Origin of the sequence: Paraburkholderia caribensis, assembly GCF_002902945.1 — a bacterium.
GTDB lineage: Bacteria > Pseudomonadota > Gammaproteobacteria > Burkholderiales > Burkholderiaceae > Paraburkholderia > Paraburkholderia caribensis.
In genome coordinates this window covers 1,725,852-1,841,194 of record NZ_CP026103.1, presented here as the reverse complement: position 1 = coordinate 1,841,194, position 115,343 = coordinate 1,725,852, and the positions used below count along the sequence as shown (strand labels likewise).

The following is a 115,343-nucleotide window of genomic DNA, read 5'->3' as shown; positions in this document are numbered from 1 at the left end:
ATCACGCAGTTGCGCCTTGGCGTGAATGACCAGGCGCCGGCACTCGGCTTTCGACTTGCCAAGCACCGCTGCGATCTCCCGATAGTCCGCGCCGAAGATCTCGTGCAGCAGATATGCCGCGCGTGCTTCGGGAGAAAGGCGTTCGAGCAGCATCAGGAATGCGAGTGATGCTTCGTCGGCGCGTTCGCTCATTCCGTCGGGTGTCGCAGGCGGGTCGCTCATGTCTATCGTAGGTGTAGCCGCCGCCTCGCAGAATACGGGCGCTTTCCATGTCGCCGTTCGCCTCTGCCTTCAGGCACGATCAGGCACGATCGGGCACGAAGCGCGATTGCGGATAAAAAGGGGCAAGCACGGCAGTGCTTGCCCTTTCTGGTCGGCTTTCGATTCGGTTTAGCTCTGGATGAACGCAAGAAGATCCGCGTTGAATTTCTCCTTATGCGTGTCCGTCAAACCATGTGGCGCACCGGGATAGACAATCAGCTTCGAATTCCGGATCAGCTTCGCGGACGCGCGCCCTGCCGCGTCGATGGGGACGATCTGATCGTCGTCACCATGCACGATCAGCGTGGGAACGTCGATCTTCTTCAGGTCGTCGGTAAAGTCCGTCTCCGAAAATGCCTTGATCGAATCGTAGGTGTTCTTGTGGCCGCCTTGCATGCCCTGCATCCACCACGAATCGATCAGCCCCTGCGACGGCTTGGCGCCCGGACGATTGAAGCCGTAGAACGGACCCGCCGGCACGTCCTTGTAGAACTGCGAGCGGTTCGCCAGTTGGGCCGCGCGCAGGCCATCGAACACGTCGATGGGCAATCCGCCCGGATTGGCGGGCGTTTTCAGCATCAACGGCGGCACGGCGGAAACGAGCACCACTTTGGAAACACGCTTCGTGCCATGCCGGCCGAGATAGCGCGCCACTTCTCCGCCGCCCGTGGAAAAGCCCACCAGAATGGCATCCCTCAGACCCAGCGTGTCGAATACGGTGGCGAGATCGTCTGCATACGTGTCCATGTCGTTACCGTTCCAGGGCTGACTCGAACGACCATGCCCGCGACGATCGTGAGCGACGGCGCGATAGCCGTGCGACGCCACGAGCATCATCTGCGACTCCCAGCTATCGGAGCTGAGTGGCCAGCCGTGACAGAACACCACGGGGCGGCCGGCTCCCCAGTCCTTGTAATACAGCTGCGTGCCGTCTTTCGTCGCGATATAGCTTGCCGCGTGTTGACCGCGAGATCTCGGCGCGTCACGCGACGCACCCGGCTGCGCTGCCTGTAGCGCGCCAGGAATCAGCGCTGCCGCGAGGCCGCCAGCGGCTGCGGCGCTGCCGAGCAAAATGTTTCGACGCATAGGATTCTGCTTTTGATTACTGCTTTCCGACATAGTGATTGCCCCTGTGTTAATGCCTTGCGATAAATCCGTGACTCGTTCGGTCTTCAACTCACCGTCGGCGCCTTTAGCGTGTTCGCGAGAATCATGTCGAACGCGTTTTTCGGCAGCGCGCCGGCGCGCTGTAGCGGCCGGAATACCGGGTCGCCGCGACGAACGGGCACTCCCGTCAGACCGCAAATGCCTGAAGTGCGCGCAAAACCTGCTCGCCATGTCTGATCTTCGAATCGGCCCAGCGTCGAATCGCTCCACGTCACCAGAATCGTGCACGTGGTCTGCCACTCGATGCGGCGGATCGACGAAGCATTGGCCATCGCGGTGGTCATCGGACTGCAGCGTTCGTGCGGCCCGCGTCCTGCGGATGCGGGATGTCGCTGCGCGGGGAACCGGCCGCGACCGTGCAAGCCGCTGACAATCTGGAACCATGGATCGATTCTGTTCATTTCCAACCTCTCTACGATGTGGCGAACTGCGTCACGACTCGCTCGTCTCGCCAGCCGCGACGAGCGCGACGACGTTCACGATGCCTTGCCTTGCCATCTTCGTGTACGGGCAAAACTATTCGGTTTTGCGAACCAGTTCTTCGGCGACGGCGCGTTCGAAGCCCGGCAAATGGACGCGCGTATGCGCGCTCAGCACGAACAGGCCATCCGTCGGGTCCCGGCTGAAGTCGACGGTGACGTCGACTGACGCGTCGTGAATGCGAACCGCGGTGCGGGCCGCCAACAGGCTGAGCGCGCCATGAAAACAGGCCGCATACCCCGCGGCGAACAACTGCTCCGGATTGGTTCCACCACCCGGCCCGCCGAGCGCTTTGGGCATGCGTAGTTCGACGGCGAGTTGCCCGTCATTCGGGCGCACGACACCCGACGCGCGTCCATGGCCCGTGCCTCCGCCCATGACGGTGGCCGTGGTCGAATAGAGGATGCGAGGCTCTTGTCCGGAATGCTTGTCGAGCAGCGTCAATGGCGGTGGGCCTGGCGTTGTCATTCGGTTCGGTGTGTAGTGTCGGCTTGATTCGTCGCGCGCTCTGTCTGCGCAGAATGAATCGTAGGAGGAAGCAACGGTGCGCAGAAGACACGCGGAGGGGAGCACGGTGTTGCATCCGGAACATCAATCGAGACGCCCTCGAATTCGGGGCCGTGATGAGTCGAATCCGCTGACTCAGGCGTTCGCCGGTACAGTGCCGCTTTGTGTGTGAAGAAATTGATTTTCCATATGATTCGGATGCCGAATCATATGGAGCGAATCGGAAATATCGAGCAATGCGTTGACGCGGAAGAACTACGCGGTTAACCCGCCTGCAATTCGAACGAGCGGATCAGGTCCGCAACCAGACGGTCGGCCTCGGCGCGATCGCGCACGTTGGTGAATCCCATCAACAGGCCGCGCCGTCCCGGCGCGCCGTTGCGCCATGTCGTGAGTGCATGCACGGCGAAGCCCGCTCTGCGGGCACGGCTGGCCAGCACCACATCGTCGAGATCGTCGCGTACGTCGACGAGGAGATGCATGCCGCCGTCCTGCAAATGAACGACGAAACCTTCGGCCGCGTACGGCGCGAGCGCTTCGGCCAGCAGTGCGCGCCGTCGCGCGTAGAGCGTTCGCATTCGCTTGATATGCCGGGAGAAGTGGCCTTCGCCGATGAACCCGGCGACCGCTGCCTGCAGCAGTTCGGGGCAGCCGCCATGCACGGTGCGCCTGCACGCCAGTTCGAACTGCGGAACGAGGCTTTGCGCAACGACCACATACGCAAGCCGCAGCCCCGGAAACAGCACCTTGCTCAGCGTGCCGCAATAGATCACCCGGCCGCCCGAGTCCATGCTTTTCAGCGCCGGCAATGGATGACCGCGATACCGGTACTCGCCGTCGTAGTCGTCTTCGACGATCCACGCGTCACGCTCGCCCGCCCAATCGAGAAGCTCGACGCGACGCTGTAACGGCAACGCCACGCCCGTCGGACTCTGATGCGACGGCGTGACGACGGCAAGCCGCGCATTGGGGAAGTGCGCACGTCCAAAGGCGACGTCGATGCCGTGTTGGTCCACGGGTACGTCGCAGACGGCCAGGGCGAGGCGCTTCAGCGTCTGCGCAGTGGGCGGATAGCCTGGATGCTCGACCCAGGTGCTTTCGCGCGCAAGGCCGAGCGCGTCGACGGTCAACGCTAGGCCAGCGGTATAGGCGGGCACGATGAACACCTGGCCCGCGTCCGCGTCGATGCCGCGAGAGCGGTGCAGATAGGCCGCCAGCGCCTCGCGCAACGGCATGTAGCCCGCGGGCGCGGGCTTCGTGAGCGATCCCGCCCTGCGAACCTGCCGCGCCATCAGTCGCGACCAGAGCTTTCTCGGGAATTCGTCGAGCGCGGGCAGCCCCATCTGAAACGGTGGGGGACTGCCGCCGTCCACGTCGATGATGTTATCGGGCGCGCCCTCTGCCCGCAGCGCAACTGCGGCGCCAGCGGCTTGCTTCGCGCGGGCGGGTTGCGCCGGGGCCGTGTGTTCCGACACGAAGGTCCCTGCCGGACCGCGGGCAACGAGGTAGCCCTCTCCGAGCAGGCGGTCGTAGGCGACCTGCACGGTGCCGCGCGCCACGCCCAGTTCGGTCGCCAGCGCCCGCAAGGACGACACCTTCTGGCCGGGGCTGAGCTGTCCCTGCTCGATCATCGCGCGAAATCGCGCATAGATCTGCTCGTGGATGGGAGGTGCGCCCGGTTTCGCCCGGGCCGCTGGCTGTGTCATGGCCTGGTCTAAAGCAGAAAAAATGGCCCTGTTGGCTGGGTCATGGAACGACGACACTGAAGCCTACACCAACCCCTCCCGATCGGCATCATGACTGACACACCAACCCTCCGACACGCCGAAACAGATGCCGATGTGATGGCCTGTTTCGACGTCATGCATCAACTGCGTCCCCAATTGAATTCGCGCGAGGAGTTCCTCGCCCGTGTCGCGCTGCAACGCGCGCAAGGCTATCGCCTGCTGGGCGTTTGGGAAGACGGCAAGGCTGTCGCGCTGGCCGGCTACCGGCGCATCGACAACCTGATTCACGGCCGCTTCATCTACGTCGACGATCTGATCACGGACGAGGCCGGACGTGGCCGCGGCCATGGCGAACGCCTGCTGGCCGAACTGGGCACGCTGGGTCGCGCGGACGACTGCCAGCGTCTGGTGCTCGATACGGCGCTCGCCAACGCGCTCGCGCAACGCTTCTATTTCCGCTGCGGCCTGCTTGCCCGCGGCCTTCACTTCACCATGGAGCTGGCATGAACAGCCTCAACGTGTTGCTGCTCGATTGCAGCCCCCGGCGCGACAACTCGACGAGCCGGCACTTCACCCGTCATTTGCTGCCTGCCATGGCCGAACGTCTGGGGCGGGACATCCGGATCACGCGGCGCGAGCTTGGCGCGCAGCCGCTGCCGCCCATCACGGAGGCGTACGCGGAGTCGCTGGTGCTGCCCGGTGAGGTTGCGAAAGAGCGGTTCGGCGCGGCGCTCGCTGTATCCGACGAACTGATTCGTGAACTGGATCAGGCAGACATGCTGTGGATCTCGACGCCCGTGCACAACTTCACGGTGCCGGCCGTGCTCAAGAACTGGATCGATCACGTGGTGCGTATCGACGTGACGTTCAAGGCGGGCGCGAGCGGCAAGGTCGGCTTGCTGCGCGACCGTCCGACTTTCGTTGCCGTGACCGCTGGCGGCGCGATGTTCCGCGAACCGGCTTATCAGCCGGACTTCTTTCGACCTTATCTGTCTGCCGTGCTGGGCGTGATCGGACTCAAGGACATCACGTTCATGCATGCGGCGGGCCTCGTATCGACGGATGAGCCGCTTGCGCTCGTCGAGGCAAAGGCGGCGCAGTGGCTGCGCGACAACCCGCAGCGCCACGAGACATGCGAAGCCAGCCCTTCATCCATTGCTTAACCATCCCTTTCCGGAGCACATCATGAATGCACCTCGTCTCGCGTGGACCACGCTCGCACCCGTCCAGTACAAGTCGCTGTATGCGGTCAGCCAGTCGCTGGCCGAGTCGTCCCTTGGCAGCCAGCTGATCGAACTCGTGCACACGCGCGTGTCGCAAATCAACGGCTGCGCCTACTGTCTCGACATGCATGCGCGCGAGCTGCGCAAGGGCGGTGAATCATGGCAGCGTCTGAGCGTGCTGTCGGCGTGGCGCGAGACCCACTTCTTCACCGACAGGGAACAGACCGCGCTGGCGTGGGCCGAATCGTTGACGTGCCTTCCCGACGGCCATGCGGATCGTGAAGTCGAATATCAGGCGTTGCGGGAGCACTTTAACGACGGGGAAATTGTCGAGTTGACGTGGGCCGTGGCCGCCATCAACGCGTGGAATCGTATGGCGATTGGCATGCATCAGCCGGTCGAGGCAAAGCCCATCGACTGACAGCGCGAACGGCGATGCATGGCGATGCGCAGCGGGGAGCGCACCAGCATTCAAAACGCCGTACACGGCCTTACAAATTGATGTTCCATTTTCCTGAAGAACGTCTATGTTTTTATGGTGCGTTTTCTTTACGTGCGCGGGCTTACCGGCCCTCTGACGATTCTTCAGGTGCATCTGCCACCTCGAACGCCATCCGCGGCGTTTGCCGCGTCCCATTTTCCATAGACCAGGCAGCAGGCCAGGCGCGCAGCCATGCAACGGCTCGTTCCGGCCGCGCGGGAATCGCGAGCAGTGCCTGTCGAGCACCGCTTGCCGCTGCGCCGGGTTTGATCTGCACCGGCGCGGCTACAGGTTCCAAACCCTGCTGTCGTTTTGAAGGAGTCAAATCATGAAGACACGATTCATCCTTTTCGCAGCGTGTTCCGTCGCGCTTTCCCTGACGAACGTGGCGCACGCTCAGGGCACGCCTGCCCAACAGAATGCGCAACCAGCCGCAACCACCGCCACGTCCAGCAGCACCGAGTACGGCGGCGTGTCCGGAACCAGCATGGCGATGGGCAACGCGGCCCGTGCGGAATGGGCACCGCCTGCCAGCTGCGGCCATCTGGCCCGGTGCAACCCGAATTCGGGCCACTGAGCGAGCGGTTGCGTTCGAACGGTTGAGAGTTCTGCAACGATCGACCCCGGAGGGTGAATCATGAAGATCGTTATCATTGGCGGCACGGGCCTGATCGGCTCGAAGACGGCTGCAATCCTGCGTCAGGCGGGTCACGAGGTCGTCGCCGCGTCGCCCAGGAGCGGCGTGAATACCATCACGGGCGAAGGGCTCAACGCGTGCCTGACCGGCGCGCAGGTGGTGATCGACCTGTCCAATTCGCCCTCGTTCGAAGACAAGGCGGTGCTGGAATTCTTCGAAACGTCCGCCCGCAACCTTCGCACGGCCGAGGCGCAGGCGGGTGTCCAGCATCATGTCGCGCTGTCTATCGTCGGGACCGACCGCACGGCCGAGAACGGCTACTTTCGCGCGAAGGTCGCGCAGGAGAAGCTGATCGAGTCGTCCGGCGTTCCGTACACGATCGTTCGCTCGACGCAGTTCTTCGAATTCCTTGGCGGCATCGCCGATTCAGGCATGCAAGGGAATGCAGTCCGGCTCTCGCCGGGCATGTTCCAGCCCATCGCGGCCGATGACGTCGCCGCGATCGTCGCCGATGTCGCGCTCGCCGCGCCGCGCAACGGCATCATCGATATTGCCGGACCGGAGCGCGCGCCGTTCAACGAGATCATCGCGCGTTATCTGAAAGCGGTCGGCGATCCACGCGAAGTCGCGCGAGACCCGGAGGCCCGTTACTTCGGCGGCCTGGTCGGCGATCTTTCGCTCGTGCCGCTCGGCGAAGCGCGCCTTGGCAAGATCGGTTTCGACGAATGGTTTCGCCGCTCGCAGAGCAAAGCCTGATTGCGCATCCTTCAAACTGACAACAGGTGTGACATGAAACGCATCCTCTGCGCGGTGCTCATTGCGAGCTTGCCATTTGGCAGCGTGCTTGCGCAGTCACCAAAAGAAAAGAGTGCCAAGGTGACGCTCGTCTATCAGCACGAAGTGCCGAATATTCCGGGGAAGAGCGTCAAGGGCGTGCTGGTCGAATATGGGCCGGGCGGCTATTCGTCCGGTCATACGCACGCGAAGTCCGCGTTCATCTACGCGACCGTGCTCGAAGGTTCGATCCGCAGTCAGATCAATGACGGGCCCGTGACGGTCTACAAGGCCGGGCAAAATTTTTCCGAACAGCCCGGCGACCGCCACCGCGTCAGTGCGAATGGGAGCAAGACGAAGCCGGCGAAGCTTCTCGCCGTCTTCGTGGTCGATACGAACGAAACCGAACTGACGATGCCGTTCGGAGATTGACTTCGAGGCTCAACAGATCCGTCTGCCGAGTCCGGCGGCGCGCCGGCAGACGGCTTGCATCAGCATGGTCGCGCTGCGTGACGGCGGGGAGAACTTCGAATAGACGAACGTCGATACCATTTCCAGATCCTCGACGAGCGGACGCACGATACAGTCGACATCGCCCGCCGCGAACTCGTCGACGATCGCCAGTCCTAGTCCGCCGCGCACGAGTGCGAGCGCCTGATCGGCGCGCGTGACGTCGACCACGGATGTCAGTTCGACGTTGGCCTGCTGGCATGCGCGCACGATGATCGTGCCGAACGGGATGTCGCGCCGGAAAAGGATCATCGGCTCTTGTGCGAGGTCTGCGAGCGCGATCCGTTCGCGGGCGGCGAGGGGATGGTCCGGCGGCAATGCGCACACCATTCGCCCGCGCATGAACGGCACGGCTTCCAGGTGCTCGTGCTCGATCGGCAGCGACGTGATGGCGACGTCGACAGTTTTGCTCAGCACTTCGAGCGGCAAATCGGCCATCAGCGCGGTATGCCAGTCGACGCTGAGCCCCGGCAACTGTCGCTTGAGTTCGACGATGGCGGGCGCGACCACGCCAGGCGCAAGCGAGGGGCTGCACGCGACGCGCAGCAGGCTGGCCGGGCCGAGCGCGAGCGCCCGCGCGAATTCATCGACACGCAGCGCCGATTGATAGACCTGCTCGACCTCGCGATACAGCGCCTGCGCTTCGGCCGTCGGAACGAGCCTGCCCTTGGCGCGCTCGAAGAGCCGCAGTCCGAGCGTCGTCTCGGTGTGCGCGACCAGCTTGCTGACGGCGGGCTGCGAGACGTACAGCATTTTCGCCGCCGCGTTGATCGAACCCGTCAGCATCACCGCGCGGAACACTTCCATCTGTCGCAGCTTGAAACGCATCGTTGTTCCGTATCGTGCAGAGATTAACCAAAGGTTATAGGGTAGCCTAAACACGGCATACGACAACGGCACGGCAAGCCATTAGCATTGCCGTGCCGCGATTTGCGCTGCGCGCAGCGAACACGACGGCCGGCACAGGAAACCTGAGATGAGCGTATTCGACGAAGACAAGATCGACTGCCACTGCCATATCTTCGACCCCGTTCGCTTCCCCTACCGGGACGACACCGCGTACCGGCCTGCACAGCAAGAGATCGGCACGGCGGCGCAGTTCGTTCGCGTGATGGACGCGTATGGCGTGCGGCATGCGCTGCTGGTCGGCCCGACGAGCGGCTACCGGACCGACAACCGTTGTCTGCTCGACGCACTGGAGACTTACCCGGATCGCTTTCGGGGCATCGCGGTGGTCGATAACGATATCGGCCGAAGCGAGCTTCTGGCGTTGCGTGACGCAGGCGTAGCCGGTGTCGCATTCAATCCGGCGATGGAAGGTGTCGAACTCGTGCGCGATGCAGGTGCGCTGTTTGCACTGCTCGCCGACCTCGGGATGTTTGCGCAGATTCAGGTGTGCGGCGCTCAACTGGTCGCGCTGGCGCCCTGGCTCGCGCAGCAGGAAGCGCAACTCGTGATCGACCACGGCGGGCGGCCCGACATCGAGGCGGGCGTCGCTCAACCAGGCTTCCAGGCGCTGCTGCGGCTCGCGGATTCCGCGCGTGCGAGCGTCAAGCTGTCCGGCTGGCAAAAGTACTCGCGCAACGCGTATCCGTATGAGGACGCGTGGCCTTACGCGCATGCGCTGCTTGCTGCGTTCGGCCCGCAACGCTGCGTGTGGGGTTCCGACTGGCCGTTTCTGCGCGCGCCGGAGCGGCTCGACTATGGACCGCTGCTGACGCTGTTCGAACGTATCGTGCCCGACGCGGAGGCCCGGCATCAGATTCAGTGGGAAACGCCGCGGCGCCTGTTCGGTTTCGACGCTCGACGATCTTGACACCCTTATCAACGATGGAGAAACAACGCTTGGAACACATCGTCAACCGACACGGCCTCGACATGCCGAAGCTCGGCCTCGGCACCTGGCCGATGGTCGGTGAAGAGTGCACGCGCGCAGTCGTTCAGGCGCTCGAACTTGGCTATCGGCATATCGACACGGCAGCTGGCTATCAGAACGAAGATGCGGTCGGCGCGGCGCTTGCTGCGTCGCCGGTGCCGCGCGAGCAGATCCACGTGACCAGCAAGGTCTGGTGGGATCAACTCGAACCGCAGGCGCTGCGCGCGTCATGCGAGCGCTCGTTGCGAGACTTGCGTAGCGAGTACGTGGATCTGTTCCTGATTCACTGGCCGACGCAGGACATGGATCTGCGCCGTTCGCTCGATGCACTCGTTGCGCTGAAGGAGCGCGGGCTCGCGCGGGCGATTGGTGTTGCGAACTTTCCGTTGCCGTTGCTGCGTGAGGCCGTCGAGACGATCGGCGCGCCGCTTGCGGCGATTCAGGTCGAGTATCACGTGACGCTCGGTCAGTCGAAGTTGCTCGATTTCGCGCGGCGGCATGAGATGGCGTTGACGGCATATAGTCCGCTGGCGCGCAATCGTGTGTCGGAGATTCCTGCAGTCGTTGATATTGCGCGCAAGCATGGTGTGCTGCCGACGCAGGTTGCGTTGGCCTGGCTGCTCGAGCAGGAGAAAGTTGCTGCGGTGCCGAAGGCGAGTGGTGCGGGGAATCAGATGTCGAATCTTGCATCGGTTGAGGTTCGGCTCGACGATGAAGATCGCGCGGTGATTGCCGCGTTGCCGAAAGGCGAGCGGCTTGTGAGTCCTGGGTTTGCGCCGCAATGGGATTAGGGAGGGTTTTTTTTGCTGCGCAAGCGGGTTGGGGTGTTTGCGGGTTTTTGCTCGCATCCGCGATATGGCTTCTTCGCGGGCATCCGCGATTCGTTATCTAGCTTCACGCGTCGCCCCTGTGCGGGGCGGCACCTACTTTTCTTTGCCGCCGCAAGAGCCTGTCCGCATTTTTGTGGGCGAGGCGGTTAAAGGAATCGTTAGCCGCGCGCCTGCGTAAATCGATCGCCAAACAGAATAGCAAACTGGTTCATGGCTGACTTCCAGTCGAAGGCTGAGCGCACGTTTTTGGTCAGGACGTTGCGCAATGCCAGCCAGAGTAGCTTGATTGCAGCCTCGTCATTGGGGAAGTGACCGCGGGTCTTGATGATCTTGCGCAACTGCATGTTCAGACTCTCAATGGCGTTCGTGGTGTACACGACCCGCCGGATCTCGGGTGGAAACACGAAGAACGGCGTGACGTGCTCCCAGGCGCGCTGCCAGGACTGCACGATAGTCGGGTATTTCGCGCCCCATGGCCCATCAGCAAAGGCCTGCAGAGCCTGCTTCGCTGCCTCTTCGCTGGCAGCTGCGTAGATCGGACGCAGCGCCTGGGCGACAGCCTTGCGGTCCTTCCAGCCAGCGTATTCCAGGCTGTTGCGGATCAGATGCACGATGCAGGTCTGCACCGCCGTCTTCGGGTAAGCTGCGCCGATCGCGTCGGTCAGCCCCTTCAGGCCGTCAACGACCGCAATCAGGATGTCCTGGCAGCCGCGGGTCTTGAGTTCGTTGAACACCTTGAGCCAGAACTTCGCGCCCTCGGTCTGCTCAATCCACAGGCCCAGCACATCGCGCTGGCCGTCCGCCTGAATGCCCAGAGCCAGATACACCGCCTTGTTGCTGACCACACCGTCATCGCGGATCTTGACCCGCAACGCGTCGAAGAAGACCACCGGATACATCGTCTCGAGCGGACGGTTCTGCCAGGCCAGCGTTTCGGCCATCACCTCGTCGGTGACCGAACTGATGAAATCGGGCGACACCTCGGTGCCGTAGCTCTCGGCCAGAAAGGCCTGGATCTCGCGCACGCTCATGCCACGCGCGTACATCGCGATGATGCGCTCGTCAAAGCCGGTGAAGCGGCGTTCGTGTTTGGGGATCAGGATCGGCTCGAAGCTGCCGTCGCGGTCGCGCGGCAACTCGACCCGGACGACGCCACGATCGGTGATGACCGTCTTGCGGCTGGCGCCGTTGCGCTCGTTGGCCTGGCCAGCGGGTTTGGATTCGCCCGGTGGATACCCCAGATGCAGATTCATCTCCGCACCCATCGCGCGTTCGATAATCGCCTTGTTAAACGCCAGCATCAGATCCTGCACCTCGGTCGGCGTCATCGGCCCCTTGACCAGCTCGTCCAGCAGCGCTTTGGGCAGTTCAGGCAGCGGCCCTCGGGCCGCTGCCTGAGACGCCACCGTGCGTTTCTTCTTCATTGGCATATCCATGACTTTTACCTCTCATGATATGCCTCGCCCACAAAATGACGGATAGGCCCCGCCGCAAAGAAAAGTAGGCAAAAGAAAGCGGCTCACACCGCCAGCGCTAATACTTGCCTGAGGGCCCCCAAAGGTTCTTACGCTTCACACGGCAACCACGTGACTGATGTTCGTTGCCAACGCGCTGAATGAGCGCCTCACCCGCTTCACACACCCGCGTCATACCATGCCGTGCCAGACAGTCCACCGCCGCCCAGGTGGCAAACTGTGTGTCGGCCCTCGGTGCTCCACACGCTTCACTCCGGACCGATAGCGCACGCGTCCCACCCTGTAAGAGCGCCAAGATATACGACGCGACAACCTACACACAGTTTGCCACCTGGGCGGCACATACCATTCGCTGCCGCTGGCCCGGGTACGGGTAATTGAAGCGGGTGAGGCGTTTGTTCGAAGCGTTGGCAACGGGCACCAACCAGGGCCACGGGTGTGTGAAGTGTGGGGACGTTGGGGGCCCGTGGGCAAAGGTCAAGAATTGGCGGTGTGAGCCGCTTTCTTTTGCCTACTTTTCTTTGCGGCGGCAAAGAAAAGTAGGTGCCGCCCCGCACAGGGGCGACGCGTGAAGCGAGCTAACGTAACGCGGATGCCAGCGAAAACCCCAGAACACCGACGCGTGAAGCGAGCTAACAAATCGCGGATGCCAGCCCAAAACCCAAAACCCAAAACCCAAAACCCAAAACCCAAAACCCAAAACCCAAAACCCAAAACCCAAAACCCAAAACCCAAAACCCAAACCACCGAACGGCAACGCAATGAACCCCCCCTAAAAGCGATCAATCACCCCCAACTGCACGCCTCGCACCGCCGCCCCCGGCCACGACGGCGTTAGTCCCGTGACATTCACACCCTTGAGCGTGAATTCACCTTGCCCATGATTTCTCAACCAGCCCGCGCTCGCATAAAGCAATACGCGTTTCGACAGATCATATTCACAGGCAGCGCTAAACTGGTCGGCATTATTGTCGCCGCCCGAGCGATCGCGCAGATACGCATAGCCGAGCGAAGCGCGAAACCGCCCATTGACCGCGTAGCGCGCCGACACCGACACACCGTCGTTGTGATAACGCGGCGTGCCGCCGTCGCCATTGAAGAACGAGACGAAGCCGGTCAACGCCCCATACGCGTACGACATGCCGCCAAGATTGGCCCGCAACGCGCCGTCGCCATGCGTCTGTTGATGCGCATAGGAAACCCGCAACGGGCCGTTGCGCCACGCGAAGGTTTCGATATGTCCCGCGAGGCCGTTGCCGTCTCCGTCGGCGGCGTCGCGCACCATCGCCATCAGTGTCGTCGAGAAGCCGTGGAATTCGGGTGACAGATAGGTGATCGCGTTGCTCGCGTACGGCGTGATCTTCGACAGATTGTTCAGGCCCGAGGCGATCGTGCCTGCACCGAACGCGTCGAGTTGTCCCTTGAACGGGATGTAAATCGGCGAATATTGGCGACCGATGCGCACAGCGCCATACGGCGTCGTTGCGCCGATCCACGCCTGGCGATTGAAGATCGTATTCGCGACGGCAAGCGAGCCGTTGCCCGAGCTGAATCCATTCTCCAGGTCGAACACGATCTGCACACCGTTGCCGATATCTTCCGCGCCGCGTAGTCCCACCCGCGAGCCGCGATACGCGCCGGAATCCATGCGCGCGACGTAGCCCGCGCCCGGATTGGTGATTTCGATGCTGGTATCGAGTGCGCCGTACAGCGTGACGGACGCTTGCGCGTGAGCGCTGGCGGCGTGCGCGGCGAGCGCGGCGAATGCAATGGACGTGCGTCGCACAGCAGGCGACGCAAGTAATGAACGTTTCATGAGGGAAGAGAGGAGTCTGTGCGAAACCGGCACGCCGGCCAGCGTCCGATGCGCGCAGCGAACGCACGCGCATCGGACTCGCACTGCACGCGTTATTGCGGCAGCGCGTAGGCGATCACATAGTCGCCGCGATCCGGCGACTGACGCGCGCCGCCCGCCGAGATCACGATGTACTGCTTGCCGTTGAGCACGTAGCTCATCGGCGTGCCCTGGCTGCCCACGGGAAGCCGTGCCTTCCAGACTTCCTTGCCCGTCGAACTGTCGAACGCGCGCAGGTAGTAGTCTTGCGTCGCCGCGAAGAACACAAGGCCGCCGCCCGTGCTGAGCGAACCGCCGATCGTCGGCATGCCGATCGGCGTGGGCATGTGCATCTGCACGCCCCACAGGCGCGTGTCGCGCACCGTGCCGAGCGGCACCTGCCACGCGATGCTGCGCGTTTTCAGATCGATCGCCGTCAGGCTGCCGAACGGCGGCTTCTGGCACGGAATGCCGAGCGGCGAGAAGAAGCGGTCTTTCGTCACCGAATACGGCGTGCCGCCGAGCGGCACCGCGCCCATGCCCGCGTTGACGGCTTCGTTGCCGTTCGACGTGCCGCCCTTGCGCTCTTCCTTGACGAGATGAACCCACAGCCCGAGGCGCATGTCGTTCACGAAGATCATGCCCGCGTTCGGATCGTACGACAGCCCGCCCCAGTTCATCCCGCCGAGCGAGCCGGGGAAACTCAGCGACGTGTCCGTGTCCGGCGCGGTGAACAGTCCGTCGTAGCGCATGCCGTGAAAGATGATGCGGCACATCATCTGATCGACGGGCGTCATGCCCCACATGTCGGAGCCCTTCAGCACATCGGCGCCGATCTGCGGCATGCCGACCGACAACGGCTGGGTCCTCGCATACGGTTCGTCCGGAACCGTCGCGGACTTGACCGGTTGTTCGATCACCTTCGTCAGCGGCTTGCCCGTCAGACGATCGAGCACGAACAACTGGCCCATCTTCGTGCCGACGATCAGCGCCGGCACCGTCTTGCCGTCGACGGGGAAATCGACGAGGGTGGGCTGCATCGGCACGTCGTAGTCCCACAGATCGTGGTGGACCGTCTGGAAGTGCCACTTCTCGGCGCCGGTGGTTGCGTCGAGCGCGAGAATCGAGGCGCCGTAGGATTCATCGAGCCTCGTGCGCTTCACGCCCCACAGATCGATCGCCGCGCTACCGACAGGCATGTACACGGTGTTCGATGCGGCGTCGTACGACATCGGCGCCCACACATTGGGGGTCGAGCGCACGAAGGTCTTGCCGGGCGCGGGCGCCTGCTTGTCTTGCGGGTTGCCCGGATCGAACGCCCACTTCATCGTGCCCGTGATCACGTCGAAGCCACGCACCACGCCGCCGGGCATGTCGAGCGACACGTTGTCCGCGACGCGCCCGCCCGTCACGACGGTCGTGCCCGCGACGGTCGGCGGCGACGTCAGTTCGTATAGCGGGCTCGCCGCGTGGCCGAGGCCGGCCTTGAGATCGATCACGCCGTGCTTGCCGAAGTCCTCGCACAGCTTGCCCGTGTCCGCATCGAGCGCGACGAGTTGCGCGTCGATCGTGTTCATGTAGATGCGGCGGCGGCAGGCGGCGTGATCGTCCGGCAGCGCGACGGGCGTGACGGGCGTCGAACCGGCGACGCTCGGCTGCTGCACGGGTTTCGTCGCGTCGAAATACGCGAGGCCACGGCAGCGCACCCAGACCGTCGTTCTGGTCGGGAATTGATGACGCCATCTCTCGCGGCCGTTCGCGGCGTCGAGCGCGATGACCGTGTTGTGCGGCGAGCACAGGAACAGCGTGTCGCCGATCTGCAGCGGCGTTTCCTGATCTTCCGCGCCGCCGCCTCCCGGGCTGACGGGCACGTCGCCCGTGTGGTAGGTCCATGCGACCTGCAGGTTCTTCACGTTGTTGCGATCGATCTGCGAGGAGCCCACGAAGCGGTCGCCGCCCGCCGAGTGGCCGTACGCCGACCAGTCGCCGGGGCCGGCATCGCCCCTGGCGTCGATCGCGTTGGTCCCGGTGCCGAACGTGCCGTGCGGCACGAACATGCCGTACACGAACAGCGCGTTGCACGCGAGCAGCGCGAGGCCCGCCGTCCACGCGGCGCCCTTCGCCGGGCGCTTGCCCTGGAAGCGGCGCAACGCGGGGTACACGGGCGCGAGCAGCATGCCGATCATCGTGAACATGAAGATGCGGGCCTGCAGCGGCCAGAAGTCGAATCCGCTTTCCCAGATTGCCCACAACACGGTCGCGACGATCACGAGCGCGAAGATCACGCATGCACTCGATTTGCGTCGCACGAGCTGGATGCCCGTCGCGCAGACGGCGAGGCCCATCAGAAGGTAATACCAGGTGCCGCCGCGTGCGACGAGCAGCGCGCCGCCGATCGCGAAGTACAGGCCGAGCAGCAGGCCGAGCGCGCCGGCGAGCGCCAGGCCGACGCGGGCCGTCGTCGATAGTGGCTTAGTTTGAGGTTGCTTGGACATTGCTTGTCTTTATGGGTACGCAAAAGTTGGGGTATGCGAAGCGCCACGGGGCCAGGCGTTCGCGTGCAGCCGGCCTCGAGGTCGACGCGCGTTCGCTTCCATCGAGACGGGTTGGCTCGGGCGGGAGTTCGGTCGGAGCTTACGCAGCACGCATTGGCACGCGCTTCTAACGGCGCGAAGCCTCTTTGCACTGAGCCGTGAGCATCGCCGCATCGCGCACCGGGCGATGGCTGGGGCGCGACGGATGCGATGTAGGCGAACGCGCCTGAAACGACGACGCGCTTCACATAAAACTAACTAGTTCGTACATTTTAACGCAAAACGCGTGGCACTGTCGGGAAGCCCGCACCTGCCTCGCGTGGCCCGATTCTTCCGGCTCCTTCAAGTGTGTTTTGCCGTGTCCGTCCTGTGAAGGGCGCGCGCAACTGCTATGCTTAGAGCATCGAAGCGAGAGGGCGCGCCGCGTCTCGTCCGACGGGACCACCGACGCGAAAAGCCATGAAGATTTTCAAGCCACTTGCATTGACTTTGCTGCTGCTGAGCGGCGCTGCGAGCGCAGGCACGCTGCCGTCCACGAGCAATCCAGACAGTAGTCCGGGCGATAGCCGCACGCTGGCATGCGACTCCGTGTCGTTTGCAACGGGCACGGCGCAAAATCGCGCGGCATGTCGTCGGGTCTTTGCGCGCGAGGCGCGTCCGACTGTTCAGACGTCGCCCCTCACCGCTTCCGATTACGCGTCGTGACCCGAGCCGGCGCTTGATGTGCTGGCACGCACGACGAGTTCGAAGCCGACGTCGACGATGCGCGGTTCGATGTCGGCACGCGGTTCGTGTTCCGTGCGCTCCATCAGTTCCTGCGCGATCCGCAGGCCGATTTCAGTTGCGCGCGGCTGAATCGTCGTGAGCGGCGGCACGCATTCCTCGCTGAACGGCAGATCGCCGAAGCCCGCAACCCGCAGCCGCTGTGGAACGGGAATGCCGCGCCGTTGCGCTTCGAACAGCACCCCGAGCGCGATGACGTCGTTGGAACAGGCGATGGCGTCCACGTTGGGCATGTCGTTCAGCATGCTGGCCAGCGCGTGAGCTCCCGTTTGCGGCGACGCATCGCCGGCGACGTCTTCGACGCGTGTTTCAATGCCCGCTTTCGCCACCGTGCGGGTAAAGCCTTCGCAACGCTGCCGCGCCCGCACGTCGCTGGCCATGCGCGCACCGATGAAGGCGACGCGGCGCGCGCCGATATCGAGCATGTGCTTTGCGACGGCTTCGCCTGCCGCATGGTGCGAAAAGCCGACTTGCAGATCGAAAGGCTGATCACCGAGTTCCCACATCTCCGCGACGGGCGCGCGGGCGCTGCGCAACAGCGCGCGCGTTTCGTCGTCGTGGCGGCAACCGGTGACGACCAGCGCGGTCGGCGACCACGACAGGAATGTACGCACGAGGTCCGCTTCGCGGCCGGGTTGATAGTCGGTTGCGCCGAGCAGCAACTGATAGCCATGGCGGTCGAACTCTTTCTGCATCGCCGCCACGGTCGCGGCGAAGAACGCATTGCCGAGCGACGGCACGACCACGCCGATGGCGCGCGTGCGTGCGGCGGCAAGGCTGCCCGCAAGCAGATTGGGGACGTAGCCGAGCACGTCGATGGCCTGCTTGATGCGCGGCGCGATGCGCGGCGATACCGCTTCCGGGTTGCGCAGGAACAGCGACACGGAACTGGGTGACACGCGCGCGCGGGCGGCGACGTCATCCATCGTGACGCGGTTGGTGCTGCGCCGGGAGCGCGGTGCCTTGACTGTCTGGGACATGGGCTGCGAGCGGTCGGAAGAGCCAGCGCCGCGATCGGCGCGAAGCTTATATTGTAATTGCCGCAGCGCAACGAGTCATCTTCTCCGCACTAACCCTGGTATCGTGCGCCAGAATCGTAGCGCTATTATTTCGCAGCGCTGCGATTTTATTGATACGCCCTACAGTTTCCCCCGACATGTCTGCTTCCGATCTCCGTTGCGTCCTCGACGCCCGTGCCGAACTAGGCGAATGCCCACGCTGGGACGAACGCGAGCGCGTGCTGTACTGGGTCGACATTCTCGAACCGGCGCTGCACCGCTTCGATCCCGCCACAGGCATGGACCAGACTTTCGCGTTGCCGGAGCACATCGGCTGCTTCGCGTTGCGCGAAGGCGGCGGCTTTATTGCGGGCCTGCGCTCGGGCATCTGGATGCTCGACGAGGCGGCGCGCCCGACGGGGCAACTCGCTGCCAACCCCGAAGACGTACGCACGAGCCGCTTCAACGACGGACGTTGCGACACATCGGGCCGCTTTTTCGCAGGCACGATCGATGAACCGAAGGCGGGCGGCAACGCCCATCTCTACCGCTACGCGGACGGCAGGCTGGACGCCTTGAGCGCGGGTCTGCTGACGTCGAACGGGTTCGCGTTCAGCCCGGACAGCCGCTGGCTCTACCACTCCGACACACCCAACTTCACGATCTACCGCCGCGCCTACGACCTCGCGACCGGCGCATGCGGCGAAGCCGAAGTGTGGGCGCGCATCCGGCCCACCACGGACGATCGCGGCCGCCCCGACGGCGCGGCGGTGGACGCCGAGGGCTTCTACTGGAGCGCGTTCTACGAAGGCGGGCGGGTGGTCCGCTTCGCCCCCGACGGCAACGTCGACTCCGTCTACCCCGTACCCGTGCGCTGCCCGACCATGTGCGCGTTCGGCGGCGACGATCTGCGCACGCTCTACATCACGACCGCGCGCGCGGGACGCAGCGCCGATGAACTCGAACGCGAGCCGCTGGCAGGCGGACTCTTTGCGATGCGCACCGACGTGCCGGGACTGCCCGAGCCGCGCTGGCGCGCATCGACGTGAACTCACACCCGACGGACCCTGACATGCCTGATCTGAAAGACCCCACTCTGTTGCGCACGCAATGCCTGATCGGCGGCGAATGGCGCGCGGCGCGCGACGGCCGCAGCTTCGACGTCGCCGACCCGGCAACGGGCGCGTGGATTGCCAGCGTGCCGTCGATGACGGCTGTCGAAACACGCGAAGCGATTGCCGCGGCGCAAGCGGCGCTGCCCGCGTGGCGTGCACTGACGGCCAAGGCGCGCGCGACATTGCTGCTCAAATGGCACGACCTGATGCTCGAACATCAGGACGATCTTGCGTTGCTGATGACGGCCGAACAAGGCAAGCCGCTCGCGGAAGCGAAAGGCGAGATTGCGTTTGCGGCGAGTTTTATCGAATGGTTTGCGCAAGAGGCGCGGCGCGTGGACGGCGACGTGATCGCGACGCCGTCGAACGACCGCCGCCTGTTGACGATCCGTCAGCCGGTCGGCGTGTGCGCGGCGATCACGCCGTGGAATTTCCCGGCCGCGATGATCACGCGCAAGGCGGGTCCGGCGCTAGCGGCGGGCTGCACGATGGTGCTCAAGCCTGCGTCGCAGACGCCGTTGTCCGCGCTCGCGCTGGCGGCGCTCGCGGAACGCGCCGGCATTCCGGCGGGCGTGATCAACGTCGTGACGGGCGATCCGCAGCCGATCGCCGAAGAACTGACGGGCAATCCCGTGGTGCGCAAGCTGTCGTTCACCGGCTCGACGGGCATCGGCGCGCGCCTGATGGAACAGGGCGCGCGGCATATCCAGAAGCTGTCGCTGGAACTGGGCGGCAATGCGCCCTTCATCGTGTTCGACGATGCCGACCTCGATGCGGCAATCGAAGGCGCGCTGATTTCGAAGTATCGCAACGCGGGCCAGACCTGCGTGTGCGCGAACCGCTTCTACGTGCAGGCGGGCATCTACGAAGCCTTCGTCGACAAGCTCGCGACGCGCGTGCAGGCGCTGCGTTGCGGCGACGGACGCGAGCCGTCGACGCAAATCGGTCCGCTGATCGACGCGCGTGCGTTGGCGAAGGTGGGCGAACTGGTCAACGACGCCCGCGCGCAAGGCGCAACCGTGCTGTGCGGCGGCGAGCCGCTCGCGGTCTGCAGCGACGGTGCGAAGCGTCACTACGCGCCGACCGTGCTGACGAACGTGACGCCTGCGATGCGCGTCGCGCGCGAAGAGATCTTCGGGCCCGTTGCGCCCGTCATGCGCTTCACCGACGAGCAGGACGTCATTGCACTCGCCAACGATACCGAGTTCGGCCTCGCAAGCTACTTTTACACGCGCGACATGGCACGCGTCTGGCGCGTTGCGGAAGCACTGGAGTTCGGCATGGTCGGCATCAACACGGGGCTGATATCGACAGCGGAAGCGCCGTTCGGCGGCGTCAAGCAGTCGGGCCTCGGGCGCGAGGGTTCAAAATACGGCATCGACGAATACCTGGAAATGAAGTACCTGTGCATGCAAGTGGCCTGACGGCAGCGCCTGACGAAGCGCTGCAAAGTTCGCACAGAAATCGCAGCGCTGCGAAAATAGCGGCGCAGGTTGCCAGGCGCATTGCCCGCACGAAGCCCGACGACAACCTCAAAGGGACGAGGAGACAATGATTTTCACCATACTGAGTTTTGCTTTTTTCACCGCGCTGGTCGGCTTTGTGTCGTACCTGTTCACGCGGCGCGCGAAGGATCATGGCGCGCGCGGTTACTTCATGGCGAGCGGCGGGCTCACCGGCTGGTTCATCGCGGGCTCGATGATGCTGACCAATCTTTCCGCCGAGCAGATGGTGGGTCTGAACGGCGACGCCTACGCGCACAATCTCTCGGCGATGGCGTGGGAATGCACGGCAGCCATCGCGACCGTCGCGCTCGCGATGTTCTTTCTGCCGCGCTATCTGCGCGGCGGCTTTTCGACCTTGCCGCAGTTTCTCGAAGAACGTTTTGACGCGACCACGCGGCGCGTGGTCAGCGCCTTCTTCGTGATTGGCTACATGCTGGTGGCGAACCCGTCGGGCCTGTATCTCGGTGCGATCACGTTCAATCAGGTGTTCGGCGTGCAGGCGCTGCTCGGCACGTCGTATCCGGCCACGATCACGATTCTCGTGTGGATGTCGGGGATCATCGGCGCGTTGTATGCGATTTTCGGCGGACTGCGCGCGGTGGCCGTGTCCGACACGATCAACGGTGTCGGCTTGCTGATCGCCGGTCTGATGGTGCCCGTGCTCGGACTGTTCGTGCTCGGTCACGGCGATTTCTTCGCCGGCGTGCACACCATTGCGACGCAAGCACCGGAGAAGTTGTCCGCGATCGGCGGCCCGCACGACTCGGTGCCGTTCGGCACGCTGTTCACCGGGATGATCTTCGCCAACCTGTTCTACTGGTGCACGAACCAGGCGATCGTGCAGCGCACGTTCGCGGCGAAGAGTCTTGCCGAAGGGCAGAAGGGCGTGCTGCTGTCGGGCCTGATGAAGCTGCTCGTGCCGCTCGTCATGATGTTGCCCGGCGTGGTCGCGTTCCATCTGTATTCCGGGCACCCGCTGAGCCGTCCCGACCTCGCGTATCCGCAACTGGTCACCGATGTGCTGCCGTGGTGGGCGAAAGGCTTCTTCATCGCCGTGCTGTTCGGCACCGTGATGAGCCACTTCAACGCCGTGATCAACAGCACGGCGACGCTGATCGCATTCGACTTCTATCGCGTGTGGAAGCCGCAAACCAGCGACGAAACGCTGATCCGCGTCGGCAAGACGGCAAGCGTGGTGATCGCCGTCGTGTCGCTGCTCGTCGCGCCGCTGCTGATGTACGCGCCGGACGGCATTTATATGGTGATGCGCCGCTTCACCGGCTTCTACAACATTCCGATCATCGCCGTTGTGCTGGTGGGCTTCTTCAGCAAGAAGATCGGCGCGTTCCCCGCGAAGATGGTGTTGCTGCTGCATGTGATCGTCTACACGCTCGGCATTCTCGTGTTTCAGGTCGACAAGCTGCTCGGCATCAACTTCATCCACATCATGGGCGTTCTGTTCGTGTGCGAAGTGACGCTGATGCTGGTGCTCGGTGCGCGTCACCGCCGCGCGAGAGCGTATGAGCCGCAACTGCGGCAGACGGGTGACCTCACGCCGTGGCGTTACGCCAGCACGATGAGCGTGTTCCTGATCGCGATGCTGGTGAGCATCTACCTGACGCTGTCGCCGATTGGCATTGCACGGCATGGCGGCGTGACGACCCAATACGAAATCCTGATGGTGCTGACATGGTGCGTGGCGATCGGACTGATCGCGCTGTTCCGCCGCCGTGCGTCGGCGGGCGAGCGTGCGTTGGCGTGGAGCCAGTCGCCACGCGAATCCAACGGCCACTGAGAGCATCGTATCAACTCAACGCAATAGCAAGGTAAAGCTGATGAACTGGCAGACAGAAGCGGGTGGCAAGCTCGTATTGCGCGTCGCAGGCCGCACGCTCTTCGAACATGCGCCGGATACGCCCGCCGTGTTCGTGGGACGCGGCGTCGAGAAGATCGACATGTATCGCGGCAATTTCGACATCAACGACTACGTCGAAGAACGCGTCGCGCTGCGCGAGGCGCGCTTCACGTTGCTCCACGACGGCAGCGCCCGCATCGAACTGGCGCGCGACGCGCAAGCCGCTGCCGAACTCACGATCCACGCAATCCAGTCGGCGCACGGCGTGCATCTCGCGCTGTCGGCAACCGGCGAGATCAACCGCGTGTGGTGGCGCGTTCCCGCGCAACGCGACGAGCATGTGTGGGGCTGCGGCGAGCAGATGTCGTACTTCGACCTGCGCGGCCGCAACTTCCCGCTGTGGACGTCGGAGCCCGGCGTGGGCCGCGACAAGAGCACGCATCTGACGTGGCAGGCCGACACGACATCGAAGTCGGGCGGCGACTACTACAACACCAACTATCCCCAACCGAGCTTCGTGTCGTCGCAGAAGTACTGTCTGCATGCGCAAACCACGGCCTACGCGGACTTCGATTTCCGTCATCCCGAGTGGCACGAGTTGCAATTCTGGGCGATTCCCGAGCGGCTCGAATTCATTGTCGCCGACGACTTCGTCACCCTCGTCGAACGCATTTCGCAGCGCTTCGGCCGCCAGCCCGCGCTGCCCGCATGGGTGATGGACGGTGCGATCCTCGGTTTGAAGAACGGTCGCGAGCATGCGCAGACCATCATGCAGCAAAGCCGCGCCGCCGGCATCAAGGTGAGCGGCCTGTGGTGCGAGGACTGGGTCGGCATCCGGCAGACGTCGTTCGGCAAGCGTCTGTTCTGGGACTGGCGCTGGAACGAAACGCGCTATCCCGGACACGCGGAGTGGATGAAGCAACTCAACGCCGAAGGTGTGCGTTTTCTCGGCTATGTGAATCCGTATCTGTGCAATGACGGCACGCTCTATGTCGAAGCCAAGGCAGCCGGTTATCTGGCGACGCGCGCGGACGGTGGCGACTATCTCGTCGACTTCGGCGAATTCGATTGCGGCGTGGTTGACTTTACGAATCCGGCGGCGGCGCGCTGGTTCGAAGAACGCGTGATCCGCGACGAGATGCTGAACCAGGGACTCGACGGTTGGATGGCGGATTTCGGCGAATACCTGCCGACCGACGTCACACTCGCGAACGGCATCGACGCGAAGCTGATGCACAACGCGTGGCCGACGCTGTGGGCCGAGGTCAACGCGCGCGCCATCCAAGGCGCGGGCCGCACGGGCGATGCCGTGTTCTTCATGCGCGCGGGCTATACGGGCGTGCAGGCGCATTGCCCGCTGCTGTGGGCGGGCGACCAGTCCGTCGACTTCACGCGTCACGACGGCTTGCAAACGGTGATCTGCGGCGCGCTCTCATCGGGGCTGCTTGGCAATGCGTATCACCACAGCGATATCGGCGGCTATACGAGCCTGTTCGGCAACACGCGCACGCCCGAGCTGTTCCAGCGCTGGGCTGAAATGGCGGCCTTCACGCCGATGATGCGTACGCACGAAGGCAATCGTCCCGACGACAACTTCCAGTTCTGGCAGGATGCCGGGGTGCTCGCGCACTTCGCGCGCATGACGCGCGTGTTCGTCGCGCTCAAGCCGTACGTGCAAGGTCTCGTCGACGAAGCGGCGGCGCGCGGTCTGCCGTTGCAGCGTCCGCTGTTTCTGCACTACGAACACGATCGCGCGACCTACGCGATCCAGGACCATTACCTGTATGGCCGCGATCTGCTCGTCGCGCCCGTGCATGCGGCGGGCGTTGCGCAATGGCGCGTGTATCTGCCGCAGGGCGATGCGTGGACGCATCTGTGGAGCGGCAAGCGTCATGAAGGCGGCCAGCATCTCCAAGTGGCCGCGCCGCTCGGCGAACCGCCCGTGTTCGTGCGCGTTGGAGCAGCGCGCGAAGCGCAATTGCTCACGTTGGCGAAGGACGCAGCGTGAGCCTCAGCCTCAGTCCGTTCCTGCACCATCTGCTGTTCGCCGTGTGCGTCGCGACGGCGACGTTCACGCAAAGCCTGACGGGCTTCGCGTTCGGACTCGTGTTGCTCGGACTCGTCGCGGTGTTTCATCTCGCGCCGCTGCCCGTCGCGGCGAACGTGGTCACGGTGATGGTGCTCGCCAATGCCGCGCTGCTGGTGCGCGGCGTACCCGCGTTGCCGCGCCGTCTGCTCGTGCCGTCGTATGGCAGCAGTCTGATTGGCGTCGCAGTCGGCGCATGTCTGCTCGCGTGGCTTTCCGATAACGCGATCGGCGTTGTGCGCTTCGCGCTCGGCCTGGCGATTCTCGCGTGCAGCCTGTTGCTCGTCGTGCAGTCGAAACCGCGTGCGCAGCTTGCGTCGCCCGGTACGTTCGCTGTCTATGGCTGCATCTCCGGCGTGATGGGCGGCGTGTTCGCGAGTGCCGGTCCGCCGATGGTGTTCCATCTCTATCGCCAGCCGTTAGATCGCGTCGTCGTGCGCGACACGCTGGTGCTGCTGTTCGCCGTCAACGCCGTGCTGCGGCTGATCATCGTGCTCGCTCAAGGGCGCTTCGATGCGGCGTCGCTGGCGCTGAGCGCCGAAGCCCTGCCCGTCGTGCTGATCGTGACATGGCTCGCGCGCCGCTATCCGCCCAACTGGTCGCCGACCGCCGTGCGGCGCGTGGTCTTCGTGCTGCTGGCCATTGCCGGCACGAGTCTCGTGGCGCCCGCCGTAACGAGCGCAACGGCACAGGCACACGCGAAAGTCAGCGCGGCATCCCCTCAACTTCGTTCTATCACGGCGTGAATATCGTGCAACAAAAGCTCAAACAACTCAGCGAACTGCGCAGCCAGCGCTGGCTGGCACCCGACGACATGCGCTCGTTCGCGCATCGTCAGCGTCTGCAGCAAATGGGGTTGCGTCGCGAAGAGTTCATGTCGCGGCCGGTGATCGGCATCATCAATACGTGGAGCGATCTGTCGCCGTGCCACGCGCATTTGCGCGAGCGCGCGGAAGCGGTGAAGCGCGGCATCCTGCAGGCAGGCGGCATGCCGTTCGAACTGCCCGCCATGTCGCTCGGCGAAGTGATGGTCAAGCCGACCACGATGATCTACCGCAACTTCCTCGCGATGGAAACGGAAGAACTGCTGCGCTCGCTGCCCATCGACGGCGCCGTGCTGATGGGCGGTTGCGACAAGACCACGCCCGGCTTGCTGATGGGTGCGCTGTCGGCGGATTTGCCGTGCATCTTCGTGCCCGCCGGGCCGATGCTCAACGACCGGCATCGCGGCCAGGCCGTCGGCGCGGGCACGCATACGAAGAAGTTCTGGGACGAGTATGTGGCGGGCAACATCGAGCAGCCCGAGTGGATTTCCCTCGAAGCACGGATGACGCGCGCGCCCGGCACCTGCAATACGATGGGCACGGCGAGCACGATGACGTCGATCGTCGAGGCCATGGGCTTCACGCTGCCCGGCGCGACCAGCATTCCCGCCATGGATGCGTCGCACACGCGCATGTGCTCGACGAGCGGCGAGCGCATCGTCGGTATGGTGTGGGAAGACCTGAAGCCGAGCCGCTTCTTCAACCGCCAGTCCGTTGAAAACGGCATCGTCACCTATATGGCGCTGGGCGGCTCGACCAATGCCGCGATTCACACGATCGCGATTGCAGGCCGCGGCAACGTGCCGCTGACGCTCGACGATATCGCGCGCGTCGGCAAGAACATTCCCGTGCTGGCCGACGTGTTCCCGTCCGGCAAGCGTCTGATGGAAGATTTCTATTATGCGGGCGGGCTGCCCGCGTTGCTCAGCGGCGTGAAGGACCATCTGACGCTCGATTGCGTGACCGTAACGGGCGCGACACTCGGTGAAAACATTGCGCGTTTCGAAGCGGGCCAGCGCCCGCAGGGTGAAGACGCAATCCGTCCGTTGACCGATCCCGTCAGCGAGCGCGGCGCGCTTGGCGTGCTGCGCGGCAATCTCGCGCCTGACGGCGCGGTCATCAAGCCAAGCGCGGCAAGCCCGCATCTGATGAAGCATCGCGGACGCGCGCTTGTGTTCGACTCGATCGCCGAGATGAACGCGAAGATCCATGCGCCCGATCTGGACGTGGATGCGAACACCGTGCTCGTGCTGCGCGGTGGCGGCCCGATCGGCGCGCCCGGCATGCCCGAATGGGGCAATCTGCCGATTCCGAAAAAGCTTCTCGCGGCGGGCGTGCGCGACATGGTCCGCATATCGGACGCGCGCATGAGCGGCACGCATTACGGCACCTGCGTGCTGCACGTTGCGCCCGAGGCGGCGGCGGGCGGACCGCTCGCGCTGATCCGCACGGGCGACATGATCGAGCTCGATGTCGAAGCGGGGCGTCTCGACGTGCTGTTGCCGGATGAAGAACTCGCGCGTCGCCGCGAAGACTGGCGTGCGCCGCCGAACCCGCGCAAGCGCGGTTATATCCGCCTATACGTCGAGCAGGTTTCGCAGGCCGACAAGGGCTGCGACTTCGACTTCCTGACGGGCTTCGAAGAACCCGTCGAACCGGCGATTTTCTGAACACCAGGACCGACCAACATGGCCAACAGGATCAAGCAGGACCCCACGCGCAACGCGTTCCGCGACGCACTGAAACCCAACGACAACAGCACGATGCGCGCAAAGCCGCTCGGCACCTGGCTGATGTCCGGCTCGGCGGCAACGGCGGAAGCGTTCGGCCACGCCGGCTTCGACTGGTTGCTGATCGACATGGAGCACGCGCCCCTCGAATTCACGGACGTGCTGCATATGCTGCAAGCCGTCGAGTGCGGCGGCGCGGCGCCCATCGTGCGCATCGCGCGCAACGACGCGACGCTCGCCAAGCGCGCTTTGGACATGGGCGCGCCGACGCTGATGTTCCCGTATGTGCAGAGCCCGGAAGAGGCGCGCGCGGCCGTTGCGTCGATCAAGTTCCCGCCGCTCGGCACGCGTGGTTTCGCGGCGATGCATCGCGCGAGCCGCTATGGCACGTGGAGCGAATTCGGCACGCGTGCGAACGAGGCGACCGCGTGCATCGTGCAGCTGGAAACGCCCGAGGCCGTGGCACAGCTCGAAGCGATTGCGGCCGTGCCGGGTGTCGATGCGCTGTTTGTCGGGCCGGGCGATCTGTCGGCGGCGATGGGCAAGATCGGCAATCTGGCCGACCCGGAAGTGCGCGCCGTGCTCGCCGATTGCGCACGCCGCGCGAACGCGATCGGCATGCCTATCGGTATTGTCGGGCCGACGCCCGCGATGGTGCGCGAGTTCGCCGAAATGGGCTACGACTACGTCGCGATTGCATCCGACATGGGGATGGCGATGCGCCAGGCGAATGCGTTCATCGCCGAGTTCGATCAGGTGAAGGCCAATGCGAATGCAGGCGGTCCGTACTGATCATGTCGAGCGCACCGGAACTGTTCTCGCTGGATAACGACGCGTGGCAAGTACGCATCGCGCCGTCGCTGGGCGGGTCGATCGTCGAGGCGCGCTGGCGTGGCCGCGATGTGCTGCGGCCAACGCCCGCCGCCGAACTCGAAGCGCGCAACGTGCGCAAGACAGCGTGTTATCCGCTCGTGCCGTTTTCGAATCGCATCGCGTTCGGCACGTTCGGATTCGGCGATTCGCGATACACGCTGGCGAAGAACCTCGCGGGGTTCGCGCATGCGATTCACGGCGTCGGATTTCAGCGGGCGTGGTCCGCGCACGCAAGCAATGCGAACACGATCGACATGCGGCTTGCGCACGTACCGGACGAACATTGGCCGTTTGCGTTCGAAGCGCAGCAGCGCATTGCAATCGACGGCGATACGTTGACGCTGAGCTTGCGCATGACCAACACCGATACGTGCGCTGCGCCATGCGGCGCCGGTTGGCATCCGTTCTTTCCGCTCGATACGGCGGCGGGCGCGACGCGTCTCTCCACCGCATGGACATCGATGCTGGTCAGCGACGCAAACGATCTGCCGTGCGCGAACACGCCGCCGCCGCAGTTCGGCGCACTCGACGACACGGTCGTCGATAACTGCTTTACTGGCTGGAGCGGAAGCGCGCATATCGATACGCCGCATCATCGGATCGCTATCGAAGCAAACGATGCGTTGCGCTGCGCCGTGCTGTTCAGACCTGGCGGCCAGCCGTTTTTTGCATTCGAGCCCGTCAGTCACGCGAACAACGCGCTGAACGGCAACGAGCCGGCAATGCATGTGCTGTCGCGAGGCGAGGCGCTCGAAGCGCGTGTCGCGATCTCGTTGCAGGCACGGAATACGGAATCACTCAGGAGCGAGTCATGAATTCAACCCGTCCGCTGTATCCGGCGCTCGCCGGGCAAGTGGCGTTCATATCGGGCGGCGCATCGGGCATCGGCGAAGCGATCGTCGAAGCATTCTGGGAGCAGGGCGCACTGGTGGCCTTCTGCGATCTCGACGAGCAGGCGGGCAACGCGTTGTGCGAGCGGCTCGGCAGCGCGAGCGAAGGCGCATCGACCGTCGCGCGTTCGCGGCCTTGGTTTGCGCGCTGTGACGTGCGCGATATCGACGCCTATCGAAACGTGCTCGACGAAGCGGCGCGTGCACTCGGCCCCATTCGCACGCTTGTGAACAACGCGGGCCGCGATACGCGCCACGCGCTCGACGATCTCTCCGTCGACATGTGGAACGAGATGCTCGCCGTCAACCTCACGCATCACGTGTTCGCGACGCAGCGCGTCGCGCCGGGCATGCGCGCGGCGGGCGGCGGCTCGATCGTCAACCTCGGCTCGATTTCGTGGCTGCGCGGCCGGCCGAATCTGATTGGCTATACGGCGTCGAAGGCGGCGATCTCGGGCATCACGCGCACGCTCGCGCGCGAACTCGGCGACGGCGGCATCCGCGTGAACGCCGTATTGCCCGGCGCGGTCGTCACGGCGCGGCAGACCGCGCTATGGCGCGATCCCGCCGCCGACCAGCAGTTTCTCGATTTGCAGTGCCTGAAGTTTCGCGTCGAGCCCGCACATATTGCGGACTCGGTGCTGTTTCTCGCGAGTCCGCAAGCGGCTGCGATCACGGGGCAGAACCTGATCGTCGATGCGGGACTCGCGCAGGTGTCCGTCGTCGGATAGACGGCGGCGGCGCGCTCGCGCGCATCACTAGAAGAACCACTAAAACCAAAGGAATCTGGAGACTTTCTGATGCTTCACACGAAAAAGTGCCTGAAACAGGGCGCGTGGGCGCGCTCGTGCCTGCGAAATGGCGTGGCGGTTGCAGCGCTGGCGGCAGCCGCGCATTCGACGGCCTGGGCGCAATCGACGCTCACGCTGTACGGCATCGTCGATGCGGCCGTTCAATACGGCAAGTTCAACGACACCGTCAGCGCGACGGCGATGGCGGCAAGCGGCAACCTGCAGGCGTCGCGCTTCGGCTTTCGCGGCAGTGAAGATCTGGGCGGCGGCTATCGCGCGAACTTCCAGCTCGAAACGGGCTTCAATACTTATACGGGCGTAGGCGGCGGCGCGACGATGTTCAATCGCGGCGCGTCCGTCGGTCTGTCTAGCGCGAAGTACGGCAGCGTCGACGCGGGCTTCATGTATTTGCCCATCTACTGGGTGTTTCTGGCTTCGGACGTCGCGACCTATGGCCTGTCGAATCCCGCCGCGATCATGTCGCTCGAACATACGGTGACGCTCGGCAAGTCGGGCACGGGCGGCTTCTATCCGAATGCGGTGCGCTATCGCACGCCGAACTTCAACGGCCTGACCAGCGAGATCGGTTACTCGTTCGGCGCGCAAAACGCGTCGGGTCAAACCGCCGACGGCCGGAATATCGGCGCGAACATAATGTATCAGCGCTTCGGCATGATGCTTGGTTACGGCTTCAACCACTACCAGTACTACGCGAACACGAGCACCTTGACGGCTTCGTCGCAGTTGACACATGTGTTTGCGGCGACTTACGGCTATAGCGGCAATTTCATCGGCGCGAACTATATCTATTCGAAACGCACCGACGCGACCAACTGGTTTGCATCGGCGTTTCTCGTCAATGCAAAGATTCCGGCCGGGCCTGGCGATATCGAACTGGGCGTCGCGCGACGCATCGAGAACGCCGACGCGCGCGCCCTGGCGTACAACGCGGGCTACGTGTACTTCCTGTCAAAGCGCACGCAGCTGTATGGCTACGCGTCGATGATCACGAACAACAGCCATTCGAGCCAGGGCTTCGCGCTCCTCAATTCCACTTACGCGACGGTGACGCCGGGCTTCGATCCATGGGCGGTGACGGTGGGCCTGCGCACGTCGTTCTGACCACCCCTGCGTGTGCGCGCTCGCACACGCTTTTCCTCTGAAGGAGATTCCATGACTGAGCCTTTGAGATACGGCGTAATCGGCGCCGGCATGATGGGACAGGAGCATCTTCGCAATATCGCGCTGTTGCCGAACGCGATCGTCACCGCGCTGGCAGATCCGCATGCGGAGTCGATTGCGTCGGCGACGAAGACCGTGGGGCGCGAGGTCCACACGTTTGCCGATCATCGCGATCTGCTCAAGAGCAAGGCCTGTGACGTGCTCGTCGTCGCGACGCCGAACGATACGCACCGCGCCGTTCTCGAAGACATTCTCAGTGCACCGACGGCGTACCCGACGCTGATCGAAAAGCCGATCTGCACGACGATCGAGGATTGCCGGCATCTGGCGGAGGCGGCAGCGGGTCATCGCGCGCCGCTATGGGTGGGCATGGAGTACACCGTTACATGCCGCCGCTGACGGCCATGGTCGACGAGATCAATAACGGGAAGATCGGCGAACTGAAAATGTTCTCGATTCGGGAGCATCGTCATCCGTTTTTGAGCAAGGTCGGCAACTGGAATCGCTTCGCGGAGCGTACGGGCGGAACGCTGGTCGAGAAGTGCTGCCATTTCTTCGACCTGATGCGGCTGATCGTCGACGACGAAGCAGTGCGCGTGTTCGCGTCCGGCGCCGCCGACGTGAATCATCGTGACGAGCGCTATGACGGCAAGGTGCCCGACATGATCGATAACGCATACGTGATCGTCGAGTTCAGGAGCGGGCGTCGGGCGAGTCTCGATCTTTGCATGTTCGCGGACGGCGCGTATTGGCAGGAAGAGTTTTCGGCAGTCGGTGACAAGGGCAAGGTCGAGTGCTTCGTGCCGGGTTCGGGCAAGCATTGGCCGGGGCGCGGCGAGCGTCAGGCGGAAGTGGTGGTGAGTCCGCGTGATCCGAAGGGGCCGGTGCGGCGAACGGTCGAGGTCGATGAGCGTCTGCTTAGCCTTGGCGCGCATCATGGTTCGACGTATTTCGAACATCTCGGTTTTCAGCAGTCCGTTCTGGAAGGCTCGCCCGTCAAGGTGTCGGTGGAGGATGGCTTGAAGGCTGTCGTGATCGGCCTGGCGGCAGAGCAGTCGATCAGGGAGACGCGGGTTGTGGAGATCGACGGGTTGATGCTTCGCTAATCGCACTGGACACTCCTGATTTGTATTTCTTCAGGAGTGTCATTCTTTTTTCTGAAGTAATCCGGTACAGTTCGCATCAGGCAATCGTTTGCGATGTATTGAGTGCAATGAATATGTCGTGTGTAAAAGAACGGCTTCAAGTCTGTTGGTGTTACGCAAAACGGCAGTACGTCAACCGCATTTCGTTTTCCAGAATAGCAAACGTTTGCACGCACACGTATTGCAGTGAATATCGCTAAAGAGTAGTTCTTTTCGAATCTCAATCGGAAAAGTGAATAGAGAAGGCGAACAGACTTTCTATTTATTGTCTAAAGAAACGACTCACTGTCACGCAAAGTACACAGAGAAATATTAGCGTGCAGGGTTTCTTCACCGACTGGCTCGCCTCGCCATGCATCCCGCGTTTTCACGGTTACGCCGTCCGTCCGCACAGGGAGAACCTCACTCTGCCGGCGACCTGTGTCAGCAGGTTCCATCCGTCGACGCAGAAGATCCGAACTCGGTAGTCATGGAGATTTTCTCTTCACGTCACGACATGAAGAGTCTCGCTGTGATCGAAGGTAATCGGCCCATCGGGCTGATCAATCGCGATATCTTCCTGTCGCAAATGAGCAAGCCTTTCCACCGCGAGCTTTACGACAAGAAGAGCTGCATCGCGTTCATGGACAAGGAACCGCTCGTCGTCGACGCCGACATGAGCATTGAAGCGCTTACCTTCAAGACCGTCGAAGTCGGCGAAAAGGCGCTGGTGGACGGTTTTATCGTGACGCGCGACGGCTACTTTGCAGGGCTTGGAAGCGGACTTCAGCTTCTGGGCGCAGTAGCCGAAATGCAGGCGGAAAGAAACCGGCAGATCATGCAGAGCATCGAGTACGCGAGCGTGATCCAGCGCGCGATGCTGCGTGCGTCGCGGGACACGCTGGCCGAGAGGCTTTCCGATGCGGTGCTCGTATGGGAGCCGCGCGATGTGGTCGGCGGCGACTTCTATCATTTTGCTGCGTTCCCGCATGGCTGGTTCGGTGCCGCAGCCGACTGCACCGGTCACGGCGTGCCGGGCGCATTCATGACGCTGCTCGCATCGGCATCGCTGTCGCAGGCGCTCGAACAGATCGGACCGCGCGACCCCGCTGCCTTGCTTGCGGCAGTCAACCGCAACGTGAAGAGCTTGCTGGGCCAGGTGCACAGCGCGGCCGAAGTGTCGCAATCCGATGACGGCCTCGACGCTGCATTCTTCTGGTTCGATGCAAGGGAAAGCCAGCTGCATTTCGCCGGCGCGAGGATCGCTTTGCATATTCTCGCGCCTCAGGCCGACCACTTCGAAACGATTGCGGGCGACCGGATGGGTGTCGGCTATGTCGACAGTCTTGCCGACTACGAATGGAAGCTGCGCAAGATTGCAGTGCCGCCCGGCAGCCTGCTGTTCATTTGCACGGACGGTCTCATCGACCAGATTGGCGGCCCGAAGAATATCGCCTTTGGACGCCGCCGCGCGTTAGACCTGATTCTCGCGAACCGTGCCGAAGCACCGTCGGCAATCTGCGAAAAACTGCGGCAGGCGCTTGCCGATTGGCAAGGCGCGCAACCACGCCGCGATGACCTCACCCTGTTTTGTGCCCGCATTACCGACCAATAAGCATGTCTCCACTACTCGATCAAGACAGCGCCTTTTTCGATCTGGCGCAGCGGCGAAACGTCCTCTTCTATCACAAGGGTTATTTCTCTCATAACATCGTAGCCGCCATGGGCGAGGTCGTGAAACTGCAACTGGAAATCGCGGGCGTGAGCGGGCCCACGCGACGCAAGCTGTTCTCGTCGTTTGTCGAGTTGTCGCAGAACATCGTCCACTATTCGTCCGATTCCCTGCAGCCCGGCAACGACGGCGGCGGCTCCATTCGCGAAGGCGCGGTGTGCATCACCACCGACGGCGAAAGACATCTGATGATGTGCGTCAATCCCATTGCAGCGGAAGATGTCGACGGTTTGCGCAACAAGCTGGAGCCGCTGCGCAGCATGTCGGTTGAAGAGATCAAGCAGGCCTACAAGATCACATTGAGGGCCGACACGCCCGAGGAAAGCAAGGGCGCGGGTCTGGGTTTCCTGACGATGGCGCGCGACGCAAGCGCGCCGCTTGAATTCGCTTTTCATCCGCGTGCCGACGAACCCGGAACCACGCTGTTTTGTCTCAAAGCCATCATCTGAGTAAAAGGCGCACGAGCTATGGACAATCTCTACATTGCCGCAACGGCGACCTCTCCGGAAGTCGACTTTCGATTCGACCAGCATTCGCTGCTGCTCAGGGGCGAGTCGTACCCAGAGAATGCAGCGGCGTTCTACGCGCCGATCATCGAACAGTTGCGTCAGTACCTCGCGGAGTCGGCCGGCGCGGTGATTACCGTCGACGTCGTTCTGACCTACTTCAATAGCTCCAGCACGAAAATGCTGTTCAGCGTGTTCGATGCACTGGACGAAGCCGCGCAATCCGGCAGCCGCGTGCTGATGAACTGGTATCGCGACGAAGAAGACGAAACCATTTTCGAGTTCGGCGAAGAGCTGAAGGCCGATTTCCACGCGATCGAATTCACCGATCGCCCAGTCGCTCACCAGGGACAATAAGGTGCCGCGCATTTCCTCAGTGGATGCGCCCGCAAGCGATGCGCCGGATCTGTTCCAGAATGAGAACGAGGCGCTCGAGAAGGCACGTGCGATCCACGCAACGGCGGCTGCGGATGCGGACGATTATCGCCAGTCGCTAGGCGAGCTCATCGGGCATTTCGAGCGTCTGATGCGCGAGACGCGGCGCCTGATCGGCCGTAGCGATCGCGCAGAACGCGAGATGCAGGCGCTTGCCCAGCAATTGGCGCATCGCGCGACGCACGACGCGCTAACGGGTGTGTTCAACCGCAGCGCGGTGATCGAGCGGGCGTCGAAGGTCTTGCGTCGTGACAGCGCGGTCATGATCATTCTCGATATCGACGAGTTCAAGCGGGTCAACGACGATTTCGGCCACCCGGCGGGCGATGCCGTGATCATGGGTATCGTTGCGTGCTTGCGGCGAATCGTCGGCGAGCGGGGCTTTATCGGGCGCGTGGGCGGCGAAGAATTCACCGTGTTGCTTCCGGGACATGAAGTGGACGATGCGCTTCGGCTAGCCGAGAACATGCGTGAGGCGATCGGCAAGCATGTCTTTGCGTCGCCCGTGGACCGTCACATCACGGCCAGCTTCGGCGTCAGTGCGAACCCTGCGGGCACCAGTTTCGACACCGCGTATGGCCTCGCGGACGCCGCGCTCTATCGCGCCAAGCGCGGCGGGCGAAACCGGGTGGAATTTGCGAGTCCGTAAAGCGCCGGCGTGTTCTTCTGTTACGTCAATGCAGGTTGCACGTAGCCGCTCAGAATAAGCGCAGCTTGCACGGCGCCGAACAGTACGATAACGAGTGCGCCCGTGATGGCGACAACGCGCCTGGTCGTTTCGATCCGCGCGCGAAGACGAAAACTGCGCGCCATGATGAACCGGTTCGCGCCCACGGCGCTCAGGCCGAAGAGGCTAACGGTCACTGCCACGCCCCCGCCGATGGCAAACGTCGCCGCGATGCCTATCCACGGCGCGTGCGCTGCAACCGATGCGATCAGCACGAAGATCGACCCGACGCACGGCCGCACGCCCGATGCAAACCCGGTCGCAAGGATCTGGGACGTCGCTGAAAATTTCGATGTCCCGAATCGCGTTGCGCCGCCGGATTGCCGCATGTGCAGTTGCAGTTTCGTGCCGAGATAAGCGGGTTCGTGTTCGGACGTCGGCGACGCGGCCGCCTGGCGCTCAGCGGGCACGAGCTTCAGTGCGCGTGTGTCGACGCAGCAGTCGCGGCGCGCGAGGGTGCCGTAGATCGTCCAGCCGCCCGCGACACAAAGCAGAACATAGCTGACGATATCGAGCGATGCCGCGTTCGACAGCACGCTCGAGACGCCTGCCTTCGCAAACCACACCGCGCCGAACACGAGCACGATCGCGCTCATCGCCTGGACGGTTGCGCTCCAGCTCGCCAGCGCGACGGCCTGCGCGATGCGCGTGTCGCGCGAGCCGAGCCAGGTGCCGGCGACCAGCTTGCCGTGTCCTGGACCGAGCGCATGCAGCACGCCGTAAAGGAATGCGAGGCCGATCAACGTGAGCCATGTCCAGGGCGTGGACGTGCGGTGCAGTTGTTGCGCGGCGTCGGCGATGCGCGCGTTGAGCCTGCCTTGCCAGATGATCGATGTCGCCAGCGCCGTGCGTGCGAACTCGGGCAGTACGACAGTGTGACGGGTCTCGCTGGCAGATGGCGCGCGCGTTGGGCTCGCGCTTTGCGCCGGTGACGACGCCGATTGAACGGGCCGGCCGAAAACATCGACGGCGGCCGATGCTGCATGCGACGGCGCCGCGAGCGCAAGACTTGCGACTGCAACGCAAAACGCAAACAGGATATGCAGGACTGCGCGTTCGACTGTCAGCATGATATTGCTGTCGCTTGCGGCACGACGATGCCGTTGAAGATCGGATGCGCGCGGTCCTGAAAGGGTTTCGCTGCGCAGCTGGACGCGGCGTGTCCGTCTATCGTCACCGCGTTTGCGCCGTCGGGTTCGTAATCGACGAAGAACGAATCGTCCCAGATGCCGAGTGAAACCTTGTGCGTGCTCACGTCGACTGGTTTTTTCAGCGCCAACGTGAAGGTGTAGACGAGCTTGCCATGGTCCACCGATACGCGAAAACCTGCGGGTTCCGCCAGGTGTTGCGCCTCGCCGTCGACGAAAAGATGATTGAAGTACTGAGCGCCCGCCAGCGATGAAAATGCCTGTTCGCGGAAGATCGCGGTCTGCCTGGCGTCGAGCGGCCCATTGTCGGGCAAGGTATCGATACCGACGAGCTGAACCGGAAAGCCTTCTGAAAAGCGCCACGTTTGCGCTATCGAAATCACGGACGTGCCTTGCATTTGCACACGCGCCGAAAACCGTATCCATACGTGCGGATGCGCGGCAGCTATCCCGGATACGACGAACAGGGCGACGCCGATGAGCCGCCTGATGACAGAAAGATTCAACATCGCTTTTGATTGTTAAATTCTACGATGACACGCCGGCAAGTCTCGAAGCACGATCGAGCATGCCGTTGCTTTCTTTCAGGAGTAAGGCGATAGCGCGAGAAAGCGCGTCATTGTCGCATGAGCAATGATGGGGCGCCTGCCGCACCACGAAATGGGCATGGCGTGCCATCATGCGTGACAACCGTCGCCATCCGTCGATGTCTGTCATGAGGAGCCGTCATGTCGATACTGATCTTGGGGTTGCTGCTATTCCTGGGCGGGCATTCCGTCCGCATCTTCGCGGAAGATTGGCGCAAGGCGCGCATCGCCCGGATGGGCGAGAAGAAATGGAAGGCGGCGTATTCGGTGGTGTCGCTGGTCGGCTTCGTGCTGATTATCTGGGGCTATGGCATCGCGCGGCGCGAGCCGGTCGTGCTCTGGTCGCCGCCCGCATGGGCGCCGCATCTCGCAGGCCTGTTGACGCTTGCCGCGTTCATTCTGTTTCCCGCTGCGCATGCACCCGGCAACCACTTCAAGGCCATCTTCAGGCATCCGATGACCTTGGCGGTCGTTTTATGGGCGTTGGCGCATCTGCTGGCGAACGGGACCTTGAACGCGCTGGTGCTGTTCGGCGCGTTTTTCGTTTGGGCGGTCTTCGATATGGCTGCTGCGCTTCGACGGGATCGTGCGGAAGGCGTGGTGTATCCGAAAGGGCGACTGTCGGGCGATGTCGTGCCCGTCGTTGCGGGTGTCATCATCTGGGTTGCGTTCGCGTTCTTCTTGCACGGCTGGCTGATCGGCGTAAAGCCTTTCGCCTGAAGCGCGACGGAAAGACTTACGGTCTCAGATCGGCCAACATCTGCTCGGCGAGAAAGTCGCACGGCGGCCGGGCCGAACGCGCGCTACGAGCAAGAACGACTTCGAGTGCGCCCAGCGGCGGCAAGTCTTCGGCTTCCCCAAGTTGCGCCAGATGCGCCGGAACGCTGCATCGCGCGAGCGGCGCGACGGCGAGACCTGCTTCGACCATGCAGATCAGCCCTAGCAGACTAGGGCTTTCATACGACATCCGGTATTTGATGTTGGCCTGCTGCAGCGCGCCGATCGCATGCGCGCGCGCCGTGCTGCCGGGCGCAAACACGGCGATGGGCAGCGGGCGCTCTTTCCATATCTGCTGGTTGCCACGCGCGGCGGCCCACACCATGGGCTCCGAACGTATCGGCGCGCCTGTGACGCCTCGCGTCTTCGTGATGCACGCCAGATCGAGCGTGTTGTCCTTGAGCAGGGGAACGAGCGCGCTGCTCGGCATGCCGAGCACGCGAACCTGCACGCGCGGATGCGCGACCGCGAATTTGCGCAACACGGTTGGCAGCAGCGACGACGCGTAGTCGTCGGGAACGCCGATCGTCACGCGCCCGCGTATTTCCGGGCGCACCACCGACGACCACGCTTCTTCGCGCATCGCCAGCATGCGCCGGCCGTAATCGATCAGCGTCCTGCCTTCCTCGGTCAGGGCGACGTTGCGCGTCGTCCGCACGAAGAGCGGCTTGCCGAGCGCTTCTTCGATAGTCTTGATCTGCATGCTGACAGCGGAAGGCGTGCGATGCAGGGACGTCGCGGCGCGAGCAAACGAGCCGGTGTCGGCCACGGCGACGACCATTTCCAGCACGTCGAGATCGAGTTTTTTCATCAGTCAGAAAAATTGAATAATTCATTCAGTTTAAATCGTTTTACTTAGCTTTCGTGCACTCCGATACTGCAATCGCGATAGGCATCACGGACGTGACGAGGTAGCGCATGAGAACGATGGTCGAATTCATGACGGTGGGTGGCATGCTGGCCGTGACGCCCGGTCCCAACATGGTCTATGTGATGATGCGTTCGGTCTCGCAGGGCACGAAGGCGGGGCTGATCTCGCTGGCGGGTGTGATGCTCGGCTATCTGACGTATATGTTCGGCGCGGCGTTCGGGATCACCACGCTGTTTCTTGCGATACCCGGCGCGGGCCGCGTGCTCGCCGTATCTGGCGCGCTCTACCTGCTTTATCTGGCGTGGCAGATGCTCAGGCCGGGTGGGCGCTCGCCGTTGCAGATCGAGGCGGCGTCGATCGAAAGGCCGCGCCGCCTGTTCGCGATGGGCGCGACGACGAGTCTGCTGAACCCGAAGCTTGCACTCATCTTTCTGTCGTTACTGCCGCAGTTCATCGACTATCGGGCGGGTGGCGTGTTCGGGCAGTCGCTGACGCTGGGCTTTTCGTTGATCTTCGCGTTCGCTTCCGTCAATACGGCCGTCGCGACGTTCTCGGGCAATCTCGCCAGGTTTCTTTCGACACGGCCGACTTGGCTCGTCGCGCAACGCTGCGTGATGGGCGCGATGCTTTTCGCGCTCGGCACGAAAATGGCGCTGGATGCGTGGCACTGGAATCTGTCCGCGTGATGTCTCTGCGCCACGAGTGGCCCGGACTACTCTTCCGACGGGTCGCGCTTGATAAATAAATCGTAGGTGGTCTATTATGGACGTGATTGTCCATATGAGACTTGATAGTCTCCAGCGGTGAACGTGGACGTTTCGACCAACCTTTGAAAGGGGTGAGATCGACGTGACGGTACGCAAAGAGACGACGGACCTGCCTCAGGTTGCGCCCGGCGCGGCGCATCAGCTGATCAGCTACACATTCGACGGATCAGGCGAGACACCACGCAGCGCCTATATCCAGGCGGGGCTACATGCCGATGAGCATCCTGGCCTGCTCGTCGTCCATCATCTGCTGCGCATGCTGACGGCGCTCGATAAAGACGCGCGCGTCAAAGGGCGCGTGGTCGTGTTGCCATTTGCAAACCCGATCGGGATGAGCCAGCGCATTTTCGGCATGCCGACGGGGCGCTTCAATCTCGAGAACGGCGAAAACTTCAACCGTCACTTTCCGTCGATTGCGGGCGCAGTCGAACAGGCGCTGGGTGAAATTCGTTTCGAGCGCAACGAGGTCGCGCCCTTCAAGTCGCTGTTCGACAGGCTGCTGGCAGCGCACGAACCGCGCGATCCTGTCCGGGCCATGAAGTCGCATCTGCTGCGCGAAGCGTTGCGGCATGACATCCTGCTCGATCTGCATTGCGATACGAGCGGCATCCTGCATATGTACAGCACTCGCGTGCAACAAGCGCGCGCGCTGCGCCTCGCAAAAGCGCTGCGCATCGAGGCTGTGTTTCTCGAAGACCGCGCGGGCGGCGGACCGTTCGATGAGGCGTTCATGGAGCCCTGGAACGTGTTGTCGTCGGCGGGTCTCGTCGATGCGGAGCACAGCGGCTTCGGCGCGTCCATCGAGTTGCGGGGCCAGGGCGACGTCAGCGACGAGCTTGCCATCGCGGACGCGCAGGGCATCCTGCGCTTTCTCGCAGCCGAGTCGATCATCGACTACGACGAACGCGCTACGGATGGCGAAGTCGAGCCGCGCGTCTATCCTCTTGAAGGCGTTTCGCATGTGAGTGCGCCGTCCACGGGTATTGTCGTGTATCGGAAGCAACCGGGCGATGCCGTTGCGCGCGGAGATGCGATCGCGGAGATCGTGCGTATCGATGCGCTGCCAGATGCGCCGCGCGACGTCGTGCTCAGCGATGTCGACGGCCTCTTCGTCGTTGCACAGCATTTCAAGCTCGTGAAAGCGGGGCAGCGCATTGCGCTGCTCGCCGGCATCGTGCCGCTGCCGGGCCGCAAGGCTGGCAATCTGTTGAACGATTTCTAAAGGGCCTGACGATGGATGACCTCTACGAACGCATTCTCGACGCGCATCGGGCGCTCCGTCCGCAAGTGCGCGTGACGCCGCTGGAACACAGCGCGCTGCTGTCGGAGCAGACGGGGTGCGACGTCTATCTGAAGTGCGAGCATCTGCAGCATACCGGGTCGTTCAAGTTTCGCGGCGCGTCGAACAAGTTGCGGCTGCTCGATGCCGACGTTCGACGTCGCGGCGTCGCGACGGTATCGACGGGCAATCACGGGCAGGGCGTCGCGCTCGCGGGCAAGCTCGCGGGCGTGCCCGTGACCGTCTATGCTTCGGTGTCCGCTTCGCCCGTCAAGCTGAACGCGATACGCGCGCTCGGCGCATCTGTCGTGACCATCGACGCATCCACGCTGGAGGTGGAGCTGGAAGCGGCGCGGCGCGCAAAAGACGCAGGGTTGCCGTTCGTCTCGCCCTACAACGACATCGATGTGATTGCCGGGCAGGGGACCGTCGGCGTCGAACTGAACGAGCAACTGCCCGGTCTTGCCGCCGTGTTCGCTTCGGTGGGCGGCGGCGGGCTGATTTCCGGCATCGGCTCGGCAATCAAGGCGTCGGGCGCGGGTACGGACGTAGTGGGATGCTGGCCCGCGAACGCGACGACGCTCTATCGCTGCATTCAGGCAGGCAAGGTGATCGATGTCGAGGAGACGGACACGATTTCGGACGGCACGGCGGGCGGGGTGGAGCCAGACACGATTACCTTGCCAATCGCGCAACGGGTGATCGATCGTTGCGTGCTGGTCAGCGAAGATGAAATCAGGTCGGCGATGAAACGGCTCGCGCAGACGGACCGCTGGATGGTGGAAGGAGCCGCAGGCGTCGCGCTTGCCAGCTTCTTGCAAGTCGCGCCTGCATACCGTGGTCGGGCAGTTGCCGTGGTGCTGTGCGGGCGGAACATCATGCTCGACAAGTTCGTCGCTGCCGTGCAGTGAACCGATATGCCGTGCGCTTGATCGGCGTTACCGGTTACGAAGCGACCTTCGGTGAGTATTGGCGAATCGCTTAACACGGCGCGGTCGTGTCCCCAGGATGAAAACTGCGCGTTCAATTGGATATTGACCTTTGGTCTAATACGCGGTCGCTTTGCGGGGTTGTCAGTTTGCTGCGATGGGACCGAAGAACATCGACCTGAGCTTGTCGCGACCGATAACGCGTGCAAGTTCCGCAATCACGCAGTACATCAGGATCAGCGTGACGAGCAGAATCTGCACTGCCCAGAAGCGAGCCCAGTTCACGTCTGCCCATAGAAGGGAATTCGCCGCAACAAAGCTGGACGCTTCCTTCCAGGATTCATACAGCCGCTCCAGATAGTGAACCGCGAGGGCAACGAGCGCGTACATCAGCGTTTTCCACGCGACATTCCAGACCAGGGGCTTTTCTGGAAAGCGATTGATGAACGGCAACATGTCTGCGAAAAGGACTGATTTACCGAGCACGAGCGACGCGATCAGCACTGAGCCCGAGACGGGCATGGATATTCCCGTGCCTTTGATCATCAACGCACGGATGATGGCTACGATGTGAAGAATGACAAAGAAGAAGATCGTAGGGGGCAGCGCTTTCAGGATTTCGTGTTTGAGTTTGCCCAGCAGTGTGCTCATGGCGCTGTCCTCCCGGATGGAGCGATGGTTCAACGCGTAGTCCGCGTCAATGACGTGTAGCGTAATCGAGTCCAACGAAACTCGCCGCATCGATCCAGCGCATCGGCGCGGGCGCACGTTTGCGAAACCGCAACGATGAACCGCATTTTCGACAGATGAGTTAACTGACGTATCCGCTCATCGTCCGGGCGCAGATCGATAACGTCGCCTGCTCGGCAAATCGGCATCAAATTGATGCAGCTCATCGCCTGCGCATCGCGTTTCCTTCGGGTATCCGTTGAATAGTATGCTTGCCGCGTGCACGTCATGACAGATCAGCGTTTGCGTCGTCCTGAACGTGCTGGAAAGTCAGGTTGCCCATTGCCAGGCAGGTCTCTCTGAACTATGTTTCAGCCGACGCGGCCAACTATTCCGGGAAGGATCGCAGAATGCTCTCGAAACTAAAAGCGACGTTCCGCTACTTCAACAGCGTTGTCCCGTTCCGACTGGGTCCCGCGCTGATCACAACGGCCGTGCTGGTAATCCTGTTGCTGCTCCCTGTGCCCGAAGGGCTAAAGCCCAAGGCTTGGGGCCTCGTTGCCATATTTCTGACAACAATCGTCGCGATCATTTTGAAGGTCATGCCGATCGGGGTTATGGCGGTGATGGCAATCGTCGTGCTCTCGCTGTCACAGGTGACCTCGACCTCATCCAAGGGGGCGATCGCCGATGCGCTGACCGCCTTCGACAGTCCGCTGATCTGGTTGATCGTGGTCGCCATCCTGATCTCTCGCGGGCTCAAGAAGACCGGCTTGGGCAGCCGCATCGGGCTGATCTTCATCTCACTGCTCGGCAAGCGCACGGTAGGCATCGGCTATGGTCTGGCCGTCTGCGAACTGGTGCTGGCGCCCTTCACACCGAGCAATACCGCGCGCGGCGGCGGCATCGTGCATCCGATCATGAAGTCGATCGCCAACGCTTTCGACTCGGATCCCGCCAAGGGCACCGAGGGCAAGGTCGGCACCTATCTGGCGATGGTCAACTATCACGCCAACCCGATCACCTCGGCGATGTTTTTGACCGCCACCGCGCCCAATCCGCTGGTGGTGGACTACATCGCGAAGGCGACCAATCAGAGCCTGCATCTGACCTGGACGAGCTGGGCGCTGTGCATGCTGCTGCCCGGCCTTCTGTGCATGCTGGTCATGCCACTGGTGATCTATCTGCTGGCGCCGCCGCAGATCCATGCCACACCCAACGCGGTAGCGTATGCCCGCGCTGAACTGGCGAAGATGGGTCCCATGTCGCCGAAGGAAATGGTCATGTTGGGGACCTTCGCGCTGCTACTGCTGCTGTGGGCCGACGTGCCGGCGATGATGTTCGGTCCGTCGTTCATCCTGGATCCGACGGTGGTTGCCTTCGTCGGCCTGTTCTTGCTGATCATCACGGGCACCATCGACTGGGACGATGTGTTGTCGGAGAAGAGCGCCTGGGACACGCTGGTGTGGTTTGGCGCGCTGATCATGCTGGCTGAGCAACTGAACAAGCAAGGCGTGATCACCTGGTTCTCGGAAGCCATGAAGAGCGCGATCGTTGCCAGCGGTATCGGCTGGGGCGCCACGGCTACGATCCTGGTACTGGCATTTGTATTTTCACACTACCTGTTCGCCAGCACGACGGCGCACATCAGCGCGATGATGCTCGCCTTCCTGACGGTCGGGGTCCATCTGATGCCACCCGAGTATGTGGCGCCGTTCATGCTGATGATGGCGGCCGGCTCGGCGATCATGATGACGCTAACCCACTATGCGACGGGCACCTCGCCGATCATCTTCGGTAGCGGCTATGTCACGATGGGAACCTGGTGGCGCATCGGTTTTGTGATGTGTGCGGTGGAGTTGCTGATCTTCGCGGTGGTCGGCAGCCTCTGGTGGAAGATGCTTGGTTTCTGGTGAAGCCGTAGCCCGTTCTGTTTCGAACTACGAGCCTTTTTGCACCGTCTTTGTTCTGCGCGATCGTATTGCCGGGTCGGCGAACAGGTCGATCACTCTCTCGCGCAGCCAGCGGTTGCCTTCGTCCTGATGGACTCGCGCGTGCCACAGCAAATGGATCGGCGCTGCGGGCCACTTCGAGGGCAATGCGCGCAGGCTCAGTGAGAAGGGTGCTGCCAGTTGCGACGCCAATCGCTCGGGCAACGTAACAATCGGGTCGGTGCTTTGCAGGATGTAGCCGACGCTCATGAAGTGCGGCACCGTCAATCGCACCCGGCGCTGCACGCCTCGCTGCTTCAGCCAATCGTCGACCTGACTATGTCCCGTGCCGGCGGACACGAGCACCAGATGGTCGGCTTCAGACCAGGCTGCAAGCGTGAGCGGTGCATCTTCGAGCGCGTGGCCACGTCTGAAAAGACAGACATACCGCTGGTCGAACAGGCGGCGCTCTGAGGGCAGGTACCAGAGTGAAAACGGTCATTCCGTATCGTCGCTCGGCGGCAAGTCATCGGCCGAAGCGGACGTTGGGGTGCCGATCATTGTTAGACAGGTGATAGGCGCTTTGCCGCCGTTCGCGCCGTCGTAGCCTTGAATGTCAGGTGCCGATGCGAGTGAACGAGTACTCGCGACCCAAATCAGTCAGCCATCGGCACCGACATTGCCCGGCAGGAGCGGACGCAAAAGCGGTCGCACTGGCGATGTGCAGCCGCTCCGGACGGTCTCTATTACTACTTCCGTCAACCGTGTGCGAGTCCCTCGACCATCATCGCCCGGTAGGTTGCACCCTTGAACCGATGCTTTGCGATCGCCTGATATGCTTCGCTGTCGTACCATGCGCGTGCAGACGGCGTATCGGGAAACTCAACGATCACGACTCCCTCGGGTGCCTCTCCTTCGAGCAGTTGTTGCGCTCCGTAGGCGGCAAGGATTTTGATGGGATGGCCGACAAAGGTCTTTGCGACACCTGCCTGATAGGCGTCCAACTCCCGCTGATCCTGGGTGCGTTCGCGTGTAAAAACAATGTATGTAGCCATGTCTGGCGCTCCTGAGTGAAAGTTGTACCAGACGGCCCGTTAGTACCGTCTTAAACTAATAACGACGGTTCCAGGTCGCGGCTGCCGATACTGCCACGCAGTACCAATGGCATCGACAAGGGCTATCGGTATCGACGAGGCCGAGGTAGATACCGATTGCACATCAATGCCTTTGTCGCGGCGTTTCCTTGACGCTATCCGGAATGCACGCGGCGTTCGAATAGCACTCGGCTGGGCGGCCCGCGTCAGGCAATCCATCCACCGTCGACGGTCAAGCTTTCGCCGGTCGTGTAGCCTGCTTCTGGGCTGGCGAGGTAGGCTACGGCCGCCGCGATTTCTTCCGGTTTGCCGAAACGACCCACGCTGGCGAGCTTTGTCATCGTCGCGTGGTCTTCTGTGCCGGGTTGCGGAGCAAGTTCGGTATCGATCGGGCCGGGCTGAACGGCGTTGACAGTTACGCCGTATTTGCCGAGCTCGCGTGATAACCCGCGAGTGAAACCTCTGAGAGCGAACTTCGATGCGATGTAGAGCGTCACGCCAGGCAGCGGCGCCGCTTCACCAAAGGCGGAGCCTACGTTGATGATGCGTCCCCAGCCGGCCGCGACCATTCGTGCTGCCGCGTCTTTTGCCAGTTCGATCGGCGCACGAACATTGAGGTTGAAGTGCGTGTCGTATGACGTTTCCGAAGAATCGAGGAATGGCCCATACTCGACCGTGCCCGCGTTGTTAACGAGGATGTCGAGCCGCCCCTCGAAGCGGCCACCGAATGCGCCGTTCAGCGACGCAATGAGGTTCTTTATGCCTTCCGGCCGCGACAGGTTGGCGCCCACAACTTCGGCCTCGCCGCCAGCATCGCGGATTTCCTTGACGACTGCTTCGGCCCGCGCTGAACTCGACGCATAGTGAACGATGACCGACGCGCCTTCGCGCGCAAGACGTGCCGCGATCGCGGCGCCGATTCCGCGCGAAGCACCGGTAACCAGGGCGAGTTTGCCTTTCAGAGCTTGAGTCATGGTTTTCCTCAACAGGTAGGTTTCGAAGCGGTCCTCCGGCTTGAACGGCCGAAGGGACTGCTGCATCGGAACCAATGTTTTCGTGCATTGGTTGATGCGTATCGTCCGCTCTGGTGGCATCGCGCGGTAGTCGCGGGCCGGGAATAGCTCTTATTCCTGCTGCGAGGGGCAGACCGGACAGTCGGCGCCCACGTGGGAAGCGGCTAGGCGGTGAAGTCCTCGCTGGATTTGCGCCCGTTAAGAAGATGCTCGACAAACGCGACGAAGGCACGCGCTTTCGTGGTTGCCATGCGGCCGGACGGGAAAACTGCCCACAGGTCGATGGGCGGCAGCGTCCAGTCGGTCAGGACGGCCTGAACTGTGCCGCTCGCGAGTTCGGGGGCGAACATCCATTCTGAAGCAACGGCGAGACCCATGTGCCCCAGTACTGCCGTGCGCATGCCTTCGGCTGCGTTTACGCTTATTCGGCCGGACAAGGTCACGGTTGAATCGGAGCCGTCACCGCGGCTGAACAGCCACGATTCACCGCCGCCTCGCACGGAGTAAACGACCGCCTGATGCCGGCCAAGGTCGGCAGGTGTGCGCGGAGGTCCGGCTTCCGCGAAATACGACGGCGTGCCGACGACGAGCCGCCGCCCGGTAGAGATGCGACGTGCGGTCATGGTGGAATCGTCCAGCATGCCCATACGCAATGCGACATCAACCCCTTCTTCGAGCAAATCGACTGACCGGTCATCAAGCACGATGTCGATGGTCAGATTCGGGTGTTGATCGAGGAAAGACTTCAGTGCCGGCAACACGTGCAGCCGGGCGAAGGTAACGGCTGCACCTATGCGCAGTCGTCCTGACAAGCCATCCGATGACTCCCGCACGGCCTGTTCTGCCTGCTCTGCCTCGTCGATGGCCCTGAGCGCGTGCTCATAGAATCGCTGACCAGCATCCGTGGGCGTCAGGCCACGCGTCGATCTCAAGAGCAAACGCGCGCCCAAGCGTTCCTCCAACTGTGCGACTGCCTTTGAGACGGCTGGTTGGCCCAGCTTCAACCGGCGTGCAGCGGCAGAAAATGAACCTGCATCGACAACTGTTACGAACGTCTCCATTGCCACCATGCGGTCCATGTGCATCCTCCTGGCAGGTTGTTAGCGAAAATCCCCAGTGTAGCGAAGCGACGAGCCTTTCCAGACAAAGCACACGTCATATGGCGGCGACGTTCCACAGCGCGATCTACCGATCAGGACCGCATGTTGTTTCCTGAATGCGACGACCGCTTTCGGATCGAATGCGGTCGCCTTGTGGCCGAGAGCACTATCACATGCGCCGCGAGATCTGACTGGCAACTCAGCGTCCAATGGCGGACGGCCCGGCGCTCCGCAACGACCGCTGATTCGCTTTGGTCGATGCCGAAACCGTACGAGATTGATGTACCGCTTTCGCAACGACGACGAAAGAAGGGGGTGGTCGCCTGCTGTGGATAAAACACGTGACGGCACGAGGATGACGGGCACCTGTCGAGCGGCGCCCGCAAGAGCGCAACTCGGACTTTCTCTCCAACGACGGCGCCCGACTTTCGCCCTCGATACGTCTGGCGTGACTACGGCGGAGATCAGTCGACCCGGCACTGCCCGCCGAGTGTGATCAGGCCGACCGGACCTTACGCGGAACAGCACTGCCGTCTATCCGCTTCTCATAGAGGCAGCCGGCACGCACAGTCAACTCGTTGTCCTTGCCGGAAAAGACCTCGGCCCAGCCGCTCCTTACTCTTCACACAAGGCCGCATAAGGCGGCTTGACATGACTATAAGAGTTCAAGGAGACACAGCAATGTCACGCTGCAAAGGGAGACAATCCGTCGCCTCGATGGCGATCCTGTGCGCGGCTGCCACCGCTTCGACGGCTGCCGTCGCTCAGGCGACCCCAAGCGTCAGCGAGCCGCAGGGCATCAATCTCGGCATCACCAGCTTCTACGATGGCTTCTCCGGGCCGCCGGGCTTTTCCTATCTCGGTGTGCTGCGCTACACGAGCGGTACGTCGATCAAGGATAACAGCGGAAACGATGTTTCTGCGTTCCGCAATCCTCGCGTCGATACGTTCTCGATGGTTCATCACGTGTCGTACACGTCGCCTTATCACTTTCTGGGCGGCACGCTGGGTGTCAACGCGATTTTGCCGATCATCTGGTTGCGCGGAAGGACCGACCAGCCGGGTGCATCGCTGGTCGGCAACGGTACTGCGCTCGGCGATCTGACCTTCGGTCCGCAACTGCAGATGGCACCCGTGATCGGTGAAGGCGGCAGGCCGGTGTTCGTGCAGCGCTTCGAAGTGGACGTCATCGCGCCAACCGGGCAATACAAGCACAACGCGGATCTGAACCAGAGTTCGGGTTACTTCTCGCTGAACCCTTACTGGGCTGCGTCGATTTTCCCGACGCCTAAAACGGAAGTCAGCTGGCGCCTCCAATATCTATACAACTTCAAAAATCATGACCCCGCGTCGAGCAGCCCGACCGCGTTCCAGGGTATGCCGGTCGACACGACGCAGGCAGGGCAGGCGGCTTGGATCAACTTCACTGCGTCGTATCAGATTACGTCGTCGATTCACGCGGGCATCAATGGCTACTTCTTCCGCCAGTTCACGGATGACAAGGTCAACGGCTCCGCGATGAGCGATTCGCGCGAGCAGGTGCTGGGCATCGGCCCTGGCATCTTCTGGCAACTGAGCAAGACGCGCGCGCTATGGGTGAACGCCTATACCGAGACGGCCGTACGCAACCGTCTGAAGAACAACTTCATTCTGCAGGCGCAAATCGCGACTTCGTTCTGACGGCGCACGAGGGCAACTGCGTGATCGCTGCGCGGCAAAACCACTAACAGTGGCGCTCAGTCACATGATGGCTGTCGCCCGTTCAACTGGAGGAGACAATGGAAACTCTCAATGCGGTAGATGCCAAAAGAACGCTGGGCATGCTCGCCTGGCTGATGGTGACGGGCTTAGGCACGCTGCAGTTGCAGCCTGTCCTGGGCGGTGCACTGGTTGACCGTACGGGTATTACGCTTGGACAGATGGGTATGCTGTTCGGTCTTGAACTGATCGCGATGGCGCTGGGGTGCGGTGCCGCGGCACTGGCGATGAACCGCGTCGACCGCCGAACGTTCTGCCTCGCGATGCTGGGCGTTCTGGCCGTTGCGAGCATCGGCAGTGCGTTATCGACGGTGTATTCCGCGATGTGTGCGAGCCGGGCGATCGCCGGTGCGGCAGGCGGCGCGCTGCAAGCGGTCGTATATGCTACGACGGCAGCGCGAGCACGAAAGGACCAGACGTTCGCCGCGATCAATATTGCGTTGCTGGTCTGGGGCGCGTTCACGGTCGGCGTCGTGCCCGTCGTGTTGCAAAAGCTGGGTATTGCCGCCGTGTACTACTCGTTCGTGATCATGGCGCTCATCGCATTGCCGGGACTCTCCCGCATTCCGCGTCATGCGACGGAAGCCACCATGCAGCGAGCGACAGGCAAGTCAGGTTCTCGCTTCGACGCTCGCGTGCTCGCACTTCTCGCGCTGTTCGCGTTGCTGTTCGGCGGACATGGCGCGTTATGGATTTACCAGGAACGCATCGGACACATGCTGGGCATGTCCCAACAGGCGATCGGCGTGATTCTCGGCGGCGGTATTCTCGCGGGTGCGGCAGGCGCGGCGCTGGCGGGCGTGCTCGGTCGCCGGATCAGTCACAAGACCGCGCAGCTCGCGGCATTTGGAGGGTCGATTGCCGCATCGCTCGTCGTCGTGTATGGACAGACCAGCGAGGCGTTCACGGCTGCGGCGTTCGTGTTGATGGCGGCCTGGTTTTTCGGACTCACGTACCTGTTCGCGTTGACGGCTGAACTCGACCCGACAGGGCGCCTCACGGGCATATCGAACGCAGCCGTTTTTGTGGGGCAGGGTCTGGGTCCGATAGCTGCTGCGATCGTCGTCGGTGATGGCAACTTTCGCGCGGTGGGTTGGCTGTCCGCCGCGATCTATCTGCTATGCGTCGTATTGTCCGTCTACGTGACGGGAGCCCGGGAGGCGCGCGCGCATCGCGTGGCGACCGCGAAATGAAAGGACGTCCCGGTAGCTGGCGCCGCCGGGACGTTCGTGTAATACCAGGCAACGCTTAGTGGCTCTTCCGGTATGCACTCGGCGATACCCCGAAGGCCCCGCGAAACGCGCGGCTGAAATGGGCGGAGCTGGTGAATCCCCACGAATAGGCGATGTCGGTGATCGTCAGATGGGCATTGTCCGGGGAACGCAGCGCGTGAACACAGCGATCAAGACGGGCCCTCCAGATGTAATCCGTCACTGTGATGTCGCTCTGTTCGCCGAAAACGCGGTGAATCTGTCGCGGCGAATAGTCGAGTGCGTGGGCGAGGCTGCGTACATCGAGTGCTGGGTCCGCGAGATGCTCGTCGATGTAGTCGGTAATCAGCTCGAGGCGGCTCGCGATCTTCTGTTCGGCCGCCGACTCTTCAATCGCGAGGCCAACGAGACGTCCGAGCGAATCAGCCGTTGCATCCGCCGAGCGCGCGCTCAGTTTCTCGCACTCACGGAACGCGGATACGGCCATCTCGTGCACGAGCCGCGCCACACCCGCACGCCCATAGCGCTTCGATGCCAGCGACGCGGACAGAATGTCGGCTGGTGCAAGATCACGACGCTGCATCAGTACGATATGTTCGCTCTCACGGGCGGTTTTCACGCTGAACGGCCGGGCGGTGTCGAACACGCTCCAGTCGCCGGGACACAGTACGGCGCCCGTGCCGCTCTGCTCGAACAGACTGCTGCCTCGCGTCTGGATCACGACCATGAGCGGTGCGTCATCGGATATCGCCGACTGCTTGCGCCAGTATTGACTCGCCGACATCGACACCCGGCAAACCGGCAACGACCCGAGATCAGCCGCCTCGATGCTCCCTTTGAACGGTGTCGAAGGTTCGGGCAGGAATTCGATGCCGGGCAACTCGACGTCGTTGGGCGCACGCGCGACGTGCTCGCTCAACCAGGATTTCCAGTGGGTGGCACACAGTGGGTCCGCACTCGAATCCGTTGTGACCTTTCGGATTGCAGCCATAGCCTGTACCCCTTCGATATGCGCAGGATCGTCGCAAATGACGTGACAAAGGTCTATGCGCTAAAACCCTTATCAAAATATGAGAATTCTGCTTGATAGGGTAGATTAAAAATCGACGATAATGAGACTAATGAGGGTTGAATTGCAACGAGCGGTAAGAGACTGAAAGGCTGTCATGACGACTTCGGATCGCGCCTTCGGCGTATTGAAGCTATTCACCTTGCAGCGGCCGACGTGGACGGCGGACGAGATCGGCGCCGCGATGTGCGTGTCACCCGCCACCGCGTACCGCTTCATCGGCACACTCGAGGACGCCGGGCTGATCGCATCGATGCGCAAGGGCGTCTACGCGCTGGGGCCCGCCATCATCCAGCTCGACCGGCAGATCCAGCTTACCGATCCGCTGTTGTCGGCCGCCGCGCCCGTGATGGACGATTTGCGCAAGTACGGGCCCGACGGATCGGCGGTGCTGTTGTGCCGCTCGTACGGCGAGAGCGTACTGTGCATGCGTCAGATCTTCACGGCCGGGCCTCATCCTCCCGTGAGCTATGAGCGTGGGCGTCCGATGCCGCTCTTTGCGGGCGCGACCTCGAAGGTGATTCTCGCGAATCAGCCTGCAAGGTGGCTGCGCGCACTGTACGAAGCGCATGCTTCCGACGCGGCGGCCGCGGCGCTTGGCGCCACGTTCGACGAATTTCGCGCGACGCTCGCTGCTATCCGCAAAGCGGGATACGCGATCACGAAAGCCGAGATCGACGCGGGTTGTATCGGCATCGCAGCACCCATTCTCGATGAGGACAAACGTGCGATCGGCAGCCTGAGCTACGTGGTCGGCGACAAGACCGAGATGCGCGCCTGCCAGCGTCTCGCCGCAATCGCACAGAGCGGCGCGCAGGAAATCGAAGCGTCGCTCGGCGCCGATATGCCTGCCACGACCTGACGACACAACGCGCGACGCGTACACGTGTCGCCGCCTGCCGTCAGCCAACGCGTTTCGTGCAGCACCTCTCGCGCTGACGTCTTCCCCAGTCAAGCTACCGCCTCTGCAGACAAGACCCGCGAACGCGAACGTCCTACTCTCTCTACACGAATCAGCAACTCATATCGTGGAGACGACATGGACGGACACACAGTGCGCCTGCTTGACGCGACTCAATGGCAGGGCAAGTTTTTCAACGGCGACTGGGTCGACGGCGCATCGTCGCAATCCATCGTGGAACCCGCAACTGGCGAGCCGCTGACGACGATCGGCTGGGCTAGTCCCGCACAGGCCGCCGAAAGCGCACGCAGCGCACATTCGGCGCAGCGCAAGTGGGCGTCCATGCCGTATCTGCAACGTGCGGATGTGTTTCGGCGCGCGGCCGCGCTCCTTGAAGCGACTCGAGCCGAAGTGATCGACTGGATCGTACGTGAAACGGGCGCGATCGCACCGTTCGCCGAGTTCCAGATTCAGGGTGCCAGCGTGGTCTTGCATGAGGCAGCCGCGATGCTCACCCAAAGTCATGGCGTCATGTTGCCGAGCGATGGCGAGCGTCTGAGTTTTGCGCGCCGTCTGCCGCATGGCGTCGTAGGCATCATCTCGCCGTTCAACGTACCGCTGATCCTGTCGATTCGCGGAGCCGCACCCGCGCTCGCCACGGGTAACGCGGTCTTGCTCAAACCCGACCCGCAAACGGCCATCACGGGCGGCTTCCTGATTGCGCGGCTGTTCGAACTGGCGGGATTGCCACGCGGTTGCCTCCATGTGCTGCCCGGCGGCGCGGATGTCGGTGAAGCGGTCGTGACAGACCGCCATGTTTCGATGATTTCGTTCACGGGATCGACGGGCGCGGGGCGCCGGGTCGGTGAACTGGCGAGCCGCCATCTAAAGAAAGTGACGCTCGAACTGGGCGGGAAGAACCGCTTGATCGTGCTGGACGATGCGGACCTCGATCTCGCGGCATCGTGCGCAGCATGGGGCGGCTATCTGCATCAAGGGCAAATCTGCATGGCGACGGGCATTGTGCTGGTTCATGAGCACGTGGCCGAAGCGTTCACGCAGAAGCTCGTGCAAAAGGCGAAGAATCTACGCGTCGGCAACCCCGCTGGTCGCGACGTTCAACTCGGTCCGATCATCAACGAACGGCAGCGCGATCGTGTGCATCAGATCGTCGAATCGAGCCTTTCACAGGGATGCGAGCTGCTCGCTGGCGGCAGGTTCGACAGGCTATTCTACGAGCCGACCGTGCTCGCCAATGTACGACCGGGTACGTCCGCATTCGATGATGAAGTGTTCGGCCCGGTGCTGTCTGTGGTCACGTTCCGCGACGATGACGAAGCGGTCGAACTGGGTAACAACAGCGAATATGGATTGTCGCTCGGCATCGTGAGCCGGTCGGTGACGCGAGCGCTTTCAATCGGCAATCGCATTCCGACGGGGCTCCTGCACATCAACGATCAGACCGTCGGCGACGAAGGCCATATTCCTTTTGGCGGCCGCGGCGCGTCGGGCAACGGTGGCCGGCATGGCGGGCACGCGAACTGGGATGAGTTCACGCAATGGCAGTGGGTCACCGTTCAGGACGTCCCGCCTTGCTACCCGTTCTGACGAACGTGTGTGCGCCCCGCAAATCAGTGTGCGGCGCGTGCCGAAAAGCAACGAACTCAACGCAACGTGGAATTCCCATGAGCAAGCAATCCTGTTTTCCTTCTTTGCCGCAATTTACTGGCCAGAACGCGCCATCGCGTCTGCAGTGCGATCTTAGCGACCTCGACGTCGAAGGCACGTTGCCTCCCGCGCTCGAAGGCACATGGTATCGATGCGGCCCCGACCCGCAACATCCGCCGATGTTCGACGACGACCTGTACGTGAACGGCGATGGCATGATGAGCGCGTTTCGCTTTTATCAGGGCCGCGTCGACTATCGTTCGCGCTATGTGCAGACGGAGAAGTATCGAGCCGAACGCAAGGTGGGCCACGCACTGTTCGGCCGCTATCGAAACCCCTTTACGGACGATGCATCGGTACAGGGCGTTGATCGGGGCACGGCCAACACGACTGCATTCTGGCACGCAGGCAAGCTGTTCGCGTTGAAGGAAGACAGCCTGCCGTATGTGATCGATGCCGATACGCTCGCCACGCATGGCCGCCATACGTTCGGCGACACGCTGCGTAGCCAGACGGTCACCGCGCATCCGAAGGTCGATCCCGTTACGGGCGAATGGATCTTCTTCGGCTACGAAGCGAGCGGACTTGCGTCGCGCGACGTGGCGTTCTGCGTCGCGAATGCCGAAGGCGCGTTGATACGCGAAGACTGGTTCAAGGTCCCGTTCGCCAGTTTCCAGCACGACTTCGCGGTCACACGCGACTACGTGGTGTTCCCGGTCTGTCCGACCATCGCGGACCTCGACCGGATGAAGGCGGGCGGCGCGCATTGGGAATGGGACGCGAGCCAGCCGACGTATGTAGCCATCGTGCCGCGCCAGGGGAGTATCGACGGGATTCGCTGGTTCAAGGGCCCTGCGTGTAACGTCTTTCACGTGATCAACGGCTTCAACGAAGGCACGACGGTGTATGTGGATCTATGCGTGTCGAAACGCAACGCTTTTCCAGGCATCGCCGATGTGTCGGGTGCGCCGTTCAATGCTGAAGAGGGGGCGCCGTTCCTGACGCGCTGGACCTTCAATCTTGCGGCGGACGGCGAAACGTTCGAGTCGCGCGTGCTGAGTCCGTTGCCGGGCGAGCTTCCGCGCATCGACGACCGGCATGCCTTTGAAGCAACGGGCGCGGTGTTTTACGGCGCGCTCGATATTGAGCGTTCGCAACTGGTGGCAGGTCCGCAGGGACTGGGCGCGAACACGCTCGCGCGCCTCGATGCACGCACGGGCGCGCTGCAGACCTTGTATCTCGACAATCACACGACGTTTCAGGAACCGCAGTTCGTCCCCGCAGGCGACGCGACGGACGAAGGCTACTTGCTCGTGGTCGTCGATCATCACGATGCCGGCAACGGTTCCGTGCTCGTGCTCGACGCCGCGCAAATCGATGCGCCGCCTATCGCGCGCATCCGGCTACCGATGCGTCTGCGCGATGCCTTCCACGGCACGTGGGTGCCGCACGCCGTGCGCAACGCACCCGTCGCGCTTTTCTGAACCGAGCGCAGCGGACTGCGCTCCATCGCTTACTTAGGCGATCGCCTTGGTCGATGTGACGACAGCTGAAATAAACGTTAAAACAATACCTTGTGTTCGGGCCGGACTTATTTGCAGCTGTCCGTACGCGCGAAATCAGCCTCCCGATCAGATCTGTTTGTCTAGATTCGACAAGTCAAATTTGTTTGTTTCGGATGAGGTCGTATTTGTCCGTCACCACGTTGGCCGCCTCACCACCCCATCTTCCTTCAACCCATGATATATTACATATCAACACACAACAGGCGCTGCCGCCAGCATCAGCCGCAGCGCCTCAACCGCCTGCACGGCTCGTAGCCGCAACGGGCGGGCATACTCATGCATGCGCGCCACAGGCGCCAATCCAGGTCCCACCATGTTCGATCCGTCGCTGCTTGGCCGCCTGTCCTTCACTCCCGCCGACGCGGCCAAACCGCCGCTACCGCCGGGCCGCAACCGGCTCGGCATCGCCGGTGAGCGCGACGCAATTCTGTTCGTCCCGTCCGGCCTCGATGCGCGCGAGCAGGTGCCGCTAATCGTGATGTTCCATGGCGCAGGCGGCTTTCCCGAGAAGGTTCTGCCTTTCATCGAAGAGCACGCCGAGCGCGACAGGTTTCTCGTCCTCGCGCCGCATTCGATGTACGCGACCTGGGACATCGTGATCGGCGGCAGCGGCCCGGACCTGGAGCGGCTCGATCGAGCGCTCGTCGAAGTCACGTCTCGCTACCGGATCGACCGTAACCGCCTCGCGTTTGCCGGCTTCTCGGACGGCGCGAGCTACGCACTGTCGATCGGCATCACGAACGGCGATATCGCGAGTCATGTGATTGCGTTCTCCGGTGGCTTCATGTCGGTCTTCACACAGGAAGGTGCGCCCAAGGTGTTCATCGCGCACGGCCTGGCCGACGAGCAACTGCCCATCGAAACCAGCGGCCGCGCGAACGCAGCCAGGCTGAAGGCCGCGGGCTACGACGTGAGCTACATCGAATTCAACGGACCACATGCGATCCAGCCAGCCATCGCAGGCATGGCGATCGAGTTCTTTCTCGGCTAGCCGGCGCGCAGCTGTCATTACGTGTCGTGCCACTCTCAGATACGAGTGCGTCTATGGACTTTGAAATACCGGAATCACTGGTGCATCCGCTGCTTGCGATGATCGAATCGGGATCGCCGCTAGCCAGACAGCTCAATCAGCACGGTGCATGTCACGGCAGCATGGTGGTGTCGAGCGCGCTGTTCGATTCGAGATCGCTGAATACGCTGTATTCGCTGAGCAAGGCGAATAACGAGCGCGCGCTGATGTTCCAGATGCTCGCGCTCGACAACATCTACAACGCGCCGCAAGCGCGCATCATTCCGGGCCTCGATCAACTCGTGCCGGGCCTGGTTGCCTATCTGGCGCGCGACGCGATCGACGGCTGGCTCTACAGCCGCGCGAAGGACGGCACGTTGCTGCCGTGGCTCGTGCGCCGCATGCGCGTGGTCGAGCCCGAGCAGGGCATGCCGTATGTCGTCGTCGACATGCTGGCCAATACGATGCAATCCGCGAACTCCGAGCGCACCGAGCATCATTTGCGGCACTCCGGCATGACGACGTCGCTCGTGATCAACCGGCACGACATCGTGAACCGCACGATTCCCGAACTGCTCGCCGAGTTCGGCTTCTACAAGGAATGCCCCGAATTCAAGCTCGAATACGAACGCCACGCGCAGCGCTTCCTCGAATTCCAGCCGCGTTTCGGCGCACAGTTCGTGGTGTCGAAGGCCGCGTATGCGATCGACGCGAAGGCAGGTGCCGAACTGATCCGCATTCCGGAAGGCGTGAGCGCAAAGTGCGTGAACGACGAAGAGACGCTCGAGCGCCGCTTCCTGATGACGGCCGAAGCCGGTTTCTGGCGCGACGCGAACATCGACAGCGGCTTCGACAAGGTGCCTCTGCATTGTTACGTGTGCCTCTTTCACATGGAATGGCACCGCGATATCTGGGTGCATGTCCAGCACATGGCTGCGTATCGCTATCAGCCCGAACTGCGCGACAAGCTGGTCCTGCCGTCCCACCATCGTGATCTGATCGACATTCTCACGTCGAAGACGAATGTGTTTGTGCAGGACTTCGTGCCGGGCAAATCGGGCGGCACGACGATTCTTTGCCAGGGCGCACCCGGCCTGGGGAAGACGCTGACGGCGGAGGTTTATTCGGAAGTGGTCGGCAAGCCGTTGTATCGCGTGCATTCGGGGCAACTCGGCACGACGGCGGCGTCGGTGGGCGCGGCGCTGTCAGGCATCCTGCAGCGCGCGACGCGCTGGAACGCGATCCTGCTGCTCGATGAAGCCGACGTCTATATTCGCCGCCGCGACAACGATCTGGAGCACAACGCAATCGTCGCCGAGTTCCTGCGCACGCTCGAGTATTTCAACGGCTTGCTGTTCATGACGACCAACCGGATCGACGATGTCGACGACGCGATCCTGTCGCGCTGCATCGCGAAGATTCACTACGAGACGCCGCCGAGAGCCGACGCGATCCGCTTGTGGAAGCTGCTGGCCGCGCAACTGGGCGCGGACCTCGGCGATGAACTGATCGAGGCGCTCACCGACGCGTGGCCGCAATCGAGCGGACGCGACATCAAGGAGCTGTTGAAGCTGACCACGCGCTATTGCCGCGCGAAAGCGATCCCGCTGTCGGAGGATGCGTTCAGGATCTGCGCGACGTTTCGCGGACACGCGTGACGGCTTGGGCTCATGACGTCGTGTCCATCGGATCGTCGGTGGCGTTGTTCGCGGCATTCGCTTGACGGTTTCTGATGAGTTCGTCGAGCATCGGCTTGCCGTCCATGTTCTGGCGATACCACATGTTCATCATCTGCTGGCCGACCATCGGATCGACGCCTTGGGACGACTTGTGCAAACTCACACCGCGCGCGCTTTCCGCGTGAACGTTGGTCTTGGGTAGCGCTACACCGCCCTTTGCCGGCTCGCCGTGTGCGTTGTACGGCGAGTAGGCGCGCGCTGTCGCATCGAGCAGCGAGTCCATGTTCGCGTGCGCGCTTTTCTCGCCGACGCCGTGCATCTCGCGCAACGACGTAAATGCGCTGTGCGCGGCGGAGTCTCTCGGCTTGTTATGGTTGTCCTTGTCGATCTGGAATTTTTCGTTGCTGAACTGCAAGGTCGGCACGTCGCTTTCGCGGACGTTGAAGGCGCCGGCAACCGCCGTGGCGCCACGGCCGAGCACTTTCGCCTCGTCAGCCTGCGTGCGATTCACGGATGAAATCGACGGAGAGTGATCGCCCGCATTCGGCGCGTCTGTTTTCTTGATCAGATCGTCCGGCCTGGCTGCGCCGAGCGCGCCGATGGGTGAGGCCGACGGGTCTTGCAGCGTCGTCTCGCCGTGCGTCGCGAGTGACTTGCCTTTACCGCCCGGCGCCTTTGCAATGCCGTTTCCTGAGATGCCGAACCGCGTCACTTCCGTATGCCAGTCGGCGGGAGCGTCGTTCACCGACGACGTCTTCTTCTGTTTCGCGGATGGCGGCATGCCGGGCAACGGGCTGGAGGCGCGGCGCTTGACGCCGGCAGTCGACGGCGCCGGCTGGCTCGGGCCGGCAGCCGGCGTGGCGGCGATAGGGGACGGCGAACTGCCGTTGACTTTGGGCATGATGAAACGACCTCCCGTGACGATCCGGACATTGAGCGTCCGCACAGTCTGGCCGGGAGCGGCGCGTGAAGCCGTGAGCACGCGCAGGCATGTCGCGCGATACGAAGCGCCTGGAGCCCGTCCAATCCGCGACGCTTCTATCGACGCTCGCGCACCGCGATCACGCGGTTCTGCGCGACCGCATAGATCGCCGCATCGTCGGCGGACTGGTTGACGACGAAACCGCCCGTGAACGCGCCGAACGCAGGCAGCACACCGCATCGCGCGGCAAGGCGGAAGCAGGGCACGCGCACGGAATCCGCGCGGCTCGCGATCACATAGACGGGATGCTCGTGGCCCGCGAGCACGTACGCGCCGTCGATCACCTGCGGGTAATGGCACAACGCCCACGGCCCGTGCCGCCACGGTTCGATCACCGTCTCGACACCGAGCGCGAGCGGCAGCAGCCCGGCAGTCCGGTCGTGATTCCCTTCGACCATCACGACACGCACCAACGCATGCCGCGCGCGCCATTCGCCGAGCGCCTGCATCGTCGCGCTGCCGAGCGATTCGGGTCCGTGCAGCAGATCGCCGAGAAACACGATCGACTCGGGCGCGTGCGCGGCGATCAGCGCATCGAGCCGTGCGAGATCGTCGGCCGTCGCGCCCGCCGGCACGGGCAGGCCATGCGCGCGAAACACGGCATCCTTGCCGAAGTGCGCGTCGGCGATGAACAGGCTTTTCAGTTGCGGATCGAACGCGGCGCGCTGCGCGGACAGTTGCAGCGGATAACCATTCACTTCGACGGTCACGGTTTCGAACGTCATCAGTGCGCAGCCTTGTCGAGTTCAGCCAGCATCCGCTCGATACGGTCCGCGAGCTTTTCGGTGCTGACCTTTTCGCGGATACGCGCGACGATCAGCGGAAACGCGAACGGCGTCGGCTTCTTCGGGTGCGTCAACGCGAGCCGGCTCGCGCGCATCGTGTCGAGCGCGCGGCGGATGCGATCGAGATCGAGTTCCTGCAACTTCACTTCGGCGTCGGCCTGCGTCAGCAGCAGATTGCCGTTGTCGTGCTTGCGAAACACTTCATAAAAGAGACCGCTCGACGCCTGCAACTGCCGTGCGCTTTTCTGCTGTCCCGGATGCGCCTGATAGACGAGACCCGCGACGCGCGCAATTTCGCGGAAGCGGCGCATCGCGAGTTCGGAGGCATTGAGGCTGTCCATGATGTCGTCGGCAAGGCGCGTGGAAGCAAACAGACCTTCGGCGATCAGCGTCGCCCAGTCGAACGGTTGCGACGACAACAGTTCGAAGCCGTAGTCGTTGGCCGAGATCGAAAACGTGCCCGGCCGGTCGCGCGCCGCGCGCCAGCCGAGCAGCGACGCCAGGCCGATATGCGCGACCCGCCCCGCAAACGGGTAACAGAAGAAGTGATGGCCTTCGCGCGTGCGCAGTATTTCGGCGACCAGCAGCCCCGTTTCCGGCAGCGCCGACCAGCTCGCCTGCAACTCCAGCAAAGGCCGGATCGCGATCATCTCCGGCTCGACGTACACGCCGCGATCGGCCTCGGCGAGCATCGCGAGCGTCGCGTCCGCCAGTTCGGACGAGAGCGGCATCTTGCTGCCCGCCCACTGCGGCATCGCGCCGCGCGATGAAGCCGCGCGCCGCACATAGGCCGTCATGTCGCGCACGCGCACCAGTTCGAGCGCGCGGCCGCCGAACGTGAACACGTCGCCGGGCTTCAGGCGCGAGATGAACGACTCCTCCATCGAGCCGATCCGTCCGCCCGTGACCCACGCGACATGCAGCGTCGCATTGGCGACGATCGTGCCGACGTTGCTGCGATGCCGGCGGATCAGATCGTCGCGCGACACGCGATACACGCCGTCATCGTCGCGCACGACGCGGTGAAAGTCCGGGTAAGCGCGCAACGACGGTCCGCCGCGTTCGACGAACGCAAGCGCCCAGTCGAATTCCTGCTGGGTCAGCTCGCGATACGCGAACGTCGTGCGAACCTCGTCGAACAGTTCGGGTGACTTGAAACCGCCGCCGATCGCGACCGTGACGAGATGCTGGACCAGCACGTCGAACGGCTTGCGCGGCGTCTCGCGGCCTTCGATGCGCCGCGCTTCGACGGCACGCCGCGCCGCTGCGGCTTCGACGAGTTCGAGCGCGTGCGTCGGCACGATCGTGATGCGCGATGCGCGGCCCGGCGCATGCCCCGAGCGTCCCGCGCGCTGCATCAACCGCGCGACGCCCTTTGGCGAGCCGATCTGGAACACGCGTTCGACGGGCAGAAAGTCGACGCCCAGATCGAGGCTCGATGTGCAGACGACGGTCTTCAACTTGCCCGTCTTCAGGCCGTCCTCGACCCATTCGCGCACTTCCTGCGCAAGCGAGCCGTGATGGAGCGCGATCAACCCGGCCCAGTCGGGGCGCAACGCGAGCAGCGCCTGATACCAGATCTCGGCCTGCGAGCGCGTATTCGTGAAGACGAGCGACGTGCGCGCTTCGTCGATACCCTCGGCGACAGGGCCGACCTGACGCGTGCCGAGATGGCCGCCCCACGGAAAGCGTTCGATCGTCGCGGGAATCAGCGTGTCGATGATCAGCGTCTTCGGCTGCATGCCGCTCACCGTCACGCGCGGCGTGCGAACGGGCGCGAGCAGCACGTCGGCGGCGAACGGGAGATTGCCGAGCGTCGCCGACAGTCCCCATACCTGAAGATCCGTTCGCCACCGCGCGAGATGCGCGATTGCAAGCTGCGTTTGCGTGCCGCGCTTGTTGCCGAGCAGTTCATGCCATTCGTCGACGACGACGAGGCGCACGTGTTTCAGCGCTTCGCGGGCATCGCTGCGCGTGAGCATCAGCGACAGGCTTTCGGGTGTCGTGACGAGCGCGCTCGGCATGCGCCGGCTTTGGCGCGCCCGCTCCGTCGAGCCGGTGTCGCCCGTGCGCAGTCCGATCGTCCACGGCACGCCGAGTTCGCGCGCCGCGCTTTGCAACGCGCGGGCGGTGTCGGCGGCGAGCGCGCGCATCGGCGTAATCCACAACACGGTGAGCGGGTCCGCGAGCGCGCGCGGCGTGTGATCGCCGAATGTGGCCATCGCCCCGAACCAGACGGCCCATGTCTTACCGGCGCCCGTGGTCGCATGCAGCAGTCCGCTGGAACCTGCTGCAATCGCGCGCCAGACTTCGCGCTGAAAATCGAATGGCTGCCACTCGCGCGCATCGAACCACTGCTGGACGCGGGCGTCGAAGGGCTCCTTTGCCCTGTCGGGATCGGGCGCATAGGCGGCGGGCGTGAAGGCGTCCGGCGCGGGCGCGGCGCGCGCTTTCGGTATCCGGCGAGGGCGGGGCGCGCGGCGGCGCGGCGCCGGGCTGTCTGCGTCGTCGATGCCGGATGCATCGGTGGGATCGCGATCGGCGTCCGCGTCGGCTGCGGCTCGTGCTGCGTTGTGCTCAGGATCGATCGGATCGGTCATAAGACGACATGGATGACAGACGCTCGTTGGCACCACTTTGCGGGCGGCGTGCATCACGCAGCATGGAGCGTGCCCGCGTTGGCAAGCGTAATGCGGCGCGGACCTGACGATCACGATGCAGGCTTATTTTCAGCGTAAAATGCGACTGCCGCCGCGATGTACCGGCGTAGTGCCCTTACGTCAGCGATGCATGTCGATCTTAATACGCTTTATCTCCTCCTGATCGGGACTCTCTTCGCCAGTGCGTTGATGACGCTCTGGGAGCGACGTGTTCACCCGAAGCGCAGCAGGGAACTGGGAATATTCGCAGCGGGATTCGCCACGCTGGCCATCGGCTGCGCGGCGGCTTCCTGGCGTCGCGAGTTTCCCGGCGCGCTCGGTTCCGCGCTGAGCAATCTCGTCATTGTGAGCGGTTATCTGCTGGTTCTGCATGGCGTGGCGGCACTGAACGGCCGCAAGCACGTGCGGCTTTCGCTCGCCGTGCTCGTGCTGCTGGCGCTTGCGTGGGTCATTGCCGGCACGAAATGGCAGGACGTGATGTGGATGTATCCGAGCGCGATTCCAATCTCGTTCGCATCCGGCATGACGGCATTCGAACTGGCGCGCGGCGACGGCAGAAAGCACTTGCAGGCGCAGCAGATCGCGATGCTGGTGTCGGGCGCGCATGCCGTCTTGTACGCATTCAGGGCGTTGATCCTGCCTTGGCTCGTTGCGAAGTTCGGATTCGACTTCCTGATGACCGCGAGCAAGATCACGATGTACGAGGGCGTGCTGTATTCCGTCGTTCTCCCCATGACCTTGCTGCGCCTCGTGCGCGACGAATCGCACGGACAACTGCTGCTGCAGTCGCAGACGGATTTTCTGACTGGCATCGGCAATCGCCGATGGTTCTTCGAGCAGGGCTCGCGCGTGCTCGGTGAAGGCGGCGCGGCGCAGCCCGTGTCGCTGCTTGCCGTGGACCTCGACCACTTCAAGAAGATCAATGACCGCTACGGTCATGAGACGGGCGATCGCGTGCTGAAATCATTCGCCGACATTGCCCGCAGCGTGCTCGGACCGGATGCGCTGCTCGCGCGCATCGGCGGCGAGGAGTTTGCGGCCTTGCTGCCGGGCCACGACAGCTTTCGCGCGAAAGAAGCGGGCGAAGCGCTGGTGGTTGCCTTCGGTGGCACGACCACGCTCAGCGTCAACGGACTCGGCGTCGAGGCGACGGTCAGCGTCGGACTTGCGCAGTCCGCAAGCGGCGCTTCCGCGCTGGTCGATCTGCTGGCCGCCGCCGACCAGGCGTTGTATCGCGCGAAGTCGCTGGGCGGCAACCGGCTCGTGCTGGCGCACGCTGACGCGGCCTCTGCCGCCGCGTAATCCTTGTGCGCCGCGCGGCAGCCCGATAGACCGCGAATCAGGTGTGACGAACGGCATTCACGCTTGCATCGGCGTGGCCGATCCGATTGAGCACGAACTCGCGGCGCAACTCGAAGCCGAGCTTTTCATAGAGGCGGAACGCTGTCGTGTTGTGGCTCAACACGTGCAGAAACGGGGTCTCGCCGCGCTCTGTGATTTCCCTGCGCAAGATGTTGATCAGCCGGCCCGCGAGGCCTTTGCCGCGCCAGTCGTCATCCACGCAGACGGCGCTGATTTCGACGTATCCGTCGAGGCGCATCCGTTCGCCTGCCATCGCAACCAGCCGCCCCTGGTCGCGAATGCCGATGTAGCGGCCCATCTCGTGCGTGCGCGTCCCGAACGGACCCGGCTTGGTTTTTTGCGCGAGTTCGAGCATCTCTTTCGCGTCGGCGTTGGTCAGACGGGTTACATCCTGATCGTCCACGGTTTCGGCGTCGCGACGCATGGCGACCATCTGATACAGCGCGCCGACATGCTCGACCTGAAGCGTGTCGATGCCGGCGAGCGGCGCCAGCGACAGCAAGGCAACCTGTTCATGCGGCTGCAGAAGCCGATGCAACGCCTCGTAGGCAGCGGGCGTGTCGGACGCCAATGCCGCAAACGGCGCGACATCGGGGTGATAGCGGCGCGCGAGCGCATCGCCGAGTCCGAGATGCGCCTGGCGCGTCGTGAGCGCCGTCCAGATCGGGCGGTCGAGATGGGCTGTTGTCGAACGATGCGCCGTGCTGCTCATGGTTGCTCCAGCTGCTGCGAAAATGGATGGATGTCGCCCGGGTCAGGACGGGATCAATGTAATCAGAAAACTGCGTCCCAGCTATTGCCGTAAATGACTTTTTTGGCATCGTTTACGCCAGACGCGACTTACGCGCCGGGCCGCGAGCCGATCAGCAGGATATCCACCAGCCTGCGCGCGCTTTGCTGCCAGTCCGGGGCCGACGCCACATTCGATACCCCGACCAGCGCGCGAAACAGGTCCAGCGGATCGAGATCGGCGCGGATGTCGCCGCTTTCTATCGCGCGCGTGACGAGCGCATGAATCGCGTCCACGATCTGCGCGCCCGACGATTCGAACACTTTCGACGGGCCGCCCACCAGCGAATTCAGCGCGGGCGCGATGATCTTCTTCGTCGCGATGTAGTCGACGAACAGCAGCATCCACGCTTTCAGCGCGTCGATGGGCGGCATCGTCTCGCTCAGCCTGCGCTCTTCCTTCGCGAGCTTCTCGACTTCGGCGCGGTAGACGCTCTCCAGCAGCGCGTCGCGGGTCGGAAAGTGCCGGTACAGCGTGCCGGGGCCGACGCCCGCCTGACGGGCAACCTCTTCGAGACTGATATCGGCGCCCGCGCGCGTGAACGCCTTCTTCGCTTCTTCGAGAATGCGCTCGCGATTACGCAGTGCATCGGCTCGGGGTTTCTTTTCCCTTGGCGTCGAGTGATTCATTTAATCCTTCGTTTTATCTTTTGATGCTTGCAAACGGAGACTGTCTCCGTTTAGTATATAAAAACGGAGAGGGACTCCGTTTTTATCCCTCGTGACGCAAAACGTCAACCTTACGGCAAACAGAGAGGCGGAAATGGCTGAAAAATTGGGTGCGACATCGACGACAGACGACGTGCTGTCGGGCATCGATCTACGCCGCAAGCGGATTCTCGTCACGGGCGTGTCGGCGGGACTCGGCGTCGAGACGGCGCGTTCGCTGGCGGCGCATGGCGCGAACGTGGTCGGCGCTGCGCGAGACCTCGACAAGGCGGCGCGCGCCGTCGCCGCAGCGCGCCGCGACGCGGCCGCGGGCGAAGGCAGCATCGATCTGATATCGCTCGATCTCGCAAGTCTCGAAAGCGTGCGCGCGTGCGCCGCCAAACTGCTCGAAGAAGGCAAGCCCTTCGACGTGATCATTGCGAACGCGGGCGTGATGGCGACGCCCTTCGGCAAGACAGCGGATGGATTCGAAACGCAATTCGGCACGAACCATATCGGGCACTTCGTGCTGGTGAATCGTCTTGCGCCGCTGTTGCGCCCGGGTGGGCGCGTGGTCATGCTGGCGTCGTCGGGGCACCGCTTCGCGAATGTCGATCTCGACGATCCGAACTTCGAACGCACGCCCTACGATCCCTTCGTTGCATATGGACGCGCGAAGACGGCGAACATCCTGTTCGCGGTCGCCTTCGACCAGCGGCACCGGGCGCGCGGCGTACGCGCGGCAGCCGTCCATCCGGGTGGCATTCAGACGGAACTCGGCCGTCATATGGACGAGGGGCAGATGGCCGGGCTGCTGGAAAGAATCAACAGCCAGCTTGCGTCCGAAGGCAAGGCGCCGTTCCAGTTCAAGACTGTTGCGCAGGGTGCCGCGACTTCCGTATGGGCGGGCGTGGCGGCATCGGCGGAAGAGGTCGGCGGCCGATACTGCGAGAACTGCCACGTGAGCGAAGTCGTAGCCGACGACGTCGTCATCACGCCCGTCAGCGAAGGCGTGCGCCAGTATGCGCTCGACTTGGGCAACGCCGAGGCGTTGTGGCGCAAGACCGAAGAGATGGCCGGCGAATCGTTCTGACGCGTTGGCACGCTGACTGCTGCACGAACTGCGCCGCAACGCAATCGCTGCGGACGCACCCGGTTCGAATCGTGCCGCGCCTGTCGCGATGACGCTCGCGCAAATGACCGGCTACCGCTCTTCGTTTGCCATCGACATGCCGGCTCTTGCAGCCGGCATGTCGCATTTGGGCGTCAGCCGGTAGCCGCGTCCGGGTATGTTCTGAATCAGGCGCCGGTCTTCACCCAATGCCTTGCGCAGTGCGCAAACGTGCACGCGTATGTTCGATTCCTCGACGACCGTGTCGGGCCACACCTTACGAAGAATATCTTCGAGCGACACGACCTGGCCGTGCGCCGCCATCAGCACGGTAAGAATATCGAATGCGCGGCTGCCCAACGGGATGGCTGTCCCACGTACCTGGATTTCCCGGGTCGATAGATTGACGTCGATGCTACTGGCCTTCATGTTCGTTCTCACGAGTAGACAACTGCTTCGCGAATGGTCCGCATCAGTTCAGAAGGCACGAGAGTCGTAAAGGCGAGCGGCCTGTCGGCGATAGATGCGGCAACTGGAATGATGAAACCGCAAGTGCCTGATCGAGTCGATAGCACATACGTATCGACACCTATACTTTGGTATTAGCGCACGGCCCCTCGTTTGTCGGCGCTTCCGGCAAGGTCTATATTGCACTTGCCACGTTACGTGGATCGCCCCGTTCAATCGGCAGCTACATCATTCTTTCATCTGCGAGTACGACAATGAAGATTCTGATGGTGTTGACGTCTCATGATCAACTCGGTAACACCGGGAAGAAGACCGGTTTCTGGTTAGAGGAATTCGCGGCTCCCTATTTCACGTTTCTGGATGCAGGTGCGAGCGTAACCGTCAGCTCACCTAAGGGCGGACAGCCGCCGCTCGATCCGAAGAGCGACACGCCGGAAGGTAAAACAGAGCTGACGGAACGATTCAAGAACGATCCCGCCGCGCAAAAGGTGCTCGCCAACACCGTGAAGCTCAGCACGGTCAAAGCCGACGACTACGACGCGGTGTTCTATCCGGGCGGACACGGCCCATTGTGGGATCTCGCGGAAGACCCGCTATCCATTGCTTTGATCGAAAACTTCTACAACGCCGGCAAGCCCGTCGCGGCCGTGTGCCATGCGCCCGGCGTGTTTCGGCATGTGAAGGTGAACGGCGAGCCGCTCGTCAAGGGCAAGCGCGTGACCGGGTTCACGAATTCGGAAGAAGAAGCCGTGCAACTCACGAAGGTCGTGCCGTTTCTCGTCGAAGACGAACTGAAGCGGCTGGGCGGGCTGTTCGAGAAGGTCGACGACTGGCAGAGCTTTTCGATTGTCGATGGGCGCCTCGTCACGGGGCAGAATCCCGCATCGTCGACAGCCGGTGCGCGCGATCTGCTCAAAGTGCTCGATCAGTTGCATGCGAAATAACGAGCGTTGTGACCATTGAACCTGGCTGCTCCGAAAGAAGGGCCGCTTCGGACTGAAGGATGGAGAGTGACATGAGCAACGCCAGTTCGCATCAGCAGTTTCGGATTGAACGCCGCAGCCAGGCCTACTGGCGAGTCATCATCGACAACCCGCCTTTCAACATCTTCGGGCCGGACTCGATGCCGCAGTTGAATGCCGTCGTGACTGCGCTCGAAACCGATCCCGAAGTCAAGGTGGTGGTGTTCGACAGCGCGGTACCGGATTTCTTCCTCACGCATTACGACTTCGTTCCTCCGTTGCAGGAAACCACCAGCATGCCGCCGGGGCCGACTGGCATGCCGCCGTTGCCGGACATGCTGTCGCGGCTGGGACGGGCGCCTGTTGTATCGATCGCGTCGATCCGCGGCCGCGCGACGGGCGTCGGCAGCGAACTGGCGCTCGCCAGCGACATGCGTTTTGCGAGCCGCGAAAAGGCGCTGCTCTCGCAGTGGGAAGTCGGCGCCGCGCTGGTGCCGGGCGGCGGGCCGATGACTCGCCTGTCGCGAATGATCGGACGCGGGCGGGCGCTGGAAGTGCTGTTGAGCGGCAACGATATCGACGGCGAACTGGCGGAGCGCTACGGCTACGTCAACCGCGCCTTCGCGGACAGCGAGCTCGATGCATTCGTGGACGCGCTCGCGTCGAGAATCGCATCGTTCGACAAAGAGGCGCTCGTCGCGATCAAGCGTCAGGTGAATGCCGTGACCTTGCCCGCGGACAAGGACGTCGCGCCCGAATGGGATGCTTTCATCGCATCGGTTGGCCGTCCGCAGGCGCAGGAACGGATCGCGCAGCTGATGCAGCTCGGGCTGCAGAAAAACCACGATGTGGAAGCGCGCCTCGGCTATTACACCGGCACGCTGGGGCGCTAGCCCGCAAGACCACGCGTTTCTCCGGCGACGGTTGCGCGCGCCCGTTGTGGCGGCAACCGTCGTGTCGAGCAACGCGGCCCTTCGGGGCGCGATCGCATTCTTGCATGTTAGGCTATTCCCGATTCGTTACGTGAGGCGAAACCGGGGAGCTTCGTCATGGACTTCACTGGGTTTCAGCTGGAGCTGCTCCACGACGACGGCGATCTATCGTTGTGCCGCGCCTCACGGCCCGACAACCCAGTCTCGCTGCTCGCGCTGATCGCCACGCGGCCGGCATCGCAAAGCGTCACGCGGCTCGAGCACGAATACGAACTGGCCTCACTGCTCGATACGCGCTGGGCCGCGCAGCCCGTCGCGCTCGACCTCGGCAGAGTGCCGCCGACGCTGCTTCTCGACGACAACGGCGGCGGCCCGCTGGTGCGCCTGCTCGGTGGGCCGCTCGAACTCACGCGATGCCTGCGCATCGCCGCCAATCTCGCGCATGCAATCGGCCAGATGCATGGACGCGGCCTCATTCACAAGGACATCAAGCCTGCAAACGTGCTTGTCGACGGCGACGACAGCGTTCGGCTCACTGGCTTCGGCATCGCGTCGCAACTGCTGCTGGAGCATCAGCCGCCGGCGTCGCCTGAAATCATCGCGGGCACGTTTGCGTACATGGCACCTGAGCAGACGGGCCGCATGAACCGGTCGATCGATGCACGCAGCGACCTGTACTCGCTCGGCGTCACGCTCTACGAGATGCTCACGGGTGCGCTGCCCTTCGCGGCTGCCGACCCGATGGAGTGGATTCATTGCCATATCGCGCGCCGTCCCGTGCCGCCGGAAGAGCGCGTGAGCGATGTTCCGGCGCCTGTTGCGCAGATCGTGCTCAAGCTGCTCGCGAAGACGGCGGAAAGCCGCTATCAAACGGCGGCCGGCGTCGAGGCGGATCTTCGTGCGTGCCTCGCCGCGTGCGAAACGGACACGGGTATCCTGCCGTTCGCGCTCGGCACGCGCGATGTATCCGACCGGCTGCTGATCCCCGAAAAGCTGTACGGGCGCGAGGCGCAGATCGACGAGATCGTGGCCGCGTTCAACGCAGTCGTCGCGGGCGGCCCGAGCGGGCTCGTGTTGATCTCCGGCTACTCCGGCATCGGCAAGTCGTCGGTCGTCAACGAGTTGCACAAGGTGCTGGTGCCGCCGCGCGGGCTGTTCGCATCCGGCAAGTTCGATCAGTACAAGCGGGATATTCCGTACGTGCCGCTCGCGCAGGCTTTTCAGTCGCTGGTGCGCGATCTGCTGAGCAAGAGCGACGCGGAGATCGAGCCATGGCGGCGCGCGCTGCTGGAGGCACTGGCGCCGAATGGCCAGGTGATCGTCAATCTGATCCCGGAGCTTGCGCTCATCATCGGCGAGCAACCGCCCGTTCCGTCGCTGCCGCCGCAAGAGACGCAGAACCGCTTTCAGATCGTGTTTCGCCGCTTTCTCGGTGTGTTCGCGCGGCACGAGCATCCGCTCGCGCTGTTTATCGACGATCTGCAGTGGCTCGATGCCGCCACCCTCGATCTGCTCGAACATCTCGTCACACACCCCGATGTGAAGCATGTGCTGCTGGTCGGCGCCTATCGCGACAACGAAGTCGACGACGCCCACCCGCTCGCGCGCACGCTGGACGCGATTGCCCGTGCTGGCGGCAACGTGCATCGGATCGAGCTGGCACCGCTCGCGCCCGACAGCGTCGTGCAACTCGTCGCCGACGCGTTGCACTGCCCGGGCGCAATGGCGGCCCCGCTCGCGCAACTGGTGCACGAGAAGACGGACGGCAATCCGTTCTTCGCGATCCAGTTCCTGAGCGCGCTTGCCGACGAATCGCTGCTCGCCTTCGACCACGACGCTTCGCGATGGACCTGGGACTTGCCGCGCATCCGTGCGAAGGGCTTCACTGAGAACGTCGCGGACCTGATGGCCGCAAAGCTGACGCGTCTGCCCGATGCGACGCGCGATGCATTGGGGCAGCTTGCGAGCCTCGGCAACGCCGCTGACTTCGCGACGCTCACGCTCGTGCACGGCGAACCCGAGGCGTCGATACACGCGAAGCTATGGCTGGCCGTGCGGGCCGGGCTCATCTTTCGTCTTGACGGGGCTTACGTGTTCGCGCACGACCGCGTGCAGGAGGCGGCCTACGCGCTCATTCCGGTGGAGCAACGCGCGGCGGCGCATGTGCGGATCGGCCGCGCGCTCGCTTCACGGACGGCGCCTGAGGCGCTCGAAGAATCGATCTTCGATATCGTCAATCAACTCAATCGCGGCGCCGCTTTGATCGAGACGGACGAAGAGCGCGAGCGCACCGTGGCATTGAATCTGATTGCGGGCAGGCGTGCGATGCGATCGACCGCGTATGCCTCGGCGCGACGCTATCTGGCGCAAGGCGTCGCGCTGCTCCCGGAAGATGCCTGGACGCAACGTTACGAAAGCACGTTCGATGTGTATCTGGCCTACTCCGAATGCGAATATCTCGCTGGCGACTTCAGCGATGCCGATGCGCTGTTCGACATGCTGCTGGAGCGCGCCCGCTCGAATCTGGACCGCGCGAAGGTCTTCGCGCTGCGCATGTCGGCTTGCCAGGTAGCGGGCCGGTTCGACGAGAGCTTCGATGCCGCGCGGCTTGCGCTGCGCGATTTCGGCGTGCTGCTGCCCGACGCCGAGCACGATGTCGCGCCCGCTGTCGCTGCCGTGTTGCAGCAGATTCCGTCGTATCTCGCGGGCCGGGCGATCGGCGAACTCGTCGATGCGCCCGTCGCGCAAGACCCCGCCATACGCGCGGTGGTCGATCTTCTGGTCGAAGCGATGCCGTGCGCCTTTATTGCGCGGCCTGCGTACTATCCGCTCATCACGCTGAAGGCCGTCATCCTGTCGCTGCAGCACGGCAATACCGACAACTCGAGTTTTGCCTACGGGAATTACGCGCTCATGCTGGTGTCGAGCATCGGCGATATTCCCTCTGCCGTGCAGTTTTCGGACATGTCGCTGCGCCTGAACGAGAAGTTCGACAACCGGCGCTTCTACGGAAAGCTGTTGCACCTGCACGGCAACCATATCAACTTCTGGCGGAGGCATATCGTGACCGATCTGCCGATCCTGGAGCGCGCGAGCGTCGCGTGCCTCGAAACAGGCGACCTGGTATTCGCCGGATACCTCGCGTTCACCACCGTATGGCAAACCATCGAGAAAGGCGCCGTGCTCGACGAGGTTCAGCCGCTATCGGAGAAGCACGCCGCGTTCGCGCGGCAAAGCCGCAACGACGCCGTGCTCGAAACGATCCGGCTCGAACAGCAATTCGTCGCCAGTCTGCGGGGCGTCACGTCCGATCCACTCAAGCTGGGCGACGCGACGTTCGACGAGGCAGCCTGTTTCAGCGCGATCGAGAAGGCCAATTTTGGCTGCGGGATCGTCTTCTATCACATCATGAAGATGATTCTCGCGTTTCACGACGGCCGGTACGACGATGCGTCGAAGGCCGCGAGCGAAGCAGCGCCGATGCTGGGCGCGGCGATGGCGCTGCCCATCGAGCCGACGTTTCACTTCTTCGACGCACTGACGCTGGCAGCGCGTTATGCCGCTGCCAGCAAGGAAGAGCAGCACGCGTCGCGCGACCGGCTCGCGGAAAAACTGGCTAGGTTCGAATCGTGGAGCACGCACTGTCCCGAGAATTTTCGGCATCGTCATGCGCTGCTCGCTGCGGAAATCGCGCGCATCGAAGGCCGCGATTCCGATGCGATGCATTGCTATGAGGAGGCGATACGCGCGGCGCGCGAGCACGGCTTCATCCAGTATCAGGCGCTCGCCCATGAACTGGCCGCGCAGTTTCATGCGGCGCGCGGCCTTGAAACCATCGCCGACACCTACCTTTTCAACGCGCGTTCCTGCTACGAGCGCTGGGGCGCCAAAGGCAAGGTGCATCAACTGGCACGAACGTACGCTCAGTTGCGGCATGATCCGGCGAGTCTCGAAGGCACGATCGCCACGTCGAACGAACAACTGGATCTCGCGACCGTGGTCAACGTGTCGCGCGCGATCTTCAGCGGCATCGACCTGAACGAGCTGATCCATACGCTGATGGTGCTCGCGCTCGAGCACGCGGGCGCGAATCGCGGCTTGCTGATCTTCAGGCGCGGCAACGAGTTGCGCATCGAAGCGCAAGCGATGACGACTCACGACGGCGTGGAGGTGCGCCTGCGGAAAATTCGCGCGACGGCCGCGGAGCTTCCCGAGTCGGTGCTGCGCTACGTGATCCGCACGGGGGATAGCGTGCTGCTCGACGATGCGTCGGCGCGCAGCCCGTTTTCTTCCGACGAGTACGTGCGCCGTCACGATTGCCGTTCGATCCTGTGTCTGCCGCTCGTCAAGCAGACGCGGCTGATCGGCGTGCTGTACCTCGAAAACAATCTGACCTCCGACGCCTTCACGCCCGCGCGCACGGCGGTGCTGCGGCTGCTCGCGTCGCAGGCCGCGCTGTCGCTCGAAACGGCGCGCCTCTACGCCGATCTGCAGGACGCGGAAGCGCTGCTGGCCGACGCGCAACAACTGAGCCACACGGGCAGCTTCGACTGGCATGTGTCGAGCGACGAGCTGATCTGGTCGAAAGAGAGCTTCCGGATCTTCGGCTTCGACGCCGGCGCCATGCCCACCATCGACATGATGTTCGGCCGCGTGCATCCCGACGACATCACCGTCGTGCGTCTCGCCTTCGACCGCGCGACGCACGACCACCAGCCGTTCGACGTCGAGCACCGGCTGCTGATGCCCGACGGGTCGATCCGGCATCTGCAGGTGGTGGCGCGCGTCGTGGTCGACACCGAAAGCAGCTTGCGCGTGCTCGGCGCGCTCAAGGACATTACGGTGCGCAAGCGGGCGCATGCGGCGCTGGAACGCAGCGAGCACCGCTATCGCAGCCTGTTCTTCGATATGCCCGTGGGCCTCTGGCAGATCGAGGCACAGCCCTTGATGGCGCTGCTCACGGAATTGCGCGCGCAAGGCGTCGACGATCTGTCCGCGTATATCGACGACCATCCGGGCTGGCTGGACCGCGCGATGGAAATGCTGATCGTCGAGGAGGTCAATCACCACGCGGCGCAGATGTTCGGCGCGAAGGACCGGCGCGCGTTGCTCGGTCCGCTGCCGTGGGTCTGGCGGGAAAGCCCCGGAACGTTCCGGCGCGCGCTCGAAAGCCGCTACGGCGGCAAGGCGATCTTTCAGGAAACGACCAAGCTGCCCACCCTGGATGGGCGGATTATCGACGTTCTCTTTACGATTGCGCGCCCGAGTTCCGCCGAAGACCTGGGCATTGCGCTCATCAGTCTCGTCGATCTGACCGAGCGCGTGCGCGCGCAGGACATGTTGCAGCGCCTCCAGGCCGACTTCGCGCACGCCGCGCGCATTTCGATGCTCGGCGAGCTGACGGCCTCCGTCGCTCACGAGCTGAACCAGCCGCTGTCCGCTATCGCGATGAACAGCGCGATCGGCAACCGCTGGCTCGATCGTGCCGTGCCCGATGTCGCGGAGGCGCGGCAGATCAACATGCGGATCGGCGCCGATGCGCGGCGCGCGGTGGATATCGTCGATCGCATCCGCGGCATGGCGCTGCGGCGCGGCCCGCAGCGGGCGGTCGCGCAACTCGACGAACTGATCGACGAAGCCCTCATTTTTCTCCAGCATGAAGTGCAGTCGCGCGGCGTCGTCGTGTTGCGCCAGCGTGCCGCCGCGCTGCCGATGGTGTTCGCCGATCGCATTCAGTTGCAGCAGGTGATCGTCAATCTTCTCGTCAATGCGATGCAGGCGATGGAGCAGGCGGGCAGCTCCGAGCGCAAGATCACGATCCGCACCGAGACGCGCGACGACGCGACCGTCTACTGCGCGACGGAAGACAGCGGACCCGGCATCGCGCCGGAAGACCTCAACCGGCTGTTTCAGAGCTTTTACACGACCAAGGAAAACGGCATGGGAATGGGCCTGCCGATCTGCCGCACGATTATCGAAGCGCATGGCGGACGCATCGCAGCCGACAACGGCTCGATGCACGGCGGCGCGCGCTTCCATTTCACGCTTCCATCCGGCGACGCCGCCAGCTGAAGATGCATGCGTTTATCGTGCCTGCCCGTTACATACGACGGTATGAGCGCGTCATGCGATGGTGGGTCAAAGTGCAAGCAATAGTAGGCTGGTGCGGCCGTTGCGCCCTCGTTAGGCTATTCCTGTTGGATCAGGGGAAGTGAGCTGACGCGAAAGACATCGCGCGAGCCCTTGTGCTCGATGGCGATTCATCGGGGTGCACATCATGGACGTGGCGGATCTGAAGGTATTCGACGCTGTCGCTCGCTTCGGAAGCATGAGCCGCGCAGCGCTGGAGTTGCATACGGTGCAGTCGAATGTCACGGGACGAATCCGGTCTCTAGAAGGAGAAGTGGGCGTCGCGCTGTTCGAGCGGCATGTGCGAGGCGTGAGGATGACGCCCGCCGGGCAGCGCATGCTGCCCTACGCGGCGCGAGCGGCGCGGCTGGTCGCCGACGCGCGCCTTGCGGCACTCGACGACGGTCCGCCGTCCGGCACGCTCGCCATTGGTGCGCTGTGGACCACGGGTGCATTGCAGCTGAGCCGTGCGCTCAGCTGCTTCGCGAGCCTGTATCCGCAAGTCGGATTGTCGTTGACGACAGGCACGAGCGACGGGCTGACGGACGCTGTCGCCGGGTGCCGTCTGGATGGCGCATTCGTTGCAGGGCCACAGGACGATCCCGGTCTGGATGTCGAGACGGTCTTTCGCGAGGAACTCGTGCTCGTGACACCAGCGGCAATGCGCTCGTTGACCGAAGTGGGAAGGGTTGGAAATCTGAAGACGATCGTATTCAGTCAAGGCTGCTCGTATCGCGAGCGACTCGATTTGCTGCTCGCCGAAATGGGGATACTGTCGGTCGCGGCGCTCGCATTCGGCTCGATCGACGCGATTCTTTCGTGCGTCGCGGCGGGCATCGGCATTACGTTGTTGCCGCGCGGGCTCGTGTCGAATGCGGCGCAGAGGAATCACGTCGCGGTCCACGCACTCGCGTCCGACACGGCGCGCATGGAGACGCTGTTCGTGCGGCGGCGCGACGCTTATCTGTCGAACGCGATGCGGGCGTTTCTCGATGTCGCGCGGTCCGAGGCGGGACCACTGCCTTGATTTCGTGGTTGCACTCTGAAGAATCTTGCAGCATTCAACCGGGAGCCGTTCATGATGGAAAGGGTTCGAATCCGCTCGTTGTTCGGCTTGTTGCTGACTGCCGCGATCAGCAGTGCGCCTGCTTCGGGCCAGACATGGCACGACAGCCGCCTGATACGCGGCTTTCTTGCAGCCCAAAACCAATAAGCAAAATATCGGTTTATCGTTGCGCGCCATTGCTGCTGCAATCGCTGCGCGCCTAGCGATAGCATCTGAACGTCTCCAGTTTGACGTTGCCCTCGCTTTATTCCTTTACACAGCAACCCATGCGCGGCCTTGCTTTGCGCTCGTCGCGGTTTGGGACAACAATGTAGCGTGTCGCCGTATCTGCATCGGTCAATCCGCGGTCTGAGAAAGGATTCCTCAATCGTTAATAAGGAGGCGAAATGGTCTCAGGACCGAGTTCGGCTTCAATCACGAGAAATGGCGAAGGCAAGCCGTCAGTCGTGTATGTTATCGACGACGATGAATCGATCCGGTTTGTATTGAATGGGCTGGTGCGATCGGTAGGTCTGCATGTGGAGACATTCGAGTCACCCAAAGATTTTCTCGCGTTTCCGAAGTACGACGCACCCAGTTGCCTGATTCTCGACGTCCGGTTGCGAGGCGAGAGCGGTCTTGCGTTTCAGCAGGAGGCGCATCGCTGCGGCGTACGCATGCCGATCCTGTTCATCACGGCGCATGGCGACATCGAGATGACGGTCAAGGCGATGAAGGCGGGCGCGCTGGATTTCTTCGCCAAGCCATTCCGCGATCAGGACATGCTCGACGCGATCGCTCACGCGCTCAAGCGCGACGCCGAACGCCGCGAATCGGAACAGGCATTGGCGACGCTGCAGGAGTCGTATGAATCGCTGACGCAACGCGAGCGCGAGGTGATGAAGTTCGTGGTGGCCGGTATGTTGAACAAGCAGATTGCCTATGAACTGCATCTGAGCGAAATCACCGTGAAGATCCATCGTGGCCAGGTGATGAAAAAAATGGTGTCGCGCTCGCTTCCCGATCTCGTTCGGAAAGCGGAGGCGCTTGGCATCGATCAACGGCAGCCGAGTTCTAACTGATTCGCGTCGCACCTCGCGCCGCTCGCGCTCGTTGTGCCAACACCTATTTCCATCTGTTCAAAAGACAGTTTCATCTGTGTCGTCAAATTCGCGCCTGCAAATGCCGCAAACGGGGCAATAATTTGCACTCCGTTGAAATGAAGCCTGTATGGCATTTGAAGAGGTTGGAAAAGAATGAGACTGTCTCTATTCGCGAGAACCGGGGCGCCGCTTCGTAGCGGGCGCAGCCGATGTGCGCCCGCTTGTGCAACGATCGCCGGCCGCTTCCGTTGTATTCCTTTGATTCGTGCTGGAGGTTGATATGAAATTAACTTTATCGTTCGCGTTAGTGTGCGGCTTGTCGATCACGTGTATGCCGGTACATTCGCAACAGCCGCCTCAGCCTCAGCCCGGATATCACTACACATTGCCGACCAGTCTTGCCGTCGAGGCAGCCCAAGAGGCGATTCGCGTATGTGAAGCGAAGCAGTACTGGGTGACGGCCACGGTGGTCGATATGGACGGTGTGCCGCAAGTCGTCATACGCGGCGATCACGCAACGGTGCACACGGGTGAGTCGAGTTTCAGAAAAGCATTTACGGTCGTCACGCTGGGGCCCGAATTCGGCTTCGACCGTTCGAGCGGATTCTTCGAACTGGTCAAAACGAGTCCTTACGCGCCGCAACTCGCGACGGTTCACAACGTGATCGCGCTGCCGGGCGCAGTAGCGTTCAAGGCGGGCGGCGAGATGGTGGGTGCGCTGGGAATCGGCGGAGCGCCGGGCGGGGATAAGGATGAAGTGTGTGCGGCTGCGGGTGTCGCCAAAGTGGCGAACCGGCTGCCGCACTGATTGCCATTGCGCGTGACCTGATGAGATAGCGAAGCGGGTGCTTCGCTATCTGTCGTCATGCAGCGGCGAGGCCGCCATCAACAAGATAGATAGCCGCCGAAAACGTGACGATCGACAGCACCGTACTGATGAGAATCGACGTTGCGGCTTCGCTCTGATAGGCGCCCGCCTCGTTGGCGAACATGGCGGGAATGGTCGCGGACGGCAGCGCGCAAAGCAGGATCATCTGTTGCGCGTAGAGTCCGTGAACGCCGAGCAGGACCGTCGCCGCGAACATCAACAGTGGGTGAATCAACAGCTTGAGCCCGAGATTGGCCCAGACTTCACCGGACAGTTTCAGCTTGACCGACGACATGATCAGCCCAAGGCAAAGCAGCGAAACGCCTGGCGTAGCCTTGCCGAGCAGATTGAAGGCTTCGGCGAGCACGGGCGGAAACTTGATCTGCAACAGCGAGCAGACGATGCCAAGCGCCGGCGCCCACATCAACGGACGGCGCACCGCGCTCTTGATACTCGCCAGAAACGCCTGCGTGCCGCTTCCTTCTCCGCTCGCAACGGTCAGCAGCATGGTCGTCAACGGAATCATCACCAGGCTCGCGATCAGATTCAGAACGAGCACCGAATAGATGCTGCCGGGACCGAACATCGCCTGCAGGATTGGAATGCCCATGAATGCGGCATCCGGGTAGCCATTCACGAAACCTTTGAGCGTCGCCGCCTTCAGTTCGCGGTAGCGCCACCAGCCGAGCAGCAGCGCGACCGTGTACATCCCCATGATGCCGATGAACGTTGCAAGAATCAGTTTGAAGTCGAACAGCTGCGAGCGCGGCGTGCTCGCCATGCCGACCAGCAGCAGCGCCGGGAAAATCCAGCCGAGCACCAGCCTGCTGATGAGCAGACTGTCCGAATGATTCAGCCGTTTGCGCTTGCCGGCGATAAAGCCGAGCACGATCACGAACGCAACGGGTAAAAGCGGACCAACAATCCTGTCTAACATCTCCTGACTCCAAGTTTTGTTATGCGATGCCGTAGCGGTTCGTTCAAAGGTCGATGCGATAGTCGCGGATCACATCGGGGTTCGGCTCGATGCCGAGGCCGGGGCCTTGCGGCACGTCGATGCGGCCATTGCGCGGAATGATGGCGTCGCCATAGAGCTGCGCTTCCAGATCGAAGTAGCGCCATTCGATCAGCGACTTCGGGCCGCCCAGGGCCGCGCTGGCGTGCACGCTCGCGAGCAGGCCGGGGCCGTCGTAGAAGGTGTGAACCATCACGGTCACGTTGTGCGCATTCGCCAACGCAAAGACCTTTTGCAGTTCGGTGATGCCGCCCATCTTCGCGGGGCTGGGCTGGATGAAATCGACGGCACCGGCTTCGAGCAGATGCTGGAAGTCCATCAGCGTCGACGCGTTTTCGCCCGCCGCGACAGGAATGCCACCTTGCTTGCGCACCGTGGCGAGACCCGCGTAGTTTTCAGGCGGCCACACGGGCTCTTCGATCCAGCGCAGATTGAACGGGCGGAATTGCGCGGTCATGTCGAGCGCTTCGCGGACCGTCCACGGGCAATTGACGTCGAGCGTGATCTCGATGTCGGGGCCCGCCGCTTCGCGTGCGGCGCGCACGGTTTCGACCGTGACTTCATGAAGCTTCAGATGCCGGTAGCCGCTTTCCACCGCGCGCCGCACGTTGCGCGCGACCAGTTCCGGGTCGGCGTAACGGATCAGGCTCGCGTAGCACGCCAGCGACGTCGCCTCGGCGCCGCCCAGCAGTTGATGAACCGGCTGGTTTGCAACCTTGCCCGCGATGTCCCACAGCGCGATATCGATTGCCGACAGGCCATAGATAAACGCGCCGCTGCGGCCGAATACGTGGAATTTCTTCTGCAACTCGACCATCGACTTCTCGCGCAACGCGACGTCGCGGCCAATCAGCTCAGGCGCAAGCATCCCGTCGATGACGCGCTTCACGGCCGGAATCGCCGTGAAGCCGAAGGTTTCGCCCCAGCCGACCGTGCCGTCGTCCGTGGTGACCTTGACGACGAGGGAGTCGACCACTTGCAGGTCTTTGGGACCCCACACGCCGCCCGCCGACGGTCCGCCCGTCGTAAAGGGAATGCGCAGGGGAAGGGTTTCGATGCTGGCAATTTTCATCTGGACGTACCTCGATCGGGTTGCGGGGCGGGCCGGCGAAAGCCCGCCGTATGTTTTGCATGGTATGAGACATCCTGTTGTCCTTCAAGTGAACAAGTTGTTCCTTTTGTGCAAATCACTTGAGCGCGGCATGCAACATAGGGCGTGATGACAAGGCCGCGGGGTATTGACGGGTAAAGCTCCGCGCGCGGCCAGGGTCGGCGTTTGCGTCCAGATGTAGAATAAGAAGACAAGGAACAGCCCCTACACGACCATGAGCGAACTCAACGTGCGGCGCGTCGAACGGCGGCCCCATCTCGCGGAACACATCACACGCTCGCTGAGCGACGAGATCGCATTCGGGCGGCTAAAGCCCGGCGACCGTCTGCCTACCGAGCACTTTCTTTCCGAGAACTTCGGCGTCAGCCGCAACGTGGTTCGCGAGGCGATTGCGAGCCTGCGCGCGCAAGGCCTGATCGAGTCGCGCCAGGGAATCGGTGCATTCGTCGCGGCGGCGCGCCAGCCGTCCGAACCGCTGCAGCCGGTGAGTTCGCAACTGCTGGAAGGCGACGATACGATCCGCAACATGTTCGAAGTGCGGGCCGTGCTGGAGAGTCAGGCCGCCGCGCTCGCCGCCGTGCACATGACGCCGCGCAGGCTGAAGCCGATTCAGGCAGCCGTCGAACGGATGCGTTACGAAGGCGCGCCGACGTCTGACACCGTCAACGCGGATCTCGACTTCCATCGCGCGGTGGCGGCCGCGTCGGGCAACGACTACCTCGCCGCGATGATCCGCATCGTGCTCGAACCGATGCGCCCGCTGATCGCGGCCAACTTCGCGCGGCAAGGGCCGATGTTCGGCAAGATCCCCAATACGGCGCGCGCGGAGCACGAGACGCTGATTCAGGCGTTCATCGACAAGGATGCCGCTGCTGCGCGCGAACTCATGGGGCGGCATATCGTGAGCGCCGCATCGCGTTTCGGCTACGACATTGCGTTTTTCTGAGCCTGCGGACTTACACCGTGTAAAGAGTGATGTGAGTCGTACGCCGTTCATGTCTTCGCGCGTCGAACGTATAGTCGGCCCGTGCGTCGGCGATGCGTCGCCGACTGATACGCGCGGTCCGCCGGGCCGCGCCCGATCAGATGAGAATGGAACAGCGTATGAAACTGATATTTGTCGGCGACCCGATGTGCTCGTGGTGCTATGGCTTCGGCAAGGAAATGAGCGCGATTGCGCAAAGCATGCCGGATCTCGACGTGCAGGTGGTCGTGGGCGGCATGGCGGCGGGATCGACCCAGGTGCTCGACGACGCGGCGAAACAGTTCAGGCTCACGCATTGGGCGCGCGTCGAGCAGATGAGCGGCGCGGAGTTCAACCGCGAAGCGCTGATGGCGCGCAAGGACTTTGTCTACGATACGGAGCCGGTTTGCCGCGCTGTCGTGGCGGCGCGGATGGTGGCGCCCGGCGTCGATCTGCTGAAGGTGTTCCGTGCGTTTCAACGCGCGTTTTACGTCGACGGACTCGATACGACGGATGGCGACGTGCTCGCCGAAATCGGCGCGAAGGCGATCGCCGAGCAGGACATCGCCGTGACGGCCGATGCGTTCTTCGAAGTGTTCAGCTCGGACGAGGCAATCGATGCCGCGCAGCAGGAGTTCGCTCTGACGCGCCGCCTGGGCGTGCAAGGCTTTCCGTCGTTGTTCGTCGAGGTGGACGGGAAGATTGGCCGGCTCACCTCGGGCTATGCAACGGCCGGGCAGGTCACCCGCGCGCTCGAGTCACTGGCCGCATAGCAGCGGCGTCTATCTAAAGCACGTAGAGCCACGCCAGCAGCGTCACGATCGAAAACAGCGTCGTCGTCGAAATGGCGGCGCCTGTCGATGTCTTCTCGACGTCGTACTCGACCGCAAGCACGTAGGCGCTCTTGGCCGTCGGCACGGCGGCGCAGATCACTGCCGCGAGGGTCGTCGTTCTGTTCAGCCCGACCGCTACGCACAGGCCATACACGACGAGCGGCATCGCAATCAGCTTGAGTGCCGCGAGCAACGCGTAGCGGCCCGGATGGCCGCGCAGTTCGTCGATCGACAGGTCGAGGCCGATGGCGAACAGCGCGCAAGGCGTCAACGCTTCACCGAGGATGCCGAGGTAGGTGACGGCGGGCGCGGGCAGCGTGAGCCCGCTGACCGACCACAGCAAGCCGAGGATCGTCGCGAGAATCACCGGGTTCGTACCGATCTGCTTGGCGAGCGCGCTGCCGCGCATCTTGTGCGAACCGGTTTGCTGATCGACTTCGAGCAGCACGACGAGGGCGGGAAACATGATTGCGCCCACAAACACCGTCGCGACGGCTGCGGCGAGCACGCCGTGCTGACCTTGCAGCGCTCTGAGAATGGGCAGCGCGACGAAGCCCGTGTTGGTCATTGAAACGATTGCGCCGAGCATGGCGCTTTTGCCGAGGCTCGCGTGCAACACGGTGCGCGCGACGACGAGCGCGGCGGCGAAGCAGATCAGCGAGCCCGCGCCGAACGCGGCGAGGAAGCGCCACTCCAGCAGCGATTCGAGCGGCTCTTTGGCGACGGTCAGGAAGACGAGCGCCGGCATCGCGACGTAGTAGGCGAACTGCATCAGCGGCCCCGCGACCGTGTGTGGCAGATAGCCCGATATGCGGGCCACCCAGCCCGTCAGGATGATCGCGAAGATCGGCAATATCAGACTTGCGATGTGCATGATGGCGCTCCGCCTGCGTAGATGGGACGTCCGGATGCAGTTGTGTGTGCAAGATTTCGCGGGTGATGTGCCGGGCCGATCCTAACCTTTAGACCAAAGAGTAGCAACGCGGCGAACAGCACGAGCAGCATGACGCCTGCGGACATGGTTCGCTCCCCGTGATCTGACACGAGGATATCTATCTTGTGACGACCGGGCAAACGGGATAAATTGGCCATTCGCGCTAAATAAACTAACCCGAATGAAACGAGCCTTGCCTCCGCTCAATGCGTTGCGCGCTTTCGAGGCTGCCGGCCGGTTGGGCAGCTTCAAGGACGCCGCCGCGGAATTGCACGTCACGCATGGCGCGGTGAGCCAGCAGGTGCGTCTGCTCGAAGCGTGGCTCGGCGCGCCGCTGTTCGAGCGGCACAACCGGCGCGTCGAGCTTACACCGGCCGCGAAGGCCTACCTCGATGAGATTGGCCCGATGTTCGAGCAGCTCGCGCAGGCCACCGCGAGATATGGCGTAGCGGGACGGGTGCCGCGCACGCTGACCGTCAATGGCGTGGCGAGCTTCACGCTGCGTTGGCTGGTGCCGCGGCTCGCGCGCTTTCGTGACGCGCATCCGGAAATCGACGTGACGCTGGAAACGTCGAACGAACCGCTGGAAAACCTGAAAGGGACTTACGACGTGATCATCCGTGGCGGGCCGGATACGTTTTACGGCTACACGATGCGGCCGTTCCTTTCCGAGGAAAGGATTCCCGTCTGCAGTCCGGCGCTGCTCGAACGCATCCCCCTTCGGACGTTCGACGATCTGCGTCAGCACACGCTCCTGCACACGTCGAGTCTGCCGCGCCTCTGGCCGAACTGGCTGACGAAGGTCGAGATGCCCGCACTCGTCCCCGCCGCCAACCTCACGTTCGATCACTTCTATCTCGCGCTGCAGGCTGCCGTCGATGGCATCGGCATTGCAATGGGGCCGACCGCGCTGATCGCCGACGACCTCGCCGCGGGCCGGCTCGTCATCCCGTTCGATCATCCGCGTTTGCCGTCGCGCAGCTATTGCATGTATGTGCCGGACGCGAAGTCTGCGGATGAACTGGTCATCACGTTTTGTGCATGGCTCGAACGGGAAGGCCGCGATTCTTCGGCATTTTCGATGACGTGATCCAGATTTGCCGTATCAGGGAGATGATGAGCGGCAGCGCCGCCGACGCCGAAGAACAACGCACCGGGATTGAACAGGTGGATGCCGCGCTCGGCATGGTGGATTCGATCACGCAGCAGAACGCGGCGCTCGTCGAGCAGGCCAGCGCGGCCGCTCAACTGCTCGACGAACAGTCGCGCGACCTGACCCGGCAGGTCGCGGTGTTTCGGGTGGGCGGCGTGGTATGACGCGCGTTGCCCGCGCTGACGGACTACACCGAGCGCCGGATAGCTTCCCCGAGCAACTCCAGACCCAGATCGATTTCTTCCTCGCGCACTGTCAACGGCGGCGCGATCCGGAACACGCCGCCCATGCCGGGCAACTGCACGATGTTCATGCTGAGCCCCAGATTCATGCACTCGCGCGTGATCTTCGCGCCGAGTCCGTCGGCAGGTTCCTTGGTGCGGCGGTCCTTGACGATCTCCATGCCCAGCAGCAAGCCGCGCCCGCGCACGTCGCCGATGCATTCGAAGCGCTCCATCAGATCCAGCAGCCCACGCCTGAGCCGGTCCCCCATCACATTGGCCCGCGCCACCAGCCCTTCGCGCTGAACCACGTCGAGCACGCGCAGACCGACTGCGGCAGGCAGCGGATCGGAGACGTGCGTCGTGTAGAACAGGTAGCCGAGTTCGTGCGCGCGCTCTTCGATTTGCGCGGACGTCACGATGGCCGCGAGCGGCAAACCGGCGCCGAGCGTCTTCGACAGCGTGAGGATGTCGGGTGTCACGCCGTCGCGCTGGCAGGCGAACATCGTGCCCGTGCGGCCCACGCCCGTTTGCGCCTCGTCGAGAATCAGCAGCATGCCGCGCTCTTCGCATTTGCGCTTGAGCGCCGCCATGTAGCCTTCGGGAAGCTCGATGATGCCGCCCGAACTGAGGATCGGCTCGGCGATGAAGGCCGCGAGATTGCCGCTCGACTGACGATCGATGAGATCGAACGCATAGTCGAGTTCGGCGAGGTAATCGTAATGGCCGTCGCGCTCGAAACGCGGCCGGTACAGAAACGGCGCGGGGATGGCGAACGAGCCGACGGCAGCGGGACCGACGCCCTTGCGGCCCGCGCTATAGGTGGCGGACGCGGCGGCGCCCGTCATGCCGTGCCACGACTGCGCAAAGCCGACAATTTCGTATTTCCCGGTGACGAGCTTCGCCATCCGAATGGCCGCTTCGTTCGATTCCGCGCCCGTGCTGAGCAGCAGCGCGCGGTCGAGTCCGTCGGGCGTGATGTCGGCCAGCCGGGTGGCCAGATCGACGACCGGGCGCGAGAGCATGCCGCTGAACAGGTGGTCCAGTTTGCCGGCGTACTCGCTGATCACCGACACGATCTCGGGATGGCTGTGCCCCAACACCGCGCTCATCTGTCCCGACGTGAAATCCAGGATCGCGCGGCCGTCCGCGTCATAGACGAAGCTGCCCTGCGCGCGCTCGATGATCATCGGCTCGAACGTGCCGCCGTAGCGGATCAGGTGTTGCCGGGCGTTGTGCCAGAAGGCTGCGTCGTTATTGTTGGACACCGTGCTTCTCCTCGCCGATGGTGGGAATAGCTTGCAGTCTAGGCGGCTCTCTGGTTTTATAGAATCGAATAGTTTTAATGTGAGATAGAAGAGGATCTAATATCTTGAGTCTTGCTCTGGAGATCGATTTGTTGCGGTCGTTCGCCGTGATCGCCGAGGTACGGGCGTTCAGCCGCGCCGCCGGCCGGGTCGGCCGAACGCAGTCGGCGTTGAGCCAGCAGATGAAGCGGCTCGAAGAGATCGTCGATCAGCCGCTCTTTCAGCGTACCGGCCGGGGCGTGGTGCTGACGAATCCCGGCGAGCGTCTGCTGATTCACGCGCAACGTATCTTGCGGCTGCACGATGAAGCGATGGCCGATCTATCCGGCAAGGGGCTGTCGGGAACGATCCGCTTCGGTTGTCCGGACGACTACGCCGCCGTGTTCCTGCCGCCCTTGTTGCGGCAGTTTTCGAGCCAGCATCCGCAGGCGTTGGTCGAAGTCGTGTGCGGGCCGACGCCACGGCTGCTGGAGCGGCTTGAGAAACGCGCGGTGGATCTCGCGATGATTTCGTTGCCCGAAGGGGGCGCGCACGACGACATCATTCGACGCGAGCAACTTGTCTGGATTGGTTATCCGGGGCTGGACACGGCGGATTTCGAACCGTTGCCGCTGGCGCTTTCCGACCCGGACACGCTTGATCACATCGCGGCCCGCGAAGCGCTGCAACGCGCGGGCAGGTCCTACCGCATCGCGTATGCGAGCAGCAGTCTGGCGGGTCTCACCGCGCTGGTTCGCTCGGGGCAGGCGTTCGCCGTCATGACGCAGACGGCGGTGCCCGCCGATCTGAGCGTGCTCAATGCCGATGCCGGGCTTCCGGCGTTGCCTGCTATCGGTGTTTCGCTGAAGTTCGCGAGGGCGCGTCCGTCGCTGTTGACGGCAGCGTTTGCGGAGCACATCCGCCTGATGCTGCCGGTGCTGTGATGGGCGGCGCGCTGTCGTTCAACCGTCCGCCTGTTTCTTGTCATCCATTCGCTTGAGCGTAGTCGTGTACTGCTCATAACCGGGTTTTGGAGTCGCCTTTCCGTTTTCATCGAGGTTGACGGGATCGATTCCCGTCAGATGCGAAGCGACACGCGTATGTCCATTTTCTGTGACGTTGTAGAGCAGATGGCCGCTGTCTTCCACAGGTTCGCTATCGCCTTTCTTCATGTTGTAGAACCGATAAGGATGATTGGTCCGGTACGTCAGGTTCTCGACTGGCCCTTCCTTGACCGGCTTGCCGGGCTTGCTGGGCGGATTGTGGTCGGTGGCGACGAGCCGATGATCCACGCCGTCGATCTTGCCTGACGGCCACGTTTTGAAGTGGCCGGTTTCGTTTCGAAACTTCAATTCGTCGCGCAGTGTGTTTCTGTCCTCGCTGGAAAGCACCACCACGGTGCTGTTTGTCAGACGGGAGTTGCCGGTGAGCCGCTGCCTGGCGTTGGTCTTCGCTTCTTCGTCGCTCGCGGCGAGATGCCTCTTCTCGAAGTCTTCGCTGACGAAGTCGCTCAACGACGTGTGGCTCTCGAAATATCGGCCTGTCGGCGAGCTCGCGCGCGAATCCGATGTCGAGAAACTCGCGTGGCGAAACGATGCGGGACTGCCCACGTCCGACTCGTCGCCGGACGCTTCGGTATCGCCCGACGACGAACCCTCGGACGAGATCGAACTGCTGCTGCCTCTTCGTGCGAGCAACGGACTGAATTGCGACGGCGCAGCGGACCGTCGCGTTTGATTGTCGAGTGCCGCTTTATCGTCTTTCGTGCCGGTATGCGTGGCGGGCAGCGATGCCTGTTGTCCCGTTCCTGTCACTCGACTCTTAAACATGCCGACCTCTCTTTCCAAAGTAACAGCGACGTGCTGCCCTGGATCGGATAGTCGTCGATTCGAAGCGATGACAGGCGCGCCGACGCGAACGGCAGCGGCATGGCGCGAAGCAGGCGCCGCTTTGCGGGTGCTGGCGTTCGGCCTAAACTAGCCTCTCGCCGCCCGTTCCCGCCACCATGCCCGCTCGCAACGACCACGACCACGACGCGCACCCGCCGGCCGAAGCGGTCGATGACCCGTTGCGAGACCCAGCTCTGCTGCGCCGCCTGCTGCGCGCCAAAGACCGCATGGATGCAGCCTCGCACGAGGCCTGGCTCGTCGAGCGCCTTGCCGGGATCGGCGGTGTTTCCACGGCCCATTTCGCGCGCTGCTTCAAACGAGCCTTCGGCGTTCCGCCGCATCGATACCTGCTGACCCGGCGCATCGAGCAAGCGACGACACTGCTTCGCGACACCGGGCTCACCATCACGGAAATTGCCTTCGCCACCGGCTGGGAGAGCCTCGGCACGTTTGGCCGCACGTTTCGCGACGTGACGGGCCGAAGCCCCGGCGCGATGCGCGTCGAGGCGCGTGCCAACGGGCGCCAGCTTGCCCATGTGCCGGCGTGCATTCTGAAGGCCGCGCAGCGGCCGGACCTCACTACAGCAGTTTTGGAGAAGCGCCGACGCAAGGCGAAAGGTACATTTCGACCACCTATCGAGGAGATGTCGAAATGAACCAGGGAATCAACGTAGTGGGCCTGTATGTCGACGATCAGGACGAAGCGCTCGCGTTCTATGTCGACAAGCTCGGATTTCGCATCCATACGGACGTGCGCAACGGCGCGTATCGGTGGCTCACAGTGCAGCATCCGGAACAGCCTTCGTTCCAGCTCGGCCTGTTTACGCCCGGCCCGCCCGTGCATGACGAGGCCACGGCTCAAACGCTGCGCGCCATGATTGCGAAGGGCGCCATGCCGCCCCTTGTGCTTGCGGTGGCTGACTGCCGCGCGAGTTATGCGCAACTGAAGGCACGGGGCGTCGAGTTCATCCAGGAGCCGGTGGAGCGCTTCGGCAGCGTCGATGCCGGTTTCCGCGACCCCGCCGGCAACGGCTGGAAAATGATCCAGGCCCCCGCGACCTAGCGAGATCAAACGCGCCAGGCCGACACCCGACGCGGCGCGCTCACCACCACCCATTCTGCTACCGGCAACCTTCGCGCGGCGCTCGCTGCAGCGCCCCCGTCAGCGGCCGGCCGCTGTTTCGACGCGGCCGGCGGCGCCATCCCAATGATCGGCTGACATGTCGCCGCCTGTGGCAAAAAGGTGCGACCGCAACCATCGCCCGATGGGGGCGCTGTGGACCTTTCCGTCAGTTCGCATCGAGCAATGTCCGCAGGGAAATCGGATTTTTTAGCCGACGCGCATACCCAACAATTTTCCAACACAACTTTACAAATGCGAAACGGCAGGCCAAAATGCATCGCGAATAATAATCATTCGCATTTATGAGGCTGGCAAGAGGAAAATGAAAACGGGAAAGATCAATTCGACTGCACTGCGGCCCCTTACGATCGCCGTTCTGCTTGCGTTCGCGACCCATCACGCAGGGGCGCAGTCCACGGACACGCCGCCTGTGTCCAAAACGGCGGACAGCCAGGCAGAAGCCACGCTCCCGGCCGTCAGCGTGAGTGCACAGAGCGACCAGGACCAGCCGTATGGGCCGACGCACGGCTACGTCGCGGAATGGAACTCGAGCGCGACGAAGTCCGGCACGCCGATTCTGGAGACGCCGCAGTCCGTGTCGGTGATCACCCGCGATCAGATCGACCAGCAGAATGCGCAGACGCTGAACGCCGTCGTGCGTTACACCTCGGGCGTGACGCCGGAGACGCGCGGCGGCATCGCGACGCGCTACGACATGCTGAAAGTCCGCGGCTTCGACGCCGACACGTACTGGAACGGCCTGAAGCTGATCGGCAACAACTGGTACGCCGTGCCGCAGCTCGACCCGTACATGATGGAGCGCGTCGAAGTCGTGAAGGGGCCGGTCTCGGTGCTGTACGGCCAGGCGGCGGCGGGCGGCCTGCTGGATATGGAGAGCAAGATGCCGACCGTGCAGCCGCTGCACGAAGTCGGCGTCGAATTCGGCAACTATGGCCATGTGCAGGGTAAATTCGATCTCTCCGGCCCGATTGCCGGCGACGACCGCTATCTGTTTCGCGTGACGGGGATCGCGCGCAAGGAAGACGGCCAGGTCAACATGACGAAGAACGAGCGCATCGCGTTTGCGCCGACGTTCACGTGGCGCCCGGACAACGCGACGTCGTTGACACTGTTCGGCCTCTATCAGCACGATCCGCGCAGCACGTCGTACGGCAGCGTGCCGCCGCAAGGCACGGTGCTGTTCAACCCGAACGGCAAGCTGCCGGGCAACTTCTACGACGGCGACCCGAACTTCGAGAGTTTCAATCGCGTGCAGGAGTCGATCGGCTACAAGTTCGACCGGCGTCTGACGGACAAGTGGTCGTTCCGCTCGAACGCCCGCTTCCTGCATCTCGCGCAGGACTACAAGAGCGTATATGGCTCCGCGCTCGAAGACGATCTGCGCACGCTCGACCGCGGGACGGCGGCATCGCTGGATAATCTGAACACCTTCGCGATCGACAACCAGGTGGAAGGCAATTTCTCCACGGGGCCGATCGACCATACGCTGCTGGTCGGTTTCGATTACCAGCACTACGCGAGCAACTTCGACGCCGGCTTCGGCACGGCGCCGTCGATCGACCTGTTCGCGCCCACGTATTACCAGACGATCACGCCGCCCGACCGCTACCATCAGATCCTGAGCGGCACGCAGTACGGCGTGTACGCACAGGATCAGGCGCGTCTGGGCAACGTCATCCTCACGCTGGGCGGACGCGAGGACTGGGCCAGCAGCGACACGCGCAACACGACCTACGATACCGCGTCACACCAGTTCGATCGCGCGTTCACGGGCCGCGCCGGCCTGACGTATGTGTTCAACAACGGCATCGCGCCGTATGTCAGCTACACGCAGTCGTTCACGCCGCAGGCGGGCACCGACATCAACGGCAAGGCGTTCGATCCCGAGCGCGGCCATCAGTATGAAGTCGGCGTGAAGTTCCAGCCGAAGGGCTACAACGCGATGTTCACGGCAGCGCTATTCAGCCTGACGCGCTCGAATCTGCTGACGACGGACGCGGCGAACCCGAACTTCCAGTCGCAAGCGGGCGAGGCGCGCTCGCGCGGCGTCGAACTCGAAGGGAAGGTCAGCCTGACCAACTCGTTGGACGTCACGGCGAGCTACACATACCTGAACACCGTCTACACGAAGGACAACAGCGGGCTCGAAGGCAAGCATCTGGCTGCCATCCCGCAGAATCAGGCCTCGTTGTGGGCGTACTACACGATCGACCGGGGTCCGCTTGCCGGTCTGTCGCTGGGTGCGGGCGGCCGCTACACGGGCACGACCTACAGCAGCGACAACAGTTTCAAGGTGCAGAGCTTCTTCCTCGTCGACGCCACGGCGCGCTACGATCTGGGCCGTGCTGCTTCGCAATTGAAGGGTGCCGAAATCTACGTGAACGCGCAGAACCTGTTCAACAAGGAATATGTCGCGTCGTGCTACTACGGAAGCTGGTGCGCGTTCGGTTATGGACGCCAGGTTTTTGCGGGCATGAATTACCACTGGTAAGTATGCGTCGAACCCGCTCGCGAAGCAGTGGCGCACGCCGCCGTTCCGCGAGCGAAAAGAGCGCGAAGAGGGAGAAGCCGCTTACTGAAAGCCCGCCACGTCGTGCGGCACATAGGACGTCCGTCAAGCAGTTCCTGGACTCATAATCGTAGGTGCTTTGCAGATGGTCGGTCCAACCGGACTCCCAACGTTGCTGCGCCAGCACGGGGTCACGATGATTCTCCAGCCGTGGTGACAAACCGGCCGGACACGCAAACCATGCGCGGACAGTTCGCGCGGCTGAAAACGCGCTACCCGGGCGAGATGAGGCGTTGCGGGAAGCGGTTCCGTCGGGGAATCATGCGTCGGTCCACGAGGCCGCCAGACACGAGGACGTGTGGCCGCGAGGTGCAGGCGTTTCCCAGTTGGGCCGAGGACGTTCTATTGTCAATGACGCCGCCTGCTGTTCCCTGCGCGTATGGAAGAGTTGACCGGTACGGTAAGGCAGAATGCCCTGTCGGAACACAAGCTCGCGCTCCTCGCCATCGAGTGCCCGCCAGACGCGGATGCGTCGCCAGTTTCGGTCGTCGGATTTTTCTATGACGGCCTTCGCACGGCAGAACCTTCAGGGAATATAACGTTGCTCCCTGAGATCGGTCAGCATCTCGATATACATTTCCTCTGAATCGATGCAATCATGAAAGCCATGTTTGCGCGCCTTTATCGTGCTAGAGATGTTGTCAAAGGTCGTTTTGAAAATCATGTCGCCAAATTTCCACGACACGATTTGGTCGTACTGGTAGTCTCGAAGGTTGTGCTTCTCGACCAGCCTGTTCCAAAGTTCTGCCTTGTCGGGCATCATCTGCTGTAACAGCATCGGGAACGGCTCACCGACCGACACCTCGAAAAACTCCGCCAGACGCGGCCAGACGCGAGACCATCTGAAGTAATCACCATTCGTGATGTTGTAAATCTCGCCTCGGCATGCATCGGTCTCGCCTGCCCAATCGACGGCGCTCGCGAGAATTCGAGTATCCGTAATCTGATAGAGCGCGTCGTAAGCGGCACGCGAGCCGGGAAAAGACATTGGAACGCCCAGGGCCTTCGCTAACGTTCCATAGACAGCAATCACCATCAGCAGATTCATGGGATTGCCCACGGCGATTCCTGCAACACCCTCGGGACGAAATGCAGTCCAGGACCATGATTTGCCGACTGAACGTTCCCGAAGAAAATCCTCCTGGTCGTAATAGAAGTTCGGTGGCATATGGCGCGGGTCGCTCTCCTTCGCGGGCGACGGAAACGGGCCAATATGCACGCCGTATGCCTTGCCTCCCTGCATAAGGGTGACGTGCTGCAGGTTCGGAGCGTGCTTCTCCATGACCTCAACCATGTTCTTCAACATCCGCAGATTCACCTCGACCAGTTCCGCAGGCGTCGGCTTCTCCTGGTAGGCTGCGAACACGAGATGCGTCGCTTCGGGTACTTGTGCAAGTAGCGCCTCGCACGACTCTCTGTCCAGCAAGTCGACCGCCAAATGCCTGGCACGCGTCGGGAAATCAGGTGCGCGTCGGGAAACGGCTACCAGATCGACGCCCTTGGTTTCATAGTGCACAAGTACTCCGCGTCCGATAACGCCGACCGCGCCGGCTACGACTACCGTTTTCATGTTCGTCCGCTCTCCAGAGATTCGTGACGAGAATATTCAGCCAATCGCGACTTCGGCATCTGCTACTCGGCGGTGCCCGCTTCACCCTGCATACCGCCCCTTTCCAGGACCCCATGCGCAGCCGGGAGTCGCGCCGCGCGAGAGTATCGAGGCTCGCACCCCGGCCTCCCTTGGTTAGGTTTTGGCCACCTTGAGCGTGCAGTGCCGATGCGCCGCGCGTGGACGTGACCGGATAGAAAGCGCCCGTCGTCGCTTTCCAGCACGATGCCGGCTCACGTTGACATGACGAAGTCAGGCAGAACGAACTCACCAAGCTCCTCGATGACCTCCCCTGCGGGGCGTTGACCTAATTTCAGATTGACGATCACATGGTTAACGCCGACCTCCTCCTGCAAGCTGTGCAGCAGCGCGATCAGGTGATATCGCCCCAGTTGATAGCCGAGGTGGATCGGCCGCGGTGGTGTCTGCGGGTTATCTGTCAGGTCGATGTATAGAGACTGGGTGAAGGGTTTGAACTGTTCACCGCATTCGGCACGAACCGCCGTGCGCCAGCGCTCGACAATCATCTGCTGAGCGTTCGGTACACGCGGATAGGTGATCCAGCCATGGCTGCTGCGGGCGATCCACTCCAACGTCTGGCGGCTATGGCCGGTGACGAAGAAAGGAATCTCCGCCGTGGTTGGCTTGGGAATCAGATCTGCACCCTCAAGCCTGCCGCCGGACCAGGTCAAAGGCACGAAACTGGTGAGCTGAACCGCGCGAAATACCTCGAGGTATTCGCGGAACAGGCTACCGCGTTGCTCCGGGTCGACACCGAATGCTGGGAACTCTACTGGACGGTCACCGGAAGCCACGCCGAGTAGCAGGCGGCCACCACTGAGCTGATCGACACTGGTCGCCGCTTTGGCGGTGTGTAGGGGATTGCGGATTGGCAGGATGACCGACGCAGTACCCAGCGCGATCGAGCGAGTGTGTGCCGCCATAAAACCCAGGTAGACCCAGGTATCGAAGACCTGGCCCGAATCACCGAAGCTGGGGTCGCGTAATGGCACGTCGCGAAACCAGAGGGCAGAGAAACCCAGCTTTTCGGCACGTTGGGCCAGGCTCACCTGGTCGAGCATACTCGGCGTATCGCCCGTGAAGGCTTCGAGCGGAAAGAAAAGACCCAGGCTCAGGCGGCCTTGGCGGTAGGTGCGCTGAAAGCCTGATTGTTGCTGATAGGGAATGGAACTCGGAGTAAACATGCTCTGGCCTACATATTTCAAAATATAGATTCTTGAGGGGCCGAAAAAACGCCTGTGAGCAAGTATCTAATTAGCGCTTTCAAAGCCACCTGGAACGCACAGCCCGACGGCTAGCAGCAGGGCGGACTCCAAGGTTTCCCTGCACTATGTTGTCGGCGTCGTGTTTGACCAACGCCAGCGCGTGTTTGCGATCAAAAGCGAGCACCAGCACTTTCCCGTGCGGGCAGTAGCGCCGCGTACTGGAGAAGGTTGTGATGCAAATAGATGATTTCGGCAATAAGCGAAATAGATAAGGATACCGTATTGAACAGTCAGCGCCGCATTCCAGCCGGTAGGGATTGGTGGCATCTTTGAGGTACAAGCGGTCATGCGAAGTTGCCCCTTGCGAATACGATGCATCGACTCAACGCCGTTCCTGCGGTGGCCCCGTTCCTGAAACGGTCGAAGCCAAGCATCGACGCGCCATGACCGTCCCGCAGGCATTGCGAAATCATTTCAACCCCAGGTCTAAGTGTAGGCTGGAGGGGGGCGGCGTTTCTTTCCAGTTCCTGCCAAAACATGTCGAAATTTTGCTTCGTCGCGCAATTACTGGATCGGTATTTCGACATAACTGCGCACGCACCGGGAAGAAATGACAGCGGGCACACTGTACTGTCGACGGATGTGTGCGGGCACACGGCGCGGCTGGCGTAGAGACGTTGGTGACCGGTTCAATAGCAGTGCTGAGAACCAACGAGTGAGTCATCTGGATTGTTTCGCGCTGAAAGACCAGCAGAGCGACGCGCTCTTTGGTGCAACGGGGCTACAAACCCCCTTCGTTGGTAGTCGGGACGCTGCAAGGCGATCGGTCAAATTTCCTGGCTGTGACACGCTTAGAACGATGATCAGATAGCGAAGTTGGAGCGTAGCGCAACTAGCTGCGGCCAACTTGATCTAGCCGCCAAAGGCCTTCTCCACATTATCCGGAGAGCTGAATCAATTATTCGCTAACCCTGTGTCATTTCCTGCGCTATAACATACTTGCAGAGGCGATCACTACATGCCGATGGAGATTCAACGTAGATTAAGGCGCAAACATAAAGTTACGACCGATGGCCGCGTCCTCTGCCGGGCCGTTTGTCATGGCGGGGGGCGCATTCGCAAGAGACGCCTCAAGCGCCTCGACGCGCCTCACAGCAAAGCGCGGCAGCTCAAGCTAAGTGATGCTACGTTTTTTTGGGTGGGGTTAAAGCGTGAACCAAGTCGGAAAAGCAGCGGATGTCCCTCTTGAGCGGGAACGAAATTCTTGGTCCGGCTTACCGTATGCGGTGCCATTCTTTCGGGGTCTGGAAAATCCTGACAGCGGATGTGCCTCGACACGCGACAGGCTCGCCCGACTTCAAGAGCAAGCGGAAATGGCGTCATAGCGAGCGCTTGTTCCCTCGGGAAGCTCGAGTTCGAAATAGTTGCTGGCGATAGACGCGGGGTATGAAGTAGATCTTGGCTGCGCTCAAGGGCCAATCTCTTTTCGCGTCGATCAGGCTTTCTCGGCGCGGCTCACTTGAAGCGACGGTTCAGTCGTCCGTTCTCTCGTGGGGACTTGTTCCCCAGCTAAACCGGTGTCGCTGACGCGACCCGTTGACTACGAAGAGGTGATGAAATGAGAGTGCAACCGTCCGCAGTCGTTGCGATATTTCTGCTCGCGGCGGCTGGTGCTGCCGACGCTCAAGGAATGCAGCCGTCGGGCACTGTTGACCAGTCATCCGGGCAGCAGCCGACGAATGCAACCCAGTCGGCGAGACCGAAGGACCGCGACAATATCTGGGACTACGGCGCCCAGCCCGGCGGACGGAATGGTTATGGCAAAACCCGGGGAGGTCAACCGTGCGTGATCGGACTGTCGTGCGATATTTATCAGGGAAGCTAAGCTAGCTTCGCTAGGGGTAGGTTATTTCCTCGACAGGGATTCCGCATCACTGCGCCTTCTCCACCCGCCGCAGCAGCACGAGCGATATCAGCACGATGACGATCGTGATCACGGCAAACATGATCGTCGCGCGCGCGATGCCGAGGCTCTGCACCGCGACGCCGATGCCGATCACCGGTAGGGATATCGCCACGTAGAGCACCACGAAAAAGGCCGATGTCACTTCGGCCTTGCGCTCGGCCGGGCTGCGAATCGACAACTCACTCAATGACGCCCGGAAGCTGATTCCTTGCCCGATTCCACACAGCATTGTTCCGATCACGAACGCAGTGGTCGAGCGCAGCCACGCGCACACGCCTAGACACACCAAACCGACCACGAGCGCCGCGCAACCGACACGCGGGCGCCATTTCCTCGCGATGCGCTTCTCGACCGCCTGCCCGATCGCCGAGCAGAGGAAGATCAGAAACACAGCGAGCCCGATCAGCAAGCTGCTGCCGTAGCCGAGCACATTGCGCATCACTTGCGGCGACACAGCGGTGAAGAAGCCGACGACGACGAATCCCGCAAAACCCGACAAGGCCGCGGGCACGAACGCGGCACGCACCTCACGCGGCAGCGCGAGGCGCTGCATCCGCAGCTTCGGATGCTCGGCAACGCGCACGGTCTCCGGCGCGCTGCGCAGCAACAGCACGGCGATTAACAACAAGGCGATGTGCACGACGTAGGAAAGATGCATCGGCCAAGGCGCGAATTCGACGAGCGCGCCGCTCAGCACGGGTCCGAGGCCGAGTCCCAACATGTTCGATGACGTCGCAGCGAGCATCGCTTTCGCACGCGATTGGGGCGGACTGGATTCAATGACTGCAACAGTCGCCGTGCCGGTAAAGATACCCGCCGAGATGCCTGAGATGAGGCGTCCGAGCAGGAGCATGGCGAGGCAGTCGGCAAAAAGAAACGTCAAGGCGGAGACAGCGGATGCCGCGAGACCCATCATCAGCATGCGCTTGCGACCGAGCTGATCGGACCAGTTTCCCATCGTCAGCAACGCGCCGAGCACGCCGACCGCATAAGACGCGAAGATCACCGTGATGGTCGCCGGACTAAAGCCGAAGGCCGTCTGGTAATCATGGTAGATCGCCGTGGGCAGCGTCGTGCCCGCCATGTTGATCATGAACACCAGCGCAACTGCGAGATAAGCCTGCATGCGAAGTCGACACGAATTAGAGAAAGATGTACATCTATCAGCACACTATGTGCACGGATTTTCGCATGCTGCCGGATCATTCGTCGCGCTTAGGTGCTGGATCGGCGACGGCCAGCAGGCGCTCGTATCGGCAATCAGGTCTTGGTCCAAAGAAGTTGCGGAGTTCGTTATCGGACTCATGTCATCAGGCGTCGTCGATCTTGATCGCCTCGGGCCCAAGAGCTGCACGACAAGCCGATCCGAGCGCTATCTACTCTAAGTGACGGACACGATCCTGTTCTTGCATATTTCCAGTCCGTTCCCCGTTTAAGGGTGGTGCTTTGTGAAGCCAGGGTCGAGCAACCTCGAACGCAGCGGCCGCGCGGAAAATGTCAGTCTCGCAGCCGGTTTTGGCGACCATTTGCAGGCCTACGGGGAGTCCGCTGGTTGTAAAGCCGACTGGGATCGACGCGGCGGGCTGACCGGTCAGGTTGAACGGGTAGGTATAGTACTGCCAGGTGCAAAGGTTTCTTCCCTGCGCTTGCCCGGGAATCTCGATGCCAATATCACATGCCGGTATTGGAACAGTAGGCGACAGCAGAAGGTCGAAAGGTTCAAATATGGTCCGCACCCTCTCGCGGAATTGGTAGCGTTCGAAAACACCACCGTAATACTGCAACAGGCTTTGCTCGAGGGCATTGTCTAGTACTCCGGCTACCGCCCGGTCCAGTAGTTCCCGGGACTCAAGAAGTACGTGTCTCAAACTGGTACCGACTCCAGCATAGAACTCAGCCGTCCATATGTCGGCCGGGTCATCTCCAATTCCATTCTCTAGAACGACGACTTCACAACCCATATCCTCGAACGTGCGGAGTGCAGTTTCGGCGATCTTCACGACCTCGGAGTCCGCCCTTGCGTATCCAAGAGTTGGACTCCACGCGATGCGCATGCCTTCGACGCCGTGTTCGCACGCGCCCAGGAAATCTGGAACGGGGCCTTGCTGCGAGAACGGATCGCGTCGGTCTCCACCGGCAATGACCGACAGCAATAATGCTGCGTCCCGAACGCTCCTTGCAAGGGGGCCGACATGACCTAGTGTAGGTGTTGCTGACACAGGAAACACGGGTACACGCGCAAATTGAGGCTTAATTCCGAAAACTCCGCAAAATGAGGCCGGGGCGCGAATTGAGCCGCCGCCGTCCGTGCCCAGGGCAAACGGAGTGACGCCGGCCGCGACGCTCGCTGCGGCGCCACAACTGGAGCCTCCGGGAGTCTTGGACAGATCCCATGGGTTTCGGGTAACGCCCGTGAGCGGCGAGTCCCCAACGGCTTTGCACCCGAACTCGCTGGTTGTTGTCTTGCCGACGATGCAGGCTCCAGCAGCTTTAATCCGCTCAACTGAAGGGGCGTCGCCGGCGGCGAGGTTGTCCGCCATTACCCTTGAACCAAAGGTTTGGCGAACGCCGCCGACAGCGATGAGATCTTTGACCGAGACGGGAAGCCCGTGCAGTGGCCCGAGTGACTCGCCTCTCATGACGGCCTGCTCAGCGCGTCGAGCGCTTTCGAAGGCAAGTTCCGGAGTCAACGTTGTGAAGCAGTTTAACTTCGGCTCAAGCGCGTCGATGCGCTCGTAGACGTCCTTCAATAACTCGACAGGCGAGATCTGTTTCCTCGCAATTGAATCGCGCATTTCGAGCGCGGTAGTGAAATCGGATGAGTACATTGTCAAAGATCTTCTTCTTAGATCATGATCACGCCGTCTTTTACGACGTCGCATTCATTCGCGATGCAGGATCTGAAACCTGCAATGATCCGCTCCCGTTCGAGGCGCTTTCCAATTACGACGAGGCGAGTCTCTGATAGGCCTCGAGGCCACGCCTCCGCGTAGGTAAGGGGGCTGAAGACGGTCTGAACGCCCTGTACGATGACGGGACGGTCCGCTCCAGAGAACTTGATCAATCCTTTGACGCGATAAAGATTCGTACCGTAGCTCTGCGTCAGCTCCGTCAAAAATGCGAGAAATTTTTCATAATCAACTGCATCAGGCTCACGAAAACTTACAGACGACACGTCAGCATGAGGATGTAGCCGATCATGGTGGTCGTGACGTTCTCCAGAAGCGCACAAGGTACAGGACGCGTTCTCGGACCCGCTTGCCGATTCACTCTCCATGCCGATCCAGCTTGCGACTGCTTCTTCCCGTGTGCTTGGATCAAATAAACCGAGGTCCAGCAAGTCGGTGGCAGCCACGTCGCTGAAACTGGTGGTAGTCTTCGCTGCAATCGGATTCAGTGCTTGTACCAGTGAGATTGCCGAGTGATATTGCTCGTCATCGACCAAATCGCGCTTGTTGAATATGATCTTGTCTGCAAGTGCAATCTGCCGCTCTGCCTCCGGCGCGTTCTCCAACTGATCTTTCACGTGTCTCAGGTCGACCAGCGTGACGATAGCGTCCAGGCGGTAGGTAAGGCTCAGTGACATATCGCTGTAGAAAGCTTGCGCAAGCGGGAGAGGATTTGCGATCCCTGTGGTCTCTATAAGCACACGATCAAACTCGATCCTGGGCTCTGAAAGTCCCGCTTTTCGCATATATAGCTTGTACAGCGACTCGATGAGGTCATCCTTGCTGGAACAACAGATGCATCCGTTACTCAGTTCCAACATGTCTTCCGAGGCCCTGTTGATCAGATCGCCGTCGATACCGACTTCCCCAAACTCGTTCACGATGACCGCGATTTTTCCCGAGTCGGGGTTCGACAGAATGTGGTTCACCAAGGTTGATTTGCCTGCGCCGAGAAAACCTGTAAGAAGAGTGATGGGGATGCGTTGATCGTTGTCAGCGGAGGCGTTCATGGTATTGCCCTGCACGATTGCGTGGTTGTGCGGCAGGAACCCGTATCAGATTCCCTTTTGCTTGCTCAGTACACCGGTTTGACAAGGATCAGTCGTTGAGGACGGCCCAGGCGCGGACAGGCGAGCCGCTTCCGTTTTGGATCTTGAGCGGCGGCCCGTAAAACATGAACTCACCTTTACCGACCAGTTCCTCGAGATTGACCAGCCACTCGTAATGAGTAATCCCCCGGTCGCGACAGACGCGATGGCTCGGAAACAGGTTATGCGAAGGTTTGTCCGTGGACGGTCCCTCTACTCCGTGCAGCTTGGAGCCGCGATCCGCAAGCCAATGGGTTGCTTCAGCAGTCAGACCTGGGTTACTCCACACGACCTTCAGATCTGGATAGTGTCGCTTATGGAGACCGGTATTCATCAGCACAATGTGGCCGTCGATCTTCACGCCTGCCTTCTCTTCACCTTCCTCAAGATCTCTGACGTCGATGTCACCCAGGTCAGGGATGTGCGTCATGTCCAGGCAGACCGCTTTGCCCATGAACATCGACAGCGGCATCTCGTCGACTGGCTGGCCTTTCGGGTTCGTGTGATAAAAGGCGTCAACGTGCGTTGCGATGTGATCCAAGGTGCTGATGAAGGTGGTCGCGAAAGTCATCGGGTCCTCTGGCACGCCCAAGCCCAATGAGAGTGACTTTTCGTGAGTAAGGTGAGGCGCAATGATGGGCCGCTGAAACAGCTTGTGTGCGGGCATGTTGTCCGCCAGGGTCAATGTCAGATCGACGATTCGTTGCGGCATGGTGAGTCTCCCTAATGTCTCTTTCCAGAAGTGAAGCGGGGTGGTGGGCGCATGCGCTGCGCACCTTCTGTGCCGCAGGTCCGCAATACGGACAACGATTGAAGATGCCAACCGTTTCAGCGACCATCGGTCATGGGTCAGCGCTCTGGAACCATCCTCAAGTCCCTGATTAATCAACGCTGTTCGTTCGATACAACCATAACCTCCCAAATTACCAAGAACAACGGGGCACCGCTAAAAATGAGTCCGCTTTGTGGACTATAAGCGTGTAGGATGATTGCTTTAATGGGAATGTAGCGACATGGATATTGATACCGGGAGCCAATCGTCAGCGATGAACAAAGGATCGGGAACACAAAGCATCGAACGCGCGGCTCGGATCTTGCGAGAGATCGCGTCATTCAGCGTGCACGGTTTGCGCTTATCGGACCTGGCCACTCAATTGAAGCTGGAGCGTCCGACTATCCACCGAATCTTGAGCTGTTTGGTGAGGGAAGGGCTGGTCATGCAGCACCCACAAACGCGCCGGTATTTGCTCGGCCACGGCTTGTACGAACTCGGACTGACCGCTGCAACGCAGTTCAAGTTGCAGGCGATCTGCGAGCCGTCGTTGAAGCGGCTCGCCCAGTCGACCGGGGACATCGCGTTCTTGACCATTCGTAGCGACTCGGACGCCATTTCGATCGCGAGAGCCGAGGGCGGCGAGCCCGTGACTGTACCTGCCATACAGATCGGTGTGCATCGACCGCTGGGGGTGGGCGCAGGAAGTCTTGCGCTGCTGATGCTTCTCCCAGATGACGAGATTTCCCGGATTTGCCACGCAAACGCGAAGCGGCTCTTCACCTATGGCGGGTTGTCCGTGCCGTCATTGCTGAAGATCGTGAAGCATTCTCAGGACGTCGGGTACGCAACGCACGACAGTAGTCTTATTCCCGGTCTCAGCGGAGTGGGCACAGTCATCCGGGACAGCGCTGGTGCCCCGCTCGCCGCGCTTAGCGTTACTGCACTGGTTGGCAGTCTGTCGCAAGCGCGCCAGCAAGAACTGGTTTCACTTCTACGCACTGAGTCGCGCGAAATTCAGAACCTCGTGCACCAGGCTAACCTCGACATCTCGGACCTGCGCGGACGCGTCTAGCCGCGTGACTCGGCAGAGGCGACGCAGTCTCGTAATTGGCGGCGGAAAATGAAACAAAACGCAGGCGCACGGTTGTTTGATCCCGGCGCCTGGCGTCAGATTGATTTGGCTTATTCGATTACTGTGTCATAGCGGCCAGCTTCCTGCGCCTTCACAAAGCTCGGTTCATGCACTGCCTCGCTCCACGTATGCTGTTCCGGATCAACGTGGCGCGTCGCGAAGATCAGCAAACCGGAGAGGAAGCACGGAACTGCGCCGAAGAACAGGCCTGCGTGGAGCCAGTCGCTTCCCGAGCTGAGTGCCGCCGTGATACCAAGGCCAGCGAAAATAGCGCCAATCGGCCCCATCGCATGGACAATTGCGCTGCCGGTGCCGCGAATTGCGGTCGGATAGCTCTCGCCGATAAAGAACAAGGCCGCGGCGTACGGGCCATTCAGGAAGAACAGGCCGAGGCTGTAGAGCCCGACCACGACGTAGAGGTCATGAGGACCATAGAGCATCCCCGCGAATGCGAAGCCGCCAAGCATCCATCCAAGCGCCAGAGTATTTCGCCGACCGATCTTGTCGCCAATGAAGCCGTGCGAAAGATAACCAAGGTAGCCGACCACGTTCGACAGGACGAGGATCAACAGTGAGTTCTCGAATGAAACGTTGTGGACTTGCGTCAAAACCGTCGTGCCGAGTACGCCGAAGACTTGAATGGCGGACCAGTTCAAGAGGAAGCCGCCGCCGAGAACCAGCGTGGGTCGGAGCGATTCGCCGCGAAAGGCCGCCCCAATTCCAGCCGAAGAATGTTGTTCGTAATCGATCCCGTGACGCGCCGCTATCTTGCGGGCAGCTTCTTCCTCGCCGGAGTCACGAAGATGCTTCACGTGCTTGTGCACCAGGAACTGGGGGCTCTCCTTCAAACGACGCGTCATGAAGAAAATGACGATTGCAGGGAACGTCGCAAAGACGAAGCATCCTTGCCAACCTACACGCGGCAACAGCAAAGCCGTGAGGCCTGCGGCGACGAGCGCGCCGATCGGCCAGCCACCCTGTACCAGGCTATAAATGAAGCCTTTGCGCTTGTTCAGTCGCGCGTCGTTGGCCGCAGTGTAAAGTTCGTTCAAATACGTGGCATTGACCGTCTCTTCTGCATACCCGAGACCAGAAAGCGAGCGGATCAAAATCAGGGGCCAGCGCCCGAGAGATCCGCCGACCACAGTGAGCCCGGAGCAGACCGCCGCGCCTGCGACGGTGAACAGGAGGCTGTTCTTGCGTCCTGCCTTGTCGAGAATCGGCCCAATTACAAACGCGATTAGAGCGGTTCCAGCGGCAACCAACGTTGCTATTTCGGCTTGCTCCGCGGCGTCCCACTTGTAATGAGCGCCAATCTCGGGAAGGAGCGTGCCAAACAGGATGAAGTCATAGACGGCGAACACCCACGCGAAGAACGCGACAATGGTGGCTCGCTTAACGTCACTCGGCAGTATCGGATCGACCCGAAAGTCAAAGGTCCTTTTTAACTTGGCCATTTAAAAATACTCCTTCGCCTTACGGCAAAAGTAAGTGTTTCTACAGATGTAATTAGGATGGCGAAATAACTAGTTCAGTCACTTGCCTGGTCGGTCTGTGAGCCGCAGCTTGAGCGTGGATAACGTCTCAGCTACGGCCAGCCGTCAGATCATATAGTCGCCGCCGTTAGGATTGATCGTGGCGCCGAGGAAGTAGGATCCGGCGTCGGACGCAAGCAATACGGCAGCGGGCGCGATTTCGTCGACGGAAGCCGCTCGTCCGATCGGCAATTCCGCGAGCTTGGCGCGTCGAAACGTTTCGGGGAGGCTACGGAACAGTTCCGTGTCGACCGGTCCTGGACAGATCGCGTTAGCAGTGATTCCCTGGTCCGCCACCTCATACGCGAGCGAGCGTGTAAAGCCGATTACGCCGGCCTTCGCTGCAGCATAGTGGGCAAGTTCCTTCGCCCCTTTATGTGCGAGCTGAGAGCTGATATTGATAATTCGTCCGTGCTTGCGCGCGCGCATGCCAGGGAGGACAGCTCGCGTACACAGGAAGACACTGCGCAGATTAATCAACATCATCCTGTCCCACATTTCCGTTGGCATATCGGCGACGAGCGATGCGGACTCGATTCCGGCGTTGTTGACCAGTATGTCGATACGGCCGAGCGCTGCGATAGCGGTATCGACCGCAGCGTTCACCTGCGATTCTTCGCCAACATCAGCAGAGATAGCAACGCCTCTTACCCCGAGGTCGCGGATACGGGCTGCCGTCTGCTCTGCGTCTTCTTTCCGGCGATCAAGTACCGCGACGTGTGCGCCTTCCTTCGCGAAGGCTAGGGCGATGGCTTGCCCAATTCCGCGCGCCGCGCCTGTGACCAAAGCAGTCTTACCGGTCAGGCTCCCCATGATTTCCTCCAAACGTGATGATGAGCGGTTGAATTGGCTAATGGCTCTGGATGGCCAAGCCGCCATCGACCATAATCGTCTGTCCCGTGAGATACCGGGCTTTATCCGACACCATGAACGTAATGACATCCGCCATGTCTTCCGGCTCACCGACACGGCCGAGCGGGATTGACGCCGACACAGCCTGAAGGCCTGCCTCTCCTTTCGAATGCTGCTCAGACAGTGCCTGCGCAGTACGGATGAACCCAGGGGCGAGGCCATTGACGCGGATCCCGTGGCGTCCCAGCTCGACGGCGAGGCCGCGTACCAGACCCACTACGCCAGCTTTTGCCGCCGAGTAGTGTGCATGTTCATCCCATCCGTAGGCGACGCCCATGATGGAAGATACAGCCACGATGCTTCCCGATTTCCTCTGCTTCATTCCCGGCAACGCTGCGCGAATGATGCGAAAGACGCCTTTCAGGTCGATATCCATCGTGAGATCCCACTTCTCGTCCGTCAATTCATCGAGAGGAACTCTATGGGCGATACCTGCGTTTGCGATCACCGAATCGATTGCACCATACTTCTTCTCAACGGTCGCGACGAGTCCGTTACAGGCATTGGTGTCGCGAACATCGAGCGGATAGAACTCGGCTTGTCCTCCGGCTTCCCGAATCTGCGCCGCGACCGTCTCTCCTTCTGCCTGTAGAACGTCAGTGACGATCACTCTATAGTCCAACGCGCCGAATGCCTTTGCAGTGGCTCGTCCGATCCCGATTCCGGCACCGGTGACCACAACCACCTTTTGGGTCCGACTACTGGTCATACTCATTAGGGAATCCTCATTAGATTGCGTCTTGGTAGGTCGATTTTCTAACCGCTACTTCGGAGTTGGGCGGAGGTAGGTAGCGGAGTGTCCGCCTTGGTCAGTCATGTTCGTACGTGAAGTCAACTATAGAGTCACCACATTTGTTTTCAAGCGTGTCAAAAACAAAGAATTCCGTATTGTGGACTACGGTATATGCCACGGCGCCCGTCTCGCCTTATTTGGATAAGTCGTTGTTATTTATAAGGTGGGTGCTTCGTGTGGATGTGTGAGGCATGATTCGATCCGTCGTCGTTCCCGCCGGGTAACGAACGGAATTTCCACGATATGGAGCAGTATCACCGAGCAGCGTGGCCGTTTATTGCGTTATCCATGTTCAAGGTGACTTTAGCGCTTGCCAGTGGTTTTGAATTTCCGTCGAGAGTTTCATTTTCGATGCGGCGAGATATGTTGCCCAGGCGCAGCGTAAGGCCTTTCTTTTCCCCGAGGCCATTCACTGGGTGTTCTTTCTTGGGCAGGCATTAGACGGATTGCATGGACAAGCATAAGCATGGCGAAGACGACGAAATGCACACCTTCCGCGGCACCGGGTTTGATCGCAGCACATGTCGAAAGAAGCGCCTGGCCGCGGTCTTGTCGCGCCGCTTCGATGGCAGGGAGCCGGTGACCGCGGTAAAGCAATTTCGTCTTGTTCATTGTTTCACTCCACCGCCGCCTGTCGACCAACCTGACACAGCGTAATGCTGCTGTACTTTCGCAACTGAAAGCCGCGCAGCAGGAGCGCAGAGATCCGACACGTCTTCGCAGGAATGAGAAAGAAGTGCGACTGGCAAGAGCCTAGTCTTGTTGTTATCGTCATCGCGTCACCGGCCTTGCTGCGCGGTAGGCCGGCTCGCGCGCGGCGCGGAGCATGAATTCAACCGTAATTCCGCGGAAGGGTCTCCACATATTTTCCAGAGAAATCGAGCAAATCGATGGGTTGCGTTTGAGTCCTTCCCGCATGAAACGAGATCGATATGACTATGAGTCATCCATCTGACGTTCGTCTGTTCGAGCTGGCGCTGTTGCGCCTTTTGTGTCCCGACGCGCGGCCTGCGACGCCTGCCGTCGAAACATCGTTCAAACAGAAGTTCCGCCGCCGTAATTCGCGGCGTGAACGCAGTGTCGACTGGGTCGAATGGCTGCCGCGACCGTCGCAGATTGTCGTTCAGGAGGTGTTGAGCGGTCACACCTTGAGCGTGTGCTGGAGCGATTCACAGACAGGGCATTACGTTGACCAGATCTGGCGGCTGGGACTGGCACGTGTCGAGGGCGCTTGCGCGCTTTCCGGCCGTCCGATCGCCTTTGGCGACCGGGTATTCCGCCCTCGACGTACCGCGACCTGCGTGCCCGGTAACTGGAACCGAATGATCCTCGCATCAGCCGTTTTCGATGGATTCGACCGTTGCTGCAGCCAGGATTGCGAGACCGGGACCCTCACGTAGCAGCATCGACCGGTGGCGGGAAAATCGGCCCGGCGCGCCCGATCGTAGACGGATGCCTACGGGGTGCTGGGCGTGGCCCGCGTGCGCGTGAGTCCATTCACAAACCGACGAGGAGCAGCGATGAGAATCCAGCAAGCCTGCGTTAGAGGAAAGAAGGTGCATCGTGTGGACTAGCCCCATGCTCAAGCGGATTCTTATCGGTGTGGCGGCTGTTCTGCTCATCGGAGTCATCGGCGCTTTTTATTTTGCCTGGCGACCAACGATTGCGCCGATTTCGCCGCCCGTCCCATCCGCCTTTGCACGTGAACTTGTCATGCGCGGCGAAGTGCTGGCCGCAGCTGGTTTTTGCGCGGAGTGTCACACGGCGAAGGGCGGCCGCCCCTTCGCTGGCGGCTATGCGATGCGGACAGGATTTGGCACCGTCTATTCGACGAACATCACCCCCGATCCGGAGACGGGAATCGGTACATGGTCCGAGGAGGCCTTTCGCCGGGCCATGCAAGAAGGGGTGGCGCGCGACGGATCGCATCTGTTTCCCGCATTTCCGTATGACCATTTCACCAGGATGTCGGATGCCGACATTTCGGCGCTCTACGCCTATTTCATGACTCGGGAGCCGGTCAACGCATCGGCGCAGGAAAATACGTTGCCATTCCCGCTAGGCATCCGCGCCTTGCAGGCTGGGTGGAAATTGCTGTTTTTCCGACCAGGCCGGTTCGAGACGCAGCCGGCGCGTGGGCCGCAATGGAATCGGGGCGCCTACCTCGCCGAAGGCATCAGTCATTGCAGCGCCTGTCACACGCCGCGCAACGGCCTGGGCGCCGAAGAGCGCGGACATGCCTATTCGGGTGCCGCGGTTGACAACTGGCTGGCTCCGCCACTGACAAAGGCCAACCCTTCACCCGTACCGTGGACGCAGAAGGAGCTCTTTGCCTATTTGCGCACCGGCATCAGCCGCTTTCACGGCACAGTGATGGGTCCGATGTCACCCGTCGTTCACAAGGGTCTCGCCAAACTGCCTGATTCCGACATCGAGGCGCTCGCTGTCTATTTTGCCGATATCAATGATGCCGCTGGGCGCGGCTCAGAAGTCCAGCCCGCGATCCAGCGAGCGCTTGTTGTTGACCGGGGCGGCCGTGGACAGCAATACGATCCCGCTGTGAGGCTCTACACGGCCGCCTGCGCATCCTGTCATTACAACGGCGGCAACGGCCCACATCCACTTCGCCCGGATCTCGCGATCGTCAGCGCGGTGAGCTTGTCAGATCCAACCAATCTGATCCAGGTCATCTTCTACGGAGTCGGCGCGCAGGAAGGCGCGCCTGGCGTCGTGATGCCGGGATTTATTCATGGATTCAGTGATGCAGACGTCGCGCGGATCGCTGCCTATCTTCGCGCGACGCACACCAACCTCGCACCTTGGCCCGATCTCGAGAAAAAAGTTGCCGCCATACGTGCGCAAGGCCGTGGGCAAGAGTGAGGCCGCGATGAAGTCCGGAGCATTGCAACCATGACACGATTCAACATCAATGGCCAGGCCGTCTCCATGGATGTCGAGGAGGACACACCGCTCTTGTGGGTGATCCGTGACGATATCGGGTTGACCGGGACGAAATTCGGCTGCGGCATCGGCATGTGCGGCGCATGCACCGTACATGTTGGCGGGAGGGCGACGCGCTCCTGCATCACGCCGGTTAGCGCGATCGACGGCGCGCAGGTGACGACGATCGAGGGACTCGATCCCGCGGGCGAGCATCCGGTGCAAAAGGCCTGGCAAGCGCTGCAGGTGCCGCAATGCGGCTATTGCCAATCCGGGCAGATCATGCAGGCCGTAGCTTTGCTCAAGGATTTTCCGTCCCCCACCGACCAGGATATCGACGCGGTCATGTCCGGCAATCTCTGCCGTTGCATGACGTATGTGCGCATTCGCGCGGCGATCAAGCAAGCTGCAGCAGCCCTACGGAGTGACGCAACACATGACTAGGCCGCGCTTCATGTGCGAGGGTGCCCGACCGTTCACCCGCCGCGACTTCCTGATCGCCACGCTAGGCGCGGGAGCCGCGTTCGGGTTTTCAGGCGTCGCCGCCACTGCGATGGACCACACGGCGACCGACAGGGTGCCGCCACCTGCCGCTGTCGATCTCCGGTTCGAGCCGACCGTGTGGTTCTCCATCGACGGTGACGGCATCGTCACCGTCAACATCATCCGCGCAGAAATGGGCCAGCACGTCGGCACCGCGCTCGCCCGTATCCTGGCCGACGAGCTGGAGGCCGATTGGGATAAGGTCCGAATCATCCATGTCGACACGGATCCCAAATGGGGGTTAATGGTGACGGGCGGAAGCTGGTCGACCTGGCAGACGTGGCCGGTCTTCAGCCACGCGGGTGCGGCCGGCCGGATCGTCCTGATCGAGGAAGGCGCGAAGCTCCTGGGCGTATCGACGGCCGACTGCGCCGCCCGTGCCGGCGCGGTTGTGGCAGGAAGCCGTTCTATCGCGTATGGCGACATCGTTAAACGCGGTAATCTCGATCGCCGCTATACACCCGAGGAACTGGACAAACTGCCGATCAAGCCAGCTTCCGAGCGCCGTCTGGTGGGCAAACCGGTAGCCGCGCTGGACGTCCCCGAGAAGACGAACGGCACTGCGCGCTATGGCATCGACGCGAAAGTAGCCGGCATGGTCTACGGCAGGCCCAAGATCCCACCGACGCGCAACGGATCGAAAGTGAACTCGTTCGACGACAGCCGGGCGCGCAAGGTGAGAGGCTACATCAAGACCATCGTGATCGACGATCCGTCGGACACGGTGCCAGGCTGGGTGATGGTTATCGCGGAGAGCTATCCTGCTGCGATCCGGGCAGCTGATCTGATCACCGTCAACTGGACGCCTGGCCCCGGCGCAACCGTATCGGAGAACAATATTCTGGATCACGCCGTTCAGCAGATCGGACGGGCGGATAGCGGCGTGCTGCTCGACACCGGTAGCGCCGATACGGCTGCGGCCTTCCGCGCAGCTAAATCGACACTGGAGCAGACATACACCACCGCGACCGTGCTGCATTTCCAGCTCGAGCCGTTGAACGCGCTCGCGTTCGAGAAGGACGGCATCTTTGAAATCCACACTGGCAACCAGTGGCAAAGCCTGATCCTGCCGACGCTCGCCAAGGCGCTCGACCGGCCACAGACGAGTATCGTATTGCGTACCTATCGGGTCGGCGGCGGCTTTGGCCGACGGCTGAACGGCGACTACGCCGTGCCCGCCGCGCTCGCGGCGAAAGCGCTGCGCCGGCCGGTGAAGATGGTGCTGACTCGCTCAGACGACGCACGTTTCGATTCAGTCCGCTCCCCCTCGGTGCAGACATTGCGCATGGCCTTCGGGGAGGATGGCCAGGTGACGGCGATGGAGCATGCCGCCGCTGCGGGGTGGCCCACCCAGATCATGGCAGCCTTCTTCATGCCGAAGGGGAAGGGTGGCGCACCCTATGATCCTTTCGCCATTTCGGGCGCGGATCATTGGTATGAGGTCGGCGCACAGAAGGTCCGCGCTATTTCGAACGATCTTGCCAACAGCACATTCCGTCCCGGCTGGCTCCGTTCGGTGGGACCGGGTTGGACGAATTGGGCAGTGGAAAGCTTTATCGACGAGGCTGCCCACCACACGAAAACCGATCCCGTTGCCTTCCGTCTGAGGCTACTTACGGCTGAAGGGCGCAACGCCGGTTCTGCACCGAACTCCGTCGGCGGGGCGCACCGGCAAGCGGAGGTCGTTCGCCGAGCTGCCGCGCGCGCCGGCTGGGGCGCTGCGTTGCCGCCCGATACTGGCCTCGGCCTTGCCACCAGTTTCGGTCAGGAACGCGACATGCCGACCTGGTCGGCATGCGCGGCCCGCGTCCGCGTCGACAGGCAAACGGGTGTGGTCACGGTGGAGAAGCTGACGATCGTAATCGACGCTGGAACCATCGTCGATCCGGGAAGCGCGCGCGCGCAGATCGAAGGCGGCGCGCTTTGGGGGCTCAGCATGGCCCTGTACGAAGGCACCGTATTCGAGAACGGCCAGGTGAAGGACACCAATCTGAATACTTACACGCCGCTGCGCATCGGCGATGTGCCGGATATGGACATCAGTTTTGTGGAGAGCACCGAGGTGCCCGTCGGCTTGGGCGAGCCAGCGACAACCATCGTTGGCCCCGCCATCGCAAACGCTATTTTTGTCGCCGTGGGGGCTCGCCTTCGCCATATTCCCATCACGCCGGAAGCGGTGCGCCTTGGCATTTCGAACAAGGGGTAATCGTTTCATCCTTTGCCGCGCGAACCCGGTTCACCAACGTCTTCATCATGCATGGCGATCAACGCCGCGACAGGCGCCAATGTGTCGACGAGGCGTTCGCTTTGCTAATCCTGAACGCTTCGCATCATGCAGAAACCACGCAAGATCCGTTTCTGCTCCACTTACAAGGCGCCACAGCTCACTGCGTTGCCCGCCATCTCCCGGGCCACCTTCGCGCCAGAACGCAGGCGTTTTCAGCGTTTCCTGCCATTCACCGCAACGGCGCGATACCTTCCGCAACGCCGGCCGGCATGCAGATGTGCTTGATTTCCGTGAAGTCGGCGAGGGCATCGTAGCCGTGCAGGCGGCCGAGACCGCTTTGCCGGTAGCCACCCGTTTCCGCTTCGGCAAAGAGCTTGTTGTGATCGTTGATCCACACCGTGCCATTGCGCAGCGCGCGCGCGATGCGAAACGCGCGGGCGCCGTCGTTGGTCCACACGCTCGCGGAGAGGCCAAATACGGTGTCGTTGGCTCTGTCGATTGCCTGCGCTTCAGTGTCAAACGTCTCCAGCGTGACGAACGGTCCGAAAATTTCTTCCTGACAGAAGAATGCTTTCGGGTCGCGGTGTTCGATGAGCGTTGGCGAGAGGAACGCGTGTCCTGAGCGCGTGCCGCGCAGCAGTACGCGATCGGCTTCGTCGCAGGCGCGGGCAATGGTTTGATCGACTGCGTCGCGCGTGGCCGCGTCGATTAGCGGACCGATGTCCATTGCCTCGTTGATGCCGTCGCCTACTTTCAGCGCTTCGAGCGCACGCGTCAGATGCTCACGCATCTCCGCCGCTCGCCGGGCATGTACGAGCACCCGCCGCGCAGCAGTGCATTGCTGACCTGAGATGATCGTCGCGGCTCGCGCGATACGCGGCGCGATCGCGGCGACGTCCGCATCCTCGAAGACGACGCAGCACGACTTGCCGCCGAGTTCCAGCGAGAGCTTCTTCATGCTTTCGGCGGCGGCCGCCATGATCTTCTTGCCCGTCGCGGTTGATCCCGTGAAACTCACCACGTCGACGTCATGTGATTCGACCAGCCGTTCGCCTGCCGCATAGCCGATCTCGTTGACGAGGTTCACTGCGCCCTTCGGCAGCGCGGTCTGCTCGAAGCAGCGCAGCATGGCTGCGATAACTAGCGGGGTCTGTGGGGCGGATTTGACGATTGCCGTGCAGCCGGCGGCGAGCGCGGGCGCGAGCGAGCGCACCAGCAACACCGCGGGCGCATTCCATGGCACGAAGATGGCTGCGACGCCAGCGGCCTCACGCAGCATTGTCGAGATCGTTCCCGGCTCTGGTTCCAGCACGTGCCCCGCGATGTGCCGAGCGAGTCCCGCGTAATATCGGACCTCGGAAATCGCGGCGGCGACCTCTCCGCGCGACTGCGCGATTGCCTTGCCGTTTTCGCGCGTAAGCAGGGTCGCAAGCGGCTCGCGTTGCGCATCCAGTGCGCCGGCCCATGCGAGCAGCACGTCCTGACGCAGGCGCGCGTCCTGTGCCCACGTCGTGCGGTCGAACACCTTCCGTGCCGCGGCGATGGCCGCATCGGCTTGCGCCGCCCCGCCGTCGGCGAACTGGCCGATGCTTTCGCCCGTAGCGGGGTTGATGCTGTCGACCGAAGGCACGCCGACCCATGCGCCGGCTATCCAGTGTGGTGCTTTCATGCAGTTTCCTTGGAGATAAGAGGGGCGTTCGTGACGGATGCGTTCGACACGCGATGCAGTTCGTCGGCGATGATCTCGATGAGCGTCTCGGCCGCAGCGGACAACGGCCTGCGCGGGTGGCTCACGCGCACGATATGCCGCACGATGCGTGGCGCGAGAATCGGATGGGCCCGCAGTGTCCCACGCTGCACGGCCCGCCCAACGGCGATGCGCGGCAGGATCGTCGCAAAGCGGGTGCTCTCTACGAGCTTCACGATCGTGCTGAGCACGTCGATTTCGAAACGCGGCGCAAGCAGCACGTCTTCGTGCTGTGCGGCGGTATCGAGCACGCCGCGCAGGCCGTGGCGCTTGGTCGGCAACACGAGTTCGAGTTCGGGCAACTGCGCAAGCTCGATCGTGTGCGGCAGGTCAGGGCCGTGCTCGACGCTCGTCGCCAGCACCATTTCTTCATCGAGCAGCGTCTGCGAATCCAGCGATAGGCGCGCGCGGGGCTTGTTGATGAGGGCCGCATCGAGTTGGCCACCCGCGACCCAGTCAATGAAGGTCGCGGTGAAGCCGTCCGCCACCGTCACTTCGACATGCGGATAACGCGCATGAAAGCGCGAGAGCGAATCGGCAAGCACGCTCTCCGTCACCGATGCGATGAGCCCAATGCTCACATGCCCCGTCACCACTTCGTCGCGCTGCTGAAGCTGCTGCCGCGCGTGCGCAAGGTCGCGCATGATCGGCAGAAAGAGCCGATACATCAGGCGTCCGGCGGCCGTCGGCGCCATGCCGTGCGCGCCGCGCTCGAATAATTGCTGGTGCAGCTCTTCCTCCAGCTTCGCGATCTGCATGCTGAGTGCGGGCTGCACGATGTTCAGCCGTTTGGCCGCGCGCGTGACCGATCCGTCCTCGAAGAGCGCGATGAAGTACTGGATTTGCTTGAGGTCCATTTCTCGTTCGGATTTGTATCAGTAAGACTAATAACATTCGACCGCGTTATCAGTCTGTGATCGCAGGCCGGGCTTACTGGCAATTTCATGAAATGCCCTGTGCTGTGCGCAGAGATGCCACCCGTGTATTGATATCGACATGAAAGACCCGTGTCATTGGGGCTAACGCTGATATCAACATTAATGATCCAAGACATCAAAAAACAATATTAGAACTTATATCGCGATATCGCTACGCTTCATTCATCCCTTGCCGCGGCGCTCCGGCTGCAAAAACGCAAGGGACTGATGGAGACGCAGATGAATATTCGCGACGCCGCGACGCACGGCACCCTTTCCACCTTTGCTCTTCCGTGGGCCTCGAATCGTTCAGAGACGTCAGCGCTCACGCTGCGCGACTGGCTCGCGCATCTCGCGAAGACCGGCCGCCTGGCGACCATCGAGCGACCGGTTGCGCTCGAGCACGAGCTCGCCGCGATCGCCAAACGGCTTGACGGTACGCAGGCCGCTTTCTTCACGCAGCCCGGCGGCAAGGGCGTGCCGGTCGTCTCCGGCTTCATGTCGAAGCGCGGCTGGATCGCAGAGGCGCTGGGCGTCGAGGAAGCGGGCCTGCTCGCGCGCTTTTCGGCGGCGGTCGCGCAGCCGGTCGCATCGCGGGTGGTCGATCGAGCGGACGCGCCCTGTCAGGAGATCGTGCATACGAACGGCATCGATCTGCACGCATTGCTGCCCATTCCCACCCACAGCGAACACGACAACGGCCCGTACATCACCGCCGGTCTCGTGATCGCGCGCAATCCGCGCACCGGTGTGCAGAACGTCTCGATCAACCGCATTCAGGTGCACGGCCCCGATCGCATGGCGATCCTGTTGCTGCCGCGTCATCTCTACGCATTCCAGCGCGACGCGGAAGCCGCGGGCGATGCGCTCGACGTCGCCATCGTGATTGGTGTCGATCCCCTGACGATGCTCGCGTCGCAAGCGATCACGCCGATCGATCACGACGAACTCGAAATCGCGGGCGCGCTGCACGGTGCGCCGCTGCCTGTCGCGCGATGCGTGACGAGCGGCGTGCACGTGCCGGCGTTCGCGGAGATCGTCATTGAAGGGCGCATTCTGCCGAACGTGCGCGAGCCGGAAGGTCCGTTCGGCGAATTTCCGAAGTACTACAGCGCGAAGGAAGCACGCGAAGTCATCGAAGTGACGGCCGTCACGCATCGGCGCGATCCCATCTTTCATACGATCGTGCCCGCCGAAATGGAGCATCTGCTGCTCGGCGCGATTCCGCGCGAAGCCACGTTGCTCGCGCATCTTCAGCGCAGCCATCCCGCCGTGAAGGACGTGCATCTGTCGGTGGGCGGCGTGTGCCGCTATCACCTGTGGGTGCAATTCGACAAGAAGCGCGAAGGCGAAGCGAAGAACGTCATCCTGTGCGCGTTCGGCGCGCATTACGACATCAAGCAGGTCGTCGTCGTCGATACCGATGTGAACGTGCACGATCCCGCCGAAATCGAATGGGCGATCGCGACGCGCTTCCAGGCTGATCGCGACCTCGTCGTGATAGCAGGCGCGCAAGGTTCGCCGC

The 115,343-nt window shown here is 62.3% G+C and carries 97 protein-coding genes and 4 pseudogenes (2 of these 101 cut by a window edge); 59 read left to right on the top strand and 42 right to left on the bottom strand.

Features of this window, described 5'->3' with window-relative positions; all coding sequences use genetic code 11:
- The 5 genes and pseudogenes from C2L66_RS37925 to pdxR form a co-directional block, all read right to left on the bottom strand.
- Positions 1 to 216: pseudogene (locus tag C2L66_RS37925) on the bottom strand (sigma factor-like helix-turn-helix DNA-binding protein); its annotated part reaches 12 nt to the left of the window's first position; the annotation flags it as partial.
- A gap of 174 nt (positions 217 to 390) precedes the next feature.
- Positions 391 to 1,380 carry an alpha/beta fold hydrolase gene (locus C2L66_RS37920; protein ID WP_060609290.1) on the bottom strand — a complete coding sequence of 330 codons (990 nt, stop codon included), beginning with the start codon at positions 1,378 to 1,380 and terminating at the stop codon, positions 391 to 393.
- A 53-nt stretch (positions 1,381 to 1,433) separates the two neighbouring features.
- Positions 1,434 to 1,829 (bottom strand): DUF3331 domain-containing protein, encoded by a 396-nt coding sequence (locus C2L66_RS37915; RefSeq protein ID WP_060609288.1) that lies wholly within the window; start codon positions 1,827 to 1,829, stop codon positions 1,434 to 1,436.
- Positions 1,830 to 1,860: 31 nt separating this feature from the next.
- Positions 1,861 to 2,376, bottom strand: a pseudogene (locus C2L66_RS37910) (Ohr family peroxiredoxin).
- A gap of 302 nt (positions 2,377 to 2,678) precedes the next feature.
- The gene (pdxR, locus tag C2L66_RS37905) at positions 2,679 to 4,121 is read right to left on the bottom strand and encodes a MocR-like pyridoxine biosynthesis transcription factor PdxR (protein WP_060609279.1); all 1,443 of its coding nucleotides are present in this window, start codon (positions 4,119 to 4,121) and stop codon (positions 2,679 to 2,681) included.
- Positions 4,122 to 4,211: 90 nt separating this feature from the next.
- Between pdxR and C2L66_RS37900 the strand changes: the two genes are divergently transcribed.
- The 6 genes from C2L66_RS37900 (at position 4,212) to C2L66_RS37880 (ending at position 7,689) form a co-directional block, all read left to right on the top strand.
- Complete coding sequence (locus tag C2L66_RS37900; protein ID WP_054931244.1) at positions 4,212 to 4,649, top strand: GNAT family N-acetyltransferase; 438 nt, start codon at positions 4,212 to 4,214, stop codon at positions 4,647 to 4,649.
- Positions 4,646 to 5,305, top strand: coding sequence for an FMN-dependent NADH-azoreductase (locus C2L66_RS37895; protein ID WP_060609276.1), 660 nt, complete (start codon positions 4,646 to 4,648; stop codon positions 5,303 to 5,305). The genes C2L66_RS37900 and C2L66_RS37895 overlap by 4 nt, the downstream gene beginning before the upstream one ends.
- A gap of 22 nt (positions 5,306 to 5,327) precedes the next feature.
- Positions 5,328 to 5,786: a carboxymuconolactone decarboxylase family protein gene (locus C2L66_RS37890; protein WP_060609273.1), complete on the top strand. Its 459-nt coding sequence runs from the start codon at positions 5,328 to 5,330 to the stop codon at positions 5,784 to 5,786.
- Between the two features lie 388 nt (positions 5,787 to 6,174).
- Positions 6,175 to 6,423, top strand: a complete 249-nt coding sequence (locus C2L66_RS41050) for a hypothetical protein (protein WP_062918697.1) — start codon at positions 6,175 to 6,177, stop codon at positions 6,421 to 6,423.
- A 60-nt stretch (positions 6,424 to 6,483) separates the two neighbouring features.
- Positions 6,484 to 7,239 carry an SDR family oxidoreductase gene (locus C2L66_RS37885; RefSeq protein ID WP_060609270.1) on the top strand — a complete coding sequence of 252 codons (756 nt, stop codon included), beginning with the start codon at positions 6,484 to 6,486 and terminating at the stop codon, positions 7,237 to 7,239.
- A gap of 33 nt (positions 7,240 to 7,272) precedes the next feature.
- Complete coding sequence (locus tag C2L66_RS37880; RefSeq protein ID WP_060609267.1) at positions 7,273 to 7,689, top strand: cupin domain-containing protein; 417 nt, start codon at positions 7,273 to 7,275, stop codon at positions 7,687 to 7,689.
- Between the two features lie 9 nt (positions 7,690 to 7,698).
- On the opposite strand, the gene C2L66_RS37875 is transcribed toward C2L66_RS37880, so the two are convergent.
- Positions 7,699 to 8,595, bottom strand: coding sequence for a LysR family transcriptional regulator (locus C2L66_RS37875; protein ID WP_060609264.1), 897 nt, complete (start codon positions 8,593 to 8,595; stop codon positions 7,699 to 7,701).
- Between the two features lie 148 nt (positions 8,596 to 8,743).
- Here C2L66_RS37875 and C2L66_RS37870 point away from each other — a divergent pair, with 148 nt between their 5' ends.
- Both C2L66_RS37870 and C2L66_RS37865 read left to right on the top strand, forming a co-directional pair.
- The gene (locus C2L66_RS37870; protein ID WP_060609262.1) at positions 8,744 to 9,583 is read left to right on the top strand and encodes an amidohydrolase family protein; all 840 of its coding nucleotides are present in this window, start codon (positions 8,744 to 8,746) and stop codon (positions 9,581 to 9,583) included.
- 29 nt (positions 9,584 to 9,612) lie between these two features.
- The gene (locus C2L66_RS37865) at positions 9,613 to 10,434 is read left to right on the top strand and encodes an aldo/keto reductase (protein ID WP_054931361.1); all 822 of its coding nucleotides are present in this window, start codon (positions 9,613 to 9,615) and stop codon (positions 10,432 to 10,434) included.
- Between the two features lie 197 nt (positions 10,435 to 10,631).
- Here the strand turns inward: C2L66_RS37865 and C2L66_RS37860 are convergent, their stop codons facing one another.
- The 3 genes from C2L66_RS37860 to C2L66_RS37845 form a co-directional block, all read right to left on the bottom strand.
- Positions 10,632 to 11,903 carry an IS256 family transposase gene (locus C2L66_RS37860; RefSeq protein WP_409372657.1) on the bottom strand — a complete coding sequence of 424 codons (1,272 nt, stop codon included), beginning with the start codon at positions 11,901 to 11,903 and terminating at the stop codon, positions 10,632 to 10,634.
- Between the two features lie 817 nt (positions 11,904 to 12,720).
- The gene (locus C2L66_RS37850; protein WP_054931229.1) at positions 12,721 to 13,764 is read right to left on the bottom strand and encodes a porin; all 1,044 of its coding nucleotides are present in this window, start codon (positions 13,762 to 13,764) and stop codon (positions 12,721 to 12,723) included.
- A 92-nt stretch (positions 13,765 to 13,856) separates the two neighbouring features.
- Positions 13,857 to 16,277 carry a membrane-bound PQQ-dependent dehydrogenase, glucose/quinate/shikimate family gene (locus C2L66_RS37845; RefSeq protein ID WP_060609256.1) on the bottom strand — a complete coding sequence of 807 codons (2,421 nt, stop codon included), beginning with the start codon at positions 16,275 to 16,277 and terminating at the stop codon, positions 13,857 to 13,859.
- 498 nt (positions 16,278 to 16,775) lie between these two features.
- Between C2L66_RS37845 and C2L66_RS37840 the strand changes: the two genes are divergently transcribed.
- Positions 16,776 to 17,021 (top strand): hypothetical protein, encoded by a 246-nt coding sequence (locus C2L66_RS37840; RefSeq protein WP_103323745.1) that lies wholly within the window; start codon positions 16,776 to 16,778, stop codon positions 17,019 to 17,021.
- Here C2L66_RS37840 and C2L66_RS37835 read toward each other — a convergent pair.
- Positions 17,009 to 18,079 carry a LacI family DNA-binding transcriptional regulator gene (locus C2L66_RS37835; RefSeq protein ID WP_060609249.1) on the bottom strand — a complete coding sequence of 357 codons (1,071 nt, stop codon included), beginning with the start codon at positions 18,077 to 18,079 and terminating at the stop codon, positions 17,009 to 17,011. The genes C2L66_RS37840 and C2L66_RS37835 overlap by 13 nt on opposite strands.
- 176 nt (positions 18,080 to 18,255) lie before the next feature.
- On the opposite strand from C2L66_RS37835, the gene C2L66_RS37830 reads away from it, so the two are divergent.
- From C2L66_RS37830 to C2L66_RS37760, 16 genes are all read left to right on the top strand, one after another.
- On the top strand, positions 18,256 to 19,146 hold the full coding sequence (locus C2L66_RS37830; RefSeq protein WP_060609247.1) for an SMP-30/gluconolactonase/LRE family protein: 891 nt from the start codon (positions 18,256 to 18,258) through the stop codon (positions 19,144 to 19,146).
- Between the two features lie 23 nt (positions 19,147 to 19,169).
- Positions 19,170 to 20,636, top strand: coding sequence for an NAD-dependent succinate-semialdehyde dehydrogenase (locus C2L66_RS37825; protein ID WP_060609245.1), 1,467 nt, complete (start codon positions 19,170 to 19,172; stop codon positions 20,634 to 20,636).
- A 127-nt stretch (positions 20,637 to 20,763) separates the two neighbouring features.
- Positions 20,764 to 22,512, top strand: coding sequence for a solute:sodium symporter family transporter (locus C2L66_RS37820; RefSeq protein WP_060609242.1), 1,749 nt, complete (start codon positions 20,764 to 20,766; stop codon positions 22,510 to 22,512).
- A gap of 40 nt (positions 22,513 to 22,552) precedes the next feature.
- A complete protein-coding gene (locus C2L66_RS37815) occupies positions 22,553 to 24,580 on the top strand; it encodes an alpha-glucosidase (protein ID WP_060609240.1) in 2,028 nt (675 codons plus the stop codon).
- Positions 24,577 to 25,404, top strand: coding sequence for a TSUP family transporter (locus tag C2L66_RS37810; protein WP_063803402.1), 828 nt, complete (start codon positions 24,577 to 24,579; stop codon positions 25,402 to 25,404). Before C2L66_RS37815 ends, C2L66_RS37810 begins: the two co-directional genes overlap by 4 nt.
- A 5-nt stretch (positions 25,405 to 25,409) precedes the next feature.
- Complete coding sequence (araD, locus tag C2L66_RS37805) at positions 25,410 to 27,152, top strand: L-arabinonate dehydratase (protein ID WP_167352381.1); 1,743 nt, start codon at positions 25,410 to 25,412, stop codon at positions 27,150 to 27,152.
- Between the two features lie 18 nt (positions 27,153 to 27,170).
- Positions 27,171 to 28,004, top strand: coding sequence for an HpcH/HpaI aldolase family protein (locus C2L66_RS37800; protein ID WP_227246859.1), 834 nt, complete (start codon positions 27,171 to 27,173; stop codon positions 28,002 to 28,004).
- Between the two features lie 2 nt (positions 28,005 to 28,006).
- The gene (locus C2L66_RS37795) at positions 28,007 to 28,900 is read left to right on the top strand and encodes an aldose 1-epimerase (protein ID WP_060609235.1); all 894 of its coding nucleotides are present in this window, start codon (positions 28,007 to 28,009) and stop codon (positions 28,898 to 28,900) included.
- Positions 28,897 to 29,706, top strand: coding sequence for an SDR family NAD(P)-dependent oxidoreductase (locus C2L66_RS37790; protein WP_060609232.1), 810 nt, complete (start codon positions 28,897 to 28,899; stop codon positions 29,704 to 29,706). Before C2L66_RS37795 ends, C2L66_RS37790 begins: the two co-directional genes overlap by 4 nt.
- Positions 29,707 to 29,775: 69 nt before the next feature.
- Positions 29,776 to 30,888: a porin gene (locus C2L66_RS37785; protein WP_060609230.1), complete on the top strand. Its 1,113-nt coding sequence runs from the start codon at positions 29,776 to 29,778 to the stop codon at positions 30,886 to 30,888.
- Between the two features lie 51 nt (positions 30,889 to 30,939).
- Positions 30,940 to 31,347 (top strand): Gfo/Idh/MocA family protein, encoded by a 408-nt coding sequence (locus C2L66_RS41520; protein WP_208459762.1) that lies wholly within the window; start codon positions 30,940 to 30,942, stop codon positions 31,345 to 31,347.
- Complete coding sequence (locus C2L66_RS41515) at positions 31,335 to 32,054, top strand: Gfo/Idh/MocA family oxidoreductase (RefSeq protein ID WP_208459763.1); 720 nt, start codon at positions 31,335 to 31,337, stop codon at positions 32,052 to 32,054. Before C2L66_RS41520 ends, C2L66_RS41515 begins: the two co-directional genes overlap by 13 nt.
- Before the next feature lie 391 nt (positions 32,055 to 32,445).
- Positions 32,446 to 33,687 (top strand): SpoIIE family protein phosphatase, encoded by a 1,242-nt coding sequence (locus C2L66_RS37775; protein WP_176056920.1) that lies wholly within the window; start codon positions 32,446 to 32,448, stop codon positions 33,685 to 33,687.
- 2 nt (positions 33,688 to 33,689) lie between these two features.
- Positions 33,690 to 34,253: a SiaB family protein kinase gene (locus tag C2L66_RS37770; protein WP_054931226.1), complete on the top strand. Its 564-nt coding sequence runs from the start codon at positions 33,690 to 33,692 to the stop codon at positions 34,251 to 34,253.
- Between the two features lie 18 nt (positions 34,254 to 34,271).
- Positions 34,272 to 34,667: a DUF1987 domain-containing protein gene (locus C2L66_RS37765; protein ID WP_054931225.1), complete on the top strand. Its 396-nt coding sequence runs from the start codon at positions 34,272 to 34,274 to the stop codon at positions 34,665 to 34,667.
- 1 nt (position 34,668) lies between these two features.
- Complete coding sequence (locus tag C2L66_RS37760) at positions 34,669 to 35,394, top strand: GGDEF domain-containing protein (RefSeq protein WP_054931224.1); 726 nt, start codon at positions 34,669 to 34,671, stop codon at positions 35,392 to 35,394.
- Between the two features lie 20 nt (positions 35,395 to 35,414).
- On the opposite strand, the gene C2L66_RS37755 is transcribed toward C2L66_RS37760, so the two are convergent.
- Both C2L66_RS37755 and C2L66_RS37750 read right to left on the bottom strand, forming a co-directional pair.
- Positions 35,415 to 36,542, bottom strand: coding sequence for a nickel/cobalt transporter (locus C2L66_RS37755; protein ID WP_060609224.1), 1,128 nt, complete (start codon positions 36,540 to 36,542; stop codon positions 35,415 to 35,417).
- Positions 36,536 to 37,129 carry a DUF1007 family protein gene (locus C2L66_RS37750; protein ID WP_060609221.1) on the bottom strand — a complete coding sequence of 198 codons (594 nt, stop codon included), beginning with the start codon at positions 37,127 to 37,129 and terminating at the stop codon, positions 36,536 to 36,538. The genes C2L66_RS37755 and C2L66_RS37750 overlap by 7 nt, the downstream gene beginning before the upstream one ends.
- 219 nt (positions 37,130 to 37,348) lie before the next feature.
- Between C2L66_RS37750 and C2L66_RS37745 the strand changes: the two genes are divergently transcribed.
- A complete protein-coding gene (locus C2L66_RS37745; RefSeq protein WP_060609219.1) occupies positions 37,349 to 37,927 on the top strand; it encodes an NnrU family protein in 579 nt (192 codons plus the stop codon).
- Between the two features lie 16 nt (positions 37,928 to 37,943).
- Here the strand turns inward: C2L66_RS37745 and C2L66_RS37740 are convergent, their stop codons facing one another.
- Positions 37,944 to 38,795: a LysR substrate-binding domain-containing protein gene (locus C2L66_RS37740; protein WP_054931220.1), complete on the bottom strand. Its 852-nt coding sequence runs from the start codon at positions 38,793 to 38,795 to the stop codon at positions 37,944 to 37,946.
- A 107-nt stretch (positions 38,796 to 38,902) separates the two neighbouring features.
- Between C2L66_RS37740 and C2L66_RS37735 the strand changes: the two genes are divergently transcribed.
- The 3 genes from C2L66_RS37735 to C2L66_RS37725 all read left to right on the top strand — a co-directional run bounded on the left by C2L66_RS37735 (position 38,903) and on the right by C2L66_RS37725 (position 41,812).
- Positions 38,903 to 39,541: a LysE family translocator gene (locus C2L66_RS37735; protein WP_060609216.1), complete on the top strand. Its 639-nt coding sequence runs from the start codon at positions 38,903 to 38,905 to the stop codon at positions 39,539 to 39,541.
- 163 nt (positions 39,542 to 39,704) lie between these two features.
- Entirely contained in the window at positions 39,705 to 40,844 is a 1,140-nt protein-coding gene (locus tag C2L66_RS37730) for a succinylglutamate desuccinylase/aspartoacylase family protein (RefSeq protein ID WP_060609213.1), read from the top strand.
- A gap of 11 nt (positions 40,845 to 40,855) precedes the next feature.
- Positions 40,856 to 41,812 carry a threonine/serine dehydratase gene (locus tag C2L66_RS37725; RefSeq protein WP_060609210.1) on the top strand — a complete coding sequence of 319 codons (957 nt, stop codon included), beginning with the start codon at positions 40,856 to 40,858 and terminating at the stop codon, positions 41,810 to 41,812.
- A 162-nt stretch (positions 41,813 to 41,974) separates the two neighbouring features.
- Here C2L66_RS37725 and C2L66_RS37720 read toward each other — a convergent pair whose 3' ends face one another.
- Positions 41,975 to 42,481: a hypothetical protein gene (locus C2L66_RS37720; protein ID WP_054931238.1), complete on the bottom strand. Its 507-nt coding sequence runs from the start codon at positions 42,479 to 42,481 to the stop codon at positions 41,975 to 41,977.
- 428 nt (positions 42,482 to 42,909) lie between these two features.
- Here C2L66_RS37720 and C2L66_RS37715 point away from each other — a divergent pair, with 428 nt between their 5' ends.
- The gene (locus C2L66_RS37715) at positions 42,910 to 44,415 is read left to right on the top strand and encodes a DASS family sodium-coupled anion symporter (RefSeq protein ID WP_060609208.1); all 1,506 of its coding nucleotides are present in this window, start codon (positions 42,910 to 42,912) and stop codon (positions 44,413 to 44,415) included.
- 24 nt (positions 44,416 to 44,439) lie between these two features.
- On the opposite strand, the pseudogene C2L66_RS37710 reads toward C2L66_RS37715, so the two are convergent.
- The 4 genes and pseudogenes from C2L66_RS37710 to C2L66_RS37695 form a co-directional block, all read right to left on the bottom strand.
- Positions 44,440 to 44,901 (bottom strand): annotated as a pseudogene (locus C2L66_RS37710) (LysR substrate-binding domain-containing protein); the annotation flags it as partial.
- A 287-nt stretch (positions 44,902 to 45,188) separates the two neighbouring features.
- Positions 45,189 to 45,485 carry a DUF1330 domain-containing protein gene (locus C2L66_RS37705; RefSeq protein ID WP_054931215.1) on the bottom strand — a complete coding sequence of 99 codons (297 nt, stop codon included), beginning with the start codon at positions 45,483 to 45,485 and terminating at the stop codon, positions 45,189 to 45,191.
- 245 nt (positions 45,486 to 45,730) lie between these two features.
- Positions 45,731 to 46,564 (bottom strand): SDR family NAD(P)-dependent oxidoreductase, encoded by an 834-nt coding sequence (locus C2L66_RS37700; RefSeq protein WP_231950276.1) that lies wholly within the window; start codon positions 46,562 to 46,564, stop codon positions 45,731 to 45,733.
- Positions 46,565 to 46,701: 137 nt separating this feature from the next.
- Entirely contained in the window at positions 46,702 to 47,616 is a 915-nt protein-coding gene (locus C2L66_RS37695; protein ID WP_060610600.1) for a LysR family transcriptional regulator, read from the bottom strand.
- Between the two features lie 702 nt (positions 47,617 to 48,318).
- On the opposite strand from C2L66_RS37695, the gene C2L66_RS37690 reads away from it, so the two are divergent.
- Both C2L66_RS37690 and C2L66_RS37685 read left to right on the top strand, forming a co-directional pair.
- Complete coding sequence (locus tag C2L66_RS37690; protein WP_054931214.1) at positions 48,319 to 49,317, top strand: SphA family protein; 999 nt, start codon at positions 48,319 to 48,321, stop codon at positions 49,315 to 49,317.
- 98 nt (positions 49,318 to 49,415) lie between these two features.
- The gene (locus C2L66_RS37685) at positions 49,416 to 50,588 is read left to right on the top strand and encodes an MFS transporter (RefSeq protein WP_060609205.1); all 1,173 of its coding nucleotides are present in this window, start codon (positions 49,416 to 49,418) and stop codon (positions 50,586 to 50,588) included.
- A 55-nt stretch (positions 50,589 to 50,643) separates the two neighbouring features.
- Here C2L66_RS37685 and C2L66_RS37680 read toward each other — a convergent pair whose 3' ends face one another.
- The gene (locus C2L66_RS37680) at positions 50,644 to 51,525 is read right to left on the bottom strand and encodes a helix-turn-helix domain-containing protein (RefSeq protein WP_060609202.1); all 882 of its coding nucleotides are present in this window, start codon (positions 51,523 to 51,525) and stop codon (positions 50,644 to 50,646) included.
- Positions 51,526 to 51,772: 247 nt separating this feature from the next.
- Here C2L66_RS37680 and C2L66_RS37675 point away from each other — a divergent pair, with 247 nt between their 5' ends.
- From C2L66_RS37675 to C2L66_RS37655, 5 genes are all read left to right on the top strand, one after another.
- A complete protein-coding gene (locus C2L66_RS37675) occupies positions 51,773 to 52,537 on the top strand; it encodes an IclR family transcriptional regulator (RefSeq protein ID WP_054931211.1) in 765 nt (254 codons plus the stop codon).
- 177 nt (positions 52,538 to 52,714) lie between these two features.
- Positions 52,715 to 54,184 carry a benzaldehyde dehydrogenase gene (locus tag C2L66_RS37670; protein WP_060609199.1) on the top strand — a complete coding sequence of 490 codons (1,470 nt, stop codon included), beginning with the start codon at positions 52,715 to 52,717 and terminating at the stop codon, positions 54,182 to 54,184.
- Positions 54,185 to 54,261: 77 nt separating this feature from the next.
- Positions 54,262 to 55,728, top strand: coding sequence for a carotenoid oxygenase family protein (locus C2L66_RS37665; RefSeq protein WP_063803401.1), 1,467 nt, complete (start codon positions 54,262 to 54,264; stop codon positions 55,726 to 55,728).
- A 394-nt stretch (positions 55,729 to 56,122) separates the two neighbouring features.
- Positions 56,123 to 56,800 (top strand): alpha/beta hydrolase, encoded by a 678-nt coding sequence (locus C2L66_RS37660; RefSeq protein ID WP_060609194.1) that lies wholly within the window; start codon positions 56,123 to 56,125, stop codon positions 56,798 to 56,800.
- Between the two features lie 53 nt (positions 56,801 to 56,853).
- The gene (locus C2L66_RS37655; protein WP_060609192.1) at positions 56,854 to 58,476 is read left to right on the top strand and encodes an AAA family ATPase; all 1,623 of its coding nucleotides are present in this window, start codon (positions 56,854 to 56,856) and stop codon (positions 58,474 to 58,476) included.
- A gap of 10 nt (positions 58,477 to 58,486) precedes the next feature.
- On the opposite strand, the gene C2L66_RS37650 is transcribed toward C2L66_RS37655, so the two are convergent.
- The 3 genes from C2L66_RS37650 to C2L66_RS37640 all read right to left on the bottom strand — a co-directional run bounded on the left by C2L66_RS37650 (position 58,487) and on the right by C2L66_RS37640 (position 62,864).
- Positions 58,487 to 59,398, bottom strand: a complete 912-nt coding sequence (locus tag C2L66_RS37650; RefSeq protein WP_060609189.1) for a hypothetical protein — start codon at positions 59,396 to 59,398, stop codon at positions 58,487 to 58,489.
- Positions 59,399 to 59,535: 137 nt separating this feature from the next.
- Positions 59,536 to 60,204 carry a ligase-associated DNA damage response endonuclease PdeM gene (gene pdeM, locus C2L66_RS37645; protein ID WP_060609186.1) on the bottom strand — a complete coding sequence of 223 codons (669 nt, stop codon included), beginning with the start codon at positions 60,202 to 60,204 and terminating at the stop codon, positions 59,536 to 59,538.
- The gene (locus tag C2L66_RS37640; protein WP_082670517.1) at positions 60,204 to 62,864 is read right to left on the bottom strand and encodes a ligase-associated DNA damage response DEXH box helicase; all 2,661 of its coding nucleotides are present in this window, start codon (positions 62,862 to 62,864) and stop codon (positions 60,204 to 60,206) included. The genes pdeM and C2L66_RS37640 overlap by 1 nt, the downstream gene beginning before the upstream one ends.
- Before the next feature lie 186 nt (positions 62,865 to 63,050).
- On the opposite strand from C2L66_RS37640, the gene C2L66_RS37635 reads away from it, so the two are divergent.
- Positions 63,051 to 64,226 (top strand): GGDEF domain-containing protein, encoded by a 1,176-nt coding sequence (locus tag C2L66_RS37635; protein WP_060609183.1) that lies wholly within the window; start codon positions 63,051 to 63,053, stop codon positions 64,224 to 64,226.
- A 37-nt stretch (positions 64,227 to 64,263) separates the two neighbouring features.
- Here the strand turns inward: C2L66_RS37635 and C2L66_RS37630 are convergent, their stop codons facing one another.
- Positions 64,264 to 64,998, bottom strand: coding sequence for a GNAT family N-acetyltransferase (locus tag C2L66_RS37630; RefSeq protein WP_060609180.1), 735 nt, complete (start codon positions 64,996 to 64,998; stop codon positions 64,264 to 64,266).
- A 128-nt stretch (positions 64,999 to 65,126) separates the two neighbouring features.
- Positions 65,127 to 65,705: a TetR/AcrR family transcriptional regulator gene (locus C2L66_RS37625; RefSeq protein ID WP_054931203.1), complete on the bottom strand. Its 579-nt coding sequence runs from the start codon at positions 65,703 to 65,705 to the stop codon at positions 65,127 to 65,129.
- A 133-nt stretch (positions 65,706 to 65,838) separates the two neighbouring features.
- Here C2L66_RS37625 and C2L66_RS37620 point away from each other — a divergent pair, with 133 nt between their 5' ends.
- The gene (locus tag C2L66_RS37620; protein WP_060609177.1) at positions 65,839 to 66,816 is read left to right on the top strand and encodes an SDR family NAD(P)-dependent oxidoreductase; all 978 of its coding nucleotides are present in this window, start codon (positions 65,839 to 65,841) and stop codon (positions 66,814 to 66,816) included.
- Positions 66,817 to 66,927: 111 nt separating this feature from the next.
- Here C2L66_RS37620 and C2L66_RS37615 read toward each other — a convergent pair whose 3' ends face one another.
- Positions 66,928 to 67,263 (bottom strand): winged helix-turn-helix domain-containing protein, encoded by a 336-nt coding sequence (locus C2L66_RS37615; protein WP_054931201.1) that lies wholly within the window; start codon positions 67,261 to 67,263, stop codon positions 66,928 to 66,930.
- A gap of 293 nt (positions 67,264 to 67,556) precedes the next feature.
- Between C2L66_RS37615 and C2L66_RS37610 the strand changes: the two genes are divergently transcribed.
- The 6 genes from C2L66_RS37610 to C2L66_RS37580 all read left to right on the top strand — a co-directional run bounded on the left by C2L66_RS37610 (position 67,557) and on the right by C2L66_RS37580 (position 78,281).
- Positions 67,557 to 68,246, top strand: a complete 690-nt coding sequence (locus C2L66_RS37610; RefSeq protein ID WP_060609173.1) for a type 1 glutamine amidotransferase domain-containing protein — start codon at positions 67,557 to 67,559, stop codon at positions 68,244 to 68,246.
- A 71-nt stretch (positions 68,247 to 68,317) separates the two neighbouring features.
- Entirely contained in the window at positions 68,318 to 69,157 is an 840-nt protein-coding gene (locus tag C2L66_RS37605; RefSeq protein WP_054931199.1) for an enoyl-CoA hydratase/isomerase family protein, read from the top strand.
- A 156-nt stretch (positions 69,158 to 69,313) separates the two neighbouring features.
- Positions 69,314 to 75,268: an ATP-binding sensor histidine kinase gene (locus C2L66_RS37600; protein WP_060609170.1), complete on the top strand. Its 5,955-nt coding sequence runs from the start codon at positions 69,314 to 69,316 to the stop codon at positions 75,266 to 75,268.
- Positions 75,269 to 75,473: 205 nt separating this feature from the next.
- On the top strand, positions 75,474 to 76,352 hold the full coding sequence (locus tag C2L66_RS37595; RefSeq protein WP_054931198.1) for a LysR substrate-binding domain-containing protein: 879 nt from the start codon (positions 75,474 to 75,476) through the stop codon (positions 76,350 to 76,352).
- A 425-nt stretch (positions 76,353 to 76,777) separates the two neighbouring features.
- Positions 76,778 to 77,452: a response regulator transcription factor gene (locus C2L66_RS37585; RefSeq protein ID WP_060609167.1), complete on the top strand. Its 675-nt coding sequence runs from the start codon at positions 76,778 to 76,780 to the stop codon at positions 77,450 to 77,452.
- A 301-nt stretch (positions 77,453 to 77,753) separates the two neighbouring features.
- Positions 77,754 to 78,281, top strand: a complete 528-nt coding sequence (locus C2L66_RS37580) for a GlcG/HbpS family heme-binding protein (protein WP_060609164.1) — start codon at positions 77,754 to 77,756, stop codon at positions 78,279 to 78,281.
- A 55-nt stretch (positions 78,282 to 78,336) separates the two neighbouring features.
- Here C2L66_RS37580 and C2L66_RS37575 read toward each other — a convergent pair whose 3' ends face one another.
- The gene (locus tag C2L66_RS37575; protein ID WP_054931195.1) at positions 78,337 to 79,278 is read right to left on the bottom strand and encodes an AEC family transporter; all 942 of its coding nucleotides are present in this window, start codon (positions 79,276 to 79,278) and stop codon (positions 78,337 to 78,339) included.
- A gap of 43 nt (positions 79,279 to 79,321) precedes the next feature.
- On the bottom strand, positions 79,322 to 80,428 hold the full coding sequence (locus C2L66_RS37570; protein ID WP_060609161.1) for a mandelate racemase/muconate lactonizing enzyme family protein: 1,107 nt from the start codon (positions 80,426 to 80,428) through the stop codon (positions 79,322 to 79,324).
- A 253-nt stretch (positions 80,429 to 80,681) separates the two neighbouring features.
- On the opposite strand from C2L66_RS37570, the gene C2L66_RS37565 reads away from it, so the two are divergent.
- Together C2L66_RS37565 and C2L66_RS37560 are read left to right on the top strand one after the other, a co-directional pair.
- The gene (locus tag C2L66_RS37565) at positions 80,682 to 81,413 is read left to right on the top strand and encodes a FadR/GntR family transcriptional regulator (RefSeq protein ID WP_060609157.1); all 732 of its coding nucleotides are present in this window, start codon (positions 80,682 to 80,684) and stop codon (positions 81,411 to 81,413) included.
- A 158-nt stretch (positions 81,414 to 81,571) separates the two neighbouring features.
- Positions 81,572 to 82,204 carry a DsbA family protein gene (locus C2L66_RS37560; RefSeq protein WP_060610595.1) on the top strand — a complete coding sequence of 211 codons (633 nt, stop codon included), beginning with the start codon at positions 81,572 to 81,574 and terminating at the stop codon, positions 82,202 to 82,204.
- 13 nt (positions 82,205 to 82,217) lie between these two features.
- Here the strand turns inward: C2L66_RS37560 and C2L66_RS37555 are convergent, their stop codons facing one another.
- Positions 82,218 to 83,138: an AEC family transporter gene (locus tag C2L66_RS37555; protein WP_060609154.1), complete on the bottom strand. Its 921-nt coding sequence runs from the start codon at positions 83,136 to 83,138 to the stop codon at positions 82,218 to 82,220.
- Between the two features lie 241 nt (positions 83,139 to 83,379).
- Here C2L66_RS37555 and gcvA point away from each other — a divergent pair, with 241 nt between their 5' ends.
- Positions 83,380 to 84,288, top strand: a complete 909-nt coding sequence (gene gcvA / locus C2L66_RS37550; protein WP_054931191.1) for a transcriptional regulator GcvA — start codon at positions 83,380 to 83,382, stop codon at positions 84,286 to 84,288.
- A 26-nt stretch (positions 84,289 to 84,314) separates the two neighbouring features.
- Positions 84,315 to 84,515 (top strand): hypothetical protein, encoded by a 201-nt coding sequence (locus C2L66_RS37545; RefSeq protein WP_233445070.1) that lies wholly within the window; start codon positions 84,315 to 84,317, stop codon positions 84,513 to 84,515.
- 23 nt (positions 84,516 to 84,538) lie between these two features.
- Here C2L66_RS37545 and C2L66_RS37540 read toward each other — a convergent pair whose 3' ends face one another.
- Complete coding sequence (locus C2L66_RS37540) at positions 84,539 to 85,840, bottom strand: aspartate aminotransferase family protein (protein WP_054931189.1); 1,302 nt, start codon at positions 85,838 to 85,840, stop codon at positions 84,539 to 84,541.
- 104 nt (positions 85,841 to 85,944) lie between these two features.
- On the opposite strand from C2L66_RS37540, the gene C2L66_RS37535 reads away from it, so the two are divergent.
- Entirely contained in the window at positions 85,945 to 86,802 is an 858-nt protein-coding gene (locus C2L66_RS37535; protein WP_054931188.1) for a LysR substrate-binding domain-containing protein, read from the top strand.
- Between the two features lie 18 nt (positions 86,803 to 86,820).
- On the opposite strand, the gene C2L66_RS37530 is transcribed toward C2L66_RS37535, so the two are convergent.
- Positions 86,821 to 87,687, bottom strand: coding sequence for a hypothetical protein (locus C2L66_RS37530; RefSeq protein ID WP_146174408.1), 867 nt, complete (start codon positions 87,685 to 87,687; stop codon positions 86,821 to 86,823).
- Between the two features lie 176 nt (positions 87,688 to 87,863).
- On the opposite strand from C2L66_RS37530, the gene C2L66_RS37525 reads away from it, so the two are divergent.
- The 3 genes from C2L66_RS37525 to C2L66_RS37515 all read left to right on the top strand — a co-directional run bounded on the left by C2L66_RS37525 (position 87,864) and on the right by C2L66_RS37515 (position 91,382).
- Positions 87,864 to 88,403 carry a helix-turn-helix transcriptional regulator gene (locus C2L66_RS37525; RefSeq protein ID WP_060609149.1) on the top strand — a complete coding sequence of 180 codons (540 nt, stop codon included), beginning with the start codon at positions 87,864 to 87,866 and terminating at the stop codon, positions 88,401 to 88,403.
- A complete protein-coding gene (locus C2L66_RS37520; protein WP_054931184.1) occupies positions 88,400 to 88,810 on the top strand; it encodes a VOC family protein in 411 nt (136 codons plus the stop codon). Before C2L66_RS37525 ends, C2L66_RS37520 begins: the two co-directional genes overlap by 4 nt.
- Before the next feature lie 382 nt (positions 88,811 to 89,192).
- On the top strand, positions 89,193 to 91,382 hold the full coding sequence (locus C2L66_RS37515) for a TonB-dependent siderophore receptor (RefSeq protein WP_060609146.1): 2,190 nt from the start codon (positions 89,193 to 89,195) through the stop codon (positions 91,380 to 91,382).
- A 604-nt stretch (positions 91,383 to 91,986) separates the two neighbouring features.
- Here the strand turns inward: C2L66_RS37515 and C2L66_RS37510 are convergent.
- From C2L66_RS37510 to C2L66_RS37485, 6 genes are all read right to left on the bottom strand, one after another.
- A complete protein-coding gene (locus C2L66_RS37510; protein WP_060609143.1) occupies positions 91,987 to 93,030 on the bottom strand; it encodes an SDR family oxidoreductase in 1,044 nt (347 codons plus the stop codon).
- Between the two features lie 272 nt (positions 93,031 to 93,302).
- Entirely contained in the window at positions 93,303 to 94,274 is a 972-nt protein-coding gene (locus C2L66_RS37505) for an LLM class oxidoreductase (RefSeq protein ID WP_060609140.1), read from the bottom strand.
- Positions 94,275 to 96,226: 1,952 nt separating this feature from the next.
- Positions 96,227 to 97,387: an MFS transporter gene (locus C2L66_RS37500; RefSeq protein ID WP_060609137.1), complete on the bottom strand. Its 1,161-nt coding sequence runs from the start codon at positions 97,385 to 97,387 to the stop codon at positions 96,227 to 96,229.
- A 250-nt stretch (positions 97,388 to 97,637) separates the two neighbouring features.
- Positions 97,638 to 99,089 (bottom strand): amidase, encoded by a 1,452-nt coding sequence (locus C2L66_RS37495; RefSeq protein WP_060609134.1) that lies wholly within the window; start codon positions 99,087 to 99,089, stop codon positions 97,638 to 97,640.
- A 17-nt stretch (positions 99,090 to 99,106) separates the two neighbouring features.
- Positions 99,107 to 100,219, bottom strand: a complete 1,113-nt coding sequence (locus C2L66_RS37490; RefSeq protein ID WP_060609131.1) for a CobW family GTP-binding protein — start codon at positions 100,217 to 100,219, stop codon at positions 99,107 to 99,109.
- An 88-nt stretch (positions 100,220 to 100,307) separates the two neighbouring features.
- Positions 100,308 to 101,009, bottom strand: a complete 702-nt coding sequence (locus tag C2L66_RS37485) for a cyclase family protein (RefSeq protein ID WP_054931177.1) — start codon at positions 101,007 to 101,009, stop codon at positions 100,308 to 100,310.
- Positions 101,010 to 101,310: 301 nt separating this feature from the next.
- On the opposite strand from C2L66_RS37485, the gene C2L66_RS37480 reads away from it, so the two are divergent.
- The gene (locus C2L66_RS37480) at positions 101,311 to 102,144 is read left to right on the top strand and encodes an IclR family transcriptional regulator (RefSeq protein ID WP_063803400.1); all 834 of its coding nucleotides are present in this window, start codon (positions 101,311 to 101,313) and stop codon (positions 102,142 to 102,144) included.
- A gap of 110 nt (positions 102,145 to 102,254) precedes the next feature.
- On the opposite strand, the gene C2L66_RS37475 is transcribed toward C2L66_RS37480, so the two are convergent.
- The 4 genes and pseudogenes from C2L66_RS37475 to C2L66_RS42460 form a co-directional block, all read right to left on the bottom strand.
- Complete coding sequence (locus tag C2L66_RS37475; RefSeq protein ID WP_054931175.1) at positions 102,255 to 103,661, bottom strand: MFS transporter; 1,407 nt, start codon at positions 103,659 to 103,661, stop codon at positions 102,255 to 102,257.
- Positions 103,662 to 103,805: 144 nt separating this feature from the next.
- A complete protein-coding gene (locus tag C2L66_RS37470) occupies positions 103,806 to 104,552 on the bottom strand; it encodes an SDR family NAD(P)-dependent oxidoreductase (RefSeq protein WP_060610591.1) in 747 nt (248 codons plus the stop codon).
- Between the two features lie 37 nt (positions 104,553 to 104,589).
- Positions 104,590 to 105,366 (bottom strand): SDR family NAD(P)-dependent oxidoreductase, encoded by a 777-nt coding sequence (locus C2L66_RS37465; protein WP_054931174.1) that lies wholly within the window; start codon positions 105,364 to 105,366, stop codon positions 104,590 to 104,592.
- Positions 105,367 to 105,932: 566 nt separating this feature from the next.
- Positions 105,933 to 106,016: pseudogene (locus C2L66_RS42460) on the bottom strand (IS6 family transposase); the annotation flags it as partial.
- 360 nt (positions 106,017 to 106,376) lie between these two features.
- Between C2L66_RS42460 and C2L66_RS37455 the strand changes: the two are divergent.
- The 4 genes from C2L66_RS37455 to C2L66_RS37440 all read left to right on the top strand — a co-directional run bounded on the left by C2L66_RS37455 (position 106,377) and on the right by C2L66_RS37440 (position 111,133).
- The gene (locus C2L66_RS37455; protein ID WP_225032094.1) at positions 106,377 to 106,844 is read left to right on the top strand and encodes a DUF3331 domain-containing protein; all 468 of its coding nucleotides are present in this window, start codon (positions 106,377 to 106,379) and stop codon (positions 106,842 to 106,844) included.
- 178 nt (positions 106,845 to 107,022) lie between these two features.
- Positions 107,023 to 108,324, top strand: a complete 1,302-nt coding sequence (locus C2L66_RS37450) for a c-type cytochrome (protein WP_054931173.1) — start codon at positions 107,023 to 107,025, stop codon at positions 108,322 to 108,324.
- 30 nt (positions 108,325 to 108,354) lie between these two features.
- The gene (locus tag C2L66_RS37445) at positions 108,355 to 108,828 is read left to right on the top strand and encodes a (2Fe-2S)-binding protein (protein ID WP_060609125.1); all 474 of its coding nucleotides are present in this window, start codon (positions 108,355 to 108,357) and stop codon (positions 108,826 to 108,828) included.
- A complete protein-coding gene (locus tag C2L66_RS37440; RefSeq protein ID WP_060610588.1) occupies positions 108,821 to 111,133 on the top strand; it encodes a xanthine dehydrogenase family protein molybdopterin-binding subunit in 2,313 nt (770 codons plus the stop codon). The genes C2L66_RS37445 and C2L66_RS37440 overlap by 8 nt, the downstream gene beginning before the upstream one ends.
- A gap of 250 nt (positions 111,134 to 111,383) precedes the next feature.
- On the opposite strand, the gene C2L66_RS37435 is transcribed toward C2L66_RS37440, so the two are convergent.
- Together C2L66_RS37435 and C2L66_RS37430 are read right to left on the bottom strand one after the other, a co-directional pair.
- A complete protein-coding gene (locus C2L66_RS37435) occupies positions 111,384 to 112,823 on the bottom strand; it encodes an aldehyde dehydrogenase family protein (protein WP_054931170.1) in 1,440 nt (479 codons plus the stop codon).
- Positions 112,820 to 113,758 (bottom strand): LysR family transcriptional regulator, encoded by a 939-nt coding sequence (locus C2L66_RS37430; protein WP_060609122.1) that lies wholly within the window; start codon positions 113,756 to 113,758, stop codon positions 112,820 to 112,822. Before C2L66_RS37430 ends, C2L66_RS37435 begins: the two co-directional genes overlap by 4 nt.
- A gap of 300 nt (positions 113,759 to 114,058) precedes the next feature.
- Between C2L66_RS37430 and C2L66_RS37425 the strand changes: the two genes are divergently transcribed.
- Positions 114,059 to 115,343, top strand: the 5' portion of a protein-coding gene (locus tag C2L66_RS37425; protein WP_060610585.1) for a UbiD family decarboxylase. 218 nt of this gene lie beyond the right edge of the window; the window shows 1,285 of its 1,503 coding nt (coding positions 1–1,285); its start codon is at positions 114,059 to 114,061; its stop codon lies off the right edge, out of view.

Bases quoted from the DNA above. Each gene is read 5' to 3' on its own strand.
- C2L66_RS37820 (WP_060609242.1), top strand. From the start codon at position 20,764: ATGATTTTCACCATACTGAGTTTTGCTTTTTTCACCGCGCTGGTCGGC.
- C2L66_RS37555 (WP_060609154.1), bottom strand. From the start codon at position 83,138: ATGCACATCGCAAGTCTGATATTGCCGATCTTCGCGATCATCCTGACG.
- C2L66_RS37845 (WP_060609256.1), bottom strand. From the start codon at position 16,277: ATGTCCAAGCAACCTCAAACTAAGCCACTATCGACGACGGCCCGCGTC.
- C2L66_RS37475 (WP_054931175.1), bottom strand. From the start codon at position 103,661: ATGGCCAAGTTAAAAAGGACCTTTGACTTTCGGGTCGATCCGATACTG.
- C2L66_RS37520 (WP_054931184.1), top strand. From the start codon at position 88,400: ATGAACCAGGGAATCAACGTAGTGGGCCTGTATGTCGACGATCAGGAC.
- C2L66_RS37465 (WP_054931174.1), bottom strand. From the start codon at position 105,366: ATGAGTATGACCAGTAGTCGGACCCAAAAGGTGGTTGTGGTCACCGGT.
- C2L66_RS37890 (WP_060609273.1), top strand. From the start codon at position 5,328: ATGAATGCACCTCGTCTCGCGTGGACCACGCTCGCACCCGTCCAGTAC.
- C2L66_RS37840 (WP_103323745.1), top strand. From the start codon at position 16,776: ATGAAGATTTTCAAGCCACTTGCATTGACTTTGCTGCTGCTGAGCGGC.
- C2L66_RS37620 (WP_060609177.1), top strand. From the start codon at position 65,839: ATGGCTGAAAAATTGGGTGCGACATCGACGACAGACGACGTGCTGTCG.
- C2L66_RS37900 (WP_054931244.1), top strand. From the start codon at position 4,212: ATGACTGACACACCAACCCTCCGACACGCCGAAACAGATGCCGATGTG.
- C2L66_RS37650 (WP_060609189.1), bottom strand. From the start codon at position 59,398: ATGCCCAAAGTCAACGGCAGTTCGCCGTCCCCTATCGCCGCCACGCCG.
- C2L66_RS37585 (WP_060609167.1), top strand. From the start codon at position 76,778: ATGGTCTCAGGACCGAGTTCGGCTTCAATCACGAGAAATGGCGAAGGC.
- C2L66_RS41515 (WP_208459763.1), top strand. From the start codon at position 31,335: ATGCCGCCGCTGACGGCCATGGTCGACGAGATCAATAACGGGAAGATC.
- C2L66_RS37445 (WP_060609125.1), top strand. From the start codon at position 108,355: ATGACACGATTCAACATCAATGGCCAGGCCGTCTCCATGGATGTCGAG.
- pdeM (WP_060609186.1), bottom strand. From the start codon at position 60,204: ATGACGTTCGAAACCGTGACCGTCGAAGTGAATGGTTATCCGCTGCAA.
- C2L66_RS37625 (WP_054931203.1), bottom strand. From the start codon at position 65,705: ATGAATCACTCGACGCCAAGGGAAAAGAAACCCCGAGCCGATGCACTG.
- C2L66_RS37850 (WP_054931229.1), bottom strand. From the start codon at position 13,764: ATGAAACGTTCATTACTTGCGTCGCCTGCTGTGCGACGCACGTCCATT.
- C2L66_RS37495 (WP_060609134.1), bottom strand. From the start codon at position 99,089: ATGTACTCATCCGATTTCACTACCGCGCTCGAAATGCGCGATTCAATT.
- C2L66_RS37740 (WP_054931220.1), bottom strand. From the start codon at position 38,795: ATGAAAAAACTCGATCTCGACGTGCTGGAAATGGTCGTCGCCGTGGCC.
- C2L66_RS37490 (WP_060609131.1), bottom strand. From the start codon at position 100,219: ATGAACGCCTCCGCTGACAACGATCAACGCATCCCCATCACTCTTCTT.
- C2L66_RS37525 (WP_060609149.1), top strand. From the start codon at position 87,864: ATGCCCGCTCGCAACGACCACGACCACGACGCGCACCCGCCGGCCGAA.
- C2L66_RS37435 (WP_054931170.1), bottom strand. From the start codon at position 112,823: ATGAAAGCACCACACTGGATAGCCGGCGCATGGGTCGGCGTGCCTTCG.
- C2L66_RS37560 (WP_060610595.1), top strand. From the start codon at position 81,572: ATGAAACTGATATTTGTCGGCGACCCGATGTGCTCGTGGTGCTATGGC.
- C2L66_RS41050 (WP_062918697.1), top strand. From the start codon at position 6,175: ATGAAGACACGATTCATCCTTTTCGCAGCGTGTTCCGTCGCGCTTTCC.
- C2L66_RS37870 (WP_060609262.1), top strand. From the start codon at position 8,744: ATGAGCGTATTCGACGAAGACAAGATCGACTGCCACTGCCATATCTTC.
- C2L66_RS37830 (WP_060609247.1), top strand. From the start codon at position 18,256: ATGTCTGCTTCCGATCTCCGTTGCGTCCTCGACGCCCGTGCCGAACTA.
- C2L66_RS37785 (WP_060609230.1), top strand. From the start codon at position 29,776: ATGCTTCACACGAAAAAGTGCCTGAAACAGGGCGCGTGGGCGCGCTCG.
- gcvA (WP_054931191.1), top strand. From the start codon at position 83,380: ATGAAACGAGCCTTGCCTCCGCTCAATGCGTTGCGCGCTTTCGAGGCT.
- C2L66_RS37685 (WP_060609205.1), top strand. From the start codon at position 49,416: ATGGAAACTCTCAATGCGGTAGATGCCAAAAGAACGCTGGGCATGCTC.
- C2L66_RS37635 (WP_060609183.1), top strand. From the start codon at position 63,051: ATGCATGTCGATCTTAATACGCTTTATCTCCTCCTGATCGGGACTCTC.
- C2L66_RS37800 (WP_227246859.1), top strand. From the start codon at position 27,171: ATGGCCAACAGGATCAAGCAGGACCCCACGCGCAACGCGTTCCGCGAC.
- C2L66_RS37500 (WP_060609137.1), bottom strand. From the start codon at position 97,387: ATGCAGGCTTATCTCGCAGTTGCGCTGGTGTTCATGATCAACATGGCG.
- C2L66_RS37450 (WP_054931173.1), top strand. From the start codon at position 107,023: ATGCTCAAGCGGATTCTTATCGGTGTGGCGGCTGTTCTGCTCATCGGA.
- C2L66_RS37660 (WP_060609194.1), top strand. From the start codon at position 56,123: ATGTTCGATCCGTCGCTGCTTGGCCGCCTGTCCTTCACTCCCGCCGAC.
- C2L66_RS37895 (WP_060609276.1), top strand. From the start codon at position 4,646: ATGAACAGCCTCAACGTGTTGCTGCTCGATTGCAGCCCCCGGCGCGAC.
- C2L66_RS37720 (WP_054931238.1), bottom strand. From the start codon at position 42,481: ATGAGCACACTGCTGGGCAAACTCAAACACGAAATCCTGAAAGCGCTG.
- C2L66_RS37765 (WP_054931225.1), top strand. From the start codon at position 34,272: ATGGACAATCTCTACATTGCCGCAACGGCGACCTCTCCGGAAGTCGAC.
- C2L66_RS37795 (WP_060609235.1), top strand. From the start codon at position 28,007: ATGTCGAGCGCACCGGAACTGTTCTCGCTGGATAACGACGCGTGGCAA.
- C2L66_RS37745 (WP_060609219.1), top strand. From the start codon at position 37,349: ATGTCGATACTGATCTTGGGGTTGCTGCTATTCCTGGGCGGGCATTCC.
- C2L66_RS37665 (WP_063803401.1), top strand. From the start codon at position 54,262: ATGAGCAAGCAATCCTGTTTTCCTTCTTTGCCGCAATTTACTGGCCAG.
- C2L66_RS37530 (WP_146174408.1), bottom strand. From the start codon at position 87,687: ATGTTTAAGAGTCGAGTGACAGGAACGGGACAACAGGCATCGCTGCCC.
- C2L66_RS37485 (WP_054931177.1), bottom strand. From the start codon at position 101,009: ATGCCGCAACGAATCGTCGATCTGACATTGACCCTGGCGGACAACATG.
- C2L66_RS37595 (WP_054931198.1), top strand. From the start codon at position 75,474: ATGGACGTGGCGGATCTGAAGGTATTCGACGCTGTCGCTCGCTTCGGA.
- C2L66_RS37750 (WP_060609221.1), bottom strand. From the start codon at position 37,129: ATGTTGAATCTTTCTGTCATCAGGCGGCTCATCGGCGTCGCCCTGTTC.
- C2L66_RS37675 (WP_054931211.1), top strand. From the start codon at position 51,773: ATGACGACTTCGGATCGCGCCTTCGGCGTATTGAAGCTATTCACCTTG.
- C2L66_RS37915 (WP_060609288.1), bottom strand. From the start codon at position 1,829: ATGAACAGAATCGATCCATGGTTCCAGATTGTCAGCGGCTTGCACGGT.
- C2L66_RS37605 (WP_054931199.1), top strand. From the start codon at position 68,318: ATGAGCAACGCCAGTTCGCATCAGCAGTTTCGGATTGAACGCCGCAGC.
- C2L66_RS37545 (WP_233445070.1), top strand. From the start codon at position 84,315: ATGAGCGGCAGCGCCGCCGACGCCGAAGAACAACGCACCGGGATTGAA.
- C2L66_RS37815 (WP_060609240.1), top strand. From the start codon at position 22,553: ATGAACTGGCAGACAGAAGCGGGTGGCAAGCTCGTATTGCGCGTCGCA.
- pdxR (WP_060609279.1), bottom strand. From the start codon at position 4,121: ATGACACAGCCAGCGGCCCGGGCGAAACCGGGCGCACCTCCCATCCAC.
- C2L66_RS37430 (WP_060609122.1), bottom strand. From the start codon at position 113,758: ATGGACCTCAAGCAAATCCAGTACTTCATCGCGCTCTTCGAGGACGGA.
- C2L66_RS37860 (WP_409372657.1), bottom strand. From the start codon at position 11,903: ATGCCAATGAAGAAGAAACGCACGGTGGCGTCTCAGGCAGCGGCCCGA.
- C2L66_RS37700 (WP_231950276.1), bottom strand. From the start codon at position 46,564: ATGCAGCAGTCCCTTCGGCCGTTCAAGCCGGAGGACCGCTTCGAAACC.
- C2L66_RS37455 (WP_225032094.1), top strand. From the start codon at position 106,377: ATGACTATGAGTCATCCATCTGACGTTCGTCTGTTCGAGCTGGCGCTG.
- C2L66_RS37825 (WP_060609245.1), top strand. From the start codon at position 19,170: ATGCCTGATCTGAAAGACCCCACTCTGTTGCGCACGCAATGCCTGATC.
- C2L66_RS37835 (WP_060609249.1), bottom strand. From the start codon at position 18,079: ATGTCCCAGACAGTCAAGGCACCGCGCTCCCGGCGCAGCACCAACCGC.
- C2L66_RS37695 (WP_060610600.1), bottom strand. From the start codon at position 47,616: ATGGACCGCATGGTGGCAATGGAGACGTTCGTAACAGTTGTCGATGCA.
- C2L66_RS37790 (WP_060609232.1), top strand. From the start codon at position 28,897: ATGAATTCAACCCGTCCGCTGTATCCGGCGCTCGCCGGGCAAGTGGCG.
- C2L66_RS37755 (WP_060609224.1), bottom strand. From the start codon at position 36,542: ATGCTGACAGTCGAACGCGCAGTCCTGCATATCCTGTTTGCGTTTTGC.
- C2L66_RS37570 (WP_060609161.1), bottom strand. From the start codon at position 80,428: ATGAAAATTGCCAGCATCGAAACCCTTCCCCTGCGCATTCCCTTTACG.
- C2L66_RS37505 (WP_060609140.1), bottom strand. From the start codon at position 94,274: ATGTTTACTCCGAGTTCCATTCCCTATCAGCAACAATCAGGCTTTCAG.
- C2L66_RS37705 (WP_054931215.1), bottom strand. From the start codon at position 45,485: ATGGCTACATACATTGTTTTTACACGCGAACGCACCCAGGATCAGCGG.
- C2L66_RS37580 (WP_060609164.1), top strand. From the start codon at position 77,754: ATGAAATTAACTTTATCGTTCGCGTTAGTGTGCGGCTTGTCGATCACG.
- C2L66_RS37575 (WP_054931195.1), bottom strand. From the start codon at position 79,278: ATGTTAGACAGGATTGTTGGTCCGCTTTTACCCGTTGCGTTCGTGATC.
- C2L66_RS37515 (WP_060609146.1), top strand. From the start codon at position 89,193: ATGAAAACGGGAAAGATCAATTCGACTGCACTGCGGCCCCTTACGATC.
- C2L66_RS37770 (WP_054931226.1), top strand. From the start codon at position 33,690: ATGTCTCCACTACTCGATCAAGACAGCGCCTTTTTCGATCTGGCGCAG.
- C2L66_RS37510 (WP_060609143.1), bottom strand. From the start codon at position 93,030: ATGAAAACGGTAGTCGTAGCCGGCGCGGTCGGCGTTATCGGACGCGGA.
- C2L66_RS37875 (WP_060609264.1), bottom strand. From the start codon at position 8,595: ATGCGTTTCAAGCTGCGACAGATGGAAGTGTTCCGCGCGGTGATGCTG.
- C2L66_RS37600 (WP_060609170.1), top strand. From the start codon at position 69,314: ATGGACTTCACTGGGTTTCAGCTGGAGCTGCTCCACGACGACGGCGAT.
- C2L66_RS37565 (WP_060609157.1), top strand. From the start codon at position 80,682: ATGAGCGAACTCAACGTGCGGCGCGTCGAACGGCGGCCCCATCTCGCG.
- C2L66_RS37920 (WP_060609290.1), bottom strand. From the start codon at position 1,380: ATGTCGGAAAGCAGTAATCAAAAGCAGAATCCTATGCGTCGAAACATT.
- C2L66_RS37480 (WP_063803400.1), top strand. From the start codon at position 101,311: ATGGATATTGATACCGGGAGCCAATCGTCAGCGATGAACAAAGGATCG.
- C2L66_RS37715 (WP_060609208.1), top strand. From the start codon at position 42,910: ATGCTCTCGAAACTAAAAGCGACGTTCCGCTACTTCAACAGCGTTGTC.
- C2L66_RS37885 (WP_060609270.1), top strand. From the start codon at position 6,484: ATGAAGATCGTTATCATTGGCGGCACGGGCCTGATCGGCTCGAAGACG.
- C2L66_RS37615 (WP_054931201.1), bottom strand. From the start codon at position 67,263: ATGAAGGCCAGTAGCATCGACGTCAATCTATCGACCCGGGAAATCCAG.
- C2L66_RS41520 (WP_208459762.1), top strand. From the start codon at position 30,940: ATGACTGAGCCTTTGAGATACGGCGTAATCGGCGCCGGCATGATGGGA.
- C2L66_RS37670 (WP_060609199.1), top strand. From the start codon at position 52,715: ATGGACGGACACACAGTGCGCCTGCTTGACGCGACTCAATGGCAGGGC.
- C2L66_RS37735 (WP_060609216.1), top strand. From the start codon at position 38,903: ATGAGAACGATGGTCGAATTCATGACGGTGGGTGGCATGCTGGCCGTG.
- C2L66_RS37880 (WP_060609267.1), top strand. From the start codon at position 7,273: ATGAAACGCATCCTCTGCGCGGTGCTCATTGCGAGCTTGCCATTTGGC.
- C2L66_RS37610 (WP_060609173.1), top strand. From the start codon at position 67,557: ATGAAGATTCTGATGGTGTTGACGTCTCATGATCAACTCGGTAACACC.
- C2L66_RS37725 (WP_060609210.1), top strand. From the start codon at position 40,856: ATGGATGACCTCTACGAACGCATTCTCGACGCGCATCGGGCGCTCCGT.
- C2L66_RS37440 (WP_060610588.1), top strand. From the start codon at position 108,821: ATGACTAGGCCGCGCTTCATGTGCGAGGGTGCCCGACCGTTCACCCGC.
- C2L66_RS37690 (WP_054931214.1), top strand. From the start codon at position 48,319: ATGTCACGCTGCAAAGGGAGACAATCCGTCGCCTCGATGGCGATCCTG.
- C2L66_RS37640 (WP_082670517.1), bottom strand. From the start codon at position 62,864: ATGACCGATCCGATCGATCCTGAGCACAACGCAGCACGAGCCGCAGCC.
- C2L66_RS37630 (WP_060609180.1), bottom strand. From the start codon at position 64,998: ATGAGCAGCACGGCGCATCGTTCGACAACAGCCCATCTCGACCGCCCG.
- C2L66_RS37655 (WP_060609192.1), top strand. From the start codon at position 56,854: ATGGACTTTGAAATACCGGAATCACTGGTGCATCCGCTGCTTGCGATG.
- C2L66_RS37775 (WP_176056920.1), top strand. From the start codon at position 32,446: ATGCATCCCGCGTTTTCACGGTTACGCCGTCCGTCCGCACAGGGAGAA.
- C2L66_RS37470 (WP_060610591.1), bottom strand. From the start codon at position 104,552: ATGGGGAGCCTGACCGGTAAGACTGCTTTGGTCACAGGCGCGGCGCGC.